At 71.4% G+C, this 112,059-nt stretch carries 99 protein-coding genes and 7 tRNA genes (1 of these 106 running past the window's edge); 37 read left to right on the top strand and 69 right to left on the bottom strand.

Features of this window, described 5'->3' with window-relative positions; genetic code table 11:
* Positions 1-248: the start of a phosphatidylinositol phosphate synthase gene (gene pgsA, locus ACH4U7_RS08055; RefSeq protein WP_398527146.1), read on the bottom strand. It extends 421 nt beyond the left edge of the window; the window shows 248 of its 669 coding nt (coding positions 1-248); the start codon lies at positions 246-248; the stop codon falls past the left edge of the window.
* Between the two features lie 180 nt (positions 249-428).
* Between pgsA and ACH4U7_RS08050 the strand changes: the two genes are divergently transcribed.
* Complete coding sequence (locus ACH4U7_RS08050) at positions 429-2,642, top strand: elongation factor G-like protein EF-G2 (RefSeq protein WP_398527145.1); 2,214 nt, start codon at positions 429-431, stop codon at positions 2,640-2,642.
* A 183-nt stretch (positions 2,643-2,825) separates the two neighbouring features.
* Entirely contained in the window at positions 2,826-4,481 is a 1,656-nt protein-coding gene (locus ACH4U7_RS08045) for a hypothetical protein (RefSeq protein ID WP_398527144.1), read from the top strand.
* A gap of 132 nt (positions 4,482-4,613) precedes the next feature.
* Here the strand turns inward: ACH4U7_RS08045 and ACH4U7_RS08040 are convergent, their stop codons facing one another.
* From ACH4U7_RS08040 to ACH4U7_RS08025, 4 genes are all read right to left on the bottom strand, one after another.
* Positions 4,614-5,174 carry an HIT family protein gene (locus tag ACH4U7_RS08040; protein WP_398527143.1) on the bottom strand — a complete coding sequence of 187 codons (561 nt, stop codon included), beginning with the start codon at positions 5,172-5,174 and terminating at the stop codon, positions 4,614-4,616.
* 92 nt (positions 5,175-5,266) lie between these two features.
* Positions 5,267-7,246 carry a threonine--tRNA ligase gene (gene thrS, locus ACH4U7_RS08035; RefSeq protein WP_398527142.1) on the bottom strand — a complete coding sequence of 660 codons (1,980 nt, stop codon included), beginning with the start codon at positions 7,244-7,246 and terminating at the stop codon, positions 5,267-5,269.
* Between the two features lie 132 nt (positions 7,247-7,378).
* On the bottom strand, positions 7,379-8,605 hold the full coding sequence (locus ACH4U7_RS08030; protein ID WP_398527141.1) for a hypothetical protein: 1,227 nt from the start codon (positions 8,603-8,605) through the stop codon (positions 7,379-7,381).
* Entirely contained in the window at positions 8,605-9,183 is a 579-nt protein-coding gene (locus ACH4U7_RS08025; RefSeq protein ID WP_014175010.1) for a DUF4365 domain-containing protein, read from the bottom strand. The genes ACH4U7_RS08030 and ACH4U7_RS08025 overlap by 1 nt, the downstream gene beginning before the upstream one ends.
* 161 nt (positions 9,184-9,344) lie before the next feature.
* Between ACH4U7_RS08025 and ACH4U7_RS08020 the strand changes: the two genes are divergently transcribed.
* Positions 9,345-10,070 carry a 3'-5' exonuclease gene (locus tag ACH4U7_RS08020; protein ID WP_398527140.1) on the top strand — a complete coding sequence of 242 codons (726 nt, stop codon included), beginning with the start codon at positions 9,345-9,347 and terminating at the stop codon, positions 10,068-10,070.
* A 109-nt stretch (positions 10,071-10,179) separates the two neighbouring features.
* On the opposite strand, the gene ACH4U7_RS08015 is transcribed toward ACH4U7_RS08020, so the two are convergent.
* The 9 genes from ACH4U7_RS08015 to ACH4U7_RS07975 form a co-directional block, all read right to left on the bottom strand.
* A tRNA-Val gene (locus ACH4U7_RS08015) sits at positions 10,180-10,251 on the bottom strand.
* Between the two features lie 66 nt (positions 10,252-10,317).
* Complete coding sequence (locus ACH4U7_RS08010; RefSeq protein WP_385630462.1) at positions 10,318-10,785, bottom strand: SRPBCC family protein; 468 nt, start codon at positions 10,783-10,785, stop codon at positions 10,318-10,320.
* A 74-nt stretch (positions 10,786-10,859) separates the two neighbouring features.
* The gene (locus ACH4U7_RS08005; RefSeq protein WP_398527139.1) at positions 10,860-13,625 is read right to left on the bottom strand and encodes a Tat pathway signal sequence domain protein; all 2,766 of its coding nucleotides are present in this window, start codon (positions 13,623-13,625) and stop codon (positions 10,860-10,862) included.
* 265 nt (positions 13,626-13,890) lie between these two features.
* Positions 13,891-14,577, bottom strand: coding sequence for a DUF624 domain-containing protein (locus tag ACH4U7_RS08000; RefSeq protein WP_398527138.1), 687 nt, complete (start codon positions 14,575-14,577; stop codon positions 13,891-13,893).
* An 11-nt stretch (positions 14,578-14,588) separates the two neighbouring features.
* Complete coding sequence (locus ACH4U7_RS07995; protein WP_398527137.1) at positions 14,589-15,533, bottom strand: carbohydrate ABC transporter permease; 945 nt, start codon at positions 15,531-15,533, stop codon at positions 14,589-14,591.
* Positions 15,443-16,444, bottom strand: a complete 1,002-nt coding sequence (locus tag ACH4U7_RS07990) for a carbohydrate ABC transporter permease (protein ID WP_398527136.1) — start codon at positions 16,442-16,444, stop codon at positions 15,443-15,445. The genes ACH4U7_RS07995 and ACH4U7_RS07990 overlap by 91 nt, the downstream gene beginning before the upstream one ends.
* Before the next feature lie 11 nt (positions 16,445-16,455).
* Positions 16,456-17,736 (bottom strand): ABC transporter substrate-binding protein, encoded by a 1,281-nt coding sequence (locus ACH4U7_RS07985; RefSeq protein ID WP_398527135.1) that lies wholly within the window; start codon positions 17,734-17,736, stop codon positions 16,456-16,458.
* A 236-nt stretch (positions 17,737-17,972) separates the two neighbouring features.
* Positions 17,973-18,044: transfer RNA gene (locus ACH4U7_RS07980), tRNA-Val, on the bottom strand.
* Between the two features lie 81 nt (positions 18,045-18,125).
* Entirely contained in the window at positions 18,126-18,581 is a 456-nt protein-coding gene (locus tag ACH4U7_RS07975; RefSeq protein WP_398527134.1) for a TIGR02611 family protein, read from the bottom strand.
* A 191-nt stretch (positions 18,582-18,772) separates the two neighbouring features.
* Between ACH4U7_RS07975 and ACH4U7_RS07970 the strand changes: the two genes are divergently transcribed.
* Both ACH4U7_RS07970 and ACH4U7_RS07965 read left to right on the top strand, forming a co-directional pair.
* The gene (locus ACH4U7_RS07970; RefSeq protein WP_003959770.1) at positions 18,773-19,186 is read left to right on the top strand and encodes an SsgA family sporulation/cell division regulator; all 414 of its coding nucleotides are present in this window, start codon (positions 18,773-18,775) and stop codon (positions 19,184-19,186) included.
* A 363-nt stretch (positions 19,187-19,549) separates the two neighbouring features.
* Positions 19,550-20,110 (top strand): CGNR zinc finger domain-containing protein, encoded by a 561-nt coding sequence (locus tag ACH4U7_RS07965; RefSeq protein WP_398527133.1) that lies wholly within the window; start codon positions 19,550-19,552, stop codon positions 20,108-20,110.
* Positions 20,111-20,154: 44 nt separating this feature from the next.
* On the opposite strand, the gene ACH4U7_RS07960 is transcribed toward ACH4U7_RS07965, so the two are convergent.
* Positions 20,155-20,325, bottom strand: a complete 171-nt coding sequence (locus ACH4U7_RS07960) for a hypothetical protein (RefSeq protein WP_398527132.1) — start codon at positions 20,323-20,325, stop codon at positions 20,155-20,157.
* Between the two features lie 68 nt (positions 20,326-20,393).
* On the bottom strand, positions 20,394-20,828 hold the full coding sequence (locus ACH4U7_RS07955) for a hypothetical protein (RefSeq protein ID WP_398527131.1): 435 nt from the start codon (positions 20,826-20,828) through the stop codon (positions 20,394-20,396).
* Between the two features lie 245 nt (positions 20,829-21,073).
* Between ACH4U7_RS07955 and ACH4U7_RS07950 the strand changes: the two genes are divergently transcribed.
* On the top strand, positions 21,074-21,601 hold the full coding sequence (locus ACH4U7_RS07950) for a DsbA family protein (protein ID WP_398527501.1): 528 nt from the start codon (positions 21,074-21,076) through the stop codon (positions 21,599-21,601).
* Between the two features lie 71 nt (positions 21,602-21,672).
* Here ACH4U7_RS07950 and ACH4U7_RS07945 read toward each other — a convergent pair whose 3' ends face one another.
* The 3 genes from ACH4U7_RS07945 to ACH4U7_RS07935 all read right to left on the bottom strand — a co-directional run bounded on the left by ACH4U7_RS07945 (position 21,673) and on the right by ACH4U7_RS07935 (position 24,467).
* A complete protein-coding gene (locus tag ACH4U7_RS07945; protein ID WP_398527130.1) occupies positions 21,673-22,521 on the bottom strand; it encodes a GNAT family N-acetyltransferase in 849 nt (282 codons plus the stop codon).
* A gap of 63 nt (positions 22,522-22,584) precedes the next feature.
* Positions 22,585-23,412, bottom strand: coding sequence for an aminotransferase class IV (locus tag ACH4U7_RS07940; RefSeq protein WP_398527129.1), 828 nt, complete (start codon positions 23,410-23,412; stop codon positions 22,585-22,587).
* Positions 23,409-24,467 carry a chorismate-binding protein gene (locus ACH4U7_RS07935; protein ID WP_398527128.1) on the bottom strand — a complete coding sequence of 353 codons (1,059 nt, stop codon included), beginning with the start codon at positions 24,465-24,467 and terminating at the stop codon, positions 23,409-23,411. Before ACH4U7_RS07935 ends, ACH4U7_RS07940 begins: the two co-directional genes overlap by 4 nt.
* Positions 24,468-24,650: 183 nt before the next feature.
* On the opposite strand from ACH4U7_RS07935, the gene ACH4U7_RS07930 reads away from it, so the two are divergent.
* The 5 genes from ACH4U7_RS07930 to ACH4U7_RS07910 all read left to right on the top strand — a co-directional run bounded on the left by ACH4U7_RS07930 (position 24,651) and on the right by ACH4U7_RS07910 (position 25,116).
* Positions 24,651-24,723: transfer RNA gene (locus tag ACH4U7_RS07930), tRNA-Gly, on the top strand.
* Between the two features lie 28 nt (positions 24,724-24,751).
* Positions 24,752-24,822: transfer RNA gene (locus tag ACH4U7_RS07925), tRNA-Cys, on the top strand.
* 1 nt (position 24,823) lies between these two features.
* Positions 24,824-24,895 (top strand) — tRNA-Val (locus ACH4U7_RS07920).
* Positions 24,896-24,937: 42 nt separating this feature from the next.
* Positions 24,938-25,009: transfer RNA gene (locus tag ACH4U7_RS07915), tRNA-Val, on the top strand.
* A gap of 35 nt (positions 25,010-25,044) precedes the next feature.
* Positions 25,045-25,116: transfer RNA gene (locus tag ACH4U7_RS07910), tRNA-Val, on the top strand.
* A 79-nt stretch (positions 25,117-25,195) separates the two neighbouring features.
* On the opposite strand, the gene ACH4U7_RS07905 is transcribed toward ACH4U7_RS07910, so the two are convergent.
* The 4 genes from ACH4U7_RS07905 to ACH4U7_RS07890 all read right to left on the bottom strand — a co-directional run bounded on the left by ACH4U7_RS07905 (position 25,196) and on the right by ACH4U7_RS07890 (position 27,497).
* Positions 25,196-25,477 carry a zf-TFIIB domain-containing protein gene (locus ACH4U7_RS07905; protein WP_398527127.1) on the bottom strand — a complete coding sequence of 94 codons (282 nt, stop codon included), beginning with the start codon at positions 25,475-25,477 and terminating at the stop codon, positions 25,196-25,198.
* Positions 25,478-25,548: 71 nt separating this feature from the next.
* On the bottom strand, positions 25,549-26,628 hold the full coding sequence (locus tag ACH4U7_RS07900; RefSeq protein ID WP_398527126.1) for a phosphotransferase: 1,080 nt from the start codon (positions 26,626-26,628) through the stop codon (positions 25,549-25,551).
* Positions 26,629-26,837: 209 nt separating this feature from the next.
* A complete protein-coding gene (locus ACH4U7_RS07895; RefSeq protein ID WP_398527125.1) occupies positions 26,838-27,044 on the bottom strand; it encodes a hypothetical protein in 207 nt (68 codons plus the stop codon).
* A 186-nt stretch (positions 27,045-27,230) separates the two neighbouring features.
* On the bottom strand, positions 27,231-27,497 hold the full coding sequence (locus ACH4U7_RS07890) for a hypothetical protein (RefSeq protein WP_043486429.1): 267 nt from the start codon (positions 27,495-27,497) through the stop codon (positions 27,231-27,233).
* Between the two features lie 252 nt (positions 27,498-27,749).
* On the opposite strand from ACH4U7_RS07890, the gene ACH4U7_RS07885 reads away from it, so the two are divergent.
* Complete coding sequence (locus tag ACH4U7_RS07885; RefSeq protein ID WP_398527124.1) at positions 27,750-29,234, top strand: serine/threonine-protein kinase; 1,485 nt, start codon at positions 27,750-27,752, stop codon at positions 29,232-29,234.
* 45 nt (positions 29,235-29,279) lie between these two features.
* Here ACH4U7_RS07885 and ACH4U7_RS07880 read toward each other — a convergent pair whose 3' ends face one another.
* The 10 genes from ACH4U7_RS07880 to ACH4U7_RS07835 all read right to left on the bottom strand — a co-directional run bounded on the left by ACH4U7_RS07880 (position 29,280) and on the right by ACH4U7_RS07835 (position 45,169).
* Entirely contained in the window at positions 29,280-30,098 is an 819-nt protein-coding gene (locus ACH4U7_RS07880) for a TrmH family RNA methyltransferase (protein WP_398527123.1), read from the bottom strand.
* Between the two features lie 53 nt (positions 30,099-30,151).
* Positions 30,152-31,372: a uroporphyrinogen-III C-methyltransferase gene (cobA, locus tag ACH4U7_RS07875; protein ID WP_398527122.1), complete on the bottom strand. Its 1,221-nt coding sequence runs from the start codon at positions 31,370-31,372 to the stop codon at positions 30,152-30,154.
* Positions 31,373-31,594: 222 nt separating this feature from the next.
* Positions 31,595-35,626: a nicotinate-nucleotide--dimethylbenzimidazole phosphoribosyltransferase gene (cobT, locus tag ACH4U7_RS07870; RefSeq protein WP_398527500.1), complete on the bottom strand. Its 4,032-nt coding sequence runs from the start codon at positions 35,624-35,626 to the stop codon at positions 31,595-31,597.
* Positions 35,627-37,873: 2,247 nt separating this feature from the next.
* Positions 37,874-39,127 carry a precorrin-6y C5,15-methyltransferase (decarboxylating) subunit CbiE gene (gene cbiE, locus ACH4U7_RS07865; protein WP_398527121.1) on the bottom strand — a complete coding sequence of 418 codons (1,254 nt, stop codon included), beginning with the start codon at positions 39,125-39,127 and terminating at the stop codon, positions 37,874-37,876.
* 494 nt (positions 39,128-39,621) lie between these two features.
* Positions 39,622-40,272 (bottom strand): GNAT family N-acetyltransferase, encoded by a 651-nt coding sequence (locus ACH4U7_RS07860; protein WP_398527120.1) that lies wholly within the window; start codon positions 40,270-40,272, stop codon positions 39,622-39,624.
* Positions 40,273-40,432: 160 nt separating this feature from the next.
* Positions 40,433-41,254, bottom strand: coding sequence for a MetQ/NlpA family ABC transporter substrate-binding protein (locus ACH4U7_RS07855; RefSeq protein ID WP_398527119.1), 822 nt, complete (start codon positions 41,252-41,254; stop codon positions 40,433-40,435).
* Positions 41,255-41,294: 40 nt separating this feature from the next.
* Entirely contained in the window at positions 41,295-42,116 is an 822-nt protein-coding gene (locus ACH4U7_RS07850) for a MetQ/NlpA family ABC transporter substrate-binding protein (protein WP_398527118.1), read from the bottom strand.
* Between the two features lie 130 nt (positions 42,117-42,246).
* Positions 42,247-43,005: a methionine ABC transporter permease gene (locus tag ACH4U7_RS07845; RefSeq protein WP_398527117.1), complete on the bottom strand. Its 759-nt coding sequence runs from the start codon at positions 43,003-43,005 to the stop codon at positions 42,247-42,249.
* Positions 43,002-44,105, bottom strand: a complete 1,104-nt coding sequence (locus ACH4U7_RS07840; RefSeq protein WP_398527116.1) for a methionine ABC transporter ATP-binding protein — start codon at positions 44,103-44,105, stop codon at positions 43,002-43,004. The genes ACH4U7_RS07845 and ACH4U7_RS07840 overlap by 4 nt, the downstream gene beginning before the upstream one ends.
* A gap of 413 nt (positions 44,106-44,518) precedes the next feature.
* Positions 44,519-45,169 (bottom strand): HAD-IA family hydrolase, encoded by a 651-nt coding sequence (locus ACH4U7_RS07835; RefSeq protein WP_398527115.1) that lies wholly within the window; start codon positions 45,167-45,169, stop codon positions 44,519-44,521.
* 220 nt (positions 45,170-45,389) lie between these two features.
* Here ACH4U7_RS07835 and ACH4U7_RS07830 point away from each other — a divergent pair, with 220 nt between their 5' ends.
* Together ACH4U7_RS07830 and ACH4U7_RS07825 are read left to right on the top strand one after the other, a co-directional pair.
* A complete protein-coding gene (locus tag ACH4U7_RS07830) occupies positions 45,390-45,758 on the top strand; it encodes a hypothetical protein (protein WP_089510438.1) in 369 nt (122 codons plus the stop codon).
* Positions 45,751-46,221, top strand: coding sequence for a hypothetical protein (locus ACH4U7_RS07825; protein WP_398527114.1), 471 nt, complete (start codon positions 45,751-45,753; stop codon positions 46,219-46,221). Before ACH4U7_RS07830 ends, ACH4U7_RS07825 begins: the two co-directional genes overlap by 8 nt.
* A 36-nt stretch (positions 46,222-46,257) precedes the next feature.
* Here the strand turns inward: ACH4U7_RS07825 and ACH4U7_RS07820 are convergent, their stop codons facing one another.
* The 3 genes from ACH4U7_RS07820 to ACH4U7_RS07810 all read right to left on the bottom strand — a co-directional run bounded on the left by ACH4U7_RS07820 (position 46,258) and on the right by ACH4U7_RS07810 (position 48,768).
* A complete protein-coding gene (locus tag ACH4U7_RS07820; protein WP_089510440.1) occupies positions 46,258-46,761 on the bottom strand; it encodes a GNAT family N-acetyltransferase in 504 nt (167 codons plus the stop codon).
* 120 nt (positions 46,762-46,881) lie between these two features.
* A complete protein-coding gene (locus ACH4U7_RS07815) occupies positions 46,882-47,430 on the bottom strand; it encodes a sigma-70 family RNA polymerase sigma factor (protein WP_398527113.1) in 549 nt (182 codons plus the stop codon).
* A gap of 186 nt (positions 47,431-47,616) precedes the next feature.
* Positions 47,617-48,768: a glycerophosphodiester phosphodiesterase gene (locus ACH4U7_RS07810; protein ID WP_358703769.1), complete on the bottom strand. Its 1,152-nt coding sequence runs from the start codon at positions 48,766-48,768 to the stop codon at positions 47,617-47,619.
* Positions 48,769-49,044: 276 nt separating this feature from the next.
* Here ACH4U7_RS07810 and ACH4U7_RS07805 point away from each other — a divergent pair, with 276 nt between their 5' ends.
* A complete protein-coding gene (locus ACH4U7_RS07805; protein ID WP_089510443.1) occupies positions 49,045-49,716 on the top strand; it encodes a lysophospholipid acyltransferase family protein in 672 nt (223 codons plus the stop codon).
* A 54-nt stretch (positions 49,717-49,770) separates the two neighbouring features.
* Here the strand turns inward: ACH4U7_RS07805 and ACH4U7_RS07800 are convergent, their stop codons facing one another.
* Positions 49,771-50,601, bottom strand: a complete 831-nt coding sequence (locus ACH4U7_RS07800) for a class I SAM-dependent DNA methyltransferase (RefSeq protein WP_398527112.1) — start codon at positions 50,599-50,601, stop codon at positions 49,771-49,773.
* 148 nt (positions 50,602-50,749) lie between these two features.
* On the opposite strand from ACH4U7_RS07800, the gene ACH4U7_RS07795 reads away from it, so the two are divergent.
* Positions 50,750-51,562 (top strand): alpha/beta fold hydrolase, encoded by an 813-nt coding sequence (locus ACH4U7_RS07795; protein WP_398527111.1) that lies wholly within the window; start codon positions 50,750-50,752, stop codon positions 51,560-51,562.
* A gap of 104 nt (positions 51,563-51,666) precedes the next feature.
* On the opposite strand, the gene ACH4U7_RS07790 is transcribed toward ACH4U7_RS07795, so the two are convergent.
* The 4 genes from ACH4U7_RS07790 to ACH4U7_RS07775 all read right to left on the bottom strand — a co-directional run bounded on the left by ACH4U7_RS07790 (position 51,667) and on the right by ACH4U7_RS07775 (position 58,980).
* The gene (locus ACH4U7_RS07790) at positions 51,667-52,641 is read right to left on the bottom strand and encodes an aldo/keto reductase (RefSeq protein WP_398527110.1); all 975 of its coding nucleotides are present in this window, start codon (positions 52,639-52,641) and stop codon (positions 51,667-51,669) included.
* 78 nt (positions 52,642-52,719) lie between these two features.
* Positions 52,720-54,150: an argininosuccinate lyase gene (gene argH / locus ACH4U7_RS07785; protein ID WP_398527109.1), complete on the bottom strand. Its 1,431-nt coding sequence runs from the start codon at positions 54,148-54,150 to the stop codon at positions 52,720-52,722.
* A 110-nt stretch (positions 54,151-54,260) separates the two neighbouring features.
* Entirely contained in the window at positions 54,261-55,460 is a 1,200-nt protein-coding gene (locus tag ACH4U7_RS07780) for an argininosuccinate synthase (protein WP_385624500.1), read from the bottom strand.
* Positions 55,461-55,551: 91 nt separating this feature from the next.
* Positions 55,552-58,980 carry an NACHT domain-containing protein gene (locus tag ACH4U7_RS07775; protein ID WP_398527108.1) on the bottom strand — a complete coding sequence of 1,143 codons (3,429 nt, stop codon included), beginning with the start codon at positions 58,978-58,980 and terminating at the stop codon, positions 55,552-55,554.
* Positions 58,981-59,247: 267 nt separating this feature from the next.
* Here ACH4U7_RS07775 and ACH4U7_RS07770 point away from each other — a divergent pair, with 267 nt between their 5' ends.
* The 3 genes from ACH4U7_RS07770 to ACH4U7_RS07760 are packed head-to-tail and all read left to right on the top strand — an operon-like array spanning position 59,248 to position 61,887.
* Positions 59,248-60,576, top strand: a complete 1,329-nt coding sequence (locus tag ACH4U7_RS07770; RefSeq protein WP_398527499.1) for a ferric reductase-like transmembrane domain-containing protein — start codon at positions 59,248-59,250, stop codon at positions 60,574-60,576.
* A gap of 28 nt (positions 60,577-60,604) precedes the next feature.
* The gene (locus ACH4U7_RS07765) at positions 60,605-61,108 is read left to right on the top strand and encodes an FMN-binding protein (protein WP_398527107.1); all 504 of its coding nucleotides are present in this window, start codon (positions 60,605-60,607) and stop codon (positions 61,106-61,108) included.
* Entirely contained in the window at positions 61,108-61,887 is a 780-nt protein-coding gene (locus tag ACH4U7_RS07760; RefSeq protein WP_398527106.1) for an FAD:protein FMN transferase, read from the top strand. The genes ACH4U7_RS07765 and ACH4U7_RS07760 overlap by 1 nt, the downstream gene beginning before the upstream one ends.
* A 12-nt stretch (positions 61,888-61,899) precedes the next feature.
* On the opposite strand, the gene ACH4U7_RS07755 is transcribed toward ACH4U7_RS07760, so the two are convergent.
* Positions 61,900-62,268, bottom strand: coding sequence for a DUF488 domain-containing protein (locus ACH4U7_RS07755; RefSeq protein ID WP_398527105.1), 369 nt, complete (start codon positions 62,266-62,268; stop codon positions 61,900-61,902).
* Between the two features lie 52 nt (positions 62,269-62,320).
* Here ACH4U7_RS07755 and ACH4U7_RS07750 point away from each other — a divergent pair, with 52 nt between their 5' ends.
* Positions 62,321-62,914: a pyridoxamine 5'-phosphate oxidase family protein gene (locus tag ACH4U7_RS07750; RefSeq protein ID WP_398527104.1), complete on the top strand. Its 594-nt coding sequence runs from the start codon at positions 62,321-62,323 to the stop codon at positions 62,912-62,914.
* Positions 62,915-63,044: 130 nt separating this feature from the next.
* Positions 63,045-64,043 (top strand): bile acid:sodium symporter family protein, encoded by a 999-nt coding sequence (locus tag ACH4U7_RS07745; RefSeq protein ID WP_398527103.1) that lies wholly within the window; start codon positions 63,045-63,047, stop codon positions 64,041-64,043.
* 9 nt (positions 64,044-64,052) lie between these two features.
* On the opposite strand, the gene ACH4U7_RS07740 is transcribed toward ACH4U7_RS07745, so the two are convergent.
* From ACH4U7_RS07740 to ACH4U7_RS07715, 6 genes are read right to left on the bottom strand one after another with little or no spacing between them, the layout of a single operon-like run.
* Positions 64,053-65,744, bottom strand: coding sequence for an adenine deaminase C-terminal domain-containing protein (locus ACH4U7_RS07740; RefSeq protein WP_398527102.1), 1,692 nt, complete (start codon positions 65,742-65,744; stop codon positions 64,053-64,055).
* A gap of 52 nt (positions 65,745-65,796) precedes the next feature.
* On the bottom strand, positions 65,797-66,777 hold the full coding sequence (locus ACH4U7_RS07735; RefSeq protein ID WP_398527101.1) for a nucleoside hydrolase: 981 nt from the start codon (positions 66,775-66,777) through the stop codon (positions 65,797-65,799).
* Positions 66,774-67,826 carry an ABC transporter substrate-binding protein gene (locus ACH4U7_RS07730; RefSeq protein ID WP_398527100.1) on the bottom strand — a complete coding sequence of 351 codons (1,053 nt, stop codon included), beginning with the start codon at positions 67,824-67,826 and terminating at the stop codon, positions 66,774-66,776. Before ACH4U7_RS07730 ends, ACH4U7_RS07735 begins: the two co-directional genes overlap by 4 nt.
* Positions 67,823-68,893, bottom strand: a complete 1,071-nt coding sequence (locus tag ACH4U7_RS07725) for an ABC transporter ATP-binding protein (RefSeq protein WP_398527099.1) — start codon at positions 68,891-68,893, stop codon at positions 67,823-67,825. The genes ACH4U7_RS07730 and ACH4U7_RS07725 overlap by 4 nt, the downstream gene beginning before the upstream one ends.
* 10 nt (positions 68,894-68,903) lie before the next feature.
* Positions 68,904-69,689, bottom strand: a complete 786-nt coding sequence (locus ACH4U7_RS07720; RefSeq protein WP_014175081.1) for an ABC transporter permease — start codon at positions 69,687-69,689, stop codon at positions 68,904-68,906.
* Positions 69,689-70,468, bottom strand: coding sequence for an ABC transporter permease (locus ACH4U7_RS07715; RefSeq protein ID WP_398527098.1), 780 nt, complete (start codon positions 70,466-70,468; stop codon positions 69,689-69,691). Before ACH4U7_RS07715 ends, ACH4U7_RS07720 begins: the two co-directional genes overlap by 1 nt.
* A gap of 211 nt (positions 70,469-70,679) precedes the next feature.
* Between ACH4U7_RS07715 and ACH4U7_RS07710 the strand changes: the two genes are divergently transcribed.
* Entirely contained in the window at positions 70,680-71,669 is a 990-nt protein-coding gene (locus tag ACH4U7_RS07710; protein WP_398527097.1) for a LacI family DNA-binding transcriptional regulator, read from the top strand.
* On the opposite strand, the gene ACH4U7_RS07705 is transcribed toward ACH4U7_RS07710, so the two are convergent.
* The 5 genes from ACH4U7_RS07705 to argC all read right to left on the bottom strand — a co-directional run bounded on the left by ACH4U7_RS07705 (position 71,666) and on the right by argC (position 76,794).
* Positions 71,666-72,226 (bottom strand): arginine repressor, encoded by a 561-nt coding sequence (locus ACH4U7_RS07705; protein ID WP_385624528.1) that lies wholly within the window; start codon positions 72,224-72,226, stop codon positions 71,666-71,668. The genes ACH4U7_RS07710 and ACH4U7_RS07705 overlap by 4 nt on opposite strands.
* A 23-nt stretch (positions 72,227-72,249) precedes the next feature.
* Positions 72,250-73,437: an acetylornithine transaminase gene (locus tag ACH4U7_RS07700; RefSeq protein WP_398527096.1), complete on the bottom strand. Its 1,188-nt coding sequence runs from the start codon at positions 73,435-73,437 to the stop codon at positions 72,250-72,252.
* Positions 73,434-74,378: an acetylglutamate kinase gene (argB, locus tag ACH4U7_RS07695; protein ID WP_398527095.1), complete on the bottom strand. Its 945-nt coding sequence runs from the start codon at positions 74,376-74,378 to the stop codon at positions 73,434-73,436. Before argB ends, ACH4U7_RS07700 begins: the two co-directional genes overlap by 4 nt.
* Positions 74,375-75,529 carry a bifunctional glutamate N-acetyltransferase/amino-acid acetyltransferase ArgJ gene (argJ, locus tag ACH4U7_RS07690; RefSeq protein ID WP_398527094.1) on the bottom strand — a complete coding sequence of 385 codons (1,155 nt, stop codon included), beginning with the start codon at positions 75,527-75,529 and terminating at the stop codon, positions 74,375-74,377. The genes argB and argJ overlap by 4 nt, the downstream gene beginning before the upstream one ends.
* A 236-nt stretch (positions 75,530-75,765) precedes the next feature.
* Positions 75,766-76,794: an N-acetyl-gamma-glutamyl-phosphate reductase gene (gene argC, locus ACH4U7_RS07685; RefSeq protein WP_398527093.1), complete on the bottom strand. Its 1,029-nt coding sequence runs from the start codon at positions 76,792-76,794 to the stop codon at positions 75,766-75,768.
* A 155-nt stretch (positions 76,795-76,949) separates the two neighbouring features.
* On the opposite strand from argC, the gene ACH4U7_RS07680 reads away from it, so the two are divergent.
* Positions 76,950-79,169 (top strand): NADP-dependent isocitrate dehydrogenase, encoded by a 2,220-nt coding sequence (locus ACH4U7_RS07680; RefSeq protein ID WP_398527092.1) that lies wholly within the window; start codon positions 76,950-76,952, stop codon positions 79,167-79,169.
* 258 nt (positions 79,170-79,427) lie between these two features.
* A complete protein-coding gene (locus tag ACH4U7_RS07675) occupies positions 79,428-80,654 on the top strand; it encodes a beta-ketoacyl-[acyl-carrier-protein] synthase family protein (protein WP_398527091.1) in 1,227 nt (408 codons plus the stop codon).
* Between the two features lie 12 nt (positions 80,655-80,666).
* On the opposite strand, the gene ACH4U7_RS07670 is transcribed toward ACH4U7_RS07675, so the two are convergent.
* Positions 80,667-81,713, bottom strand: a complete 1,047-nt coding sequence (locus ACH4U7_RS07670) for a hypothetical protein (RefSeq protein ID WP_398527090.1) — start codon at positions 81,711-81,713, stop codon at positions 80,667-80,669.
* Between the two features lie 95 nt (positions 81,714-81,808).
* On the opposite strand from ACH4U7_RS07670, the gene ACH4U7_RS07665 reads away from it, so the two are divergent.
* A complete protein-coding gene (locus tag ACH4U7_RS07665) occupies positions 81,809-82,891 on the top strand; it encodes a pyridoxal-phosphate dependent enzyme (protein ID WP_398527089.1) in 1,083 nt (360 codons plus the stop codon).
* Between the two features lie 29 nt (positions 82,892-82,920).
* Here the strand turns inward: ACH4U7_RS07665 and ACH4U7_RS07660 are convergent, their stop codons facing one another.
* From ACH4U7_RS07660 to ACH4U7_RS07645, 4 genes are all read right to left on the bottom strand, one after another.
* The gene (locus tag ACH4U7_RS07660; RefSeq protein ID WP_398527088.1) at positions 82,921-84,441 is read right to left on the bottom strand and encodes an alpha-N-arabinofuranosidase; all 1,521 of its coding nucleotides are present in this window, start codon (positions 84,439-84,441) and stop codon (positions 82,921-82,923) included.
* A gap of 55 nt (positions 84,442-84,496) precedes the next feature.
* On the bottom strand, positions 84,497-85,399 hold the full coding sequence (locus ACH4U7_RS07655; protein ID WP_398527087.1) for a carbohydrate ABC transporter permease: 903 nt from the start codon (positions 85,397-85,399) through the stop codon (positions 84,497-84,499).
* Positions 85,396-86,379 (bottom strand): carbohydrate ABC transporter permease, encoded by a 984-nt coding sequence (locus tag ACH4U7_RS07650; RefSeq protein ID WP_398527086.1) that lies wholly within the window; start codon positions 86,377-86,379, stop codon positions 85,396-85,398. The genes ACH4U7_RS07655 and ACH4U7_RS07650 overlap by 4 nt, the downstream gene beginning before the upstream one ends.
* A 97-nt stretch (positions 86,380-86,476) precedes the next feature.
* Positions 86,477-87,823 carry an ABC transporter substrate-binding protein gene (locus ACH4U7_RS07645; RefSeq protein ID WP_398527085.1) on the bottom strand — a complete coding sequence of 449 codons (1,347 nt, stop codon included), beginning with the start codon at positions 87,821-87,823 and terminating at the stop codon, positions 86,477-86,479.
* A 756-nt stretch (positions 87,824-88,579) separates the two neighbouring features.
* Here ACH4U7_RS07645 and ACH4U7_RS07640 point away from each other — a divergent pair.
* Complete coding sequence (locus ACH4U7_RS07640; protein WP_398527084.1) at positions 88,580-89,632, top strand: LacI family DNA-binding transcriptional regulator; 1,053 nt, start codon at positions 88,580-88,582, stop codon at positions 89,630-89,632.
* Between the two features lie 86 nt (positions 89,633-89,718).
* Here ACH4U7_RS07640 and ACH4U7_RS07635 read toward each other — a convergent pair whose 3' ends face one another.
* Positions 89,719-91,719 (bottom strand): FUSC family protein, encoded by a 2,001-nt coding sequence (locus ACH4U7_RS07635; protein WP_398527083.1) that lies wholly within the window; start codon positions 91,717-91,719, stop codon positions 89,719-89,721.
* A gap of 139 nt (positions 91,720-91,858) precedes the next feature.
* The gene (locus tag ACH4U7_RS07630) at positions 91,859-92,440 is read right to left on the bottom strand and encodes a histidine phosphatase family protein (protein WP_385624554.1); all 582 of its coding nucleotides are present in this window, start codon (positions 92,438-92,440) and stop codon (positions 91,859-91,861) included.
* A 75-nt stretch (positions 92,441-92,515) separates the two neighbouring features.
* Here ACH4U7_RS07630 and ACH4U7_RS07625 point away from each other — a divergent pair, with 75 nt between their 5' ends.
* Positions 92,516-93,550: a GlxA family transcriptional regulator gene (locus tag ACH4U7_RS07625; protein WP_398527082.1), complete on the top strand. Its 1,035-nt coding sequence runs from the start codon at positions 92,516-92,518 to the stop codon at positions 93,548-93,550.
* Positions 93,547-94,152 carry a DJ-1/PfpI family protein gene (locus tag ACH4U7_RS07620; RefSeq protein WP_398527081.1) on the top strand — a complete coding sequence of 202 codons (606 nt, stop codon included), beginning with the start codon at positions 93,547-93,549 and terminating at the stop codon, positions 94,150-94,152. Before ACH4U7_RS07625 ends, ACH4U7_RS07620 begins: the two co-directional genes overlap by 4 nt.
* A gap of 11 nt (positions 94,153-94,163) precedes the next feature.
* Here ACH4U7_RS07620 and ACH4U7_RS07615 read toward each other — a convergent pair whose 3' ends face one another.
* From ACH4U7_RS07615 to ACH4U7_RS07600, 4 genes are all read right to left on the bottom strand, one after another.
* On the bottom strand, positions 94,164-94,943 hold the full coding sequence (locus ACH4U7_RS07615; RefSeq protein ID WP_398527080.1) for an ABC transporter ATP-binding protein: 780 nt from the start codon (positions 94,941-94,943) through the stop codon (positions 94,164-94,166).
* A 16-nt stretch (positions 94,944-94,959) separates the two neighbouring features.
* Complete coding sequence (locus ACH4U7_RS07610; protein WP_398527498.1) at positions 94,960-95,922, bottom strand: FecCD family ABC transporter permease; 963 nt, start codon at positions 95,920-95,922, stop codon at positions 94,960-94,962.
* A gap of 143 nt (positions 95,923-96,065) precedes the next feature.
* Positions 96,066-97,121 (bottom strand): ABC transporter substrate-binding protein, encoded by a 1,056-nt coding sequence (locus ACH4U7_RS07605; RefSeq protein WP_398527079.1) that lies wholly within the window; start codon positions 97,119-97,121, stop codon positions 96,066-96,068.
* 127 nt (positions 97,122-97,248) lie between these two features.
* Positions 97,249-97,851, bottom strand: coding sequence for a superoxide dismutase (locus ACH4U7_RS07600; protein WP_398527078.1), 603 nt, complete (start codon positions 97,849-97,851; stop codon positions 97,249-97,251).
* 345 nt (positions 97,852-98,196) lie between these two features.
* Between ACH4U7_RS07600 and ACH4U7_RS07595 the strand changes: the two genes are divergently transcribed.
* A complete protein-coding gene (locus ACH4U7_RS07595; RefSeq protein WP_398527077.1) occupies positions 98,197-98,688 on the top strand; it encodes a cation:proton antiporter regulatory subunit in 492 nt (163 codons plus the stop codon).
* A 3-nt stretch (positions 98,689-98,691) separates the two neighbouring features.
* Entirely contained in the window at positions 98,692-99,945 is a 1,254-nt protein-coding gene (locus ACH4U7_RS07590) for a cation:proton antiporter (protein WP_398527076.1), read from the top strand.
* A gap of 25 nt (positions 99,946-99,970) precedes the next feature.
* Here the strand turns inward: ACH4U7_RS07590 and ACH4U7_RS07585 are convergent, their stop codons facing one another.
* Positions 99,971-100,444, bottom strand: coding sequence for a GNAT family N-acetyltransferase (locus tag ACH4U7_RS07585; protein ID WP_398527497.1), 474 nt, complete (start codon positions 100,442-100,444; stop codon positions 99,971-99,973).
* A gap of 78 nt (positions 100,445-100,522) precedes the next feature.
* Entirely contained in the window at positions 100,523-101,971 is a 1,449-nt protein-coding gene (locus ACH4U7_RS07580; RefSeq protein WP_398527075.1) for a PLP-dependent aminotransferase family protein, read from the bottom strand.
* A gap of 40 nt (positions 101,972-102,011) precedes the next feature.
* Between ACH4U7_RS07580 and ACH4U7_RS07575 the strand changes: the two genes are divergently transcribed.
* The gene (locus ACH4U7_RS07575; protein ID WP_398527074.1) at positions 102,012-103,091 is read left to right on the top strand and encodes a DMT family transporter; all 1,080 of its coding nucleotides are present in this window, start codon (positions 102,012-102,014) and stop codon (positions 103,089-103,091) included.
* 54 nt (positions 103,092-103,145) lie between these two features.
* Entirely contained in the window at positions 103,146-103,352 is a 207-nt protein-coding gene (locus tag ACH4U7_RS07570) for a DUF1918 domain-containing protein (RefSeq protein WP_398527073.1), read from the top strand.
* Between the two features lie 16 nt (positions 103,353-103,368).
* On the opposite strand, the gene ACH4U7_RS07565 is transcribed toward ACH4U7_RS07570, so the two are convergent.
* A complete protein-coding gene (locus ACH4U7_RS07565) occupies positions 103,369-104,619 on the bottom strand; it encodes a glycoside hydrolase family 10 protein (RefSeq protein ID WP_398527072.1) in 1,251 nt (416 codons plus the stop codon).
* Between the two features lie 277 nt (positions 104,620-104,896).
* Here ACH4U7_RS07565 and ACH4U7_RS07560 point away from each other — a divergent pair, with 277 nt between their 5' ends.
* Both ACH4U7_RS07560 and ACH4U7_RS07555 read left to right on the top strand, forming a co-directional pair.
* Positions 104,897-107,179: a xyloglucanase gene (locus ACH4U7_RS07560; protein WP_398527496.1), complete on the top strand. Its 2,283-nt coding sequence runs from the start codon at positions 104,897-104,899 to the stop codon at positions 107,177-107,179.
* Between the two features lie 179 nt (positions 107,180-107,358).
* Positions 107,359-108,219, top strand: a complete 861-nt coding sequence (locus ACH4U7_RS07555; RefSeq protein ID WP_385624588.1) for a 3-hydroxybutyryl-CoA dehydrogenase — start codon at positions 107,359-107,361, stop codon at positions 108,217-108,219.
* A gap of 260 nt (positions 108,220-108,479) precedes the next feature.
* Here ACH4U7_RS07555 and ACH4U7_RS07550 read toward each other — a convergent pair whose 3' ends face one another.
* Together ACH4U7_RS07550 and ACH4U7_RS07545 are read right to left on the bottom strand one after the other, a co-directional pair.
* Positions 108,480-108,953 (bottom strand): TrmO family methyltransferase, encoded by a 474-nt coding sequence (locus ACH4U7_RS07550; protein WP_398527071.1) that lies wholly within the window; start codon positions 108,951-108,953, stop codon positions 108,480-108,482.
* A gap of 34 nt (positions 108,954-108,987) precedes the next feature.
* A complete protein-coding gene (locus ACH4U7_RS07545) occupies positions 108,988-110,379 on the bottom strand; it encodes a Tat pathway signal protein (protein WP_398527070.1) in 1,392 nt (463 codons plus the stop codon).
* A gap of 507 nt (positions 110,380-110,886) precedes the next feature.
* Here ACH4U7_RS07545 and ACH4U7_RS07540 point away from each other — a divergent pair.
* The 3 genes from ACH4U7_RS07540 (at position 110,887) to ACH4U7_RS07530 (ending at position 111,970) form a co-directional block, all read left to right on the top strand.
* A complete protein-coding gene (locus ACH4U7_RS07540) occupies positions 110,887-111,276 on the top strand; it encodes a hypothetical protein (protein ID WP_398527069.1) in 390 nt (129 codons plus the stop codon).
* Complete coding sequence (locus tag ACH4U7_RS07535; RefSeq protein ID WP_398527068.1) at positions 111,277-111,444, top strand: hypothetical protein; 168 nt, start codon at positions 111,277-111,279, stop codon at positions 111,442-111,444.
* 274 nt (positions 111,445-111,718) lie between these two features.
* Entirely contained in the window at positions 111,719-111,970 is a 252-nt protein-coding gene (locus ACH4U7_RS07530; protein WP_398527067.1) for a hypothetical protein, read from the top strand.
* Positions 111,971-112,059: the final 89 nt, after the last annotated feature.

Below are 112,059 nucleotides of genomic sequence, written 5' to 3'. Positions count from 1 at the left end.
CCCCAGCGGCTGGAGCGCCCCAGCTGCCGCGCCATATTGCCGTCGACCAGGTCCGAGAAGACGAAGAGGGTGATGACGACCGTGCCCCAGAAGAACTCACCCCGCGGGTAGAAGACCAGGGCACCCGCGACCACACCACCCGTCCCGGCGAGGGTCACCGCGTCGGGGCTGACCCCGAGGCGGATGAGCAGGGCGGCGAACGGGGTGAGAACACGCGTGAAGAATGCACGCGCGTACTTGTTCAGCATGGCCTTCCCGGGGGTCGAAACGGGCCGGGTGGTCAACAGGCCACCGGCTGGCCCATCGTAGTCACGCCCCGAGGGGCCGCCGCGCACGCATCGGGCGACGCCCAGATGTGCGACGTATGGACGCACCATGACCTCGGTGGAAAGCTCGAAGTATCGCAGATGTCGACCTGGAGGCGAGACATGGGCGACAAAACGAGCACGCAATCAGGGGCCGCCGGCAGGGCGGCGACGGCCGACCGGCCCGGCTCGGTGCGGAACGTGGTGCTGGTCGGCCACAGTGGTTCCGGCAAGACGACACTGGTGGAGGCCCTCGCGCTGGCGACCGGCGCGATCAACCGGGCGGGCAGAGTCGAAGACGGCGGATGCCTGTCCGACTACGACGAGATCGAGCACCGGCAGCAGCGCTCGGTCCAGTTGTCCCTCGTCCCCGTCGAATGGGACGGGGTGAAGGTCAACCTTCTGGATACCCCGGGGTACGCCGACTTCGTCGGGGAGCTGAGGGCCGGTCTGCGGGCAGCGGACGCGGCCCTCTTTGTCGTATCGGCGTCCCAGGACGCCCTGGGCATCGCGGGCGCGACCCGCATGGTGTGGGACGAGTGTGCGGCGGTCGGGATGCCGCGCGCCCTGGTCATCACGCATCTGGAGGCGGCGCGCGCCTCCTTCGAGGAGATGACCGAGCTGTGCCGGCAGACGTTCGGCGGCGATGACCCCGACGCGGTGCTCCCGCTGTATCTGCCGCTGCGGGGCGAGCATGGGCCAGAGGCAGGGGCAGCTGGTCACGCCCCTGTGACGGGGCTGATCGGCCTGCTGGCGCAGCAGGTGTACGACTACGCCACGGGCGTACGGACCGAGGCGGCACCGACCCCCGACCAGCTGCCGCTGATCGAGGAGGCGCGCAACCGGCTCATCGAGGGGATCATCTCCGAGAGCGAGGACGAGACCCTCATGGACCGCTATCTCGGCGGCGAGGAGATCGACGTCAAGACGCTCATCGGAGACCTGGAGAAGGCCGTCGCGCGCGGCTCCTTCCACCCCGTGCTGGCCGCCGCGCCCGCCGCCGAGGGATCCAAGCAGGGCCTGGGCACCACCGAGCTGCTTGAGCTGATCACCGGCGGCTTCCCGACCCCCCTGGAGCGGGAGGCACCCACCGTCACCACCCCGCAGGGCAAGCCCTGCCCGCGGCTGACCTGCGACCCCGAGGGCCCGCTGGCCGCCGAGGTCGTCAAAACCTCCTCCGACCCGTATGTCGGCCGGATCTCCCTGGTGCGGGTCTTCTCCGGGACGCTGCGCCCGGACGAGACCGTCCATGTGTCCGGGCACGGCCTGGAGGACCGCGGCCATGAGGACCACGACGTGGACGAGCGGGTCGGCGCCCTCTCCGCGCCCTTCGGCAAGGCGCAGCGCATGCTCAGCCAGGCCATCGCGGGCGATCTGGCCTGTGTCGCCAAGCTGAACCGCGCCGAGACCGGGGACACCCTCTCGGCCAAGGACCAGCCGCTGCTCATGGAGCCCTGGGAGATGCCCGACCCGCTGCTTCCCGTCGCGATCCGGGCCCACAGCAAGGCGGACGAGGACAAGCTCTCCCAGGGGCTCGGGCGGCTGGTCGCCGAGGACCCGACGATGCGCCTGGAGCAGAACCAGGACACCCATCAGGTGGTGCTGTGGTGTCTGGGCGAGGCCCACATGGACGTCGCACTGGAGCGGCTGCGCTCCCGGTACGGCGTACAGGTGGACGCGGTGCCGTACAAGGTGTCGCTGCGCGAGACGTTCGGGGCCCGGTCCGCCGGGCGCGGGCGGCACGTCAAGCAGTCGGGCGGGCACGGACAGTACGCGATCTGCGAGATCGAGGTGGAGCCGCTGCCCGAGGGCTCCGGCATCGAGTTCGTGGACAAGGTCGTGGGCGGGGCGGTGCCCCGGCAGTTCATCCCGTCCGTCGAGAAGGGCGTGCGCGCACAGGCGGCGCGGGGGGTGGCCGCGGGCTATCCCCTGGTCGATGTGCGGGTGACCCTGCTGGACGGCAAGGCGCATTCGGTGGACTCCTCCGACGCCGCCTTCCAGACGGCGGGCGCGCTCGCGCTGCGGGAGGCCGCCGCCGACACCCGGATCCATCTGCTGGAGCCGGTGGTCGAGGTGTCGGTGCTGGTGTCCGACGAGTACGTCGGCGCGGTGATGAGCGATCTGTCGGGGCGGCGCGGCCGGGTCGTGGGCACCGAGCAGTCGGGCGGCGGCCAGACGCTGATCCGCGCCGAGGTCCCGGAGATCGAGATCGGCCGCTACGCGGTCGACCTGCGATCGCTGTCGCACGGCACCGGACGGTTCAACCGCTCCTACGCCCGGCACGAGCCGATGCCCACGCAGGTCGCCGACCGGATCCGGGAACAGGCCGAAGCCTGAGGCACCTTCGCCGAGCGCCCGCCCCAACTCGCTTGGGGCGGGCGGCTGTCCACAGGTCCGTTCGGTGCGACCGGGTCGATTGTGGGTAGTTGTCCACAGGGAGGCGACGCCCTGGCGACAGGGACGGCACACCCCGATACGCTGAGGTCGCAGCTCAAGCAGCATGCGGTATTGGGGGCGTTGGTGACGGCGGACGTATTCGACTTCAGCCCGGGGGCGCAGATCCCGCTCTCCGGAGCGGCAGGCCAGACCGAGGTGACGCAGGCGCTCGCCTCGGCCGCCTACCGCGACAGCGAGGTGGCCAAGCTTCTCGACGCCAACTCGGAGTGGACGGTCTCCGAGGTCAAGCCACCGAAGATCTCTCTGTTCGAGCCCAACCTGGGCGAGGCTTTCTCGCGCGCGGTGCAGCTGCGGATGCTCGGCGGCGGCCGCGGCCAGGTGATCCAGTCCTTCGGCATGGAGCCGCAGACGGTGGTCGAGCACTGCCTGGCGGCCAACCGCATCCGTAAGACGCGGGACGCCCGGCTCACCGCCGTCATGGTGATCTTCGGGCTGCTCTTCCTCCCCGGGGTGCTGCTGTGGCTCGGCGCCTTCCAGCTGCGGCGCACCATCGCCGGGTCCAAGGACAAGCGGATGGGGGCGCTGGGCACCCTCCTGATGGCGGCGCTCGCCGTGGTGACCCTCATCTTCCTGATCAAGCTCCCCTTCGACGGGTTCTGGGGCCTGTATCTGCGCGGCGTGGTCGTCGCCCCCGTCATCGGGTGGTACGTGGCCAAGCAGATCAGCGAGCGCACGGCCAAGAACCTCCGGGAGGCCTGGAGCGGCCTCCTCTCGGGCGGCGGGATCGGCGCCAAGGTCCCCGAGACCGTGCCGAACCACCCCGGCCAGACCTCGGCCGAGGAGCTGCGCAAGGCGCTGCACAAGCTCACCGCGGAGCAGTACAGCAATATCGTCTTCTACGCCGGCCCCAAGGGGATACTCGGCATGGGCACGCGCTGGGGCAGCTGGCAGCTCGCCGAGGACCTGGTGTCGGCCGACCCCGACAAGGAGATCGACCCGTTCCGCAGCTGGGACGTGATACGCGCGATCCATGACCAGCTGCGGCTGCTGGAGCGCACCCCGCTGCACACCGGAGGCTTCCCCACCCCCTCCGTGCGCCACTGGGTGGTCTCGCCCATCGGCGAGGGGGCCAAGTCGGTGGAGCGCGGCGGCACCTCGGAGGAGGAGGGCTTCCAGATAAAGGGCGTCGAGCTGCAGCGGATCTGCGACGAGCAGCAGTTCAACTCCGGCGACCGGCACTATCTGGGCGTGCAGTTCGTCCTCTGGGACGGCCAGTTGGTGCTCACCCTGCTGATCACGGTGACCCTGCTGCACAAGACGATGCGGATCGAGGTCACCGGCCATGCGCTGGGACCGGTGCACCCCCTGTTCACCACCAAGCCCTCCGCGCCCTCCAAGACGGTCAGCAAGACCTTCAAGTTCTGGGAGACCAAGTCCATACCGCTGCCGCTGGTGAACGCGAAAGAGGTGGTGCGGCTGGCCGTCCGCGCCCCCTTCACCTGGTACCCGCCGCTGCTGGACTACCTGGGCGGGAAGCTGGTCCTGCCCGAGCCGTTCGGCCTGCGCCACGCCTGGGCGGACAAGCCCTGGCGGCACCGCTTCATGGCGGACGACGCGCTGCGCACCGCCACCCCGGTGCTGCGGGTGGTCCACGAGGCGGCGATCGGCGTGCTGAAGAACCACGGCGTGGACACCGAGCGCTTCGGCAACCGCTCCCTGGCGCTCAGCGGCCAGGTCCAGGACGTGGCCCCGAAGAAGGCCGACCTCTACGACGCGTAAGGCTCTGCGACGTGTGAGGCTCCATGCCGCGTAAGCGGTGACGGCCCCGGGTTCCGGCAGCGCTGCCGGAACCCGGGGCCGTCACCATGGAGGCCGCCGCCGTGGAGGCCGCCGCTGTGGGAGGGCCAGACGTTACGCCTGCGGCCAGGCGTCGGCGAGCATCCGGCGGGTGTCAGCCAGCAGTTGCGGCAGCACCTTGGTGTTGCCGATCACGGGCATGAAGTTGGTGTCCCCGCCCCAGCGCGGCACCACATGCTGATGCAGATGGGCGGCGATTCCGGCGCCGGCGGCCGCCCCCTGGTTGAGCCCGATATTGAAACCGTGGGCGCCCGAGGCGGTACGCAGCGCGACCATAGCGGCCTTGGTGAACTCCGCCAGCTCGACCGTCTCCGCGGCATCCAGCTCGGTGTAGTCGGCCACATGCCGGAAGGGGACGACCATGAGGTGTCCGCCGTTGTACGGGTAGAGATTCAGCACGGCGTAGACATGCCGGCCCCGAGCGAGAATCAGTCCGTCCTCATCGGACTTCTCCGGAATGGAGCAGAAGGGGCAGCCGTCCCCGGCACCCGGCCCGGTGGGCTTGTTCTCGCCTTGGATGTACGCCATCCGGTGGGGTGTCCACAGGCGCTGGAACGCGTCGGGCGTTCCCACTCCGATCTGCTGCTCCGGCTCACTCGTCATGCGGGCCAGCATATTCGTCCGAGGCTGATCAGGATGCGGTGAGGGGCGACCCCGTTCGGGGCCGCCCCTCGAATGCACACCCCCGCGTCAGCAGGGGAAGCGCGTCACACCTGGATCCGGCGCTCCACCGCGTCAAGGATCTCCGCGATCGCCTCATCGCGGGGGATACCGTTCTTCTGCGAACCGTCCCGGTAGCGGAAGCTGACCGCCCCGGCCGCCATGTCGTCGTCACCAGCGATGATCATGAACGGAGTCTTGGCGCGCTGAGCATTGCGGATCTTCTTCTGCATCCGGTCCGAGGACGAGTCGACCTCGACCCGCAGCCCCTTCGCCTTGGCCTCTGCCGCGAACTCCTCCAAATACGGCACATGGCTGTCGCCGATCGGGATGCCCACCGCCTGGACCGGCGCGAGCCAGACCGGGAAGGCGCCCGCGTAGTGCTCCAGCAGCACCGCGAAGAACCGCTCGATGGATCCGAACAGGGCCCGGTGGAGCATGATCGGCTGTTGCCGCGAGCCGTCCGCCGCCGTGTACTCCAGCTCGAACCGGGCGGGCTGGTTGAAGTCGACCTGGATGGTCGACATCTGCCAGGTCCGGCCGATGGCGTCCTTCGCCTGGACCGAGATCTTGGGCCCGTAGTAGGCCGCGCCGCCCGGGTCCATGACCAGCTCGAGGCCCTGCTTCTCGGCGGCCTGCCGCAGCAGGTCGGTGGCCTCGGCCCACTGCTCGTCCGACCCGATGAACTTGTCGCTGTCGTCGCGGGTGGACAGCTCCAGGTAGAAGTCGTTCAGACCGTAGTCGCGGAGCAGGTCGAGCACGAAGGTGAGCAGGGAGTCCAGCTCGTCCGGCGCCTGCTCCCTGGTGCAGTAGATGTGCGAGTCGTCCTGGGTGAAGCCGCGGGCCCGGGTGAGGCCGTGGACGACGCCCGACTTCTCGTAGCGGTAGACCGTGCCGAACTCGAACAGCCGCAGCGGCAGCTCTCGGTAGGACCGCCCGCGCGCCCGGAAGATCAGGTTGTGCATCGGGCAGTTCATGGCCTTGAGGTAGTAGTCCTGCCCCTCGAACTCCATGGGGGGGAACATGCCCTCCATGTAGTGCGGCAGGTGCCCCGAGGTCTCGAACAGCTTGGCCTTGGTGATATGCGGGGTGTTGACGAACTCGTAGCCGGCCTCTTCGTGCCGCTTCCGCGAGTACGCCTCCATCTCCCGGCGGATGATCCCGCCCTTGGGGTGGAACACCGCGAGGCCCGACCCCAGCTCGTCGGGGAAGGAGAACAGGTCCAGCTCGGAGCCCAGCTTGCGGTGGTCGCGCTTCTCGGCCTCCACCAGGAAGTCCAGATACGCCTTGAGCTCGTCCTTGGTCGGCCAGGCGGTGCCGTAGAGCCGCTGCAGCTGCGGGTTCTTCTCGCTGCCCCGCCAGTACGCGGCGGCGCTGCGCATCAGCTTGAACGCCGGGATGTTCCGGGTGGTCGGCAGGTGCGGCCCCCGGCACAGGTCCTTCCAGCACAGCTCGCCGCTCTTCGCGTCGAGGTTGTCGTAGATGGTCAGCTCACCGGCGCCGACCTCGGCCGACGCGCCCTCGGCGGCATCCGCGGCCGACCCCTTGAGCCCGATCAGCTCCAGCTTGTACGGCTCGGCCGCCAGCTCCTCGCGGGCGGCCTCGTCGGTGACGGGGCGGCGGGAGAACCGCTGGCCCCGCTTGATGATCTCCTGCATCTTCTTCTCGATGCGCTTGAGATCGTCCGGGTGGAACGGGGTCTCGACGTCGAAGTCGTAGTAGAAGCCGTCCTTGATCGGCGGGCCGATGCCGAGTTTGGCCTCCGGGAACAGCTCCTGCACGGCCTGCGCCATGACATGCGCGGTGGAGTGGCGCAGGATGTCCAGACCGTCCTGGCTGGTGATCTCGACCGGCTCGACCTCGTCGCCCTCGGCCAGCTCGTACGCCAGGTCCTTCAGCTGCCCGCCGACGCGCGCGGCCACGATCGAGCGATCGCCGTCGAACAGGTCCGCCGCCGTAGTGCCCGTGGTCACCACGCGCTCTTCCCGCTCGGAATCGCGTTGGATGCTCACACGGACGTCTGACACCGGTCTCTCCTGACTGATGGATCACTCGGAGCAGCGATTGCTGCGCAGCGTGAATCGTACCGAGCCGGAGGGCCGGACCGCGAAACGGTTACGGGGACGGCTACAGGGAGCGATCGACGCCAGGGCTCGGGGTCAGGGCTCGGGGCATCCGTCGCCGTGCTCCTCCTCGGGCCCGCCGCAGGCCTCCTCGAAGAAGTCCAGATTCTCCTGGAGCGACTTCAGCAGCCGGTCCCGCTCGGCCTCGTCGACCTGCACCGGGGTGACGTCCCTGGCCCCGGTGATCCGCCGGAACCCGCCCCGGCTCTCCAGTCTGCCGCTCACCCGGATGGGCAGCCCCACCAGATGTGCGTGTCCCGCGATCCGGTAGTCGTCCTCCTCCAGCGCTATCCGCACCTGCCCCACCTCGGCGCCGGCGAGCACCCGCAGCCGGACCGTCCCGGGGCCGCCCGGTCCGGTGCGGCGCAGCCGCACCACCGCACCGGTGACCCGCACCGGCACCGACGGCTCGGCCTGCTCGTAGCGGGCGCCGGCCTCCCGCAGGGCCGGCAGATCGCCGGGGCTGAACTCCACCGGCTCCGGCCGGAGCGCCGAGCCGTGCGGCGGGCCGGCCCCGGGCGACCACTCCAGCGCCACCCGGGCCCCTTCCGTCCCCTCGACAAGGGCGACGACGGCCTCGGTCAGCTCACGGCTCACGCCCGCCTCCACGGCGGTGTCGAACGCCTCCATGCCGCCGGTGGTCCGCTGGTAGTCCACCGCATCGCGGAGCGCGTACAGCGCGCGCAGCAGGGTCCCGGTGACGGCCCGCCCGTGCTCCACCGGTACGAAGACGGTCAGCTCGCGCCCGCCGGGACCGGCCGGCCCGATCAGCACGTGCTCCAGCCACGCCTCGGCCTCGCGGCGGTGGCGCGCCCCGTAATAGCCAGCCCGCCCCCGGGCGGCGAGCGCCCCGGCCAGCAGCGTGGCGCGGGCGGCGGCGCGCAGCCGTTCCTGCGCGGTCCAGGCGGGGGCGCCCGTACGGGGCTCGGGCACCTCGCGGCGCCAGCGGATCTCGTCGCTGGGCACCGCCAGGCCGATCAGCACCTCGCGGGCGGACGGCGCGGCGCTGCGGGCCAGCGCGGTCACCGCCTCGCCCAGCAGATCGCCGCTGTCGGGGAACTCCCGGCTTTCGGGCACCAGCAGGCTGGTGCCGCCGGTCAGGTCGCCGGCCGGTGTCCAGCGCGCGTACCGCCCCACCGCTCCCCCGCGCCGCCGCCAGCCGTGCCGGGCCAGCAGGGCGCCGAGCACGGCCGGGTCCACCTGGTCCGGGGACGGGGTGGGCACGGCGGGTGCGGGCTCCTCGGTCGGGCGGTACCGGTCCATCAGGGTTTCCCTCCCGCCCCGACCCGGGACATGATCTCGCAGAGCGCGCGGTCGTCGAAGATCCTCGAGGTCGGGATCCGCACGGTGGTCCGGCGGCTGCCCGTGACGGGGTGGCCGGCCAGGTTGGTCCAGTAGCAGCAGTGGCGCAGCGCCAGACGGTCGTGGCCGGCGCGCACCCAGTCGTCCCGGGCGCGCGGCACGATCATCACGACGAGGATCTTGTGGACCGAGACCGGGGTCCGGGCCAGCTTGATCAGGTGGTCGTTGTCGAGGGTGAAGGAGAAGGTCGGCCCGGGCGGGCGGGGGGCGATCTGGTACGTGGCCTTGAGCTGCACCTTGATCGTCACTTCGTCGTCGACGGTGTGCCCCCGCGCGCTGTGGCTGAGGTGCCAGTCGATGCCGTGATCGGGGAAGGGCTGCGCCAAGGAGCAGCCGGCGGCCGCCGCGACCGCGTGCAGATAGCCGACCTGCAGGGTCTCCATACAGGCGGTGGTGGCGAGGGAGCCTCGCGGCGGTGCGATCCGCTCGGACAGCAGACTGCTCGCCGGCGTGGCCGGGTCGGGCTGCGCGAACGCCATGTCGTCGAGCGCCTTCCGGAATTGCCGGATTGGTACACCAGTGTTGTCTCCGCGTCAGGAGCCCGGCAAACGGCGGCGGTTCGGCCCACCCTCGACGGGTATCACCAGGTGGGGCGGGGTCGTAGATGCCATTTGGTGAGCGAGCACGAGGAGTTGAGGCCATGCCGTCCTGGTTCGAGGGGCCTCTCGCCGCATTCGACACGGAGACCACAGGGATCGATGTAGAGCAGGACCGGATCGTGTCGGCCGCTTTGGTGGTCCAGCGGGGGGCCGGGACTCTGCCGGAGGTCAGGCGCTGGCTGGTGAGCCCGGGGATACCGGTGCCGGAGGCGGCGAGCGCCATACACGGGCTGACCGACGCCCATCTCCAGCGGCACGGCAGGTGGCCGGCCCCGGTGGTGGACGAGGTGGCGCGGGCGCTGGCCGAGCAGTCCGCCCGGGGCACCCCGGTGGTGGTGATGAACGCGCCGTTCGATCTGACCCTGCTGGACCGGGAGTTGAAGCGCCACCGCAATGCGAGCCTGTCCACGTATGTCTCCCTGCGCTCACTGGCCATCCTCGACCCCCGGGTGCTGGACAAGCACCTGGACCGCTATCGCAAGGGCCGACGCACGCTCACCGATCTGTGCGCCCATTACGGCGTGGAGTTGACGGGCGCGCATGACGCGGCGGCGGACGCCACGGCCGCCCTGGAAGTGGTGCGGGCGGTGGGCCGCCGCTTCACCTCCCGGCTGGGCACGATGACGCCCGCGGAGCTGCACGACCGGCAGACGGTGTGGTATGCGGCGCAGGCCCGCGGTCTGCAGGCGTGGTTCGCGCTCAACGGCTCGCAGGAGGTGTGCGACCCGGCCTGGCCGATGCGGCCGGAGCTGCCCGCCGCGGCGTAGGCCCGCCGGATACGTGTCGAGGCCCGGATACCTGTCAGGCCCGGATACGTGTCGAGGCCCGGATAAGGGTTGAGGCCGGACCGCCTGCTGGCGGCCCGGCCTCATGAGGTGGGCGATACTGGGTTCGAACCAGTGACCTCTTCGGTGTGAACGAAGCGCTCTCCCACTGAGCTAATCGCCCCGGGTGTCCCGGCGGGGTCCTCCCCGGTGGAACGACCTGAACAATACAGGTCGCGGTGGGTTTCGTTCAAACCGAATGCGCCCCGGGCGGCGGCGCGGCCAGGTAGGCCCGCAGCCCTCGCCGCCCGCCGCGCATCATCAGCGCATGGTTGAGGCGGAAGAGGGGGCGGCCGGGGAGCGCGAAGAGGCGCAGCAGCGGCTTGCGGACCACCACATCCTGCTCGAAGAGGGCGCGTGCGCCGCTGCCGCGGGCGGTCACGGTCCAGCGCGCCCACCCCTCCAGATCGCCGGAGAACGCCAGCTCCAGCACCCCCGCCGCCGGGTCCTGACAAGCCTCGCGGACGGTGATGACCAGGTCGTACGGAATCACGGAGCGGAAACGGGCGGTGCCGGTCCGCTCGTCGCTCCTGACCGCCTCCCGGACCTGCGGCCACCACCGGGGATACTCGTCGCCCGCGGCGAGCAGCCGGTAGACGGCGGCGGGCGGGGCGTCGAGGTCCCAGTGGCTCCGGAAGCGGTAACGGCACCAGTCCATCTCTCCAGTCTGCGGTCTTTCCAGTCCGCGGTGGACCGGGCCCGGGAGCGGCACCCGGGCCGGGCCCATCCGGCTCAGCCGGGCAGCTCGTCCCCGATCAGCGCGAGGTTCTGGATCGCGGCCAGCCCGTACTGGGCGGTGGAGTTGGTGGACACCCAGACGGCCTCGACCCCGGGCTCCAGCACATCGGGCCCTTCCAGTTCGACCGTCCTCCAGTCGGTCGTGGCGTCGGGGTAGCCGTCGCCCCCGGAGAACTTCTGCCAGGCGCGTTTGATCAGCGCCTCGTCCTTGAGCTGCGCCCCCGCGTAGGCGTCGAGCCTCGAGTGGCCCTGGAAGAGCAGCAGCGAGCCGAAGTCGGTGCCGTAGCGGGCCTTCTGTTCGGCCTTGGTGGCGTTGAAGTAGCGGCAGTAGTCCAGCCACGCCTCCTTGAACTCAGGTATGTCGATCAGGTCGATCAGCTCGGCGCACATCTCGACGAGGCCGAAGACCGCGGACAGATGGGAGACGCTGACCCTCGCCTCGGTCGCGACGGCGTACTTGCCGGTGGAGAGGTCGTAGAGCCCGGAGCCCTGGACGAAGCCGTTGGGCTGGGCGGCGATGGTCTCCATCGTGCTGCGCAGTCTGGCCTCGGCCTTCTCGGCCTTGGGGCCGCGCCGCTCCCATTCGGTGAGCCACGCCCCGGCGAGCCCACTCCAGTCGGTGCCGAAGCCGATGTCCAGGGCGTGCGGGTCCGGTTCGTAGTCGGGGTCGGTGCGGACCTTGCGCAGCGGGTCGAGGACGAGGAAGGTCTCGTCGGAGTCGACGAGGGCGCTCATGATGTCGCCGACACGCTCATCGGCAGTGAGGAAGTAGTACGGGCGCCGGTAGACGGCGGTGGAGATGCGCTGCTGTTTGGCGCTGTCCGCGAAGTGCTGTACGCCGTGCCGGGTGCCGAGGCCGGCCCATGTCCCGAGGTGGTAGGCGTCCACTTCGCCGGTGTGCCGGGTCATGGCCTCCGCGAACCGGAAGACATCGGCGCGACCGGAGCGCAGATAGGCGTACCAGAGCCACAGGTCGGGTGACAGTTCGGAGTTGTCCCAGGCGTAGCCGCCGACGTCGTACCGCCACTGGTGCCGGTCCTCGTCGTACGTGTGCATGATGTCGCCGTAGTCCCAGAAGCCGTACCAGCGGCGCTGTTCGGCCTGGCCCTTGTGGTAGGTGAAGAGGAAGTCCAGATGATCCTCGATCTTCGCCTTGGCGGCGGTCGAGCGGTCCACGGGCGCGAACAGGCCGCCGAAGACGTTGGCACGGGCCAGATCGGCTGGTCCGGCGGCCAGTTGGGGCGGGGTGCGTACGGCGGCTGCCTGGGCGACCAGCGTATCCGCGCTCGGTGTGGCGCCGTTGGCCCAGAACATCAGCTCGCTGGTGCGCGCGATGCCGTACGGGGTGCCGAACTTCGGCTCGTAGTCCTCGTAGGTGATGTTGAGTCCTTCGAGCTGTTCGGCGTAGGTGTCCTGGCCCATGCCGTCGTGGTAGAAGCGCAGATCCATCGGCTGGGCCTCGGGCGACCACAGCCACAGCGTGACCTCGGCCTCGTCGCCCGCGGCACCCCGGATGTCGAGCTGGGCTGGGAACTTCTCCCAGAAGTCGCGCAGTCCGAAGGACAGTCCGCCGCTGACGCCGCCCACATAGCCGAAGCCGCTCGCCCGGCCGCCTCCGCCCGCGGGGATCCAGCCGTGGCCCGGTTTGGTGCGCTTGCGCAGTGTGAAGCCGTCGGCGGACAGCTGCGAGAGGGTGTAGTCGCCCCAGGTGGGGATGAGATGCAGCCGAGTGGTCACCCGCTGGTCCCAGGTGGCCGGGTCGGGCAGCTTCTCGCCCGTGAACTGGGCCTTGCGGACGGCCGCGCCGGGGTCGCGGCGCAGCCCGGTGATGCCCTTGACCGCCTCGGTCAGAAACCCCTTGCCCTCGCCCGCGATCCGGATGTGCCGGTCGTACGCCTCGTCGCGCATGGGCACGGTGAAGCGCACGCCCAGGCCGCGGATGAAGTCCCCTGACTCATGACCGCCGGTCTGGTCCCCGTCGAAGGTGATGGTGTGGACCATGCGGAACGAGTCGGCGCCCGCGTAGAAGTAGAGCCGGACGCTGAAGGGGACCCAGCTGCGGCCGCCCTTGCGGTGCTTGCCGTCGATACGGACGACCGCGCGGACGGGGCCCTTCTGCTCGACCTTGGCGCCGCTGATCTCACCGTCGAACCGCTCCCACTTGGCGCTGCCGTGGTCGCCGTCGTCGATATCGCCCTGGCGGAGCAGGACGAGCCGGCCGTCGCGGGCGATCTCCGTGCCGCCCCGGGTGATGGACCGTACGAGCTTCCCGCCGTCCTTGCCGATCACGGCCTTGATCACCCCGGTGTCCACGGTGATCTTGCCGCCGCTCTCGGAGACGGTGACCTTCTCGGCGGGCGCTGCGGGTTCGCCGGCGGTCAGGCGGTACGCGGTGGCGCCGTCGAGCCCTTCCGCCGCGGCGTGCGCGGTCCACTTGAGCGAGCCGTCGGGCCAGTAGGCGGTGGCCCAGGTCTGCAGGGGCACGTCCTTGCCGTCGGCCGTGGCCAGTGCGAACTTCTGGTCCGCCGGCTGGGCGCCCTTCGGCCAGGGCACGCCGAAGGTGCTGCCCGCGGCCGCGCCGAGGCCGCCGTCCTCCAGCCAGGTGATGTTCACGGGGTCGTCCGCCGCATTGTCGGCCGTGTCAGCCTTGTCGGCGGCCGCGGCCTGCTGGGCGTTGTCCCCGAGCAGCCAGGAGAAGGGGGTCGCGGCGCCGGCGACGGCGGCTGCCTTGAGCACATTGCGTCGGGGGATTGGAGACATGCGCAACCTTTCAACGGGGGTCAGGTGCGGTGCATGACATGGGTGACTCGATGGGGTGGTCGTGATGTCAGGCGCGAGCAGGCCGCTGTCGGGCGACAGGCGCGCCATCGTCAGGCGCGGGCCCGCCGCGCGGCTCGACTTTTTCGTCTCCGGGGCGCTTCAGCCTCCCCCAGCCTTCGGCCGGGGGTGCCCCCTGTCGGCGGTCGACCACGCGGCGGTAGCCGCATATCGATCGCAGCCTCGGCTGCCCGCGCGGCGGAGCCGCTTATCGATTGCAGCCTCGCAGCCTCCGCGCGCTCTCCCTTTCACGGCGCACATCAGCGCCTCCGGCGCGGGCGGCGCGCTCCTTCGACTCCACCGCGACGGCGCAGGCCGCGAGGGCGCCGACCGCGGGTGCGACCAGCGGCAGCAGTTGCCAGGCGGCGACGGTGACCACCGCGAGCCCGCCGACGAGCAGCAGCGACCCGCCCAGGTCGGCACCGAGGCCGCGGCGTACGGCGGCGCGGGCCACGGCGGGCCAGCCGAGACCGGGCCGCCACCGCGCGGCCGTACGCAGCCCGAGCACGATCACCGCGAGCGTCCCCGCCACGCTCACGGCGATCAGCGCGGGCCCGCCGGGCAGGGCACCGGAGCGGGCCACGCGCAGATCGAAGGCGAGCAGCGCGAGGGCCGCCCACCACAGAAGGGAGAACCGCCAGCCGCTGCGCACCGCCCCCCGCAGACCGGAGAGGAAATCCCGCCATGTGGACCGCTCGCCGTCCAGGTGGCGGCGCAGATGTGCGCAGCCGGCCGCGAAGGCGGGCAGCAGGGTGACCACGGGCAGAGCGGCGAGCACCACCCACACCCCGGTCAGCAGGGACTCGGCGAACACCGAGAAGAGGAACAGCCGCGAGTCCCGCCGCGCCGCCGCCCGCCCGGTCCGCGACCGCGCGCTCGCCTCCCGTACGTCCATGGCGCCGCCCCTCAGCCCTTGAGCCCGGAGGTCGCCGCGCCCTCGACCAGATAGCGCTGGAAGGCGAGGAAGAACAGCAGCACCGGCGCCAGCGCCACCAGCGACATGGCGACCATGCCGCCGTAGTCCGCGACGGTGTCCTGGTCGATGAACATCTTCAGGGCGAGCGAGACCGTGTACTTGTCCTGGGTGTTCAGATAGAGCAGCGGTCCGATGAAGTCGTTCCAGGACCAGATGAAGCTGAAGATCGCGCTGGTGATCAGGGCGGGGCGGCACAGCGGCAGCACGATGTTCCAATAGATGCGCAGATGGCCGCAGCCGTCGATACGGGCCGCCTCGTCCAGCTCCTTCGGCAGGTTGCGCATGAACTGCATCAGCAGGAAGACGAAGAAAGCGTCCACGGCCAGGTATTTGCCGAGCAGCAGCGGCACAAAGGTGTTGATCAGTTCCAGCTTCTGGAACAGCACATACTGCGGAATGATCAGCACCTGGAAGGGCAGCAGCAGTGTGGCGATCATGACCGAGAACAGCAGATTGCGCCCCGCGAAGCGGATCCTGGCGAAGGCGTAGGCCGCCAGGGAGCAGGAGAACAGCACCCCGACCACCGAACCCACCGCGATGATCAGCGAGTTGTAGAAGAAGCTGGTGATCGGGATGTCGGCGATGCCCTCCGACAGCCGCCGGTAGTTGTCGGTGATGGGGTCGGTGGGCAGCAGCTGCAGGCTGCCGACGATCTTGTCGCCGGGCTTGAACGAGGCCCCGATCACCCAGACCACGGGGTAGAGGATCACGGCCAGCAGCGCGAGCGCGCCCACATGCCAGCCCACGGACCGCACCCTGCGCCGGGCCGTACTGGTCACAGCGCTCACCTGGCATCCTCCTCGTAGTGCACCCAGCCGCGCTGGGTCTTGAACAGCACCACTGTCACCAGTCCGATGCCGAGCATCAGCATCCATGCCATCGCGGAGGCGTAGCCCATGCGCAGATTGCGGAAGCCCTGCTCGTACAGGTACCAGGTGTAGACCAGCAGCGAGTCGGCGGGACCGCCCGCCCCGGAGCCTCCGGTGCCGCCGATGACCACCGCCGAGGTGAAGACCTGGAACGAGTGGATGATCTCCAGCAGCAGATTGAAGAAGAGCACCGGGGAAATCATCGGCAGGGTGATGGAACGGAACCGGCGCCAGCGGCCCGCACCGTCCATCTCCGCGGCCTCGTACAGCTCACGGGGCACCTGCTTGAGCCCGGCCAGGAAGATCACCATCGGGGCGCCGAACTGCCAGACGGTCAGCGAGATCAGCGTGGGCAGCATCCAGTCCGGGTCGCCGATCCAGCCGCCCACGTCCCAGCCGAAGAGACTCATCGACTTGTCGACGATCGCGTCGTCCTGGAAGATCGACCGCCAGACGACGCCGATGCTGACGCTGGCGCCGATCAGGGACGGGGCGTAGAAGGCCGAGCGGTAGAAGCCCTGCCCCTTACGGGGCTTGACCAGCAGCAGTGCCACGCCGAGCGCGAGCAGCAGCTTGAGCGGGGTGCCGATCAGAACGTACTTCAGCGTCACATCGACCGAGTTCCACCACCGGTCGTCCCGGAACATCTCCCGGAAGTTCCTCAGGCCCACCCACTTGGGCGAGTCGAAGAGGTTGTAGTCGGTGAACGCCAGGTAGAGCGAGACGAGCATCGGGCCGAGGGTGAGCAGCAGGATCCCGATGCACCACGGCGTCAGGAAGAGATACCCGGCCAGCGTCTCCCGGCGCCCCCGCCGCCGCGCGAGGGCGGCGGGGGCGGAGTGCGGGGCCTTGGCCTCCCGCGGCGCCGGGGCCTTGTGCGCGAGGCCGTCCGCCGCGGGGGTCTTGGTGGGGGTCACGGGGGATCTCCTCAGGAGCCGAGCGCGGTCTTCGCCTCGCTGAAGAACTGGTCCACGGCGTCGTCCACCGACGTCTTGCCCTGGCTGACCTGGCCGTAGATGCGCAAGAACGCGGCCTCGGCGACATCCGCGCCGGCCGGGTGCGGAGTGATCGGCTCCAGCTTGTCGGTGACGCTCTCCTCGTACTGGGCGATCTTGGCGTTCACACCGGTGGGCTTGAACGCGTCGTACTGCGCGTTGGTGGGCAGCACCCCGCGGTTGTAGCCCATGATCTTGCCGACCTCGGGGTCATGGGTCATGAAGTCGATGAACTTCGCGACTTCCTTGGGGTGTTGGGTACGCGCGGAACCGCTGAGCATCAGCGAGGAGAGGTACTGCCCGGTCTTCTTCCCGTCCAGGGTCGGGATCGGGCCGAGGTCGAGTTCGGTCTTGGTCTCGGCCGCGAAGCGGACCAGGAAGTTGTCCCAGGTGAACTCGGCGGCGGCGAGGTCGGCGCTGATGGTGGCCTTGGGCTTGACCTGCTCGCTCTTCTTGGCCGGGACCAGCACGCCGTCCTTGTTCTTCCCGTACCAGTCGCCCCACCACTTCTTGAGGTCGTCCTCGGTGAACCCGAGCTTCTTGTCCTCGGTGAAGAAGGCCTTGCCCTCCTGGCGCAGATACAGGTCGTAGAGGTACATCACCCCGGCGTTGTCACTGGCGCCGAAGAGGTCCCCCTTGTCCTGGCTGATCTTCTCGGCCGCGGAGAAGAACTGGTCCCAGGTCCAGCCGTCCTTGGGGGTCACCCCGACCTTCTTGAACTCGGCGGGGTTGTAGAACATGGCGAAAGTGTTGACGCCGACCGGCACGCCGTAGAGCTTGCCGTCGACCTCACCGGCCTTCTCCAGGCCGGCCCGGAAGTCCTTCATGCTGAGGTTTCCGGCCTTCACCTGCTGGTTCAGATCGAGCAGGATGTTCTTCTCGCCGTACTTGCGCAGAAAAGCGACGGAATTCTGGAAGACGTCGGGCGGATTTCCGCCCGCGGCCTGGGTATTGAACTTGCTCCAGAAGTCGGCGTACTCGGCGAAGTCCGTCTTCACCTTGATCTTCGGATACTTCTTCTCAAACAGCTTGACCGTCTTCTGGATCAGCTCGGCGCGGTCCTTCGCTCCCCACCAGGAGTAGCGGATGGTCACCGTGCCATCGCCCGAGCCTCCGCTGTTCCCACCGCAGCCCGAGGCCAGCAGCCCCAGCCCCAGCAGCCCCACCGCGGCCGCCCGCAGCCCTCTGCTCCCTCGCACCCATCGAGCACTCATGAGACGCCCCTCCCGGGCAGGTCGTCCGACTGCCCAACGAGCCTTCACACCAACGATCCTTGAAACGTTTTAGGCAAGCGCTTGCTGGGCTAAGTTAGGGACGTAGTCGGCGGACGTCAACGGTTCGGACAGGATCAGTCGAAGCGCTTCACCGATCGACAGGGATGCGGCCGTCACTGCGCGTAACAACACCGAGGGCCCGGAGGCATCTAGCCTCCGGGCCCTCGGTTGCAGGGTGGGCGATACTGGGTTCGAACCAGTGACCTCTTCGGTGTGAACGAAGCGCTCTCCCACTGAGCTAATCGCCCTGGCGCACGCCCAACATTAGCGCATGCCGGGCCGTGCCCATGACCACCCGCGTCCGCGCCCCGAGCGGTCGACCGCGCTCGTCACTCCTTGATCTTCCAGGGCATGACGAACCCGAACTTCCACACATACACCGCCATGGCCGCGGCGCAAATCACCACGGCGATCGTGGTCAGAATGATGTTCCGCTTGCGCACCCGGGGGTCCAGAGCGCGCTGCGCCGCCTCCGTGACCTTCCGCTTGGTCCAGCGCAGCACCAGCTGGGCCCAGACGAACTCGGTGGCCCAGATCGCCATACCGGCGAAGATCACCAGCCATCCGGGGCCGGGCAGCGGCAGCATGATGATGCCGATGACCACCACTGCGAGCCCGACCAGGAACACCCCGACCTGCCAGCTCACATGCAACGCCCGGGACCTCTGGATGAAGTGCGGCGCCCGCGAGCCGAAGACCGGCTCACCAGAGGCGCCCTCCCCCGCCGCGGCCCCGGATGCCGCCGATCCGGCGACTTCCTGCCGCTCGTCACTCTCCGCGCTCATGTGACCCAACTTACCTGATCGAAATGAGTTCACCGGAATGGCGGTACCGCCCGCCCGGAGACTCCGCTGCTAGAGCTACTAGAAGGACCACAAAACGGGCAGAGGGGTTTACAACGGCACCGTAGGTGGCATGTCGATTTCGCCGACGTGCGAATCCCCGAGCGCACACTGAGCGAAAGGCCCTGGCGCTTATGAACACCACGGTCAGCTGCGAGCTGCACCTGCGCCTCGTTGTGTCGAGCGAGTCGTCACTGCCTGTACCCGCGGGCCTGCGGTACGACACGGCCGATCCCTACGCCGTGCACGCCACCTTCCACACCGGAGCCGAAGAGACGGTCGAATGGGTCTTCGCCCGCGACCTGCTCGCCGAGGGCCTGCACCGGCCCACAGGCACTGGCGACGTCCGTGTGTGGCCGTCCCGCAGTCATGGCCAGGGCGTCGTCTGCATCGCCCTGAGCTCCCCGGAGGGAGAGGCTCTGCTCGAGGCCCCGGCGCGGGCCCTGGAGTCGTTCCTCAAGCGAACCGACGCTGCGGTGCCACCCGGCACCGAGCACCGCCATTTCGACCTCGACACGGAACTCTCCCACATCCTGGCGGAGAGCTGAGCCCCGGCGAGCGCTGAGCGCGGCCGTCCGACTCGGGGAGACGGCGCGAGCCCGGCCGCGGCATGCAGGCAGCGACATCAACGGCATATCAACAACGGCATATGGCAGCAGGCGACGGTGTCGTCGCCGCGGAGTGGTCCGCGGCGACGACACCGTCGTCTCGTGCGGTCGTACGGCGTCACCGGTCGGCACCAGTCGGCGCTGCCGGTTGTCGATGATCACCGTTGTCAGCGGTCACCAGTTGTCATGGGTGGTTGTCATACGGGCCGTAGTTGTCACACATGTGGGCGGACGCCGCTAGAGTCGGTCAGATCGAAGGGCAGGCGAGAGCAGCCTCCGATCCGGCCGGCCAGGGAGCCAACCGTGCTGATCAACCACGACACCCGGTGCGCGCTCGACGCGGTCGTCGCTCTGGTGAACACCACGCCCGAAGGCGAGGGCCCGGACGACCTCGCGGACCTCGCCGCGCTGCGCACCTTCGTCGCGCAGCACGCCATCAGCGACGTCGGCACGCTCGGGGAGCGAGACCTGGTGGCCGTACGGGCCGTGCGCGGCCGCTTCGCCGAGGTCTTCGCCGCGGCCGATTCCCGGCGCGCCGCCGAACTGCTCAACGCGATGGTCGCCGCGGCCGGCACCACCCCCCGGCTCACCGACCACGACGGCTACGACTGGCATGTGCACTACTTCGCCCCAGGGGCGTCCCTGGCCGAGCACCTGGCCGCCGACGGCGGCATGGCGCTCGCGTTCCTCGTGGTGGCGGGCGAGCGGGAGCGGCTGCGGCGCTGCGAGGCGCCGGATTGCGGGCATGCCTTCGTCGACCTCTCGCGTAACCGCTCACGGCGCTACTGCGACAGCCGCACCTGCGGAAATCGCTTGCATGTGGCCGCCTATCGCGCCCGGCGCCGGGAGGCGGCAGCGGGCTGAGGCCGCGTCGACGGTCGTGCCGACGTCGGCGCGTCCGGTGGCGGTCACCACCGGTAGAGGTCGTGGACGGCGGTGACGAAGAGCAGGGTGAATATGACCGCGAGGAACAGCATCAGCGGTGGCTGGGAAAGGGCGAAGAGACAGCCACGCGACTCTTCGCTCGGCGGTGCAGGGGGTCCTTCGATAGGGGATCGCTCCCCGGGTGATTGCAGCATCTCGCGCAAGATCATGGCGCAGGGGGACCCCGCCTGCGACCGGAGACCTGGTATTGACCGGTTGGGCGTCAGATTCCGTGCTTTTTGAGAATGGCCTCGATATCCGAGAAGTCGTCCGTGCCCGAGCTGCCTCCGGACTTGGCCGCGCCCCTGGATCCCCGCAGCCCGCCGCCCGCGCCCAGCGCGGGGGCTGTAGCCCCGGCCCGCTCCGCCGCCGCGGCGGCGCGCCGCTCCTTGCGGGTGCCACCGCCCCGGCGCTCCACCGCCCGGGTCACCATGAACAGCAGCCAGGACAGGCCGAGCACCCCGAAGCCCAGCCAGACGCTCGGCTTGAAGACCAGGTCGGCGATCCAGTCCAGGATGCCCGTCATCGCCAGACCCACCGGCAGCAGCGCGTAGGCGGCGATACGGGTCGCGGCCAGGAAACGCTTGCGGTACGCCGTCACAAAGGCGACCGCGAGTCCCGCCGCGGACGCCGCGGCGCAGACGGTGTCGGTCAGCATCGGGTCCTCCTGGCGATCGGATAACAGGGATCGGGTCCCGGGTATCCATCGTGCACCCTCGAGGCGCTATCCCGACCGTCCCGGGGATGAGGATCAGGGACATCTCCGGGGAACGGCTCCTCCCCTGGGCCGAGTCCGCGTCCGCGGATCCAGTCCGCGGGGTCGAGTCCGTGCCGTGGACCTCCCGGGCCGAGGCGCGCGGTGCTGATTCGGAGGACGCGGCTCCGGGCTGGAAGACTGACCCCATGAGCGACCCCCAGCCTGCCCAGCCCGCTGAACCCGCCGAGCCGATCGTGCTCGATGTGTGGTGCGAGCTCCAGTGCCCCGACTGCCGTAGCTCACAGACCGATCTGCACGCGCTGCGGGCCCGCTACGGCGACGCCCTGGAGATCCGCATACGGCATTTCCCGCTGGAGAAGCACAAGCACGCCCACGCGGCCGCCCAGGCCCTCGAGGAGGCCATCGTGCAGGGCCGGGGCTGGCCGTACGCCGAGGCCGTCCTGGCCCGCGCCGAGGAGCTTGGCGCGCGCGGCGAGGTACTGCTGGTGGAGGTGGCGCGGGAGCTGGGCCTGGACGCCGAGGAGATGGACACCGCGCTGATCGACGGGCGGCACATGCTGATCGTGGACGCGGACCAGGCCGAGGGCAAGGCGATCGGGGTCAACGGCACCCCGACGTATGTGATCGGCGGCGAGCGGCTGGACGGCGGGAAGAGCCAGGAGGGTCTGCGCGAGCGCATCGAGGCGATCGCCGACCGGCTGCTCGCCGGCTGAGCCGGGGACCGGGGCGAGCGCCCCGGGGACGTCGGCCGGCGCCCCGGGGACGTCGGCCGGCGCCTCGGGGCTCAGAGCAGCTGCTTGAACAGGTGGTACTCGGTCGGCCGGTAGCCAAGCGACTCGTACAGCCGCAGCGCCGGGGCGTTGCCGCCGAAGACATGCAGCCCGATCGTGCGGGCCCCCGCCGCCAGGCCGTCGCGCTCGGCGGCCAGCATGAGCGTACGGCCGTGGCCGTGGCCGCGGTGCTCCTCGGCGACCTCGACGCCGTAGACATAGCCCTCGAGAGCGCCTTCTGCCTCCGCCGACTCCTCGGGGCGTATCGCCAGCCACACGGTGCCCACGTCCGTACCGTCGTGAGCGAGGACGCGCAGCAGGGCGCCGGGCGTCGCGGGGCCGTCCGGCAGCAGGGTCGCGTAGGCGGTGTCCGCCTTGGCCCGCGCCGCTTCCTCGGCCACCCCCCGCTCCGTCCAGCTGCGGATGTACTCGGCCCGCTCGTGCTCGAACCAGGCCGGGTACTCCGCCTCCCCCATGGCCCGCACCTCGCTGCCCGCCGGCAGCTCGGGCGCCTCGGACAGCTCCTTGACCATGTTGCGGCCGCGCTCGCCGAAGCCGAGCGCGCCCGCGAGCCCGAGCGCGGTCGTGACCTGCGCCGGGATGCTGACCTCCACCTGCGTACAGCCCCAGCCGCGCAGCACCTCCTCGGCGGCCAGCGCGGCGACCGTGCCCCGGCCGCGGTGGCGGTCCGGCTCGTCGATGTCCAGCCGCTCGATCCGCCCGACCTCCGGGCCCAGCCGGTCGTCGGTGGCGAGGTGGAGCGAGCCGACGGGGCGGCCGTTGACACAGACCTCGTACGAGCGGGCCCGGCCGCCCGCGTCGGTGCGCTGTTCCGGCCCGGTGGGCCGCAGGATGGTGGTCACGATGGTGTTCTACCTACCCGACGGACGATCGTCACCAGGTTTTCGCGGCGAACCGCCCGCCGCTCAGGGGTCGAGGTCGTCGGCCGCCCGCCGGGCGAAGATCCGCATGGCCTCCGCGGTGACCGGGCCGGGCGCGCCCGGCAGCGGCCGCTCGTCCAGCCGGTGGACGGCCTGGACGTCCCGGGTGGTGGAGGTCAGGAAGATCTCTTCGGCCCGCTCCAGTACGTCGAAGGGCAGATCGGTCTCCTTCGCTCCCACCCAGTCGAGCACGAGCTGCCGCGTGATGCCCGCGAGGCAGCCGGAGGCCAGGGGCGGGGTGTGCAGTTCGCCGTCGAGGACCACGAAGACATTGGAGCCGGTGCCCTCGCACAGCCGCCCGACCGTGTTGCCGAACAGCGCCTCGCTCGCGCCGTGCTCCCGGGCCCGGGCGAGCGCCACGACGTTCTCGCCGTACGAGGTGGTCTTCAGGCCGGCCAGCGCCCCGCGCTCGTTACGGGTCCAGGGGACGGTGACCACCGCCGTCGTATCGGGCCGCCGGTCGGTGTCGACGAGCGCGACGACCAGGGTGGGGCCCGCCGTGCCGCGGTCGGAGCCGAGCGGCGAAACCCCTCCCGTATAGGTGATCCGCAGCCGCCCGAGCGGCGCCGGGTTGGCGTGCAGCACCGCTTGGCAGGCGCGCCGCACCTCGTCCAAGTCCGGTTCCGGCAGCCCGAGACCGCGGGCCGAGCCGGCCAGCCGGTGCAGATGGCGGGTGAGGGCGAAGGCGCGTCCGTCGGCCGCCTTGACCGTCTCGAAGACGCCGTCGCCGACCGTCAGTCCATGGTCGAAGACGGACACCTGTGCGCTGTCGGCCTCGCGCAGCGAGCCGTCGAGCCAGATGGCGAGCGTCATCGTGCGATGCCTCCCGTCGGCTGATACGCGCCCGCCGCCACCTTGAGCAGCCGGGCGGCCTTGAGTTCGGTTTCGTCCCATTCGCGCTCCGGGTCGGAGCCCCAGGTGATGCCGGCCCCGGTGCCGAAGCGCAGCGCCGGGCCGCCCGCCGCCGCGCGGTCGATCCAGAAGGTCCGTATCCCCACCGCCAGCTCGCCGGTGCCGCGGTCGGCGTCCACCCAGCCGATGCCTCCGCAGTACGGGCCGCGGGGCGCGGTCTCCAACTCTTCAATGATGCGCAGCGCGCTGGACTTGGGCGCCCCGGTGACGGACCCGGGCGGAAACGCCGCCGCGAACAGCTCCGGCCAGCCCGCGCCGGCCGCCAGCTCGCCGCGCACGGTGGAGACGAGGTGGACAAGACCGGGGTGCGGCTCGACCGCGCACAGCGCGGGAACGGTCACCGTCCCGGTGGCACAGCACCGGCCCAGGTCGTTGCGGACCAGGTCAACGATCATCACGTTCTCGGCGTGGTCCTTCTCCAGGAGGTCCGACGCCTCGCGCCCGGTGCCCTTGATCGGGCCGGATTCGACGACCCGCCCATCCCGCCGCAGAAACAGCTCGGGCGAGGCCGTGGCGACCTCCACGCCATGCGCGGGCAGGCGGACGGTCCCGGCGTACGGCGCGGGGTTGCCCAGGGCCAGCAGCGCGGTGAGCTCGTCCACATCGGAGCGGTCGGGTTCGGGCAGCGGCGCGGACATGACCCGGCACAGGTTCGCCTGGTACACCTCGCCCGCCGCTATATAGCGGCGGATGCGCCGTACGCCCTCGGTGTAGGCGGCGCGGTCCAGCGATGAGGTCCAGTCCCCGGGGGCGGGCCCCGACCAGCCGCCGGGCGTCGGGGCCGGTACGGGCTCGGGCCGTACGTCCGCGAAGCGGGCGCAGACCAGGCCGCCCTCGAAGTCGGCGACCACCGCCCAGAAACCCTCGGACTCCAGAGCCGCGGGGTCGCTGGTCACATCACGCAGATCGGTGGCGACGAGGCCGCCGAAGCGGGCGAGAGGGGGGAGCTCGTACACGGTTGCGAGTCTAGGGCGGGCGCCTCCGCGGTGTGGCGGGAGGGCGTACCGACCGCGGCCCACGGCGGCACGCTGCGGAAACGGAGGGAGCATGGTGAGCAAACGGAATTTGAGCTGGCCCCGGAATCCGCTAGAGTTCAACACGTCGCCGGGACGCGGGAGCGCCCCGGAGAAACGACACCTGCGGACGTGGCTCAGTTGGTAGAGCATCACCTTGCCAAGGTGAGGGTCGCGAGTTCGAATCTCGTCGTCCGCTCGGAGTGGGGGTTTCGGCCCCTGCGTCTGGTGGAGTGGCCGAGAGGCGAGGCAACGGCCTGCAAAGCCGTCTACACGGGTTCAAATCCCGTCTCCACCTCGGACGATTAGCTCAGCGGGAGAGCGCTTCCCTGACACGGAAGAGGTCACTGGTTCAATCCCAGTATCGTCCACTCGGGTCCTTGTGGGCCCGCCGGGTTCTTATGGACCCGCCCGCGCGATTAGCTCAGCGGGAGAGCGCTTCCCTGACACGGAAGAGGTCACTGGTTCAATCCCAGTATCGCGCACACCGCGGTTCCGCGATCTTCATCGTGGTTCCCCGGGACGATTAGCTCAGCGGGAGAGCGCTTCCCTGACACGGAAGAGGTCACTGGTTCAATCCCAGTATCGTCCACATGATCGGCCGAGGGCCGGGGCATCTCGCCCCGGCCCTCAGTCGTATGCCCTGCCGTATGCGCTCAGGCCGTGTGCGCTCAGGAGGAGAAGAGCATGTGCCCGAAGCCGCGCTTGTGGTGCCCGTGGTGGCCGTGGTGACCGTGCTGCGGGGCACCCCAGGCGGGCGCGGCCGGGTACGCCTGAGGGGCCGGCGGCGCGGGCGGAGCCTGCGGGGGCGTGGACCACTGCGACTCCAGCCGCGTGAGCGCCTCCAGCTCCCCGTAGTCCAGGAAGATCCCCCGGCAGCCGCTGCACTGCTCTATCTGGACACCATTGCGGTTGTACGTGTGCATCTGCGCATGGCACTTGGGACACTGCATGGTCCGCTCAACTCCTCAGCTTTCAGACAAAAGCGCTGCCGGAACGGCCGTCCGGCGGCGTTGACTTCACCCTACGCTCCGGCAAGCCGCGCGATGCGCAGGCAGGCCTCCACCATCGACTCCTCCGCCTCGTCCAATGGGCGCCCCTCCCGCGCCGCCTTGGCGAGCGCCAGCGCGGAGATCTGCACGGTCAGCGCGCGGGCGGGCACGTCCAGCCGTGCCCACGGGTCCTCTTGACACTCCCGTACGGCCGGGCCGCCCGCCGCGCGGTACGCCCCCAGGAAGCGCTCCCAGTCGTCCGGGGCGAGCAGCCCGGCGGCGAACCAGGCGGCGGGGCGGGCGAGATCCCATGCGGGGTCGCCGAGGCCGAGGTCGTCGACGTCGATGAGCAGCCAGCGGGCGGGGGTGCCGGAGGGGTTGGGGGGGTCGGGGTAACCGGGTTGCTCGGGCGGTCCGGGGTGCTCGGGAAACCCCGGGTACTCGGGAAGCCCTGGGTGCTCGGGAAATCCTGGGTACTCGGGGGATGCGGCGTATCTCACCAACTGGCCCAGGTGGAGATCGCCATGGCACAGCGCGCCACCACCCTGCGGCGCCGCCCCCTCGCCCCGCGCCCAGCCCGGCAGCGCGCCCCACGCCCGCAGCACCGCCTCCACGGCCGCCCCCGCTCCGCCCTCCGCCGCTCCGACCCCCGCGCGCCGCAGCCTGGCGACGGCCCGGGCGGCCTTGGCGGGTCCGCGCATCGGCGGCAGCGGGCCGGGCAGCGCGGCGGGCTCCACGGAGTGCAGCCGCGCCAGCAGCGCCCCGGCCTCCCCCCATGGCGCGGCCTCCGGGTGCTCGGGCGACACCGGCTCCCCGTACGGCCACAGGGTCACCGCCCGCCCTCCGGGCAGCGCCTCGGGCCCGCCCAGCGGCGGAAGCAGGATGCCGGCACACCTCGGATGCCCGGCCACCCGCACCCTGACGGCCAGCTCATCCGGGTCCGTGCCGGGGGCGTGCGCCTTCGCGACGACCGAACCATGGAGTATGACGGTGGCGTCGCGGCGGTCCGCAAGCACGATCGCCTCGCCGAGGGGTCCGTGATGCGGCGCGGACCGGTGGCGGACGACGTCGACCAGCTGCGGGACGACGTCCTCCCGTACGGTTCCGCTCACGGCTTCCCATCTCGCAGACGCGGTGGCCTTCCGAGCTGGATCCTAGGTCAGGCCGTATCCCCGCTTCGCCGGGGCATGGCCCCCGAACGGCGCGATGCCCGGACAGCTCCCCAGCTGTCCGGGCACTCGTGCCGTCCGCCGCACCCCCGTCCCCACGGGGTTGATGACGGGATGTCCCCGCCCGGGCCGCTCTCCCGGGCCTGGGGCGCTCAGCGCCCCAGCATTCCCGCCACGGACGACGCCTGTGTGACGACGGCCTCCCAGCCGCCGAACACGATGGCCAGGAGAGCGGCCAGCGGCAGCGCCAGCGCCGCCGCGACCAAGGGGTGACGCCGGTCGGACCGCTGGTCGCCGAACACCTCCGCCGCGCGGTGCCCGCGCGCTCGGGTGGCCGTCCCTCCAGCCGGATCCGCCATTGCCTCTCTCCTGTCACATCTGGGGCGGCGAGCGTCTGACCTCGGGGGACGAGTGCTGCGCCCGCCGCTTGACCTCAACATTAGGCGCGGCGACCGGGGACGGCGTCATGCCTTCGTATCGATGCCGGGCCTCCCGGAGGATGACGTCCTGCGCGGGCGACTACTCCCCTGGGTGGAGACTCGACGTCAGGACTTGGGGTCTTCCCTGAGGGGACCCTCCTCGCGCTCCCCATCGTCGATCCGCGGCACCGGCTGCTCGACCAGCGCCAGCACCCTGGTGGCCATGAAGCGGGCGGTGCGCACCACCGAACCGCTCCGGGTGACTTCGCTCACTTCCACCACGCCTCGACGCACCGCGGTCTCCACCCTGCGGCCCGCCCGGCTCGCCACCACTTCATAGGTACGCGTCGTGTCACCGGCGTCAACGACTATCTCCACACGATCACCCTTCACGGGCTCAATCCCCCTTCTGCGGCGGTCCCTTGAGATCTCGCATCGCGGATCGGAGCGCGGATTGCCGCGATTCCGCCCCACTTCTCCAAGGATTCCACCCGCCACTGACAATCCATCTGCCGACGCATGCGCGGCCTCTGCGCGCGTCGGGCCGTCAATCCGTAAGCTGTGCACGTCAGACGGCGGCAGCGGATGGGGCCTCCCCGCGAGGGGTACTGGGAAGGGGCCTACCACCGGAGGTAGGGGACGGACATGGCGATGATGCGGCTCCGGCGCGAGGATCCGCGTGTCGTCGGTTCCTTCCGGCTTCACCGGCGGCTCGGCGCGGGCGGCATGGGGGTGGTCTACCTCGGCTCCGACCGGCGCGGGCAGCGCGTGGCGCTGAAGGTGATCCGGCCGGATCTGGCCGAGGACCGTGAGTTCCGGTCCCGGTTCGCCCGCGAGGTCTCGGCCGCGCGGCGGATCCGCGGGGGCTGTACGGCGCGGCTGGTGGCCGCCGACCTGGAGGCCGACCGGCCGTGGTTCGCCACGCAGTACGTGCCCGGGCCGTCCCTGCACGACAAGGTGAACGAAGAGGGCCCGCTGCCCGCCACACAGGTCGCCGCCATCGGGTCGGCGCTGGCCGAGGGCCTGTTGGCGGTGCACGAGGCGGGTGTGGTGCACCGGGACCTGAAGCCGTCGAACATCCTCCTGTCGCCCAAGGGTCCGCGGATCATCGACTTCGGCATCGCCTGGGCGACCGGCGCCAGCACGCTGACGCACGTCGGCACGGCGGTCGGCTCCCCCGGCTTTCTCGCGCCCGAGCAGGTGCGCGGGGCGACGGTGACCCCCGCGACCGACGTTTTCGCGCTGGGCGCGACGCTCGCGTACTGCTCAATGGCCGACTCCCCGTTCGGGCAGGGGAGTTCGGAGGTGATGCTCTACCGGGTGGTGCACGAGGAGCCGCAGTTGGCCGGGGTGCCGGACGCGCTGGCCCCGCTGCTCCACGCGTGTCTCGCGAAGGACCCTGAGGACCGGCCGAGCACGCTTCAGCTCTCCCTGCGCCTGAAGGAGATCGCGGCGCGGGAGGCCCACGGGCACGGGGGGCATGGGCACGGGGGGCTTGGCTCCGGCGGGTCCGGGCACGGGCAGTCCGACGGGCACCACTCCGGAGGCCAGCATCCGGGAGGTCCGCACTCAGGGGGTCCGCACTCGGGAGGTCCGCACTCAGGGGGTCACTCGTCCGGCGGGCACCACCCCGGGCCGCGGCAGCCGTCGGAGCGGCCGAGCGGCCGGCGCGCCGACGAGTACACACGGCAGCGTACGGAGCGGCGCCCCGGTGGCACTCCCCCGCCCGCGCCCCGCGGCCAGGTTCCGCGCTCCTCTGCGCCGCGCCCTGGGCCGGGTACGGGAGGCCGTTCCGCCGGTTCGGCTGGTTCGGCCGGGGCCCCTGGGTCCACTGGGTCCACGGGCCGTAACTCCGGCGCCCGCCCGACCCCCGCGCGCCCCTCGGGGCGCAACGGCGCGCGGCCGCCCGTGCGTACGCTCCGTACGCCGCGGAACGGACGCCGACCCGTCGGGCCGGACCGTCGGCTGATGCGCCAGCGGCTGATCGTCTTCGTCGTGGTGACGCTGCTGGTCGCGCTGGGCATCGCGGCGGCGCAGGGCTGCCAGGGGCCGCCCTTGGGGCTCGGGGCGCCGATGCCCGCGCCCACCGCGCCGTCGTCGCAGGATGCTGCGCCGCCGCTGCACAGATGACGTGAGGGGGGCGGGGCCGGGGGCCTCTTACGCGGCCTCGGCCGGTCAGTCCTGCGGACGACCCGCCGTGACCGCGTAGAAGGCGACCGCCGCCGCCGCGCCGACGTTGAGGGAGTCGACGCCGTGCGCCATAGGGATGCGCACCCACTCATCCGCGGCCATAAGGGCCTGCACGGAGAGCCCGTCGCCCTCCGCGCCCAGCATCAGCGCGACGCGCTCGATGCGGTGGGGGGCGGCGTCGTCGATGGAGGTGGCCTTTTCGTCGGGCGTCAGAGCGAGGATCTTGAAGCCGGTGTGCCGGACCGCTTCCAGACCGCGCGGCCAGGTCTCCAGGCGCGCGTACGGGACGGAGAAGACGGCGCCCATGGAGACCTTGACGGAGCGGCGGTACAGCGGGTCGGCGCAGTCCGGTGAGAGCAGCACCGCGTCCATGCCGAGCGCCGCGGCGCTGCGGAAGATCGCGCCTATGTTGGTGTGGTCGTTGACGGACTCCATGATCGCCACGCGCCGGGCGCCCTCCAGCAGCTGCTCCGCCTCGGGCAGCGGCTTGCGCTGCATGGAGGCGAGGGCGCCCCGGTGGACGTGGTAGCCGGTCACGCGTTCGGCAAGGTCCGGGCTGACCGCGTAGACCGGCGCCGGGACGTCCTCGATGACGTCCCGCATGACGTCGACCCACTTCGCCGACAGCAGCATGGAACGCATCTCGTAACCGGCCTGTCTGGCCCGCCGGATGACCTTCTCGCCCTCGGCGATGAACAGGCCCTCGGCGGGCTCGCGCCTGCGCCGCAGCTCCACATCGGTCAGACCCGTGTAGTCACGCAGCCGCGGGTCGTCGGGGTCATCGACGGTGATGAGATCAGCCACAGGGTGATACTGCCTTGTCCTGGAGGTCGTGCCAATGACGCCGACGCGATGCGTTACCGATGGTTACCCGAGGCGAGGCCGGTGACCTCGCCGATCACCACGACCGCGGGCGGCCGTACACCCTCGGCCGCGACCCGTTCCGCCACCGTGGCCAGGGTCGCGTCGACGCGCCGCTGGGTCGCGGTCGTGCCTTCCTGGACGACGGCGACGGGGGTGTTCGCGTCCCGGCCGTGCTCGATGAGCGTGGCGGAGATGGGGCCTATCTTCTCGACGGCCATGAGGAGGACGAGCGTGCCGCGCAGCTTCGCCAGCGCCGCCCAGTCCACCAGCGAGCTCGGGTCATCGGGTGCGACATGCCCGCTGACCACCGTGAACTCATGAGCCACACCCCGGTGGGTCACCGGGATCCCGGCCACGGCCGGCACACTGATCGCGCTGGTGACGCCCGGTACGACGGTGCAGGGGATGCCCGCCTCGGCGAGTGCGTGGGCCTCCTCCATGCCGCGCCCGAAGACAAAGGGGTCGCCGCCCTTGAGCCGGACCACCGACTTGCCCGCCTTCGCGTGCTCGATCAGCGCGTTGTTGATCGCCTCCTGGGCCATGAAGCGGCCGTACGGGATCTTCGCCGCGTCGATCACCTCGACGTGGGGCGGCAGCTCGTCGAGCAGATCGCGGGGGCCCAGGCGGTCGGCCACGACCACGTCCGCCTCGGCGAGCAGCCGACGGCCGCGCACCGTGATCAGATCCGGGTCGCCGGGGCCACCGCCGACCAGCGCGACATGCGGCCCGCGGGCGCGGTGGCGAGGCGCGGCGAGCGTGCCGTCGCGCAGCCCCTCGACGACGGCGTCCCGCACGGCGGCGGAGCGGCGCGGGTCACGGCCGGTGAGCACGGCGACGGTGACGCCCTCGCTGCGCCCGGTGGCCGGGGTCCAGGCGGTGGACGCCTCGGCGTCGTCGCTGCGTACGCACCACACCCGGCGCGCCTCGGCCTCCGCGGACGCGACGGCGTTGGCCTGGGGGTCGTCGGTGGTGATCAGGGCGTACCAGGCGCCCTCGAAGTCGCCGTCCCGGTACTTGCGGCGCTCCCAGCGCACCTCGCCGGCCTCGGCCATCGCCTCGACGGACGCCGTGGCGGACGGCGAGATCAGCACGATGTCCGCGCCCGCCGCGATCAGCGCCGGCAGCCGGCGCTGGGCGACCTGGCCGGCCCCGAGGACGACGACCCGACGCCCGGACAGGCGCAGTCCCACGGGGTATGCAAAGTTCTCGGACATGGCGATGCGGCTCTCCTCGTGCGAATGCGCTGCCGCTGCGGCGCTGGAGCGGCTGATCGCTGATCGGGCTGATCTGGCTGATCGGCTGATCTGGCTGAACGGTGCTGATCGGTGCTGATCGGTGATCGGGGTGATCGGCACCGATGGGGTTGATCGGTCCTGATCGGGCTGGTCGGCTGTGGGATGTGCCCCCGCGCACACCTTACGTGGCGGGGGCGGACGTCAGCCCTTCTCCGTGACTCCGGCGGAATCGAAGGTCGCCACCTCGTGCATGGCCCGGGCGGCGCTCTGCACCACGGGCAGCGCCAGCAGCGCGCCTGTCCCCTCCCCCAGACGCAGATCAAGATCGACCAGCGGCCGCAGCCCAAGCTTGTTCAGCGCGGCCACATGTCCGGGCTCGGCGCTGCGGTGCCCGGCGATGCAGGCGGCCAGCACCTCAGGCGCGATGGCCCGGGCGACCAGCGCCGCCGCGCCCGCGCTCACCCCGTCCAGGATGACGGGGGTACGCAGGGACGCGCCGCCCAGCAGCAGTCCGGCCATCGCGGCGTGCTCCAGGCCGCCGAACGCGGAGAGGACGCCGATGGGGTCGGCCGGATCGGGCTGGTGCAGCTCCAGACCGCGCCGTACGACATCGACCTTGCGGGCGTGCATCTCGTCGTTGATGCCGGTACCGCGCCCGGTGACCTCGGCCGGGTCGGCGTCGGTGTAGACGGAGATCAGGGCCGCCGACACGGTGGTGTTGGCGATGCCCATCTCACCCGTGAGCAGCGCCTTGTTCCCGGCGGCCACCAGGTCACGGGCCGTCTCGATACCCACCTCGATGGCGCGCAGCACCTCCTCGCGGCTCAGCGCGGGGCCGACGGTGAAGTCGCCGGTCCCCGCCCGCACCTTGCGCGGCAGCAGCCCCGGCGTGTTGGGCAGCTCACTCGCCACGCCCACGTCCACGACGCACACCTCGGCGCCGACCTGGCTCGCGAAGGCGTTGCAGACCGCCCCGCCGCCCAGGAAGTTGGCCACCATCTGGCCGGTGACCTCCTGCGGCCAGGCGGTGACCCCCTGCGCGTGCACCCCGTGGTCGCCCGCGAAGATCGCGACAGCGGCGGGCTCGGGAATGGGTGGCGGGCACTTCCGCGACAGTCCGCTCAACTGCGCCGAGATGATCTCCAACATGCCCAGCGCGCCCGACGGCTTCGTCATACGCTTCTGCCGCTCCCACGCCTCGCCGAGCGCCTTCGCGTCCAGCGGACGGATGCCGCGCAGGGTCTCCTGCAGCAGATTCGCCGGGTCCTCGCCGGGCAGCGCGCGCCGCCCGTACGTCTCCTCATGCACAACCCACGACAGTGGGCGGCGCTTGGACCACCCCGTCTTCACCAACTCCGGCTCCTCGGGGAACTCGTCGACATACCCCACGCACAGATACGCCACGACCTCCAGATGCTCGGGCAACCCGAGCGCGCGCACCATCTCGCGCTCGTCGAAGAAACTGACCCAGCCGACGCCAAGCCCCTCGGCCCGCGCGGCGAGCCACAGGTTCTCCACGGCGAGCGCGGAGGAGTACGGCGCCATCTGCGGCTGCGTGTGCCGGCCCAGGGTGTGACGGCCGCCGCGGGTCGGGTCGGCGGTCACGACGATGTTGACCGGAGTCTCGAGGATCGCCTCGACCTTGAGCTGCTTGAACTGCTTGGCCCGTCCCTTCGGGAGCGACTTGGCGTACGCATCGCGCTGGCGCGTGGCCAGGTCGTGCATGGTGCGCCGGGTCTCCTCCGAGCGGATGACCACGAAGTCCCACGGCTGCGACTGCCCGACGCTGGGCGCGGTGTGCGCGGCCTCGAGAACGCGCAGCAGCACCTCGTGCGGGATGGGGTCGGAGCGGAAGCCGTTACGGATGTCGCGCCGGTCGCGGATGACCCGGTGCACGGCGGCCCGCTCGGCGTCGGCGTAGCCCTCGGCGGGGAGTGTTGTGGGGGGTTCGGCTTCGGGCTCGGCGGTTTCGGGGGCGGGCTCGGCGGTTTCGGGGGCGGGTGCGGCAGAGTCTTGTTCGGTCGCGGCCGTGTCGGCGGATGCGGGCGGGCCTGCGGGTGCGGCTGCTGCGGGCGCGGCGGTGCCCTCAGCGGCTGGCGCGGCGGCCCCATCCGCTTGTCCGGCGGGCGCGTCGTCGGTGCCGCCCTCGGTGGCGGACGCGTTGGCCGCAGGCTCCTCACCGGCAGTCGGCGCGCCGCCCGATCCGTCGGCCGAGGTCTCAGCGGACACCTCGGCGGCTGCTTGGGCAGCGGGATCCGTGGCCTCGGCAGGGGCCGCCTCCTGAGACGCGGCGTCGGCAGCCTGCGCATCGGCCGCATCAGCTGCGGCAGGCGCGTCCGGCGTTGCGGCAGCGGGGGCAGCGTCGGTCGTCGCGTCGGCGGCAGCGGCATGGCCTGCACCGGACTGGGCGCCCGGTGCGGCAACAGACTCGTCACCCGCAGGGGCGGCGGCATCCCCGTCGGCAGCAGCCGTAGGCGATGCGCCGGACGCGGCGGCAGTTGACGGGGCGGCGGCAGCGTCGCCGCCCGGCGCCTCCCCTTCGGTCGCAGCCTGAGCGGCGCTGGAGCCTGCCGCTACAGCAGCAGGCGTGGCAGCGGCAGGGTCACCACCGGGCGCTGCCCCCTCGGCCGCAGTCGGCGCGGCGCCAGGGTCCCCGCCGGCTTCGTTGCCAGCCGACACAGCGGCGGGCGCGGCAGCGACAGCGTCACCACCGGGCACGTCTCCCTCGGCCTCAGCCGCAGCCGACGCAGCGGCAGCAGCATCGGCGCCAGGCGCGTCTGCTTCGGCCGCAGCCGGACCGGCGCTCGAGCCAGCCGCCGCAGCGGGCGTAGCAGCGGCAGCGTCACCACCGGGCGCTGCCCCCTCGGCCGCAGTCGGCGCGGCGCCAGAGTCCCCGCCGGCTTCGTTGCCAGCCGACACAGCGGCAGGCGCAGCAGCGTCGCCGCCCGGCGCGTCCGCTTCGGCCGCAGCCGGAGCAGCAGCAGCGTCCCCATCGGGCGCGGTGGCAGCCGCAGGCACATCAGCTGCAGGCGCAGCGATCACGTCCTGGGGCGCATCCCCAGCCGCACCGGCGGCGTCGCCGGGCGTAGCGGCAGACTCGGTGCCGGCTGCTTCGCCATCCGACGCGGTAGCAGCAGACTCGGTGCCGGAAGGGGCGCCCGCAGGCGCGGCAGCAGCCGCACCACCGCCCGGCACTTCGGCCGCGGCGGCTGACTCGCCCCCGCCCGCCTCAGTCGGGCCATCTGCCGACGCCGTAGCGGCAGGCGCACCAGCCGCAGGCGCGGCTGTGGCGGCGCTGCCGCCCTCTGCGTCAGCCGCAGGCAAGACAGTCGCGTCGCCAGCCGGCACGTCCCCCTCGGCCGTAGCCGCAGCAGGTTGACCACCCGGTGCGTCCTGTCCGGGCGCAGCCACAGGCGCATCAGCCGTCGGCGCGACGATCGTGCCCTCCTCAGCCGACACGTCGGCAACTGCGCCGTTGGCGGCGTCCCCGTTGGGCGCGGCGGCCGACTCGGCGACAGCGTCGCCGGCCGACGCGGTAGCAGCAGACTCCGCGCCGGAAGCGGCGCCCGCAGGCGCGGCAGCAGCCGCACCACCGCCCGGCACTTCGGCCGCGGCGGCTGACTCGTCCCCGCCCGCCTCGGTCGGATCAACTACCGGCTCCGTGGCCGCAGGCGCACCAGCCGTCGGCGCGGCCGAGGCACCGCCGCCCTGCGCGTCTCCAGCCGTCGCGGTACTCGCGGCGTCGCCACCCGGCGCGCCCCCTTCGGCCGCAGCCGCAGCAGCGTCCCCATCGGGCGCAGCGGCAGACTGGGTGTCGGCTGCGTCGCCGTCCGACCCGGTAGGGGCAGAGCCCGCACCGGAAGCGGCGCCCGCAGGCGCGGCAGCAGCCGCACCACCGCCCGGCACTTCGGCCGCAGGCGACGCAGTCGCGTCCCCAACAGGCACAGCACCGGACGCGGCAGCCGCAGGCCCATCAGCCGTCGGCGGGGCGGTCGCGGCTTCCGCAGAAGCATCGCCACCAGCAGCATGCGAAGCAGCAGTTCCTTCACCCGGCACGGCAGAAGCCGCAGCCGCGTCAGTCGTTGGCGCGGCAGTCGCGCCATCCCCAACCGGCGCGTCAGCAACCGCGCCCTCGGCGACAGCCGAGGCGTCGACGGCTGCACCAGCCGCAGGTGCGGCAGGCGCGTCCTCGGCCCCGGCTGCTCCCGCTGAGGCATCAGCCGGCGCGGGGATGGCCGCGCTCCCCTCTGTCGGGTCGCTCACTGCGCCGTCCGCCGCAGCCACCGGTTCGGAGGGCGCTCCCCGGCCCTGCGGTCGCTGACCCTGCTGGCCCTGGCCCCGTGCGGCGCGGCGTCGCGAGGCCCGTCCTTGCGGGGCCTGCGCCGGAGGGGCGTCCTGCACGGCGGCCTGGTCGGCGACGGGCTCGGCCGGAGCCTCGCTCGCCGTGGCCGCGCCTTGTGCGGCGGTCCGGCCCCGGGCCGCGCGGCGGCGTGCGGCGCGGCCCTGCGGGGCCTGCGCCGCGGGGGCCTCCGGCGTGGCGGCGGCCGAACCCGCCTCAGTCGCCTCCGCCACCTCCTGAGGCTGCTCGGGCTGCCCCTGCGCGGGGTCGTCGGACGAGGGGGCCTCAGCGACTATGGCGTGGCCCGGGGCCACGGGTACGGGCTGCGGCGCGGGCTCGGCCGGGGTCGCGGTGCCGTCCGACTGGGCCGGGATGGTGATGGCCGGGGTCGGCTGCCCCGACGGCTGCGCGGACGGCTCCGCCTGCGGGTGGTTCTGGGCCGGGATATCCGCCACGGGCCCCGCGAAGCCCTCCGCCGGGGCGTTCCCCGGTTCTTGCTGCGGTGGGACGGAGTCCGGGTGGACGACCTGCGCGGGGATGCCGACGGCCGGGTCCACGCCCTGGAATTCGGCCTCCGCGGGGATGGCCTCGGCGACGTCGGCCTGCTCCGCCGCGGGCTCGGCGAACTGCTGCGGCTCGTGCGGGCCCTGTGCCTGGGGCTCTTCGGCAGCGTCGGCCACGTCCTCCGCCAGAGGCGCCGCCTGCGGGGGCTGGGCGCCCCAGGGGCTGCCGGGCTGCGGACCGGGGAGCGGTCCGGCGTCCTCACCAGGCTGGTCGATGTATTGGGGTCCGGCGGCAAGCGGCTCGGTCTGGTGGACGGGCGCGACATGAGCGGGGACAGGGGCTGGGGCACCGGCTCCAGCCGGGCCCCGGTCGGCGAGAGAACGCACGACGCCGTTGGTCGGTTCGGGCATCGGCGGGCCCATGTGCAGCGGGCGCCGCGGTGGGGTGGGGGCGGGCTGGGCGAGCGGCCTGGGCGACGGCGCACCGGTCTGAGCAGGGGTCGGACGGGCAGATGCGGCCTGGGCGGCGGGCATGGGCTGCCCCTGCGCAGGGTGGTCCTGCGCGGGCTGAACAGGCGTGGGCTCGGCCTCCGTGGGCTGAGCGGACATCGCCTGGGGTTGGGGCTCGGGCGGCCTTACCTCCCCGTGCTCGGCCTGTCCCGCGTCCTCGTACTGGGCCTGTCCCGCCTCTGCGAACTCGGCCTCCGGTCCGGCGTTCCCGTACTCGGCAGGTCCCGAGTCTCCGTACGCAGCCTGTCCCGGGTTTCCGAACTCAGCCTGTCCCGGGTTTCCGAACTCGGCCTGTCCCGGGTTCTCGTACTCGGCCTGTCCCGGGTTCCCGTACTCGCCCGGCGCCGCGTCCACATACTCGGCCGGTCCCGCGTCGTAGCCCCCGCCCGGAACCTGGTCATAGGCTCCGCCGGGCCCCTGGTCGTAGGGCCCGCCCTGCCCCTGGTCATAGGGCTCGGCCTGTCCCTGATCGTAGGGGCCGTAGCCCTGGGCCGGCACCGCGTCGTAGCCCGCCGGGCCCATCTCGTAGGCCCCGGTCTCGTATCCGCCGGGCAGGTGGGTCATGGGCTGCTGGTACGGGGCCTGCGGGGGGTGGTACTGCGGCTGGTGCTCGCTCCACGCGCCCTGAGCGCCGGGCATGAGGAGCAGGTCGTCCTCTTCGCCGCCGGCGTCGTGCGTGTCGAGGAAGGTGTACGCGGACTGCGGCTGCTCGATGAAGCCGGCGTCGGCAGGGGGGGTGTGGACATCCGTGGGATGCGGCTGCCCGAGTCGTCCGCCCGCGTTCTCCGGCAGTCCCTCGCCCGGGACCTGGCCGGTGTCGGTCATGCGTACCCCTCGCCCATCGCTAGTGCTCCTTCCAACCGCCTACCGCCTAGAGCAAGCCTCAGAGGCAAGAACGAGCGCACGCGGTGCGCGGCACGTAGCACGCCCGAGGCATTGCCTACCGCGGCCCGTCAAGAGGGGGACGCATTCCGGCCATTGGCCGATAAAGCGCCGAACGCCGGGCAGCGGCACAGGCAGTACAACGATCCGCCAGCCTACCTCGGGCGCCGCTCGGCAACGCTCATCGGGGCGAGGGTCACAGGGGCATATCCGGGTGGTAGCCAGGGGCGGCGCCAGAGGGCGAAATCACAGGTGCGGGCGGTGACCGCACACCAGGAAGGCCACCGCACGCTCGCGTTCCGCCCACACTCTGGTGTCCAGTTCCACCGACTGCAGGAGGGCGCATTCGACCGCGTAGCCGCCGTCCTCCAGCACCCGGCAGACGGCTTCCGCCTCGTCGCGTGTCGCGGCATGTGTGACGATCCGCTCGGGGCGACGGTCGGCGCACGCGGCGACGACTGCGGGGCCGCCGCCGCCGACCCGCACCACGTCCGGCTCGGGCAGGTCTTCGAGGACCTGGGGCGCGGTGCCGTGGACGACCTGGAGCTGTACGCCGAAGCGGCGGGCGAGGGCGGCGGCGCGCTCGCAGGCGTCCCGGTCGCGGTCCACGGCGATGACGGCGGCGCCGAACCCGGCCGTCTCGACCGCCGCCGCGCCGCTGCCCACGCCGATGTCCCAGACCAGGTCGCCGACGCGCGGGCCGAGTCGGGCCAGTTGGGTGGCGCGCAGCTGAGGGGACTCGCTCTCGCCGAGGACGGTCGCGTACGCGGCGGCCGGCAGTGCCCAGCCGCGTACGGCGCCCGGGTAGCCCGGGTCGCGCCCGGCGAGCCACCCTCCGCCCTGCAGTACGCCGCGCGCGGCGCCCGGGGCCGGAGCGCTGCGCACCGCGGACGCGCCGGAGCCGCCGATGACGATGACGACGTTGGGGTCGCGCCAGGTGTGGTCGACGGCCTTGTCGGAAGTCAGTACGGTCACCCGCTCGTGCCGGGTACCCAGGGCCTCGCAGATGACGAAGGTGCGGTGCACCGGGCCGAGCAGCAGTGCGAGTTCGGCGGGGCCGGCGCCGGGCGAGGTGAGCACGGCGACCTTGGGGTGGGCGCGGCAGACGTTGACGGCGCGGCGCAGGTCGCGGCTGTGGGCGACGACCACCTGGGCGTCGTCCCACGGCATCCCCGCCCGGGCGAAGGCGGCTGCGACGGAGGAGACCGCGGGGACGACCTCGACCTCCAGACCGTGCTCGGGCGCGCGCAGGGCGCGTACGACGCCGAAGTAGCCGGGGTCGCCGTCGGCCAGGACCACGGCGGAGCCGCGGTGCTGGGCGATACGGCGGGCGGCGAGGTCCACGCTGCCGAGCCTGATCCGCTCCGCGCCCGGCGGGACTTCGGGCAGCGCCAGGTGATGGGCGGCGCCGGCCACGAGTGTGGCCGCGCCGAGAGCGGAGCGGGCCACGTCCGTGAGCGGGGAGCCGTCCCAACCGATCACCGTGACGCGGTCGGCCATCGTCGTGTGTCTCCCAGGGTGTCGCGGGCGGGCGGCTGGCGGGCGGCCGCGGAGGTGGTCGGCGCCGGTGCGCTCGCCGCCGCGCGGGGGCGCGCGGAGCTCGGGCGAGATGCTTGGGCGCGGTGCTCGGGCCTGGAGAGATTATCCCGCCTGGTCCGGACCTCCGGACGCAGGGCGCATGCGCCCGGGGGCGCGGGGCCCTGGCGGGAGGCTCGGGGCGTGAGTTCAGGGCGCGTTGAGGCGAGGGCGCGCCGGGGGCGGGAGTGCGCCGACGGCGGGAGTGCGCCCGGGGCGAGGCGCGCCGAGGGCGGGGCGCGCTACCGGTGAGGCACGCCACGGGCCGGGCGCGCCGCGCCGAGAGGCCGAGGGCGCACCAAGGCCGGGCCGTGTGGCCGAGGCACGCCACCGGTGAGGCACGCCACCGGTCGGGCCACCGGTCGGGCCACCGGTCGGGCCACCGGTCGGGCCAGGGGCAGGGCGCGCGCCGAGGGTGGTCAGTTCCAGTCGGAGTACGTGGGGTACGCGCTGAAGCCGTCCGTGTCCTCCATCGGGCCGCCGTGCACGCCCTGGAGGTCTTCTGGCAGCAGGCTCCAGACGATGACGTCGGTGCGCACCTCGATCCAGCCGCCGCCCTCCGTCTGCGTGCGCGCTATCCAGGCGTTGCGCAGGACGCCCTCGCTGATGCAGCCGATCTTCTGGGCGACCTGCTGCGAGGCCGTGTTGTCCGCGGCGGTGCGCAGCTCCAGCCGTTCGAACTTCTGGTCCTGGAAGAGCCAGCGGGCGACGGCCAGCGTGGATTCCGAGGCGTAGCCCTCGCCGCGCGCCCAGGGGGCGGTGACATAGGCGACCTCGGTGGCCAGTACGCGCCAGTCGGTGTTGCTCAGATGCACGATGCCCACGAGGCGCTGGGTGAGGAATTCGGCGACGGCGAAGACGATGCCGCGGCCCGAGGTGCGTTCGGCGGGCGCGGTGCGCAGCGCCCACTCGTGCGCGTCGCGGGTGGTGTAGGGGTGGGGCACCGAGGTCCAGGCGGTGACGAGTTCGTCGTTCATCATCTCCGTGAGCGCGGGCACGTCCGCTTCCTCGAACGGGCGCAGCACCAGCCGTTCCGTACTGATGGAGATGTCCGGGAAGGTGGATGTCATGCGCCGCTCCATAACCGGGGTCCGGGGTCCTGGGGTCCAAGGTTTCGGGAAGAGCCCAGCATGCAGCATCGCCTGAGAGAAATGCAGCACGGGGTGGCCAAGCGGAAGGCTCCGTATCCGTTTGTGACGTTCGGATACGGAGCCATCGCCAGTGCGCGGGCTAACCGCCGGTGACCGGCAGCACCGACCCCTTGTACTTCTCTTGGATGAATTTCCGCACTTCGGGCGAGGTGAGGAGCTTGGCCAGTTTCTTCACCCGCGGGTCGTCCTCATTGCCCTTCTTCGCGGCGAGAACGTTGGCGTATTCGTTTCCCTTCACCGACTCCAGCAGCACCGAGTCCTTCGCCGGATCGAGTCCGGCGTCGAGCGCGTAATTGCTGTTGATGACGGCCAGGTCCACATCGTCGAGAGAACGCGGCAGCTGGGCCGGCTCCAGCTCCTTGAAGGTGAGCTTCTTCGGGTTGGCGGTGATATCGGCGGGGCTCGCGGTGACTCCCGCGTCCTTCTTCAGCTCGATCAGCCCCTTGGCGGCGAGCAGTTTGAGGGCGCGTCCCTCGTTGGTGGTCTCGTTGGGCACCGCGACGGTCGCCCCGGTCTTGAGGGCGGAGATGTCCTTGATGTGCTTGGAGTAGGCGCCCATGGGTGGCAGATAGATATCCGCCACGGACACCAGGTCGGTGCCCTTCGTCTTGTTGAAGTTCTCCAGGAATGGGACGTTCTGGTACAGGTTGGCGTCCAGTGAGCCTTCCTGGAGGGCGGTGTTCGGCAGAACGTAGTCGGTGAACTCCTTGACCTCGAGCTTGAGGCCTTCCTTCTCCGCCAGGTTCTTCTTGATGTAGTCCAGCACCTCGCCCGCCGGGACGGCGGTGGCCCCGACGACGAGCGTGTCGTCGTCGTCCGAGCCGCCGCCGGAGCCCGCGCCGCACGCGGTCAGCCCGAGGGCGAGTGCGGCGGCGGCGAGAGGGACCGCGATCTTGCGCATGATGTGGTTTCCTCCGGGGTCACACAGTCCGGGTCCGCGGTCAGAACGAGGCGATGACGGAGCCGTCGTACTTGTCCTTGATGAACTTCTTCACCTCGGGGGAGGTGAGGAGCTTCGCGAGCTTCTTGACGCGCGGGTCGTCCTCGTCGCCCTTCTTCACGGCGAGGAAATTGCCGTACGGGTTGTTCTTGGGCGACTCCAGGACGAGGGCGTCCTTGGCGGGCTTGAGGTCGGCCTCGATGGCGTAGTTGCCGTTGATGACCGCGGCGTCCACATCGTCCAGGGCGCGCGGCAGCTGCGGGGCTTCCAGTTCCTTGAACTTCAGGCCCTTGGGGTTGTCGGCGATGTCCTTCGGGGTGGCCTCGTTGCCGACGCCGCTCTTGAGCTTGATGACGCCGTTGGCGTCCAGGAGCTTGAGGGCGCGGGCCTCGTTGACGGTGTCGTTGGGGATTGCCACGGTCGCGCCGCTCTTGAGGTCGTCGGCCTTCTTCACCTTGTGCGAGTACAGGCCGAGCGGCTCCAGGTGCACCGTGACGACGGGCACGATGTGGGTGCCCTTCTTCTTGTTGAAGTCGTCGAGGAACGGCTGGTTCTGGAAGTAGTTGGCGTCCACCGACCCGTCTTCGGTCGCCGTGTTCGGCGTGTTGTAGTCGGTGAACTCCTTGACCTCGAGCTTGAGGCCCGCCTTTTCGGCCAAGTGGTCCTTGATGTAGTTCAGGATCTCGGCGTGCGGGACGGGGCTCGCGGCGACGACGAGCGCGCCGTTCTTGTCGGAGCCCTTGTCCGCGCCGCAGGCGGCCAGACCCAGGGTGAGGGCGCCGGCGGTGAGGGCGATGGCGAGGGCCTTTGTGGTGTTACGCACGAAAAGTGCCTTTCTTTTTGGGCATACGAGGCCACTGCGGGTGCCAGGGCGCTCTGCGCGGAGGGGAGTTACGAGGGGTTGGACTGGAAGTTCGGCAGGACGGAGAAGGGGCCGGAGAAGGGGCCGGGGCTCAGGGCGCCTCGGATGCCTCGGCGACCTTGGCCACCGAGCCGGGCTCCTCGGCCCGCTTCGTGGCGCGCACCGGCCGCAGCCGCGAGGTGGCCGAGGAGCGGCCGCGGTGCGACAGGGCACGGGCGGCGAAGTCACCGGCGAACTGGATGATGGAGATCACCACCGCCAGGATCGCCACGGTGATCCACATCAGCTCGGTCTCGAAGCGCTGGTAGCCGTACCGGATGGCGAGGTCGCCCAGGCCGCCGGCGCCGACCGTGCCGGCCATCGCCGAGTAGCCGATGAGCGCGACGATCGTGGTGGTGGCGCTGGAGATCAGCGAGGGCAGCGCCTCGGGCAGCAGGACCTTGCGTACGACGGTCCAGGTGGAGCCGCCCATCGACTGCACCGCCTCGACGAGCCCGCCGTCCACCTCGCGCACCGCGGTCTCCACCAGCCGGGCGAAGAAGGGGATGGCGCCGATCGCCAGCGGCACGATCGCGGCCTCGGGGCCGATCGAGGTGCCCACGATCCAGCGGGTGAAGGAGATCAGCGCGACCATGAGGATGATGAACGGCATGGAGCGGCCGATGTTCACGATCTGGCCGACGACCTTGTTCACCACGACGTTCTGCAGCACCCCGCCGCGGTCGGTGAGCACCAGCAGCACCCCGAGGGGCAGTCCGCCGACGACCGCGATCAGGGCCGACCACCCGACCATGTAGAGCGTGTCCCAACATGCCTGCTCCAGCAGGGGCTGCATCTCGGACCAGGTCACTTGGCACCTTCCTTGGTCAGCTTGGCCAGCTCGGCCTGCCTGCCGTCATTCGCCTCGCCATTCGCCCCGTCATTCGCCCTGCGGAGCGCCGCCTCGGCGCCGCTGGCCACCTCGATCTGCAGCCCCTGTTCGCGCAGGAACCCGATCGGCACGACGTTCTCCTCGAACGGGCCGGGCAGTTCGATCCGCATCCGGCCGACCTGCCGGCCGCCGACGGTGTCCATGGCGGCGCCGAGGATCGAGATGTCGATGTTGTAGGTACGCGCCAGCTGGGAAATGACCGGCTTGGTCGCGGCCTCACCGTGAAACGTGACGTCCACCACGGTCCGGTCGGTGCCCGGCAGCTCCCCGCCGACCGGGAAGAGCTCCCGTGCCAGTTCGGAGCCGGGCGTGGCGAGCAGATCGGCGACCGCGCCGGACTCCGCGATCCGCCCGTCGCGCATCAGCGCCGCCGAGTCGCAGATGGACTTGACGACGTCCATCTCGTGGGTGATCAGCAGCACGGTCAGCCCGAGTTGCCGGTTCAGATCGCGCAGCAGTTGGAGGATCGAGCGGGTGGTCTCCGGGTCGAGGGCGGAGGTCGCCTCGTCCGACAGCAGCACCTTGGGGTCGCCGGCCAGCGCCCGGGCGATGCCGACGCGCTGCTTCTGGCCACCGGACAGCTGCGCCGGGTACGCCTTGGCCTTGTCGGCGAGGCCGACCAGGTCCAGCAGCTCCTGGGCCTTACGGGTGCGCTGCTTGCCGGATACCCCGAGGATCTCCAGCGGCAGCTCGACATTGTCCCGGACGGTGCGCGACGAAAGCAGGTTGAAGTGCTGGAAGACCATCCCGATCCCGGTACGGGCCTTGCGCAGCGCCGAACCGGCCCGCGGTCCGCGCCCGGCGAGCGCCGTGAGGTCCTGGCCGGCCACGGTGACCGTGCCCGAGGTGGGGCGCTCCAGGAGGTTCACACAGCGGATGAGGGTGGACTTGCCGGCGCCGCTCTGTCCGACGACGCCGTACACCTCGCCCTCGCGGACATGGAGGTCGACGCCGTCGAGGGCGGTGACCTCGCGGCCTCGTGAGCGGTAGACCTTGGTCAGGCCTGTCGTGGTGATCACAGGGGTTTCCGTCACTGTTGAGTGCACGGCGGATGGTGCCGCCGGGCACGGTTCGTTCATTGCGGAACGCGGCGTGGAGCGCCCCGGGCGCACGCGAGCGCAAGCGCGGACGCGACTTCGGGGTTCCGGTGACGCGGGGCGGCGCGGTCCGGCACGGATGGGGCCGGACGCGGCTCAGCTCAGCGGGTCTCGCTTCGGGGCGCGAGGCTCAGGCAGGGGCCCTCAGCGGTCACACATTCGACACATACAGCGAGCACCGGGCGTCTGGATCGCCTCGGTCGCGGTGGCGCGGCTGCTCGTCGTGGTCATGGGCGTAAGTAAAGCAGACACATGTACGGGCCCATCAAACTTGTCCGAATAGCGGACTTGTCAGATCAGTCCGTGGACGGTAGGCGGAGCGGTAGGAGGTCGGCTCACTCGCCCGCCGTGATCTCCAGCCCGCCCTCGATGACCTTGACGGACACGGCCGACAGGTCCTTGACGACGACGTCGGCGACCAGCTGTCCCCGGTCGGCCGTTGTGGTCAACGCCACGGTCCGCATCCCGGCCGCACGGCCCGCCGCGAGCCCGGCCGGGGCGTCCTCGAACACCACACAACGGGCCGGGTCGAAGCCGAGCTTGTCGGCGGCCAGCAGGAAGGGCTCGGGGTCCGGCTTGCCGCGCGTGATGTCGTCCGCGCTGATCAGCAGCGCCGGGGAGATCCCGACCGCGGCGAGACGAGCCTCGGCCAGCTCGCAGTTGGCGGAGGTCACCACGGCCCAGCGGTCCACGGGAAGCCGCCCCAGCAGCTCGACCGTGCCGGGCAGCGCCACCACCCCGCCGCCCGCCACATCCGCCAGCTCCAGCTCGTCGATGCGGGCGCGGGCCTCGGGTACGCGGTGTGCGGGGAGCAGATCGCCGATGATGTCGGAGGCGGGGCGGCCGTGCAGCTCGACCCGCTCGAAGTCCTCCGCCGGGATTCCGTACTCCCGCGCCCAGCGGCTCCAACAACGGTGGACCGACTCCAGGGACGAGATCAGGGTTCCGTCGTTGTCGAACAGCAGAGCGTCAGCGGAGATCTTCATATCGCCTCAGCGTACGGGGCCGCGGCCTCTTATCGTTCGCTTCTCCGCCCGCGCGGCGCAGAGGTGCGGCTATCGCGGTCGTCTGCGGCCCGGCAGCCGCGCGTGCGCCGCTCGCATGGGCCGGAAACACAGCGCCCTCCCCGGCCGATTACCCTCGTCCCATGCTTGCCACCCCGCTTGCCACCCCTTGTGTGCGCCGCCGCACCGCGCGGAGGTCCCGTTGATCGACGCGCTGACGGTCGCGCTCGGTGTGACCGCCCTCGCACTCGCCGCGTGGTGCGGATTCGCCACCTACCGCGACCAGCCCACCAAGGACTGGCACTTCATCGGCATGGCCGTGGTGACCCTGCTGGGCCTGGTCCAGCTGGTCATAGGGATCGTCCTGCTGGCGCGCGGGCAGCGGCCCGACGAGAGTGTGGCGATCTTCGTGGCGTATCTGGTCGGCTCGGGTCTCGCCGTGCCGATCGCGGCGTTCATGTCGCTGGCGGAGCGGACCCGGTGGGGATCGGCGACGGTGGCCGCGGCCGCTGTGGTGCTGGCCGTACTCGAGGTACGGCTGTACGACATCTGGGGAGGCACCGGTGCCTGAGTCAGCGCCCGAATCCAGCACGGCCGACGAAGCCGAGCAGCCGGACCAGGCCAATCAGTCGAGTCGGGCCCGCCCGGGCGGACTCGGCCAGGGGCCGGGTCGGCTGCTGGTGCTGCTGTACGGGGTGTTCACCGTCGCGGCCGCGTCCCGCTCGATCTATCAGCTGGCCGCGCAGTACCACGAGGCCCCGCTCGCGTACATCCTCTCCGCGGTCTCGGCGGTCGTGTACGCGTTCATCACCGTCTCGCTCGTACGCGGCGGGGAGGGGGCGCGCAAGGCGGCGTTCGTCTGCTGCGCCGCCGAGCTGCTGGGCGTGCTGACCATCGGCACCTGGACGCTCGCGGACCCCTCCGCCTTCCCCGACCAGACGGTGTGGTCGGACTACGGGATGGGCTATCTCTTCATCCCGATCTTCCTGCCGGTCACCGGTCTCATCTGGCTGCGCAAGGCCCGCCAGGACTGATCCCGGCGGGCCTCAAACGCTGTCTCAAACGCTGTCTCAGGCGCTGGCCGCGTACGCCGAGGGCGTGGCCTCCTTCTCCAGGGTGACCAGGCTCAGCCGGCGGTTGACCTCTTCGGTGCCCACCTGCGCATAGCCGTAACGCCGGTACAGCCGCAGATTGCCCTCGCTGCGGTGGCCGGTGAACAGCCGGTACCGCTTGGCGTCCCGCTCCTCGGTCAGCCGCTCCTCGATCGCCGCGAGCAGCCGCCCGCCCAGGCCGTGCCGCTGCATCCGCGGGTGCACGATGAGCTTGCCGATGGCGGCGGTGCCCTTGTCGTCGACCGTGCCGCGGACCGACCCGACGACCTCCGCGCCGAGCCGGGCCACGAGCACACAGCCCTTGCCCAGTTCGGCACGGAGGTCGTCGAGGGACTGGGTCAGCGGCTCGATCGAGTAGTCCCCGTAGAGCTCGGCTTCCCGCTGGTAGCACAAGTACTGCAACTTGAGGATCTGCTCGGCGTCGTCCGCGGTCGCCGCAGAGATGGTCACGCTCATGCCCATGTGCGCATGCCTCCCCTTGTATCGGTCCGCCGGCCGCGCTGAGGGTAGGGATGCGACCGGGGTGCTGGCCTGACTGGAGCCGTCGTGAGGATGCACGTCCGCCTCCGAGGCGCCGATTGTCTAACGCTCCTTTCCCCAGAGTTCAGGAGCCGCAATCTCCGCCGTGAGCATTCTGCGCAGGCAACCCAGACATCGGGAACGTACCGGGCCCAGGCTGCCCTGTGACATTCCCAACTCCCCCGCGATCTCGCGGTATGTCAGGTCGGCGCGGGACAGCAGCGCGCCCAGTAATAGGGGACAGCGGCCGGGCAGCCGGCGCACCGCCGCGCGCAGCGCACGGCTCGTCTCCGCCCGGAGCACGGCGTGCTCGGCGGGCTCGGCATACTCGGCGTGCTCGGCGGGCCGGGAGTCGGGGCCGCAGGGCGGGCCGTCGCCCACCGGGTCGTACGGCACCTCCCGCCGGGCCCGCCGCCTGGCCCCGCGCACCTCGGCCCGGACCGCGCCGCGCAGCCAGGCCGCGGGCTGGGGCGGCGGCCCGTCCGCGCGGGTGCGCTCCAGCAGCCGCAGCCACACCGCCTGTTCGAGCTCGGTCGGTTCGATGCCCGCGCCGTAGGCCTCGGCCGCCGCCTCGGCGGCGAGCAGCGGGCGGAGTTTTTCCAGAAGATCCATACCCGGCGGGACGTGGACGGGTCGGGACCGGTTGCCGGTGTGCCGGTCTCTCACCCGAGGGGGTGGCCACGCGAACGCGAGTTGACGGCGCGGACGGGAGTCACCGGCCCAGGCGGATGGAAACGCCGCGGCGCGCGGTGGTGTCCCCCTGTACGGGCAGGGCACCGCCGCGCGCCGGGCCGGTGCTCACCGGCTCTTGCGGAAGTCCTCCGCCGCGAGCAGCGCGGTGTCCGGGTTGTCGGAGAAGATGCCGTCGATGCCCGTCTCGAAGTACTTCTTGAAGGCGCCGAAGGCGTCCCCGTACGCGTTGGGGTCGGTGCCGCGCCGGAAGTCGGCGGGAAGGAAGGTGTTCTCGTTGCGCATGGTGTAGGGGTGCAGCACGAGACCGGCCGCGTGCGCGTCCTTGACCACGCTCGTCGGGGTGCCCAGCTTGCCGTCGGCGGTGCGCGGGATGATCACGGACAGGTCGGGGCCGATGCCCTGGGCATAGCTCGCGATCCACTTCAGGCCCTCGGGCTTGACCAGGTCCGCGACCGTGCGCGGGTCGTTCGCCTCGATGAAGTCCCAGGGGCGGCTGTTGATGGTGGACAGCAGCACGACCGCCGGGGTGTCGACCAGCTTGCGCAGCCGCTGGATGCTGCTCGGCTCGAAGGACTGCAGGAACAGCGCCGCGTCCTTCTTGTGGCGGCCGTATCTGCGCAGCAGCTTGGCCAGCGGCTCTTCCAGGCCGAGCCCCAGCTTGCGGAAGTAGGTGGGGTGCTTGGTCTCGACGTACAGCCAGATCCGGCGGCCCCGCTTACGGCCCTCCCGCTCGGCCCACTGCAGCACCTCCTCGAAGGTGGGCACCTCCCAGCGGCCGTCGTAGAGCGTGTTGCGCTGGCGGTTGCCGGGGATGCGTTCCTTGGCGCGCAGGGTCTTCAGCTCGGCGAGCGTGAAGTCCTCGGTGAACCAGCCGGTCAGCGCGGTGCCGTCGACGGTCTTTGTGGTCTTGCGGTCGGCGAACTCCGGATGCGCGGAGACGTCCGTGGTGGCCGTGATGTCGTTCTCGTGGCGGCAGACGAGATGGCCGTCCTTGGTGGGGACCAGGTCCTGCTCGATGATGTCGGCGCCCATGTCGAGCGCGAGCTGGTACGAGCCCAAGGTGTGCTCGGGCCGGTATCCGCTGGCCCCGCGGTGCCCGATGACGGTGGGCACCGGCAGACCGTGGCCCTTCCCGGACGCCTCCCCGGACGCCTCTGCCGCCGTGGCCGTACCCGCCCCGCCCAGCGCCATCGCCCCCGCGCCGAGGGCCGCGGCCCCCAGGATGGCGCGACGTCCAGGCTTCTGCTCCCGCTCCATGACACTCCTCGCTGTGGAGTCGTTACCTGCCAAAACCTGATCAAAAGACGGCCCGATCGTAGGGTGGAGCGGCTTTCCTACGGGAGACGTTGGGCAGAACGCGTGGGAAACGTGGGTCAACAGTGCGTATCAGGTGGGTGAACCCGGTGTGCGCGGGGGCTTGACCGGCGAGTATCGTCTCATCGGCGCAAGTGTGCGGTATCGGGTTGACTCACCCTGAGTAACCGACCTCCCGCACACGGGCGCCTCAGCTCATGACCCCGACCGGAGGGCCCGTTGTCCCGATTTGCGTTCCTGAAGGCAGTGCTCGGTCCGCTGATGCGCCTGATGTTCCGCCCGCAGGTCGAGGGGGCGGAGCGGATCCCGGGCTCCGGCCCGGTCATCCTCGCGGGGAACCATCTCACCTTCATCGACTCGATGATCCTGCCGCTGGTCTGCGACCGTCAGGTCGTCTTCATCGGCAAGGACGAGTACGTCACGGGCAAGGGCCTCAAGGGCCGGCTGATGGCCTGGTTCTTCACCGGCGTCGGCATGATCCCGGTGGACCGGGACGGCGGGCACGGCGGCGTGGCCGCGCTGATGACCGGCCGCCGGGTGCTGGAGGAGGGCCGGATCTTCGGCATCTACCCCGAGGGCACCCGCTCCCCCGACGGCCGCCTCTACCGCGGCCGCACCGGTATTGCCCGGCTCACCCTGATGACGGGCGCCCCCGTGGTGCCGTTCGCGATGATCGGCACGGACCGGCTCCAGCCGGGCGGCAAGGGGCTGCCGCGGCCGGGCCGGGTGACGGTCCGCTTCGGCGAGCCGCTGGAGTTCACGCGCTACGAGGGCATGGACCGCGACCGCTTTGTGCTGCGGGCGGTGACGGATGAGGTCATGAGCGAGGTCATGCGGCTGTCCGGCCAGGAGTACGTGGACATGTACGCCACGAAGGCGAAGGCCGCCTGACGGCTCGTCCTTCTTCGTTCTTCTTCGCACGCGACGAGGCCGCCTGACGATCGCTCAGGCGGCCTCGTCACTGTATGCGTCGCCGTGTGTGACGCGGATCTTCGACTGCCGGTGGGGCAGTTCCTCCCAGTCGTCCATGAAGCGCGCGACGAGCCCATGGCCCGCGGCGAGCCGCACCAGAGTGGCCGTGCGGTAGTAGAAGTCCTCGCGCAGCACATGGTGCTCGGACCCCTCGGTGCGGTTGAAGGTGAAGTCGAAGTATCCGCCCGGGGCGAGCACCCGCCCGACATGCGCCAGGCACTCGTCGATGACCTCCCGGGGCGAGTGGGAGAAGACGCTGTGCGCATGCACCACGGTGAAGTGCGCCTCGGGCAGCGCCGCCAGGCGCAGATCGCGCACCAGGCTCAGCACGGGCAGCTTGGCCTGGAGGCCACGGCCCGCCACGACCTCCTGGGCCGCGAGGAGAATGTCCGGCGATATGTCGATACCGTGGTAGTGACCCGCGTCGAGATAGTCGATAAAACGCCACCCGGCACGCAGATTGCCGCATCCGATGTCCAGCAGCCGGTCGTCGGGCCGCAGGCCGTGCCGCAGGAGATAGTCGTACTGCATCTCCCCCAGGGCGAGCCACCGCTCATGCGAAGCGCTGCCCACCGCCGCCTCGGGGTTCCGGGCGGTGTCGTCCCGCATCACCGCCCGGTAGTAGGCGATGTGATCGCGGGTGGAGACGCGCAGCCGCAGATCCCGGGCGAGCCGCCGCATATAGCGTGGCACCCGTTGGGGATGTCGTACGGCGTACCGGACCTTGTGCAGGGCGCTCGCGCGATTCTTGGTGCCGGGCTCCGCGGTGCTCGCGGCCGAGGCGGTGCGTATGGGTACGGGCATTCGGGACCTCGCCTGACGGCAGGGGTTATGTCCTGGTCAGCCCCATCGTCTCCGCCCCCGTACGCTCTCGCCAGCCGCGTGTGGCGTACGGGCCCCGCCCGCGAAATCCGGTGGTCGCCCCGGTCGGCGCGGCGCTAGCGTGCGGCGGATGATCACTCCCGTTCCCGGCTTCCTCCCCCTGCGCGGGCGCCGCGTCGCCTGTCTGGACTTCGGCGGACCGGGCGCCCCGGTGCTCGCCCTCCACGGCCACTTCGGCCGCGGCCGGCTGTACGCGCCGCTGGCCGCGGCCCTCACCCCCGGCCACCGGGTGATCGCCCCCGATCTGCGGGGGCACGGGCTGACCGGGGGCGGCGGGCCGTTCTCCCTCGACGAGTACGTGGCCGACGCCGCCGCCCTGCTGCGCGCCCTGCGCCTGGGCCCGGTCCCGGTCGTCGCCCACTCCACGGGCGGGGTGATCGCGTACGCCCTCGCCGCCCGCCACCCGGAGTTGGTGAGCGCGCTCGTCATCGAGGACATCGGCGCCGTAACCGACCGCCCGGTGGTCGACCACCCCGTCCTCGACGTCTCCGACTGGCCCACGCGCGCCGCGGACCGGGAGGCGCTGCGCCGCGAGATCGAGTCGCACGGGATCCCCGACGCCACGTACTTCCTGGACAGCGCGGAACCGGATCCCGGGGGCGGCGGCTGGCGGCTGCTGTTCTCGCCGCGCGAGCTGATGGAGTCGCAGCGGGCCATGTGCGGCGACTTCTGGGCTCACTGGCTCGGCTCCGACTGCCCCGCGCTGCTGCTCCGCGGCGAACACAGCCCCATGCTCCCGGCCGCCCACGCCCACGCCCACGAGATGACTGCCCGTCGAGCGGGCACGGCGCTAAGGAAGTTCGCGGGGTGCGGCCACTGGATCCACGACGACGCGCCGGAGGCGTACGCGGGGGCGGTGCGGGAGTTCCTGACGGGGCGGTAGGGGCTACGGCGGCTGCCACGCTGCGGCGCGGCGCGAGCCCTGGCGGGGGCGGGGCTCGCCCTTCCCTCGCGGGGGAGCCGCAAGGGAAAGGGGAGGGAAGCTCCTCAGGCCCAGGGCAGTTGTGCGCGGTGGTGCCAGTAGTCCTCCGGGGTTTCGGCCAGGGTCGCCAGAGTCTCCCGCTGCGCCTCGTCCAGCGTCAGCTGCGCCGCCGCCAGGTTGGAGTCCAGTTGGGCGGTGGTCGCCGCACCCGAGAGGACGACGCTCACCCACGGCTGGTGCAGGACCGCCGCGAGGGCGACCGCGTCGGGGCCTGCGCCCGTCTCCTGGGCGATGTGGCGCAGCGCCTCCGGGAGTTGGTCCGGGGCCGCGAGGCGGCCGTTGGCGACGGCTTCCTTGATGATCACCGCCCGGCCCGCCTCATGCGCCTCGGCCAGGGCCGCGCCCGCCGAGGGGTCGAGCAGGTTGTACGTGGACTGGACCGTACGGAACAGCGGTTCCCCGTCCACCGTGACCTCCAGCGCGGCGCGGATCGCGTCCGCCTGGGCGGGGCCGCTGGTCGACAGCCCGACCGTGACCCCCTCGGCCGCGAGCCGGGCCAGCCGGGCGTGCAGTTCGGGGTCGGTGAGAGCGGGGCTGCCGAGGGTGACGGAGTGCACCTGGTACAGGTCGAGCCGGTCGCCGAGCAGGGCGCGGCTCTCCGCGCTCTGCCGGTCGTACGTCGCGATGCCGTGGTCCTTGACCTCGTGCGTCTTGACGTCCGTACGCCAGTCGGCGACGTAGGTGTAGCCCCACTTGCTGCCGACGACCACGTCCCGCACCTCGGGGCGCCGGTCCAGCCAGCCGGCCAGGAACTCCTCGGCCCGCCCGTACGAGCGCGCGGCGTCCAGATAGCGCACGCCGCGCGCGTACGCGGCGTCCAGCACCTCGTACGTGCGCTCGCGCATCGCCTCGACGGTGCGCTCGGCCGGGAGGTCCCGCTCCCGGCCGAGGTTGATGTAGCCGGGACGGCCCACGGCGGCCAGGCCGAGGCCGATCCGGGCCGTGGGGGTGGTGACTTCCGCGAGGCGCGCGAACGCCATGGTCTGTCTGCCTCCTTGTATCGGGTAGCCGGGTAGCCGGGGGTGGCCCGGTGGCCGTCAGGCCGGTTGTGCCGGGCGTCAGCGCTTGGCGTCCGCCCACTCCCGCTGCGCCGCCAGGTCCGCCTTCACCTCGACGAGCTGCGCGGCCACCGCCGAGGGGGCCGTGCCACCCCGCCCGTTGCGGGAGGCGAGGGCGCCCGGGACGTTGAGGACGGTGCGGACCTCCGGCGTCAGGTGCGGGGAGATCTTGGCGAACTGCTCGTCGGTGAGCTGGTCGAGCTCGATGCCGGTCCGCTCGCACTCCTTGACGCACTCCCCCGCCGTCTCGTGTGCCACGCGGAACGGGACGCCCTGCTTGACCAGCCATTCGGCGATGTCGGTGGCGAGCGAGAACCCGGCGGGGGCCAGCTCCTCCATGCGCTCGCGGTTGACGGTGAGGGTCGCCATCATGCCGGTGAAGGCGGGGAGCAGGACCTCCAGCTGGTCGCAGGAGTCGAAGACCGGCTCCTTGTCCTCCTGGAGGTCGCGGTTGTACGCGAGGGGCAGGGCCTTGAGGGTGGCGAGCAGGCCGGTGAGGTTGCCGATCAGGCGGCCGGACTTGCCGCGGGCGAGCTCGGCGATGTCCGGGTTCTTCTTCTGCGGCATGATCGACGAGCCGGTGGAGAAGGCGTCGTGGAGGGTGACGAAGGAGAACTCCTTCGTGTTCCAGATGATGATCTCCTCCGCGATCCGCGAGATGTCGATGCCGATCATCGCGGTGATGAAGACGAACTCGGCGACGAAGTCGCGGGAGGCCGTGCCGTCGATGGAGTTGGCCGAGGAGCCGCCCTCGAAGCCCAGGTCGGCGGCGACCGCCTGCGGGTCCAGGCCCAGCGAGGAGCCGGCCAGGGCGCCCGCTCCGTACGGCGAGACGGCGGTGCGCACGTCCCACTGCCGCAGCCGCTCCGCGTCCCGGGACAGCGCCTGGACATGGGCCAGGACGTGGTGGGCGAAGAGGATCGGCTGGGCGTGCTGGAGGTGAGTGCGGCCGGGCATGGCGACGTCCGGGTGGGCCTCGGCGAGACCGACCAGCGCGCCCTGCAGATCGGCGATCAGGCCGCCGATGATCCGGGCGTGGTCGCGCAGATACATCCGGAAGAGCGTGGCGACCTGGTCGTTGCGGGACCGCCCGGCCCGCAGCTTGCCACCGAGGTCGGGGCCGATCCGCTCCAGCAGGCCGCGTTCGAGCGCGCTGTGCACGTCCTCGTCGGCGATGGTGCCGGTGAACTCGCCGGAGGCGACGTCGGCCTCCAGCAGATCGAGCCCGGCCAGCATCCGCTCCAGCTCGTCCTCGGTGAGCAGCCCCGCCCCGTGCAGGACGCGGGCGTGGGCGCGGGAGCCGGCGATGTCGTACGGCGCCAGGCGCCAGTCGAAGTGCACGGAAGCGCTCAGCTTCTCCAGTGCCTCGGACGGCCCGTCGGCAAAGCGCCCGCCCCACAGGCGTACATCACCGTTGTTGCCGTTGCTCACGCGTTGCTCCTTGAGGGGTGTGGATGTGCGGCCGCCTCCCTGCCGGGGGCGAGGAGGCGGCTATGACATGCAGGCTACTGGCTGCCGAGCTCAGCCCTACTCAGCTCAGATCAGCTCTGCTCGAGATCCCGCCCGGCCGCGATCTTGCTGGACAGGCCGAAGATCTCGATGAAGCCCTTGGACAGCGACTGGTCGAAGGTGTCGCCGGTGTCGTAGGTCGCCAGGTTGAAGTCGTACAGCGACTGGTCGGACCTGCGGCCGGTGACCACCGCGCGGCCGCCGTGCAGGGTCATCCGGATGTCACCGGAGACATGCTCGTTGGCCTCGGCGATGAAGCCGTCGAGGGCCCGCTTGAGCGGGGAGAACCACAGCCCGTCGTAGACGAGCTCGCTCCACCGCTGCTCGACCTGGCGCTTGTAGCGGGCCAGTTCGCGCTCGACGGTGACGTTCTCCAGCTCCTGGTGGGCGGTGATCAGCGCGATGGCGCCGGGGGCCTCGTAGACCTCCCGCGACTTGATGCCGACGAGCCGGTCCTCGACCATGTCGATCCGCCCGACGCCCTGGGCCCCGGCCCGCTCGTTGAGCTGCTGGATGGCCTGGAGGACGGTGACCGGCCGGCCGTCGATGGCGACCGGGACGCCCTTGTCGAAGGTGATGATCACCTCGTCGGCCTCGCGCGGGGTGGCCGGGTTCGAGGTGTACTCGTACACGTCCTCGATCGGCGCGTTCCAGATGTCCTCCAGGAAGCCGGTCTCCACGGCCCGCCCGAAGACGTTCTGGTCGATGGAGTACGGGGACTTCTTGGTGGTCGCGATCGGCAGCTTCTTCGCCTCGCAGAAGGCGATGGCCTTGTCCCGCGTCATCGCGTAGTCCCGGACCGGGGCGATGCACTTCAGCCCGGGGGCCAGCGAGGAGATTCCGGCCTCGAAGCGGACCTGGTCGTTGCCCTTGCCGGTGCAGCCGTGGGCGACCGTCGTCGCACCGTGCTTCTTCGCGGCGGCGACCAGGTGCTTGACGATCGTGGGCCGGGAGAGCGCCGAGACCAGCGGATAGCGGTCCATGTACAGCGCGTTGGCCTTGATCGCCGGGAGGCAGTACTCGTCGGCGAACTCGTCCTTGGCGTCCGCGACCTCCGCCTCGACCGCCCCGCAGGCGAGCGCGCGCTTGCGGATGACATCCAGGTCCTCGCCGCCCTGGCCGACGTCCACGGCGACGGCGATGACCTCGGCGCCCGTCTCCTCGGCGATCCAGCCGATGGCGACGGAGGTGTCAAGGCCGCCCGAATAGGCGAGTACGACGCGCTCGGTCACGGGGTTCTCCTTCAGTTTCATGCACTAGCTAGCATAAGTATGCACTCCCCTGTATGTTTCGTCAACGCAGTCCGTTGTGAGCCGTCGACGGCTACGAGCGGCCGCCGGTCTGAGCGACGATGTCGTTGACGATCTTCTGCGCAACCTCCGCATGCCGCTGTGAGACCTGCGCGCGGGCCCAGATCAGATAGACACGATCACGGCCGACCGCGCTGCGGAACACCTGCATGTGGTAGCGCTCCTCTTTGGCCTCCTTTCCTTCCGCGTACAGCATCGACCTGTTGACCCGCTTCCACGGGAGGGACCGGTAGCCGGGCATCTTCCCGGTGAAATCCGCGATCTCCCTCTTGTCGCATGAACGCCCACAGTCACGAACGGCGAGGTCCAGGCGCAGCCGGAGGGCCGGCACGCCGGACGGCAGGCTCTCTGTGCACGTCCCCTTGCCCGTCCTCTCCCTGTCCGCCCAGTCGTCCTTGCAGGACAGGTACTTGGGCGCCCGGAAGACAAAGGGCATCGACGAGAGCCGCCAGAGGTGCGACCTCTCGTTCTTCGTCCAGGTGGCGCCGGTAAGAGGCTGCGTCCGCTCACGCCGGTAGTACGCGAATCTGGTGTCGCGCGGGAGCCCGGCCCGCGGCACCTCGGAGAGACGGCGGGTGCTGGCGGGCGAGGCGTTCTTCTTCCGCGTGTCCGCTCCGGGCCCCTTTTCCAGACCCGCCTCGCGCAGCACCGCTCGCAGCAGGATCTGCGCCACTTCCCAGGCCCGCTCCTTGGGCGCAAACTCCTCCGCGTACTGGAGCTTCAGGACGGCGTTGGCCACCCGCGCGCCGATCCACACCTGCGTCTGCTGGCCCTCCATGTGCGGAATGGACATGGTCATATCTCCCTGGACGGCCTCGTCGCCCAGGCCGGACAGCTCTCTCGGGTTGCCGTACACGTAACGGCGTAGTTGGTTGGCGGCCTCTTGGCGGGAATAGCCGCCCGCGGCCGCGTGCACCGTCGCCGTGAGGCTGACCTTCACCTCCCTCCCGAACGGCGACTGCTCACCGGCCTGGCATCCGTTGTGGCCGACTTCCAGCACCAGTGGGTCGACCATCACCTCCTTCAGCTGCCCCTGGAGCAGCGAGCACGCCGACGGCAGCGAGCGGTACGGGCCAGGGAGCGGCTTCCCAGTGCCGAGGGGGAGGCCCACCGCGCACTGGGCCAGTACGGCGAGCACATAGAGCACGGCGGCGGCCCAGCGGGCGGGAGTCCTGATGTCGCCGGGAGGCGCCGACGGATGGATGGCATCCTCTGCCAGCCGGTTGCGCAGCTCGATGTGGCGGAACCGGTAGAGGCCGCCGACCTGCCGCAGCACCCCGCGCCGGTGGGCATCGCTCAGGAACGCCGTCAGCCGCCATGGCAGCCTGCCCGTGGCGGCCAGCCAGACGCGGGCCACGGAGTAGCGTCCCCAGGCGGACACCGCCACGCCGTACAGTGCGGACGCCAGCGCCACCGCCGCGCAGGTACGGACCCAGGTGCCGAGGCCGACCACATCCCGGCCGCCGTTGATCGTCCACATCGCCAGTCCCATCAGCGGCACGAGCAATGCCATGCGGTGCATGAACAGCGAGCCGTCCTCCTGTCTGAGGGGGTCGGCGATCCCAAAGGCGAGGACGGCTCGCCGGTCGTTGCGCAGCAGCACGGCGGGCTCGGCCGCTTCGGCCGGATCAGCCCGAACACGAAGGAAGTTGAAGAAGCGTCCGACCGCCAGCGCGGCCAGCGCGGCAGTGAACAGCCACAGCAGCCAGAACCCGTTGCCGGCCAGCGCCACCGCCGTCCAGCCCGCCACCAGGAGGGCCAACCAGGCAACGGCCTTCGCCCACGTCTGCCACGGCCAGGCGCCCTCACGCACCGCCTCCCGAGAAGGCCGACGCGACCGACGTGGAGCCGGCAGCTCGCCGGGCGATACCAGCGCCCACTCGCCGATCAGCACGGCCGACAGGACTAGGGCGAAGGCGGCCCAGCCCGGCAGGCCGACCCAGCGGTTCCACCACTGCGGCCCGAACCCGGCCTCCCGTACGGCGAGCACCGCTGCCGCCAGCGCCGGCACGGTGCCCAGCGCACGGACCGGCCGGGGCACTGCCTCGTCCAGCCGCCACCATGCAAGGTCCTGTTCCCCCGCCAGCCGCAGATACCGGGCCAGGAAGCCGGTCCAACGGCGAGCGTCGCGGGCGTCCCGCGCGCCGGTGTTGGCGCGGTCGTCCAGCGCTCCGCCGTAGGCGGCGGTCATAAAGGTGTCGAACAAGTGCCGCTCGACGGCGACGCGGGTGGTGAAGCGGCCTGCCGCCAGCAGCTCACCCGGATCGGCAGCGGTGTTGCTGTAGGCGGCGCGGGCCAGTCCGACCATGAGCGGCGTGCTGAGTACGGCCCGCACCACCCGCACCTCGCGGGACTGATCATCACGGTCGGCCAGCCGCCGCAGGACGGGGTCCCACTTGGTGGCCGCCTCATCTGTGCGACTGGTCCTCGGACTGGTGCGGGGCAGATAGGAAGCGACTTCGGCGGCGGTCAGCGGTTGGAGCTCGACGACGACCGCCGAGGGAAGCACCGTGTTGCCCGCTTCGACAGCGTCCGCGTACTCCCCGCTCCTGCTGGTCAACACGAACCGGGCGGGCCCCGCCAGGCTGTCGCGCAGTTCGTGGAGGGCGTCCGCCTGGGTGTCTCCGGGGAGTTCGTCCAAGCCGTCGAGTACCGGGAGCACCCGCCCCGAGGTGATGAGTTCCAGGGCGAGCGCCTCGGCCCGGCGGCCTGCTCCGGAGGCGAACGTGGGGTGCTGGGAGGCCAGTTGCCCCGCCGCCCACCGCCACAGCCCTTGGGTCCGCGGATTCCAGGAGGCGAGCGTGAAGACGACCGGCACCGGCGTCCCCGAGGCCTCGTCGCGCTCGGCCAGCAGCGCCCGCGCGAGGCGCAGCACCAGCACCGACTTGCCGGCGCCAGGAGCGCCGAGCACGACCAGCCGCTGGACCGGGAGCGAGCCGAAGAATTCGGCGATCTCCTCGAATCGCCCTTGGACGTCCAGGGGTTCGTCCGGCCCGTCCACGCTGCCGGCCGGATCCCGCCGGATATTGCGCCAGTGGTCGGTGACCAGCGGGTCGGCGGGCCCCCACCGCACGGGGAGGGGGAGCGGGTCATGGATGCGGGAGAGTCGCTCGTCCCGGTCGTACTGCCCGCGCAGCGCCCCCGCGAGCCGCTCCGTGGCCTGGTCGAGCTGGTCCGCCGTCGGCCGGGCCCGTGGTCCGCGGAAGGCCCGCCAGAGTGTGACGACCGTCAGGAGTGCCGCGATCGCCAGGCACCACCAGCCCAGCCGTTCCACCAGGGCACTGCCTTTGAGGGGTCCGGGAACCTGGTCGGCCAGCAGCAGACCGCCCACCGCTGTAAGGGCGGCAATGGATTCTTTCAGCCGGGCACTGCGCTCCGGGCCCTCGGGGTCCGGGACCCGGAAGTGTCTGTCGTCCGTCCGCCGGCCGTCGCCGCTGCTCATTCTCGAACGTCCTCCCCCTGAGACGGGCAACGCCCGGGCCCGCAGTCAGGGTAGGTTCTCCGGCCACCTCGTGGGAGCCCGGCGGTCTCGGGCACTTCCCCATGGACACCGGCCATGAAAACCGCGAATTTGTGCGCCCGTTGAGACATCGGCGCCCCCGAGCCGTACCCCTCGTCACCGGAGCCGTCCGGTGACGCGCGGACGCGTGCGAAAGGGGACAGGCCGTTGACGACGGTGACGAACAGCCGGACCGACCGGCGGGAGGTGATGCGGCGCATCCGTCCCCGCCGCTCTCCCGCGGTGCCGCTGATCCTGCTGAGCTGGGCGGGGGCCGCGGCGGTGGTGACGCTGTGGTGGCAGAACACCCCGAACGTGGTCGGCAACGCCGAGTGGCTGGTCGGCGGGGGACGGCTGACCGGGCTGCTCAGCGGGTACTCCATCGCGCTGGTCGTGCTGCTGATGGCGCGCGTTCCGGCGCTGGAGCGGCGCGTGGGGTCGGACCGGGTCGCGCGGTGGCACGCCATGAGCGGCCGGTACACGCTGTGCCTGATCCTCGCCCATATCGTGCTGATCATCTGGGGGTACGCGGCCCAGGCGCAGACGAGCGTCGTCGACCAGACCGTGACGGTGGTGACCGAGTACCCGGACATGATCAAGGCGGTGGTCGGCACCGGGCTGCTGCTGCTGGTCGGCCTGATCTCGGCGGGCGTGGTGCGCCGCCGGATGCCGTACGAAGCCTGGTACTACCTGCATCTGCTGACGTACGCGGGCGTGTTCCTGGCCTTCTGGCACCAGCTGACCGCCGGCGCCGAGTTCGTCGCCGACGACATGGCGCGCATCGGCTGGTACGCGCTGTACGGCAGCGTCACCGCCGCCATGGTGTGGTACCGGGTGCTGGTGCCGGTGGGGCTGAATCTGCGGCACCGGATGCGGGTGCTGGCCGTCGTCCCCGAGGCGCCCGGCATGGTCTCCGTGGTGATCGGCGGGCGGAACCTCGACCGGCTGGGCGCGGAGCCCGGCCAGTTCTTCCGCTGGCGGTTCCTGGCGCCGGGGCTGCGGTGGGGCTCCCACCCCTACTCGCTGTCCGCGCCCCCGCAGGAGGAGCGTATGCGGATCACGGTGAAGGCGGTGGGCGGGCACAGCACGGCGCTCGCCACGCTGGAGCCGGGGACGCGGGTGTGGGCCGAGGGGCCGTACGGGGCGATGACCACCGGGCGGCGCAGCCGCAGCAAGGTGCTGATGATCGCGGGCGGGGCGGGGATCACCCCGCTGCGGGCGCTGTTCGAGACGCTGCCCGGCCGCGGCAGCGACATCACACTGCTCTACCGGGCCCGCAGCATGGAGGACCTGGCGCTGTGGGACGAACTCCAGCGGATCGCCGAGGAGCGCGGGGCCCGGCTGCTGTACGCCGTGAACGGGCCGGACGGCGCACGCCCCGAGATCACCCCCGATCGGCTGCGCTCGGTGCTGCCCGATATCGACCGGCACGACGTCTTTCTGTGCGGGCCTCCCGGCCTGACCGAGCACGCCTACGCGGCGCTGCGCGAGGCCGGGGTGCCCGATCGCCGTATCCACCACGAGTCCTTCGAAATGTAGTCCTTCGAAACGCAAGGGAGGCGGAGTCATGAAGAAGAAACATCCGCTGCGCCGGATCATCCTGGGCACCGCGGCCACCGTCTCCGGGGTCGTGTTGCTGCTCGCCCTGAAGCAGCCCGGGTCGGAGCCGGTCGCCGCGGCCGGTCCGCAAAACCCCGCACAGGCGCCACAGGCCCCCGCCACCGCCCCGGCGGCACCCGGCGGGGGCAATGGCGGCAATGGCGGAGGCGGTGGTGGCGGCGGCAACGGCGGTGGCGCACGTACGGTCACCGGCGACGCGGCCCAGACCCAGTACGGCCCGGTCCAGGTGAGCGTGACCGTCAGCGGCGGCAAGATCACCGGAGCCACGGCCGTGAAAACCCCCGACTCCGGCCCGCAGAGCGACCAGATCGCCGCCGATTCGGTGCCCAAGCTGAACAAGGCCGCACTGACCGCCCAGAGCGCGAAGATCGACACCGTCTCCGGCGCCACGTACACCAGCGAGGGCTACCGCAAGTCCCTGCAGAGCGCGCTGGACAAGGCCGGTCTGTGATGGACGGCGAGCCGCGGCGGATGCTGCATGTCGAGGAGGCCATGGGCACGGTCTTCTCCCTCGACGTCCGTGAGGTGCCCGAAGCCGGCCGGCCCCGGGTGCGGGCCGCGCTGGACGGGGCGGCGGCCTGGCTGCACCGGGTCGACGAGCTCTTCTCCACCTGGCGGGCGGACAGCCAGATCAGCCGGTTGCACCGCGGCGAGCTTGATGTGTCGCAGTGCGATGCGGACGTACGGGATGTGCTGCGGCTGGCCGAGGAGGCCGATCGGCTCAGCGACGGCTGGTTCAGCGCCCGCTACGCCGGACAGCTGGATCCGACCGGTCTGGTCAAGGGCTGGGCGGTGGAGCGCGCCGCGCAGATGCTGGCGTCGGCGGGGGCCGGGTCGGTGTGTGTCAACGGCGGCGGGGACATCCAGACGCACGGCGGGCCGTGGCGGGTGGGCATCGCCGATCCGCTGCGCCCCGGGGAGCTGGCCGCCGTGGTGGAGGCCCGCGACGAGCTGGCCGTGGCGACCTCGGGCCCGGCCGAGCGCGGCTGCCACATCCTCGACCCGTACACCGGCGCGCCCCCCGCGGATCCGCTCGCCTCGGTCACCGTGGTGTGCCGGAGCCTCACGGACGCGGACGCCTGGGCCACCGCGGCGTGCGCGATGGGCGCCGAGCGGGCCCGCCCCTGGCTGCAGCGGCTGCCGGGTGCGGCGGCGTTCGCCGTCACGTCCGACGGCACGACCTGGCAGACGAGCGGCTTCGCCCGGTACGACGCGGCGATGTGCGTCTGAGGCTTGAGAACCTCAGCCGCCGACCGCCTCGGCCAGCAGGGGCAGGTGGCTCCGGGCCGGGTCCTTGGTCGCGGTGAGCAGGGTCAGCGGTCCGGTGGCCGCCAGTGCGCGCAGCTGGTCCACGGCCGCGCGGCGCTCCGGGTCGGCCAGTTCGGCGCGGTAGCGCCGGCCGAACTCCGCGGACCGCTCCGGGGCGTGCCCGTACCAGCGGCGCAGTTCGGTGGAGGGGGCGGCGGCCTTCAGCCACTGGTCCAGCCGCGCCGAGTCCTTGGCGAGGCCACGCGGCCAGATCCGGTCGACCAGGACGCGTGTCCCGTCGTCCGGGTCCGGCGTCTCGTAGACCCGCCGGATCCGGATCCCGTTTCCGCTGCTGTCCCGCATGCCCCCATGAAAACATCGGCCCCGCCATCCCGTCGCCCGGATAATGCGCCTCATGGGAAAGGTCTATGAACGCATTGACGGCAGGCTGCGCACCTTCATCGAAGAGCAGAAGATCTTCTTCACCGCCACCGCCCCGCTCGCCGGGGACGGCACGGTGAATCTCTCCCCGAAGGGGCTGACCGGCTCCTTCGCGGTCCTCGACGAGCTGACGGTGGCCTATCTGGACTTCGCCGGGAGCAACGCGGAGACCATCGCCCATCTGCGGGAGAACGGCCGGATCACCTTGATGTGGTGCGCCTTCACCGGCCCGCCGAACATCGTGCGGGTGCACGGCCGCGGCGAGCCCGTCTTCCGCGACGATCCGCGCTTCCCGGGCCTGCTGGAGCACTTCCCGGACATCGACGTGGCCGAGCACGGGCTGCGGGCGATCATCGTCGTGACGGCGGAGCTGATCCGGGACACCTGTGGGTTCGCGGTCCCCTTCATGGACTACCGGGAGGACCGTACGCTGCACGCCGACCGCTTCCGGCGCGAGACCGATGACACGCTGAGCGCGTACTTCGAGAAGAAGGAGCACGTGGCCTCGAGCATCGACGGGCTGCCCGGTCTGCCGCTCCCGCTCCCGCTGCCGCCCCGTACGGCCTGAGGCACCGTCCGCGGCATCGCCCGAAGCACGGCCTGGGACACCATTTGCACGCGGTGACCCAAAATGCGTGTAGCGACCACATAACGAGACGGTGTTGCGCGGCGCCCCGCCGAGGGCGTTCGATCACGCGGTGCGATCCGAAGATACGAGCCGCAGGGCGGACGCCACAGCGCCGCCGACACCGCCGCAGCCCGCCACCGCCGACCGGGCGGCCAGACGGGCCGTCACCGTCTTCCCCCTCCTGGTCCTCGCCGCGGGTGCGGCGGGCCTGGCCACTCCCGGCACCTTCAGCGGATGGGCGCCGAACGTGCCCTACCTGCTGGGCACGATCATGTTCTGCATGGGTCTGACCATGACCACGCAGGACTTCTCCGGGGTGGTCAAGCGTCCGTGGGCGGTGGCGCTCGGCCTGGTGGCGCACTATGTGATCATGCCGGGCCTGGGGTGGCTCATCGCCCATGCCCTGGGCCTGTCACCGCAGTTGGCGGCCGGTGTGATCCTCGTCGGCTGCGCCCCGAGCGGCACGGCCTCGAATGTGGTGACGTACCTGGCGCGCGGCGACGTGGCGCTGTCCGTCTCGGTGGCGACCGTCTCCACGGTGCTCGCCCCGCTGGTCACCCCGCCGCTGACGCTGCTGCTGGCCGGGGAGTATCTGCCGGTGGACGCCGGGTCGATGGTCACCGACATCCTCAAGACGGTGCTGCTGCCGGTCGTCGGGGGTGTCGTCGTACGGCTGCTGGCGGGGCGTTATCTCGCGCGGGTGCTGGGGCTGCTCCCCTGGCTGTCGGCCGTCACCATCGCCGTGATCGTGGCCGTCGTGGTGGCGGCGAGCGCGGACGCCATCAAGTCGGCGGCCGGACTGGTGCTGCTGGCCGTCGTGCTGCACAACGGCCTCGGGCTCGCGCTCGGCTACGCGGCGGGCCGCGCCGCCCGCCTCGGCGAGCCCGCCGGGCGGGCCATGGCCTTCGAGGTCGGCATGCAGAACTCGGGCCTCGCGGCGTCCCTGGCGTCCGCGCACTTCAGCCCGCTGGCCGCGCTTCCGGCCGCCGTCTTCTCCGTCTGGCACAACATCTCGGGCGCGCTGGTCGCCGCCTGGATGTCCCACCGCTCGCGCCGCGCGGAGGGCTGACGGCCGGTGTCATGCGACGACCGGGTCCTCCCAGGCCCGGTCGACCACCCGCACCAGACCCAGGTCCGTCAGCTTGATCTGGGGCGACACCGGGAGGGTCATGGTGGACACGCTCATGAAGGCGTTGCGGTGGAGCCAGCCCCACCCGTGCAGCGCCTCGCGTACGGCGCCCGCGCCGGCCGCGACCTCGGCTGCGGGCGCGGTGGACATCACCCCGCCCACGGGCAGTGGCAGATGGATGTCCGGCCGCCCGGTCACCGCCACGCAGATCCCGCCGTGCGAGCCGATGACGCGGTTGGCCGCCCGGCGCAGCGCGCCCGCGTCGGTGGCCACCACGGTGAGGTTGTGGCTGTCGTGCGCGTACGTGGTGGCGGTGGCGCCGTCCGCGAGGTCGAAGCCCACGACGGGGGCCATCGTCCGGCGGCCGGTGCCGTGGTGGCGTTCGTACACCGCGAGCACGGCCGTCCTGCCCTCCCAGTGCACGACCCCGTCCCGTACGGGCAGCACGACCTCGGCCGGCTCGGTGAAGGTGTCGACGGGGTTGACCCGCAGCGCCCGGAAGGTGTGCTCCCCGTCGGGGAGGTCGGCGCGCCATACACAGTCGGCCTCCGCCAGCGGGGCGAGGCGGACGGAGTCGGCGAAGGGGTTGTCGGGCGTCGGCCCGGCGGTGTCGTCCCCGGCCACGACGCGGCCCCCGCAGACCACCGTCACCGGTGTCGGGTCGTCGAGGGCGCGCAGCAGGACCAGGTCCGCCCGCTTGCCGGGGGCCACCACGCCCCGGTCGTCCAGGCCCAGGCGGCGGGCCGGGTGCAGGGTCAGGGCGCGCAGTACGGTGGCCGGGCTCATCCCGGCGTCGAGCGCGACGCGGGCGATGTGGTCGAGGTGTCCGCGGTCGAGGATGGCGTCGGCCGCCAGGTCGTCGGTGACCAGGCAGAAGTCGGGCAGCACGGGGAGCTCGTGGAGGCGGCGCACCAGCTCGGCGCTCAGGCACTTCTCCTGGAGCATCAGCAGCATGCCGAGCCGCGCCTTCTCGACCGCGACCTCGGGGGTGTTCTTGGTGTGGTCGGAGTCGATCCCCGCCCACAGGTATTCGCCGAGGTCGTCGCCGGTCAGGTTGGGGCAGTGGCCGTCAAGGCGGACGCCCTTGCGCCGCGCCGCGTCGACGATCGAGCTCATCCGCGGCGAGCCCGCGACCACGGCGCGGTAGTCCATCACCTCGCCGAGGGTGGTCACCCCGTCCCAGTCGAGCATCTCGGCGATGTCCTCGGCGGTCAGCGAGGAGCCCGCGGTCTCGAAGCCCTCCAGCGCGGGCACGCACGACGGCACGGCCCACAGCATGGTCTGCTCGGCCCCGCGGCCCTGCTCGATCATCCAGGCCATGGCCTCGCGCCCCGCGACGTTGACGATCTCGTGCGGGTCGGCGAGGACCGTGGTGGTACCCCGGGGCAGGGTGATCCGGGCGAACTCGGCGGGGGTGAGCAGCGAGCTCTCGATGTGCATATGGGCGTCGATGTAGCCGGGCGCGACGATCAGCCCGTCGGCGTCCAGGACGCGCTCGGCCTCGATCCGCACGCCCGGGGCGGCGACGGCGCGGATGAGGTCGCCGGTCACCACCACGTCGGCCGGCAGGATCTCGCCGGTGTGCACCGAGAAGACGCCGGCGCCACGGATGAGGAGGTCGCAGCGGCTTGGCATCGGCATGGGGTCTCCTGCTCGCTTCCTGCTCTGGGGGGTTTGGTGAGGGGTAGGGCCACTACGGCGCGGGGGTGGTGGCCGCGCCGTAACGGCCGCGCAGCCGGGACATCAGGAAGGCGCGGAACGCCTCCGCGTCCACGCCGGTCGCCACGCGCGCGTTAGGCGGCAGGCCGGTGCGCCCGTGTACATCGGCCACCAGGGCGCCGCGGGTGAACTCGCCCGCGCACTCGACGGTCACCCACGCCTCCGTCCACTCCAGCAGCTCCGGGCGGACGGCGGCGGCCACGGCGAGCGCGTCGTGCACCGCGCAGGCGCGCACCTGGTGGCGGCGGGCGTAGCGGTCGATGAGGTGGCGCAGCATCTGCCCGGCCGCCGTGGTGACGGGCCCGCCGTCGGCGACGAGCGCGTCGGCGTCGGCGAGCGGGGTGAGGGCCTTGCGGGTGACGTCGAGGCCGACGATGCGCAGCGGGACGCCGGACTCGGTGACGTAGCGGGCGGCCTCCGGGTCGGCGTGGAAGTTGAACTCGGCGGCGGGGGTGGTGTTGCCCGGGGCGAACGCCGCGCCGCCCATGACCACGATCTCCCGCAGCAGCCCGCGGGTGTCGGGGTGGGTGTGCAGCAGCGCGGCGACGTTGGTGAGCGGCGCGGTGGCGATGAGGGTGATCTCCCCGGGGCCCGCGCCGCGCAGCTGGTCGGCCATCCAGTCCACGGCGTGGCCGGGGTGGGCGGCGCGGGCGGCCGCGGGGAGTTCGACTCCGCCGAGGCCGTACGCGCCGTGGACCGGCTCGTCGGGGTGGCGCGGCACCCGGGCCAGCGGCCCGGCGTGGCCGCGGAGCACCGGGGTGGCCGCGGCGGGCCCGCCGATCAGGTCGCACAGCCGCAGGGCGTTGTCGACCACCTGGTCGAGGCCGACGTTACCCGCGACCGTGGTCACGCCCGCGACCTCGAGCTCCGGCGACGCGTACGCCAGGAAGAGGGCGATGGCGTCGTCGATGCCCGGGTCGCAGTCGATCATGACCCGCCTGGGGGCCTGGCTCATCCGGAGACCTCGCGCTGGAAGCGGTCCACCCACGCGTCGTTGTGCTCGACGGAGTACTTCAGGTCGGGCGAGGTGAACCCGGCGGCGGCCGGGTCGCTGGCGGCCTCGCCGGACACCTTGGTGATGGTGGCGGGGACCTTGGCGTCCTTGTTGACCGGCTTGTCGTTGAAGGAGGCGGCCGCCTTCTCCTGGACGTCGGCGGACAGCAGGTAGTCGAGGAACTTCTCGGCGCCCGCCTTGTTCTTGGCGCCCTTGACGATCTGGGCGGTGTTGGCGGCGACGTAGCGGCCCTTGTCGAACGGCACCCAGCCGATGGGCTTGCCGGCCTTGGCCGGGTCCACGGCGAACAGGTCGAGGCCGGGGGCCATCTCGACCTCGCCGCGGTCGAGGAGGCTGACCAGCTCGGTGGAGCGGTTGAAGAACTTCAGCACATTGGGCTTGAGGTCGGAGAGCTTCTTGAAGCCGGTGTCGGTGTCCTTGGGGCCCGAGCCGTACGTCGCGGAGACGGCCTGGAGGAACGGGACGCCGGCGCTGGTGGACAGGTCGGGGACGGCGACCTTGCCCTTGTACTTCGCGTCCCACAGGGTCTCCAGCGTGGGCGGCTGCTTGACCTTGTCGGTGCGGTAGAGCATCCCGAGCAGCTGGTAGGTGTAGGCCGGGCCGTAGCCGTCCTGGCTCTTGGCGAAGTCGTAGATCTTCGCCATGTTGGGGACCTTCTTGGGGTCGACCTTGTCGAAGAGGCCCTGCTTCTGGCCCATGGCGGCGAAGAGGTCGGAGATCATCACGACGTCCACAGTGGGGTCGTTCTTGTTGACCCGCAGCTTGGTCAGCCGGTCCGCGTTGGCCCCCGTCTCCAGGGTGACATCGATGCCGGTCTTCTTCTCGAACGGCTTGATCACCGTCTCCTCGAAGCGGTCGGCCCCGAAGCCGAAGGTGCTCACCGTCAGCTTCTTCGGGTCGGCCTTGGCGCTCTCCGCGCAGCCGGAGAGGGTGAAGGCGATCAGGGACGCGGCCAGGGCGCCGGTGGTGAGTCTGGCGGTGCGGATCATGCGGGACACTCCTGACGAGGGTTCTTGCCGAGCCGAGCGGCGCCGTCGTCGCCGGGCAGGGGGATGGCCTGCCCCAGGGGCAGGTGGAGCCGTACCGACGCGCCCGCGCGCAGCGTCTCGTCGGTGGTGATGGCGTGCAGGGTGCGGTCGCCGACGGCGGCGGTGACCGCGAAGTCGGTGCCGCGGAAGCGGACCGCGGTGACGGTCGCCTCGACCACCTCACCGCCCGCGGGCGGCTCGGCGTCCGGGCCGAGGACGCCGATGTGCTCGGGCCGGATGGTGACCGGGCCGCGCCCGGGGAGGTCGAGGAAGTTCTCGTAGCCGAGGAACTCGGCGACGAAGCGGGTGGCGGGCGCCCGGAACACCTCGCGCGGCGGGCCCTGCTGGACGATCCGGCCGCGGTCGAGGATCACCATGTTGTCGGCCAGTTCGAGCGCTTCTTCCTGGTCGTGGGTGACCAGGATGGCCGTCAGTCCGGTCTCGCGCTGGACCCGCAGCAGCTCCTGGCGCATCTGGACCCGCAGCCGCGCGTCCAGGTTGGACAGCGGTTCGTCGAGCAGCAGCACCGAGGGGCGGATGGCCACCGCGCGGGCCAGCGCGACCCGCTGCTGCTGGCCACCGGAGAGCTGCTTGGGCTTGCGCCCGGCCAAATGGGCCAGGCCGACCAGGTCGAGGACCTCGGCCACACGGGTGCGGATCTCGGCGGTGGGCACACCCCGCATCCGCAGTCCGAAGGCGACGTTCTTCTCGACGGTCAGATGCGGGAAGAGCGCGTACGACTGGAACACCATGCCGATGTTGCGGCGCTCGGGCGGCAGGGTGGTGGCGTCCTGGCCGTCGAGCAGGATCGTGCCGCTGGTGGGCGGCAGAAAACCGGCGATCATCCGCAGGGTGGTGGTCTTGCCGCAGCCGCTGGGGCCGAGCAGCGCGGTGAACTCCCCGCGGCGCACCGTCAGATCGATGGAGTCGACCGCCACCGAGCCCGAGAACTCCCGGGTGATGGACTGCAACTGGACCACCGGCGTCGTCGTCTCCGCCGTCTTCGTCGTCGTCATCGTCGATGTCATGCGTGCATCCCTACTTGCCGAAGACCTTGTTGAAGCCGACGAGCCGCTCGGTCACCAGGGCGACGACCACCGTGGCCGCCAGTAGCAGGGTGGACACCGCCGCGACGACCGGGTCGAAGGAGAACTCGACGTAATTGAGCATCTGGACCGGGAGGGTGGTCACGCCGGGGCCGTTGAGCAGCAGCGACAGCGGCACATTGTTGAAGGAGGTGAGGAAGGACAGCACGGCCGCGGAGACGATCCCGGGCGTCATCACCGGCAGGGTGATGTGGAAGAAGGTCCGCAGCGGGCCCGCACCCAGCCCCCGCCCCGCCTCCTCAAGCGCGGGGTCGGCCATGGCGAGCGAGGCACCGGTCACCCGCACCGCGTACGGCAGCAGCAGCACGGTGTGGCCGATCAGCAGCGCCCCGAGGGCGGTGATCCGCAGGGTGACCATCAGCTGCTGGAACAGCGCGAAGCCCAGGACCAGCTCGGGGACGATCGCCGGGGACAGGAACAGTGCCTCGGCCGCCTTGCGGCCGCGGAACCGCCGCCGCTGGATCGCCAGCGCGGCGGGGATGCCGACGAGCAGCGCGAGCAGCGTGGCCCCGGCCGCCACCAGCGCGCTGGTGGTCAGCGCGTCCTGGAAGGGCTGGTACGCCAGCGCCTTGGTGAACCACTTGCCCGACAGGCCGGGCGGGGGGAACTCCACGGTGTCGCCGGAGGAGAAGGCGATGGCCACCACCAGCAGGATGGGCCCGAGGAGGAAGACCAGGGCCAGCGCGGCCACGGCGGTCAGCAGCGGACGTCCGCGCATCAGACGGCACCCACCTTCGACAGCCGGCCGGATATCAGGCCCGCGACGACCACCAGCGCGGTCATGATCAAGGCCACCGCGCTGGCAGCGCCCCAGTCGAGCTTCACATTGGCGTAGTCGTACAGGAGCGTGGCCAGCGTGCGGTTGCGGGTGCCGCCCAGCAGCAGCGGGGTGGTGAACGCGGTGACCGCGCCGGCGAACACCAGCATCGCGCCGACCAGCACACCGGGCAGCGCGATCGGCAGCACCACCCGGCGGAAGGCCCGGCCGGGGCTCGCCCCGAGGCCGCGGGCGGCCTCCTCCAGCTTGACGTCGATATGCGACAGCGAGCTGTACGAGGTCAGGATCATGATCGGGGTGAAGAGCTGGGTGAGCCCGGCGATCAGGGCGAATTCGGTGTAGAGCAGTTGGGTGCCGCCGTCGGCGAGGCCGAGGGCGGTCAGCAGGTCGCTGATCAGCCCGTTGCGGCCCAGGATGACCAGCCAGGAGAAGGTCCGTACGACGGTGCTGAGCAGCAGCGGGAACACCGCGAGGGCCAGCAGCAGCCCCTGGCGGCGCCGGGGCGCCCGGGCGATCAGATACGCCACCGGGAAGCCGAGCAGCAGGCAGATGGCCGTGGTCAGAGCGGCGACCCGGATGGTGCGGGCCGCGACCTCCAGGACGTACGGGTCGCCGAGCATGCCGCCGAGCTTGCCGAGGACGTCGGGGTCCTCGGCGGCGGGCGGCGCGAACAGCGTGACGCCGAAGGGGTAGAGGAAGCCGAAGGCGAGAAGTGCCACGCCCGGCAGGAGCAAGAGGCCAGAAGCCGCTCTGCGTGACACGAGCCGGACCCTCCTTGATGTTACTGATACGTCGTCTGCAACCGGTTGCGGCAACCGGTTGCAGGCAAGCTACGCTGGACCCGGCGAGCCCGTCAACGGCTGCCGGTAAAGAACGTGTAACCAACAACGGGCCGGAAACGGGCAACGGATCGACAGAAGGCAGGGGCGGATGGTTCGGCTGGCAGATGTCGCACGCGCCGCGGGGGTGTCCACGTCCACCGCGTCCCGCGCCCTCAGCAGGCCCGACATGGTGGCGGCGGAGACCCGGGAGCGGGTCGCCAAGGCGGCCGCCGAGATGGGATTCACACTCAACGCCACCGCGCGGGCCCTGACCACCGGCCACACCGGGCTGGTCGGGGTCATCGTCCCCACCCTCGCCAACCCGTTCTTCCCGCCCATCGTCACCGGTGTCCAGGAGTCACTGACCGAGACGGGCGGAAACGTCCTCCTCGGGGTGTCCGACCGCTCCGAGGAACGCGAGCGGGAGCTGGCGGCGCAGCTGGGCTCGCGGGTCGACGGGCTCGTCCTCGTCGCCCCGGTCAGCGGCGACGCGACGCTGCGCGAACTCGCCGAGCGGCTGCCGGTCGTGACGGTCGACCGCACCACCCCGGGCCTGCCCGGGGTGGTGGTGGACACCCCGGGCGGGGTGCGGGAGCTGATGGCGCATCTGCTCGGCCTCGGCCACCGGCACATCGCCTACCTCGGCGGCCCGCCCGGCTCATGGATGGACCGGCAGCGCACCAGGGCAGCCCGCAAGGCGGTAGAGGACGGCGGCGGCGAGCTGACCGTGCTGGACCCCGTGCCGCCCCAGGTCGACGCCGGCCTCGCGGCGGCCGAGCATCTGGTGCGGCGGGCGGAGCGGGTCACCGCGGTCATGGCGTACAGCAGCTACGTACTGCTCGGCCTGCTCATGGGGTTGCGCGGGGCGGGGCTGCGGGTGCCCGAGGACATCAGCCTCGCGGCGTCCGACGACCTCACCGTCATCGGAATGACCCAGCCGGGCAGCACCGCGCTGCACGTCCCGCTCCAGGAGGCGGGCGCCGCGGCGTGCCGGCTGGTACGGGAGGCCCCGCAAGCCGGCGAGCGCCCGCCGCGCGTGCGCATCCCCACCCGCCTGGTCGTCCGCGGGTCCACGGCCCCGCCGCCGGAAGGGAGTTAGCTCTCCTTCTGGGCCAGCCGCAGCAGGTGGTCGGCGAGCGCCTGGCCGCCCGTCGATTCACGGCTGATCAGCAGCACCGTGTCGTCGCCCGCGATCGTGCCCAGGATCGCGTGGAGCTCCGCCGAGTCGATGGCCGAGGCCAGGAACTGGGCGGCGCCGGGCGGGGTGCGCAGCACCACGAGGTTGGCGGACGCCTCCGCCGAGATCAGCAGCTCACCCGCCAGCCGCGCCATCCGGGCCTCGCTCGCCGACTCGCCGAGCGGGGCCCTGGGCGTACGGTCGCCGCCCTCGGCCGGCACCGCGTAGATCAGCTCGCCCCCGGTGTTGCGGATCTTCACCGCGCCCAGTTCGTCCAGGTCGCGGGAGAGCGTCGCCTGGGTGACGGACAGCCCGTCGTCGGCGAGGAGCTTCGCGAGCTGGCTCTGGGAGCGGACCGGCTGCCGGTTCAGGATGTCCACGATCCGGCGGTGCCGGGCAGTGCGGGTCTGCGGCACGGCCGGGCCACCATTGTTGTGGTTGCCGGTGCCCTGCGCCTCGGTGTGCTGCGCCTCGGTCATCGTCTCGTCAGTCTCCGGATCCGTCAGTGCCCGTGTCTCCCCTGGGCGGCGTCCAGGGCGCCGGGCAAGGCCCGGAGGAACGCATCCACCTCCTCGTCGCCGACGACGAGCGGCGGGGCGAGCCGGACCACATCCGGCGCGACCGCGTTGACCAGGAGTCCCGCGTCCTGAGCCGCCTGCTGCACCTGTGGCGCAAGGGACTCTGCCAGCACGATACCCAGCAGCAGACCGGAGCCGCGGACATGGCTGATCAACGGGTGGCCCAGCGACTCGATCCCGTCACGCAGCCGCTCCCCGGCCCGCTTGACCCCCTCGAGGATGTCATCGGCCGCGAGGGTGTCGAGCACGGCCAGCGCGGCGGCGCAGGCCACCGGGTTGCCGCCGAAGGTCGAACCGTGCTGACCTGGCGTCAGCAGCTCGGCGGCGGGCCCGAAGGCCACGGTCGCGCCGATGGGCAGACCGCCGCCCAGACCCTTGGCGAGGGTCACCACATCGGGTTCGACGCCCTGCGCCTGGCATTCGAGCCAGTGGCCGGTGCGGCCGATTCCCGTCTGGATCTCGTCGACGACCAGCAGCGTGCCGGTGGCCCGGGTGATCTCGCGGGCCGCGGCCAGATAGCCCGCCGGGGGGACGATCACGCCGTTCTCGCCCTGGATCGGCTCCACGATGAACAGCGCGGTGTCGGTGGTGACGGCCGCGCGCAGCGCGTCCACGTCCCCGTACGGGACATGGGTGACATCGCCGGGCAGCGGCAGGAACGGCTCCTGCTTGGCGGGCTGGCCGGTCAGCGCGAGGGCGCCCATGGTGCGGCCGTGGAAGCCGCCGGCGGTGGCCACCATATGCGTACGGCCGGTGCGCCGCCCGATCTTGAAGGCGGCCTCGACGGCCTCCGCGCCTGAGTTGGAGAAGTAGACCCGCCCGGGCCGGCCGAAGATCTGCAGCAGCCGTTCGGCCAGGGCCACCGGGGGCTCGGCGATGAACAGGTTCGAGACATGGCCGAGGGTGGCGATCTGGTCGGATACGGCCCGTACGACGGCGGGGTGGGCGTGGCCGAGGGCGTTGACGGCGATGCCGCCGACGAAGTCCAGGTACTCCTTGCCGTCCGCGTCCCAGACCTTGGCGCCCTCGCCGTGGGTGAGCGGGACCCGCGGGGTGCCGTAGTTGTCCATCAGCGCGCCTTGCCAGCGCTGCGTCAGCTGCTCGTTGCTCACCGGTCCGCCCCCTCAGCCTTGTCGTTCGCGTTGTCCGGGTCGGGCAGGACCATCGTGCCGATGCCCTCGTCGGTGAAGATCTCCAGCAGGATGGAGTGCTGTACCCGCCCGTCGATGACGCGCGCGGTGGTGACGCCGTTGCGCACGGCGTGCAGACAGCCCTCCATCTTCGGGACCATGCCGCTGGCCAGCTCGGGCAGCAGCTTCTCCAGTTCGCTCGCGGTGAGCTTGCTGATCACCTCGTCGCTGTTGGGCCAGTCCGCGTACAGGCCCTCCACATCGGTGAGGACCATCAGCGTCTCGGCGCCGAGCGCGGCGGCGAGCGCGGCGGCAGCCGTATCCGCGTTGACGTTGTAAACTTGGCCCCCTTCGTCAACGGCGTCGGCGCTGCGGGCGATGGAGGAGACGACCGGGATTCGGCCGTCGTCCAGCAGGGCCTGGACCGCGCCGGTGTCGATCTCGGTGATCTGGCCGACCCGGCCGATGTCCACCTGCTCGCCGTCGATCTCGGCGAAGTGCTTGGTGGCGGACATCAGATGCGCGTCCTCGCCGGTCATGCCGACGGCGAGCGGACCGTGGCGGTTGAGCAGCCCGACCAGTTCGCGCTGGACCTGTCCGGCCAGCACCATCCGTACGACGTCCATGGCCTCGTCGGTGGTGACCCGAAGCCCCGCCTTGAACTCGCTGACCAGGCCGTGCCGGTCGAGCTGGGCGCTGATCTGCGGGCCGCCGCCGTGCACCACGACGGGGCGCAGCCCCGCGTGGCGCAGGAAGACGACGTCCTGGGCGAAGGCCGCCTTCAGCTCGTCGTCGACCATGGCGTTGCCGCCGAACTTGATGACGACGGTCTTGCCGTGGTGGCGGGTCAGCCAGGGCAGCGCCTCGATGAGAATGCGCGCCTTGGGCAGGGCGGTGTGTTTACGGGCGGTCGGCTGGCTCATGACGAGTAGGCGCTGTTCTCGTGGACGTAGTCGGCGGTCAGGTCGTTGGCCCAGATGACGGCGGATTCGCCGCCCGCGGCCAGGTCGGCGGTGATGGTCACCTCGCGGTAGCGCATGTCGACCAGTTCCCGGTCCTCGCCGACGGAGCCGTTCTTGCACACCCAGACGCCATTGATGGCGACGTTGAGCTGGTCGGGGTCGAAGGTGGCGGAGGTGGTGCCGATCGCGGAGAGCACCCGGCCCCAGTTGGGGTCCTCACCGTGGATGGCGCACTTGAGGAGGTTGTTACGGGCGATCGAGCGGCCGACCTCGACGGCGTCGTCCTCGCTCGCCGCGCCCACCACCTCGATACGGATGTCCTTGGAGGCGCCCTCGGCGTCGCCGATCAGCTGCCGCGCCAGATCGGCGCAGACCTCGCGGACGGCCTCGGCGAACTCCTCGGCGGGCGGTGTGACGCCGGAGGCGCCGGAGGCCAGCAGCAGCACGGTGTCGTTGGTGGACATGCAGCCGTCGGAGTCGACCCGGTCGAAGGTGGTGCGGGTGGCGGCGCGCAGCGCCGTGTCCAGGTCCTGGGCCTCGACGTCGGCGTCGGTGGTGAGCACGACGAGCATGGTGGCCAGGCCCGGGGCGAGCATGCCCGCGCCCTTGGCCATACCGCCGACGCTCCAGCCGCCGGGCCCTTGCGCCACGGCGGTCTTGTGCACGGTGTCGGTGGTCTTGATGGCGATGGCGGCCTTGTCGCCGCCGTGGGCGGTCAGCTCGGCCGCCGCCTTCTCCACACCGGGGAGCAGCTTGTCCATGGGCAGCCGGACGCCGATGAGCCCGGTGGAGGCGACGGCGATCTCACCGGCACTGTGTCCCAGGACCTCCGCCACCTTCTCGGCGGTGGCGTGGGTGTCCTGGAAGCCGAGCGGGCCGGTGCAGGCGTTCGCGCCACCGGAGTTGAGGACGACCGCGCTGACCGTGCCGCCCTTGAGTACCTGCTCGGACCACAGGACCGGGGCGGCCTTGACGCGGTTGGAGGTGAAGACACCGGCGGCGGCGAGCCGCGGCCCGTTGTTGACGACGAGGGCCAGGTCGGGGTTGCCGTTCTCCTTGATGCCCGCGGCGACGCCGGAGGCGGTGAACCCCTTGGCTGCCGTAACGCTCACTGTGACTCCTTGTTCGCTTCTCCGCCCGCACGGCGCAGAGGTGCGGCTTTCGATTTCGGCTGCGGCCCGGCTGCCGTGCGTGCGTCGCTCACTGTGACTCCTTGTTCGCTTCTCCGCCCGCACGGCGCAGAGGTGCGGCTTTCGATTTCGGCTGCGGCCCGGCTGCCGTGCGTGCGTCGCTCACCGTGACCCCTTGTTCGCCCCGGCGTGGGGGCCCGTTTGGTGGTGTACGGCGCTCATGGCGCGATCCCGGTCACGGAAAGCCCCAGCTCCTCCGGGAGGCCGAGCGCGACGTTCATGCTCTGGACCGCGCCGCCTGCGGTGCCCTTGGTGAGGTTGTCGATGGCGCTGATGGCGATGACCCGGCCCGCCGCCGCGTCGTGGGCGACCTGGATCAGCGCGGCGTTCGATCCGTATACGGCGGCGGTGGACGGCCACTGGCCCTCGGGGAGGAGGTGGACGAACGGCTCGTCCTGCAGCGCCTTCTCGTACGCGGCGCGGACGGACTCGGCCGTCACCCCGGGCCGGGCCTTGGCGCTGCAGGTGGCGAGGATGCCGCGGGGCATGGGGGCGAGGGTGGGGGTGAAGGAGACCGAGACCGGTTCGCCCGCCGCCGCCGAGAGGTTCTGGATCATCTCAGGGGTGTGCCGGTGGCCGCCGCCGACGCCGTACGGGCTCATGGCGCCCATGACCTCGCTGCCCAGCAGATGCGGTTTGGGCGCCTTGCCGGCGCCGGAGGTGCCGGAGGCGGCGACGATCACGGCCTCGGACTCGACCAGCCCCGCCGCGTACGCCGGGAACAGCGCGAGCGAGACGGCGGTCGGGTAGCAGCCTGGGACCGCGACGCGCTTGGACCCCTCCAGCGCATCGCGGGCCCCGGGCAGTTCGGGGAGGCCGTAGGGCCAGGTGCCCGCGTGCGGCGAACCGTAGAACCTCTCCCAGTCCCCCGCGTCCTCGAGCCGGAAGTCGGCTCCGCAGTCGATGATCAGGACCTCGTCGCCGAGCTGCTGCGCGACGGCGGCGGACTGGCCGTGCGGCAGCGCGAGGAACACCACGTCGTGCCCGGTCAGGGCGTCGGCTTCGGTGGGCGCGAGGATCCGGTCGGCCAGCGGGAGGAGGTGCGGCTGCAGGGCTCCGAGGCGCTGGCCGGCGTTGGAGTTTCCGGTCAGGGTGCCTATCTCGACCTGGGGGTGTGCGAGCAGCAGGCGCAGCACCTCGCCGCCCGCATATCCACTCGCTCCGGCCACCGCCGCACGTACCGACATCGATACCTCCCTCTTGACGGCATGACTATACGGCCGACCGAAGCTTTATGCAATGACGCTTTCGAGGGCCCATTCGAAGGGCCCACGAGTAGAGGGGGCCGATGACGAGATATCTTGATGTCGAGCAATGTTGCAGACGTGGAGCGGAGCACCCGGTGACTGACTCGACCATCATCTATACGCACACCGACGAGGCCCCGGCCCTGGCGACGTATTCGTTCCTGCCGGTGGTCCAGGCCTACGCGTCGACGGCCGGTGTCACTGTGGAAACCCGTGACATCTCGCTGGCCGGGCGTATCATCGCTGTCTTCCCCGAGTACCTGGAGGAGGGCCTGCGGATCCCCGACGCCCTCACCGAGCTCGGCGAGCTGGCCAAGACGCCCGAGGCCAACATCATCAAGCTGCCGAACATCTCGGCGTCGATCCCGCAGCTGAAGGCCGCGATCGCCGAGCTGCAGCAGCAGGGCTACACGCTGCCGGACTACCCGGACGACCCCAAGACCGACGAGGAGCGCGAGATCCGCGCCCGCTACGACAAGGTCAAGGGCTCCGCCGTCAACCCGGTGCTGCGCGAGGGCAACTCCGACCGCCGCGCCCCCGCGTCGGTCAAGAACTACGCCAAGACGCATCCGCACCGCATGGGCGCCTGGTCGGCCGAGTCGAAGACCAACGTCGCCACCATGGGCGTCGACGACTTCCGCTCCACCGAGAAGTCCGCGGTGATCTCCGAGGCCGGTTCGCTGCGCATCGAGCTGGCGGGCGACGACGGCTCGACCACCGTGCTGCGCGAGTCGGTACCCGTGCTGGCGGGCGAGGTCGTGGACACGTCCGTGATGCGGGTGGCGGCGCTGCGTGAGTTCCTCACCGCGCAGGTGGCCCGTGCCAAGGCCGAGGACGTGCTGTTCTCGCTGCACCTGAAGGCCACGATGATGAAGGTCTCCGACCCGATCATCTTCGGCCACGGGGTGCGGGCCTTCTTCCCGAAGACCTTCGCCGAGTACGGCGAGGTGTTCGCCGCGGCCGGGCTGACCCCCAACGACGGGCTCGGCGGCATCCTCAAGGGCGTGGAGTCGCTGCCCGAGGGCGCCAAGATCAAGGAGTCCTTCGAAGCCGAGCTGGCCGAGGGCCCCCGCCTGGCGATGGTCGACTCCGACCGCGGCATCACCAATCTGCACGTCCCCTCCGACGTCATCGTCGACGCCTCCATGCCGGCCATGATCCGCACCTCCGGCCACATGTGGGGCCCCGACGGCCAGGAGGCCGACACCCTCGCCGTCCTCCCCGACAGCAGCTACGCCGGCGTCTACCAGGCCGTCATCGACGACTGCCGGGCCAACGGCGCCCTGGACCCCGCCACCATCGGCTCGGTCCCCAACGTCGGCCTGATGGCGCAGAAGGCCGAGGAGTACGGCAGCCACGACAAGACCTTCGAGATCCCCACCACTGGCACCGTCCGCGTCCTCGACGAGGCCGGCAACGTGGTCCTGGAGCAGGTCGTCGGCGCCGGTGACATCTTCCGGATGTGCCAGGCCAAGGACGCGCCGATCCGCGACTGGGTCAAGCTCGCCGTCACCCGCGCCCGCGCCACCGGCGACCCGGCGGTCTTCTGGCTCGACGAGGACCGCGCCCACGACGCCCAGCTGATCGAGAAGGTCAAGGCGTACCTGCCCGAGCACGACACCGAGGGCCTGCGGATCGAGATCATGGCCCCGGTCGAGGCGACCAAGTTCTCCCTGGAGCGGATCCGCCGCGGCGAGAACACCATCTCGGTCACCGGCAATGTGCTGCGTGACTACCTGACCGACCTGTTCCCGATCCTGGAGCTGGGCACCAGCGCCAAGATGCTGTCGGTCGTCCCGCTGATGGCGGGCGGCGGTCTGTTCGAGACGGGCGCCGGCGGCTCAGCGCCCAAGCACGTCCAGCAGCTGGTCAAGGAGAACTACCTGCGCTGGGACTCGCTGGGCGAGTTCTTCGCGCTGGTGCCGTCCCTCGAGCAGTACGCGAAGACCACCGGCAACGCGCGGGCCCAGGTGCTCGCCGACACCCTCGACCGGGCCACCGCCACCTTCCTCAACGAGGACAAGTCGCCCAGCCGCCGGGTCGGTGGCATCGACAACCGCGGCAGCCACTTCTACCTGTCGCTGTACTGGGCGCAGGAGCTGGCCAAGCAGACCGACGACGCGGACCTGGCCAAGGCCTTCGCCCCGCTCGCCGAGACGCTGACCGCCCAGGAGCAGACGATCGTCGACGAGCTGATCGCCGTCCAGGGCGAGCCCGCCGACATCGGCGGCTACTACCAGCCCGACCCGGCCAAGGCCGCCGCCGTGATGCGTCCGTCGGCGACCTTCAACCAGGCCATCGCCACCCTCGGCTGATCCGGCGGCCCGCCGCCTCCGGCCCCATACCGCCCCGGTTGGACACCCGTCCGGCCGGGGCGGCCCCTTTTTCACGCTCTGCGGTTCCCCGGTCACCGGATTGGTCTTCAATAGCCGATCCCTCCAAAATCCCGATGCCGGGCTGCTGGGATCACAACATCTGTCCGGGTGGAATCACCCTGACAGAGTGGCCGACAAGTCGATCTCCTCCCGCACTGTATGCGGGAGTTGTGTGTCCACTACACGGGGGTAGTTTCGATGCGCGCTGACACCGACCAGGTGGTGGTCACCGGTCTCGGGGCCACCACACCGCTCGGCGGGGATGTGGCCTCGACATGGTCCGGGATGCTGACGGGGAAATCCGGGATCAGCAGGATCGAGGAGGACTGGGCTCTCGATGCGCCCGTACGGATCGCGGGCCGGCTGGCGGTCGACCCGTCCGAGGTCCTGGACCGGGTGCAGGCCCGGCGGATGGACCGCTGCCAGCAGATCGCGCTGATCGCCGCCCGCGAGGCATGGGCCGACGCGGGCGCCCCCGAGGTCGAGCCGGAGCGGCTGGCCGTGGCCATCGGCACGGGCACCGGGGGCACGCTGACCATGCTCCGCCAGAACGACATCATGGACTCCTCCGGGATGCGGCGGATGTCCCCGCACTCCGTCCCCATGCTGATGGCGAACGGCCCCGCCGCCTTGATCAGCATCGAACTCGGCGCGCGCGGCGGCGCCCACGCCCCGGTCAGCGCCTGCGCCTCGGGAGCCGAGGCCATCGCGCTGGGCTTAGACCTGATCCGCCTCGGCCGGGCCGACGTGGTCGTCGCGGGCGGCACCGAGGCCTGCGTCAACCCCCTGGTGCTGGCCGGATTCGCCCAGGCCAGGGCGCACTCTACGCGCAATGACGAACCCGAGCAGGCGTCCCGGCCCTTCGACGTCGACCGCGACGGCTTCGTCATCGGCGAGGGGGCGGCCATGGTCGTCCTGGAGCGCGCCGAGTTCGCCGCCGCCCGGGCGGCCCGCGCCCATGCGGCGCTCGCCGGGGCCGGGGTCACCTCGGACGCCCACCACATCACCGCCGCGAGCCCCGAGGGTCAAGTCCGCGCCATGCGCATGGCCTTGGCCGCCGCGGAGCTGACCCCGCTGGCGATCGAGCACATCCACGCCCATGCGACCTCCACGCCCATGGGCGATCTCGCCGAGGCCGAGTCGATCGCCGAGGCCATCGGCGTCCATCCGTCCGTGACCGCGACCAAGTCCATGACCGGCCACCTCTTCGGCGCGGCGGGGGCGGTGGGCGCGCTCGCCGCGATCCTCGCGGTGCGCGACGGGGTGATCCCCGCGACCCAGAACGTCGACGCCCTCGACCCACGGGTCAAGCTCGACGTGGTCACGGGGCAGCCCCGGCGAGGCGCGGCGCCGGCCGCGGCGCTGACCAACTCCTTCGGATTCGGCGGCCACAACACCTCGCTCGTGTTCACCACCGCGCCCTGAACCGCCGTGTCCTTACGGGTTCTCGCGCAGCGTCAGCCCGTAGAAGTCCACCTGGTAGTCGTCCACGGTCTGGGCGTGGTCCGAAAGGCTCAGGTCCTTCGGCGACGACACGCCCAGGCCGCGGAGGGTGTCGACGAGCAACCGGGCCAGCCGGGGGCCGTCGATGTCATCCGGGCCGAAGACACCGGAGTGGTGCGTCCAGTCGATCCAGTGGGAGAGCCGCGCGGGCGCCGTCGCCTCCGGGATCCAGCCCAGGGAGGCCGGGTCGGTGCCGGAGCCCGCGCCGTCCAGCTCCTCCGTGCTGTAGACGATCTCCAGCTGGTCGCCGCAGACGAGATGGAAGACGACCGGCCCGTAGGTGCCCGGCACCAGCGCGTGGATGCCGAGGTCAAGACCGATGCCCAGGGCGCTGGTCTCGGCCGGGAGCGAGCCCAGGAACTCGCTCAGCGCGGTGGTGTAGACGTCCCAGTCGTCCGTCTGCCAGTAACCGGGGAAGCCCAGGCCCCCGTTGGCCGAGACCCGGCGGGAGCCGAAGAAGCCGCCGATCGCGTGGGCCTCGCCGTGGCCCTGCCGCCAGAACCAGTTCTCCGCCGGGTCGGTCGGCTGGAGCAGCAGCTCCGGCCCCCGCTCCCCCGCGCGCAGCTCCAGGGTGTCCGGCTTTCCGCGCCACCGAAGGAAGGGGCTCCCCCACACCGGCGTGGACTCGTAGAACGGCCCGAGGTCCCCGTACGCCCCCATGATGGACGCGCGCCCGAACGCCTCCGTCAGCGTCTCCGCCGCCCTGCGGAAGCTGACCGCCTTGGCGGTGGCCCCGCCCGCCACCAGTTCGACCGGCACATGGAGTCCGACGAACTCCTCGCCGTCATGCACGAACGCCGACTCGTGCCGCCCCGTCGGCCGCAGCCACGCCTCCCCCGCGTCCCCCGCGGCCTCGCGCCACTCCCATCCGAGCGACGAGACCAGCGCCCGCAGCGCGGGCTGCCGCCACCCTCCGGTGTCGGCGTCCCTGAGCCGCCGCGCCACCTCGGCCAGCCGCTCGCCCTCCAGCGTCACCGTCACGTCCGAACCCCCTGTTGCGCACTGCACTTGACGCCTTCGACGATGCCATACGGCACCGACAACGCGCCCGGGCCCCCTGGGTAGGGTCGGTGCCCATGACCTCGGAGCACCCCAACGCCTGGGCTGCGGACGCGATCCGGCGCCTCCACGCGGAAGGCCGCGCCCACGGCCCGACCCCCCTCCGCCCCCTCCCGCTGCCCGCGCTGCGGGACATCCAGGTCTATCTCAAGGACGAGTCCGCGCACCCCACCGGCAGCGTGAAACACCGGCTGGTACGGGCCATGTTCTGCCGGGCGATCGCGAGCGGCCGGATCACGGCGGACACCACGGTGGTCGCCGCCACCGGCGGCGCGGTCGCCGTCGCGGGGGCCCACTTCGCGCGGCTGCTCGACCTTTCGTTCCGCGCCGTCGTACCCGCGAAGACCCCGGCGGACACCCTGGTCCGCATCGAACGCGAGGGCGGCCAGTGGCAGGTGGCCGAACAGCCGCCGGCCGCGGTGCAGCAGGAGGCCCGTGCGCTGGCCGAGCGGCTGGGCGGACACTTCCTGGACCACTTCACCGACGCCGGACCGGCCCTGGCCGAATACGGCGAGCCGACGATCGCCGACGAGATCTTCGAGCAGCTGCGCGCGGAGCCGCATCCGGTGCCCGCATGGATCGTGACGGGCGCCGGAACCGGCGCCACCTCGGCCTCGATCGGCCGCCAACTGCGGTACCACGGCCACCCCACCCGGCTGGCCGTGGTGGACCCGGAGAACTCCGCCTACTTCCCCGCATGGGCGAGCGACTGCCGCGACTACGCCACCGGCATGCCCTCCCGGATCCCCGGCATCGGCCGCCCCCGCACCGAGCCCGGCTTTCTGCCGACCGTGATCGACCTGGTGATCCCGGTCCCGGACGCCGCGTCCATCGCGGCCCTGCGGTGGCTCCACGACACGGCCGGCGTCCCGGCCGGCCCGGCGGCCGGCACCGGTCTGTGGGGCGTATGCCACCTCGTGTCGCGGATGCGCGCGGCGGGGGCGCGGGGCAGCGTGGTCAGCCTCGTCGGCGACCACGCCGAGCCGTACCGGAACACCCATCTGGACCCGGAGTGGGTACGTGCGCGGGGGCTCGACCCCGGGCCTTACGCGGACGCCGTCGAGCGGTTCGCCACCACGGGGGAATGGGACGCCGGTTAGCAGCGCCGCCCGCCCGGCGCCTGGGGGTGTCAGCCGGCGCGGCGCAGCCGGATGACGTTCCAGGAGACGGGCGGCAGGTGCACCGCGAGACGGCCGTCGGTGACGGGGGCGGTGCCGGCCTCGCGCGGGCGGACCCGGCCAGGAGCGTCCTGGGTGTTGGCCGCGCGAATGTCGGGGTCGCTCAGCACCGAGTGCTCGACAGGCACGTATCCGGGGAATGCCCTGAGGTCCAGGGCGAGTTCGACGTCCTCGTTCTGATGCCGGTTCACGGCGAACACGGTGAGCTCATCGGGGTCGTCGGCGCCGGCGATGTGGGTGGCGACGGCGTCGACGACGGGGACCTCGCCGAAGCGGTTCGTCTCGTACGTCGGCGAGACCGGCTCGACGCGCAGCACGGTGCCCCGGGCGTGGCGGGCGGCCTGGGCGAAGGGGTGGAAGGTGGTCTGCCGCCAGCTCGGGCCGTCCGCCTCACTGCGGATGGGGGCGATGACGTTGACGAGCTGGGCGAGGCTGGCGGCGGTGACGCGGTCGCTGTTGCGCAGCAGGCTGATCAGCAGCCCGCCGACGACGACGGCGTCGGCGACGTTGTACTCGTCCTCGATCACGCGCGGGGCGACGGCCCACTCGGCGGGCTTCCCCTGCGCCTCGAAGCGGGTGTTGTACCAGACGTTCCACTCGTCGAAGGAGAGGTTGATCCGCTTCTTCTTGCGCTGCTTGGCCCGGATGTGGTCGGCGGTGGCGACCACCGACTCGACGAACTGGTCCATGTCGACCGCGGAGGCGAGGAAGCTGCCGAGGTCGCCGTCGATCTCCTCGTAGTAGGCGTGGCAGGAGACGTAGTCGACCTGGTCGTACGCCTCCTCCAGGACGGTCGCCTCCCAGGCGCCGAAGGTCGGCATGGCGGAGCTGGAGCTGCCGCACGCGACCAGTTCCAGGTCGGGGTCGATCATGCGCATGGCACGGGCGGTCTCGGCGGCCAGCCGGCCGTACTCGGCGGCGGTCTTGTGGCCGGTCTGCCAGGGCCCGTCCAGCTCGTTGCCCAGGCACCACATGCGGATGCCGAAGGGGTCCTGGGCGCCGTTCTTGATCCGTTGGTCGGACCAGGCGGTGCCGCCGGGGTGGTTGCAGTACTCCAGCAGGTCGAGGGCCTCCTGGACACCGCGGGTGCCGAGGTTGAGCGCCATCATCGGCTCGACTTCCGCCTTGGCCGCCCAGTTGGTGAACTCGTGCAGGCCGAAGGCGTTGGTCTCGGTGCTGTGCCAGGCCAGGTCGAGGCGGGTGGGCCGCTCGGCGACCGGCCCGACGCTGTCCTCCCACCGGAAGCCGGAGACGAAGTTGCCGCCGGGATAGCGGACGGTGGTCACGCCCAGTTCGCGCACCAGGTCGAGGACGTCACGGCGCAGACCGTCCTCGTCGGCGTGCGGATGGCCGGGCTCGTAGATGCCGGTGTAGACGCAGCGGCCCATGTGCTCGACGAAGGAGCCGAAGGTACGGGGACTCACGTCGGCGACACGGAAGGCGGGGTCGACGGTCAGGGAGGCGTGCAGCATGAAGGTCGCTCCGGAAGGTGCGCGAAAAAAGGGGGGAACGGGCAGGCCCGCCACGTCACTTGAGGCTTCCGACGGTCAGACCGCCGCGCCAGTACCGCTGGAGGAGGAGGAAGGTGACGATGAGCGGCAGGATCGCCACCAGGGAACCCGCGATGACCAGAGTGAACAGCGCGTTGGCGCCGGACTGGATCATTGCGCCCTCGTACCAGGACTGCAGGCCGACGGTGAGCGGGAAGAGCTTGTCGTTGTTGAGCATCACCAGCGGCAGGAAGAAGTTGTTCCAGGTGCCGACCATGGAGAACAGCAGCACGGTGACGAGCGCCGGCTTCAGGGTCGGCAGCGCCACCGACCACAGCACGCGCATCTCACCGGCCCCGTCCATACGGGCCGCCTCCAGCAGCTCGTCCGGCAGGGACTCCTGCACGTAGACCCGCACCAGGTAGACGCCGAAGGGGTTGAGCAGCTGGGGCAGGATGACCGCCCACATGGTGTTCGTCAGCGCGACCTTGCTCAGCAGCAGGTAGGTGGGGATGGCCAGCGCGGTGGCGGGCACCATGATGGCGCCGAGGAGGCTGGAGAAGAGCAGGTTCCGGCCGGGGAAGCGGTACTTGGCGAAGGCGTAGCCCGCGAGGGTCGCCACGGCGGTGGCACCCACCCCGCTCACGCCCGCGTAGATGGCGGTGTTGCCCATCCAGCGCAGGTACTCGCCGTCGTTGTAGGTGAACAGTTGCTGGAGGTTGGTGAAGAAGGAGCCCGGCGAGTGGAACCACAGGGCGGCGGTGGAGAACAGCGCGTCGTTGTCCTTGGTGGCGGCAACGACCAGCCACCAGAACGGCATCAGGAAGTAGAGGATCATCGCCACCATCACCACGTTGACGGTGACGCGTCCGCGGGCGCCTGACCGGCGGTGTACGGCCGGAGAGGTGACGGCGGGGGCGGGGGCTATGGCGGTCGTCACTTCAGTCCGCTCCTCTTGCGTGTGGCGAACAGGAAGAAGTAGGAGCCGATGAAGACCACCGCTCCGAGGGAGAAGGAGATGGCGGCGGAGTAGTTGAACTCCGAGTACTGGAACGCCAGGTTGTACGCGTACAGGTTCGGCGTGTAGTCCGGCGTGATCACCGAGGAGGCGGTCTTCTCCAGCACCCGCGGCTCGGTGAAGAACTGCAGGGTGCCGATGAGGGTGAACATCAGGGTGAGCACCAGCGCCGAGGAGATCATCGGGATCTTGATGCGCAGGGCCGTCTGGATCCGGCCGGCGCCGTCGAGCTTCGCCGCCTCGTAGACCTCGCGGGGCAGGCCCTGGAGAGCGGCGTACAGGACGATCATGTTGTAGCCGGTCCACTGCCAGGTCACGACGTTGCCGAGCGAGGTCAGTATCAGACTGTGCGAGAGCAGGTCGACCTTGCCCAGCCCGAGCGAGTTGCTGATCGAGTTCACCGGGCCGAAGGTCGGGCTGTAAAGGAAGCCCCACATCAGCGCGCCGATCACCGCGGGCACGGCGTACGGCATGAACAGGGTCAGCCGGAAGACCTTGGCGAGCCTGCTCGTCACCTCGTCGATGATCAGCGCGCCGAGCAGGGCGAAGCCGAGCATCACCGGGATCTGCACCACACCGAAGACGACCACCCTGCGCACGCCGGACAGGAAGTGCGGGTCGGTGAACGTCTGCTTGTAGTTGTCGAACCAGCTGAAGTGTTCGCCGCCGACCAGGGTGGAGGTCTTGAGGCTGAGCCAGAAGGCGTAGCCCAGCGGGGCCACCAGGAAGGCCAGGAAGAGCAGGAGGAACGGGCTGACCAGCAGCAGGCCCATGCCCTTGTGCCGGGTGCGGGCGGACAGCCCGCCGGTGCGCCGGCCCGCTGCGGGAGTGCAAAGTCCCTTCGCAGGGGCGGTACTCGGCGGCGCCGTCGCGGTGGATCCCTGCTGTCGGAGCAGGCTCATCACTTCTCCTTGCGCATCGTGCGGGCCCCCGCCGGCGGCGGACGTGCCAGGCGCGGGGCGCCGGCGGGGGCGGTGATGACTGGGGGACTCGGGCCGGTTACTTGTTGACCTTGAATCCCTGCTTGGCCGCGTAGGAGGTCACCTGGTCCTGGACGTTGTCGTTCACGGCGGACCAGTCGGTCGAGCCCTGGACGGCCTTGCCCACCTCACTGGTGTCGGTGTTGTACGCGTAGTCCTGGAACGGGCTCCAGTCGAAGGTCCCGATGCCGTTCGCGGCGGGCACGAACACCTTGTTGATCTGCTGGCCGCCGAAGAAGTCGTACTTCTTGTCCTTGAAGTACGCCCCGTTGAGGATCGGGTTGGACAGCGGGAAGAGGTAGGCCTGGTCGATGCCGATCTTCCAGGCGGCCTTGGAGGTACCGAAGAGCTCCCGGGCGACCTCGGTGGCCTCCTTCGGGTGCTGGGTCTGCGAGGTCACGGAGAAGCTCGACCCGCCCCAGTCACCCTGCGCGTTGTCGCCCGCCGTCCACTGCGGCAGCGGTGCGACGCGCCACTTGCCCGAGGTCTTCTTGGCGACGCTGGAGAGGTAGCCCGGACCCCATCCGGCCGCGATGTAGGTGGCGTACTTGCCGGTGCTCAGACCGTTGTAGAAGTCGGTGGTGCCGTACGACGTGGTGTCGACCAGCTTGTTCTTGACCAGGTCGCCCCAGTAGTCGTACACCTTCTTGGCACCGGCGTCGTTCATGTTGACCCCGATGTTCGGCAACTTGCTCGCCGAGTAGGTGTAGGGGCGGGAACCGGCCTGCCACATCAGCCCCTGGCGCCAGCCGCCGGCCGACTCGTCGGGCCCGAAGTCGGTCATGTACGCCTTCGGGTCGGCCTTGTGCAGCTTGGCGGCCTCCTCCTTGTACTCCGCCCAGGTCGTCGGGACCTTCAGGTTGTACTTCTTGAAGAGGTCGGCCCGGTACATCATCGCCATCGGGCCGCCGTCGACCGGGATGGCGTAGACGTGGTCGCCGTCGGAGGCCTGGTTCCAGGCCCAGGAGACGTACTTGTCCTTGTCCGCGCCCGCCCCGTACTTGCCCATGTCGAGCAGGCCCTTGCTGAGCTGGATCGTCGGCAGCTCCTGGAACTCCAGCATGACGACGTCCGGGGCGCCCTGGCCCGCCTTCAGCGCGGTCTTCAGCTTGGTGTACTCGTCCTGGCCCACACCGGCCTGCACCCAGTCGACCTGGACGTCCTTGTGGGTCTTGTTGAACTCCGCGACGACCTGCTTGAACTGTGGGTACCACGCCCACACCTTGATGTGCACCGGGCCGCTCTGCGTGCCGCCGGAACCGCTGCCGCCGGAGCCGCAGGCCGCGAGGAGCACGCCGGCAAGGGCGGCGGAGGTCGCCGCGACCGCGGTCCGGCGCAGGGAACGGGGCTGTCTGGTGGACGACATGAGCTTTCTCCTGGGTGAGGTGCCTGAGGGGCAGGAAGAAAAGGGAGGTATGGCTGGGTGCCGCCCTCCCGGCGGGAGGAGCGGGGCTCGGAGGAAGGGGGCGGGCGGCCGGGGCACACGAAGGCGTCCAGGCGCCGGTCGCCCGTGAGTGCGGCGGCTCCGATGCCGGGCATCGTGTGTTGCCGAGCGGACGGGACCCAAGGTGCTGCCGACCCGGGGATCTGGGCGGGGCGGACGTCAGTGGACGCGGCGGGGTGTGCGTACGTGACGTCGGGGGAAGTGGGGATGGACCGGCACGGACCGGGTCTGCCGGCACCGCAAGTCCTCACGGCGGATGCCGTTGTGATCTCGAACGTCGTTTGAGATCTCGAACATGAAGAAACCGGGCGTCGTCAGGCCACGGCGAGTAAAGAAGGACCACCTTGTCCAGGGCGGACGGCTGCCGAACCGGAAGCGGTCGCTGATGTCACTACGGCTCCTACTGATCGTCCCCCGCGAGTACTCCCGGGGATCCGGTCCGTGGCGCGGCGACACCTCGGACCTGTGCCCGGCTCCGGCGGCCACGCACCCTGGACCGGGCACGCACAGCCGTCGACGGACAGCGCCCCATCACGAGAAGAAGCGGTACCCGATCATCCACTCGGGCCGCCGCTGCTACGCTCTGCAGCGCTGCAGAAGTCTTAACCGAGGGATTGCCACGCTGCAAGAGCTTGGGCGAAACTTTCCACACTGACCCATCCGGGACGAAGGTGACCTATGGCAAAGGGCGTCACACTCCGCGACGTCGCGGCGTTGGCCGGTGTCTCCAGCCGCACCGTGTCCAACGTGGTCAACGGCTACGCGCCGGTCGCCGAGGCCACTCGCGCGCGCGTGCAGCAGGCCGTGGACGAGCTCGGCTACCGGCCCAACGTGCTGGCCCGCAACCTCGCCTCCGGGCGCTCGGGCCAGATCGCGGTGGTCGTTCCGTACCTGGACACGCCCTACTTCGCCGAGCTGCTGCAGGGCATCATCCGCGCGGCCCGGGTGCGGGGCTACAACGTCCTGATAGACCAGACCGACGGCGACGCGGAACACGAGAAGCTGTTCCTCACCCGTGGCTCCCAGCAACTGCTCTTCGACGGCGTCATCTTCAGCCCGCTGGGCCTGGCCCAGTCCGACCTGTCCGAGCGCGACGCGAGCCTCCCGCTCGTCGTGCTCGGTGAGCGGGTGAGTGACGGCAACTTCGACCACATCGGCATCGACGACGTCGCCGCCTCCCGAGAGGCCACCGAGCACCTGCTCGGCCTCGGCCGGCGCCGCGTCGCCGCGGTCGGCGACCAGCCGTACCGCACCGGCGAGGCCGCCCAACTGCGCACCCGCGGCTACCGCCTGGCCCATGAGCGCGCCGGCGTGCCCGTCCGCGAGGAGTACGTCATCTCCACCCCCCGCTTCAACCGCTCCGACGGCGCCACCGCCATGGCCCACCTGCTCGACCTCGAGGAACCGCCGGACGCGGTCTTCTGCTACAGCGACCTGATCGCCCTGGGCGCCCTGCACACCTTGGCCGCACGCGGACTGCGCGTCCCGGAGGACGTCGCGATCGTCGGCTACGACGACATCGAGGACGCCCGTTATGCAAACCCGCCCGTCACGACGGTCTCGCCGGCCAAGGAGATGATCGCCGAGACGGCCGTGGAGCGACTGCTCAAGCGGATCGGCAGCTCAGCACCGGTCCCCGGCATGGAGATCCGGGCACCGCACCGGCTCATCCCACGGGCGAGCACGATGGGGCGGCGGACGCCGACGCCGGATACGACTGACGGGCCGTGAGCGCTGTGCGCGGTGGGTCACGCGCCCGGCGCACTCGATCGGGAGGACTCCTCATGCGCGGGAGGGACGCTTCTGGTTCGCCTCTTTCAGTTCGACAGCAGGTCGCGGATCCCATAGTGGGCCTCGCGCAAGGGCCGGGCCGCGCTGTCGCCCACGGTGTGCGGGTACGGCTCGCCGAGTTGAGCGCGCGTGACGGCGAACCGCCGGCGCGTCACACCAGGCCGTGAGGGGCAGGGCACAGCGCAGGCCGGTCGGCGGGCGGCGACCGCGTCGGCCAGGTCCGACAGGGCGGCCCGCAGCCGGTCCGCCAGGGCCGTGTCCGGGGGCGGCGCGCCGTGATCCAGCCGGACCCCGCACGCCGTCGCCGCGTCCACGATCTCCTCGAGCGCCGCGACCACCGGAGCCCACGCCGCCAGGTCGCGCCCGAACGGCGGGTGTTCGGCCCCGGCCACCTCTACCGCGCGGCGGGCCTCGGCCAGCGCGCGGTACGCCTCGCGGCGCAGCCGGAGCCGTACCGCGTAGGGCGCGTCGGCGGCCAGCACCCGGTCCAGGTGGTCGCGGGTGGCGCGGACGGCGAGCGAGAGCCGTACGGACACCTGGGCGCGCGGGCCGCCGAGACCTGGCAGCACCCCGGCCGCCAGCACCACCGCGCAGGCCAGCAGCGTGTCCGCGAGCCGCGCGTACTCCGCGCCGCGGTCGCCGCCGAGGTACACCAGGGACAGCAGCAGGGGCGTGAGCACCGCCGTCTGGAGCGCGAAGTGGCGTACGGACACCGGGATCAGCGCCGAGCACACCGCTGCGACGGCCACCGGCCACACCTCGTCGGCCCCCGCGAGCGGGCCGAGCAGCGCGGCGAGCCCGGCGAAGACGGCCACGCCGACGGCGGTGCCGAACGCCCGGGAGACGGCCCGTGACACCAGGGGGCCCATGTCGGGCTTGACCAGGAAGGCGGCGGTGGCGGGGAGCCAGTACCAGTGTTCGCCCGGCAGCGACTTGGCCAGCGCGGTGGCGACGCCCACGCACAGCGCCACCCGGGCCGCGTACTCCCGGCCCGCCGGGCCGAGCACCCGGCGCAGCCGCTGCCGAAGGCCGGGCCCGACCGCGCCGACCGCCGGGGCGGGCTCGCCGTCGAAGACGCGGGCGACGAGCAGTACCGCGCGGTGTGCGGCCAGGCCGCCGGCGGTGTGCGGCGCGGGTGCGGGGAGCGGGCCGGGCGGGCGGCCGGTGCGCACCGAGCGGGCCAGCAGCGCGGGGGTCCGCGCCACCCGGGCGGGCAGTGGCTTGCCCTCCCACAGCAGCGTCACCGCCGTCTCGCTCAGCGCCCCGGCCACCGCCAGCAGATCGCGCAACCGTCGCAGGCCGGCATCGGGGCGGTGGAGCGGGATCCGGTGTCCGTAGAGCGATTCGTAGGCGGCGTCGTACGCGGCGGTCAGCCGGCGCCGGGCCGCCTGGCCGCGTTCGGTGCCGACCGCCGCCATCAGGTCGGCGAGCGCGTCGTACACGGCGGCCACCGCGCGCCGCTCGTCGGGCAGGCTCGTCCGGAGGCGAACCGAGCCCGGGAAAAGGGGCAGTAGCCATGCCATGGCCAGTACCCATGCGGCGCCGGCGAGCAGCAGACCGGCCCGGACCGGCGGGGTTTCGGGGGCGGGCATGCCGGACCCGACCACGCAGACCACCATCAGCTGCACCCCGGCGGAGGAGCAGACCGGCCCGATCGCGCTGATCGCGCCGGACACCAGCCCGACCGCCGCCAGCGCGAGCGCGATCCAGGCGCCGGGCCACAGCGTGCCCAGCCACGCCCCGGTGAGCATACCCACGGCCCCGGCCAGGGCAGGGAGGCCGATGCGCACCAGGCGGGTGGCGCGGGTGGCGGGCCGGTCGTTGATGTGCGCGAACATCGCACCGAGGCCCGCGGTCACCCCGGCGGAGGTCTGCCCCGCGGCCACTCCGGCCGCCAGTACCGGCCCCACGCCGAGCGCGCCGCGCGCCACCGCCGCCCAGGGCACGGGTCCGCGCAGCCCCCGCGCGCCGTGCAGGGGGTGGGTGAGCCAGTTGGGGGGTGCGGGTCGAGGGTACGGTGCGCGCAACGGGCGTCCTCCAGACGATCGGGCGGGGTGGGTTCCCTCTTCGTCGAGGACGTGTACCTGGAACCTACGCGATCAATACCGACATTCCGTAACCGCGACGTTTCCGCTGTGTGGCCTCACCCCCCTTGCCGTCGCGCCGCTACAGCTGCGCTTCGCGGTCCACGCACAGCCGCCACTTCCCGGCCCCGCCGGTCAGCGTGATGGTGGACAGCGGGAGTACGTCGACGTTCCAGTAGCAGTGCGGCGGCGCCTTCATCGCGTACGTCACGGCGGCGCGTATCACGCCCGGGTCTGCGACGGCGAGCATCCGGCCGTCGCGCTCGACGGGCCGGGTGTCCATCCAGGCGCCCACCCGGTTGATGAACGCGAACAGCGACTCGCCGCCGTGCGGTGCGCTGCCCGGGTCGGCGAGCCAGGCGTCGACCGCTCTGGGCTCGCGCATCATCACCTCCTCCAGGGTGCGGCCACGCCAGCGGCCCATGTCGCAGTCGCGCAGGGCGGGCTGGGCGAGCGGCATGAAGCCGAGGATGTCGCCGGTCTCCCGGCTGCGCGCCGACGGCGAGCAGTAGCGCAGCTCCGCGGCGGCCAGCGGAAGCAGCGTGGGCGCCACGCGTTCGACCTCGCGCCAGCCCCCGGGGTCGAGCGGCCGGTCGTCGTCGAAGCGTTCGGCGAGCCGGGAGGTGCTGCGGGCGGAGGCGATCAGCGTGAGCCGGAAGTTCATCCGGGCATGCTAGATCGGCTGGATTTCGGTCGGTGGCCCCCGGTCGCCGTTCCGTGGTGTGGGATCTGTGGCGCGATGTGTGGGGTGTGTGTCGTTGCCGCCATCCGGGACAGACCGCAGGCTGGAGGGGTGACCCGACATGTCGTCTTCGTGATCTACGAGGGGTTCCAGTCGCTCGACCTGGCCGGTCCGCTCGAGGTGTTCCAGCACGCGGACCAGCTCGCGAACCAGCTCGCGGGCGGCTATTCCTGCCGGATCGTGGCTCCCCGCCCGGGCCCCGTACGGTCGTCCAGCGGGCTGCCGGTGCACGCCGCGCACGGGGTGGCCGATCTCGACCCCGGCGGGATCGACACCCTGGTGGTGGCGGGCGGCCCAGGGGTGGACCGGGCCCGCCACGCTCCGGAGCTGATCGACTGGATCGCGGCGGCAGCGGCCGGCGCCCGGCGGATCACCTCGGTGTGCAGCGGGGTGTTCCTGCTGGCCGCCGCCGGGCTCGTGGACGGGCTGCGGGTCACCACCCACTGGGGCCGCGAGGAGCAACTGACCCGCGAGCACCCGGAGGTGCGGGTCGACTGCGACCCCATCTTCGTCCGGGACGGCCGGGTGTGGACCTCGGCGGGCGTGACCGCCGGGATGGATCTCGCGCTCGCCCTGGTGGAGGCGGATCTGGGGCGGGAGGCGGCGCACACCGTGGCCCGGGAGCTGGTGTTGTTCCTGCGCCGTCCCGGCAGCCAGTCCCAGTTCAGCGTGGGGCTGTGGGCGGCACAGCCGGCCACCGACTCGATCCGCGCCGTGGTGTCGGCCATCCACGCCGATCCAGGCGCCCGGCACACGGTCGCGGATCTGGCCGGGTGTGCCGGGCTGAGCACACGCCATCTGCAGCGCAGGTTCACCGCCGAGCTCGGCACGCCACCTGCGGTCTATGTGGAGCGGGTGCGGGTCGAGGCGGCGCAGCGCGCGCTCGTCGAGGGCGGGGACCCGGTCGAGGCCATCGCCCGGCGGTACGGCTTCGGCACCGCCGAGACCCTGCGCCGCGCCTTCCACCGCCATGCCGGGATCTCGCCGTCCGAGTACCGGGAACGTTTCCGATCCACGAGGGAGTACGCATGACCACATACGGCCTGCTGGTGTTCGACGGGGCGGAGGAGCTCGACTTCGTCGGCCCCTGGGAGGTGTTCACCGTCTCGTCGATGCTGCGCGACCACGCCGACACCGCGGTGCTCATCGCCGAACGGCCCGACCCCGTCCGCTGCAACAAGGGCATGCGGGTGGTGCCGGACCACACGCTGGACGACCATCCGCCGCTGGACGTCCTGCTGGTGCCCGGGGGCATGGGCACCCGCCGCGAGGTGTCCAACCCGGCGGTCATCGACTGGATCCGCAAGACCTCGGCGCACGTCGGGTGGACCACCAGTGTCTGCACCGGGGCGCTGCTGCTGCACGAGGCGGGCCCGGCGCGCGGTCGCCGGGTGGCCACCCACCACGCTTTCGAGGACGCTCTGGAGGCCCGCGGCGAGGTCACGGTGGTGCGCGACGCGCGCTATGTGGTCGACGGCGATCTGGCCACCAGCCAGGGCGTATCGGCCGGGATCGACATGGCGCTGTGGCTGGTCGGCCGCCTCCACGGCCGGGACCACGCACGCACGGTCCGCCGCTATATCCAGTACGAGCCGGCGCCGCCCTACCTCGCCGACGAGCCGCTTCCTGTTTGAGGCCCGCCGCCTCAGGAGGGGGCGAGCGGCCGGGCCGCGTAGGTGATGCGTACGACGCCGTCGGCGTGGCGCTCGGCGGTGGCGGCCACGCCGAACACCTCACGGAGCAGATCGGGGGTGAGGGTGTCCGGCACCGGCCCCGCGGCGACCACCGTCCCGCCGTGGAGCACGACCAGCTGATCGCAGAGCCGTACGGCGAGGTCCAGGTCGTGCAGGACGGCGAGGGTGGTCGTACCGGTGGCGCGGATCAGCTCCAGGAGTTCGAAGCGGGCCCGGATGTCGAGGTGGTTGGTGAGCTCGTCGAGCACCAGCAGCCCCGGGCGCTGGGCGAGGGCGCGGGCGAGCAGCACCCGCTGGCGTTCGCCGCCGGACAGGGAGGTGATGTCCCGGTCGGCCAGCGGCCGGGCCCCGCACCGGTCCAGTGCCTCGTCCACGGCCCGGTGGTCCTCGGGGCCGTCGCGGCCGAGCAGGCCGTGGTGCGGGGTGCGGCCCAGCGCCACCACCTCCCGTACGGACAGCCCGGCCGGGCCGCCGCCGGAGTCCTGGAGCACCGCGGCGGTGCGGCGGGCGGCGGTACGGGCGGGCAGGGCCCATACGTCGTCCCCGCCGACGTACACCGCGCCCCGGTCGGGGCGCAGTGAGCGGTAGACGGCGCGCAGCAGGGTGGACTTGCCGCTGCCGTTGGGCCCGACGAGGCCGACGACGTCGCCCGGGTGGGCCTTGAGGGTCACATCGCGCAGGATCGGTTGCCGGTCCAGGGCGATGTGCAGCCCGTCCACGGTGAGTTCCATATGCCGGTCCTGTCGTTCAGTCGAGGCTGGTGTTGCGGCGCAGCAGCCAGAGGAAGAAGGGCGCGCCGAAGAGCGCGGTGAGGATGCCGAGGGGAAGTTCGTTCGGCCGGGTGAGGGTGCGCGAGAGCAGGTCGACCAGGACCATGTACAGCGCGCCGGTCACCGCGGCCAGCGGCAGCAGCCTGCGGTGGTCGGCGCCGAAGGCGAGCCGTACGAGGTGGGGGATCATCAGGCCGACGAAGCCGATGCCTCCGGCGACGGCGATGACCGTACCGGTGAGCAGCGAGGCGAGGACCAGTAGCACGGCCCGCAGCCGGTGTACGTCGACGCCGAGCGCGGTGGCGGACTCGTCCCCGGCGAGCAGGGCGTTGAGCCGTCCGGCGAGCAGGGCGAGCGCGGCGGTGGTGGTGAGGACGACGGTGGCGACGACGGGCAGTTGGTCCCAGCGGGCACCGGCCACGCTGCCCAGCGTCCAGAACATCACGGCGCGCAACTCGGCGGGGGTGGCCCGCAGTTGCAGATAGCTGGTGGCCGCGAGCAGTACGTAGCCGACGGCGACGCCCGCCAGCACCAGCCGGGTGGGGGCCAGCCGCCCCGCGCGCCGGCCGAGGACGAAGACCAGGGCCATCGCCGCGGCGGCGCCGAGGAAGGCCGCCGAGGACACGCCGAGCCCGCCGAGCGCGCCGCCGGCCAGGGTGAAGGCGAGTACGGCGCCGAGCGAGGCGCCCGAGGAGACGCCCAGGACGTACGGGTCGGCGAGCGGATTGGCGACCACGGCCTGGAGGACCACCCCGGACACGGCCAGGCCGGTGCCCACCAGCGCTGCCAGGACGACGCGCGGGGTGCGGAAGTTCCACACGATCTGGTCGAGGGCCAGGTCACCGGCCGCCACCTGGCCGCCCAGGAGTCGGCCGAGGACGATCCGCCAGACGTCGCCCAGGGGTACGTTGACGGCGCCGACGCTGATCGCGACCATCATGGCCAGGGCGAGCAGGGCGGTCATGGCGAGCAGGACCGCCGCGGTGGCGGCCTTGCGGGGGTGGCCCGTCATCGAGCGGCGCGTCATCGAGCGGCGCGTCATCGGGCGGCGCGTCATCGGGCGGCGCGTCATCGGGCGGCGCGTCATCGGGCGGCCGGGAAGGCGTCGGGGTGGAGCATCCGGGCGATCCGGTCGACGGCGATGTCATTGCTGGGCCCCAGGTACATGGAGTCCGACAGGACGATGAAGCGCCCTGCCTTGGCGGCCGGCCACTGCGGGAACTGCCGCAGCAGCTTGCGCGCGTATCCCTCCGGGTCGCGGTCCTGGTAGCTGACGACGACGAGCGCGTCGACGGGCTCGGCGGCGACCTTCTCCTTGCTGAGGTCGGCGAAGGTGTTCCGGGTGGCGGAGGAGAAGGCGTTGGAGCCGCCGGCCTTGGCCAGGATGTCGTTCCAGATGCCGTTGGCCGCGATGGCGCTGAAGTCGTTCGACCCCATGGACATATTGGAGAACAGCACCATGACCCGGGGCCGTTTCCGGTCCTTCACCTTGGCCGCGACGGCGTCGATCTTCTGCCGGGAGGCGGCGATCAGCCGTCGCGCGCGGTCGTCCACGTGGAAGATCCGGCCCAGGTCGGTCAGCAGCCGGTAGCTGTCCGCGATCCGCATCCGGGAGGTGTCGTCGTCGCAGCCCGCCGGGGAGATATAGCTGTTGGCGCCGGTCGAGGCGAGGTCGTCGCGGGTGGCGAAGCCGTTCTCCGCCCGGAAGCCGTACGAGGTGGTGGACAGCACGGCGTCGGGGCGCAGGCCGAGCATCGTCTCACGGGGGATGTCGGTGGCACCGCCCTGGTCGATACCGCGGGCCGGCAGCTGCGCGATCGCCCGCGCCCGGCCCTTGACCTCGGACATTCCGTAGGACTGTGCGTTGGCCACCACGCGGTCGCCGAGGCCGAGGGCGAGCAGGGAGGACACCTCGGCCACCGAGGCGCCGTTCATCACGACCACCCGGCTGGGCGGCTTGCGGTAGGTGGTGGTCCGCCCGCAGTTCTCCAGGGTCACGGGGTAGCCGGCCCGGGCGCCGCCCGCCCCCGGGGAGGTGTCCGGGCCCTGGGCCGGGCCGCCGCAGGCCACGGCGGCCAGACAGAGGGCTCCCGCGAGTGCGGCGGCGGGCCGGGGCGTGTTGGGTCGTATCCGTGACATGCGGGTTCCTTGGGGTGGGGCGGGTGTCCGTCCCAGTAGTCGCGGCGGAGCCCGCCCGAGTTCCCCAAAGAAACACGACACACTTCACCAGCCCGCCGCCCGCCCCGGCGCCGCCCGTGGAATCCGGTCAGACGCCCGCCGCGGCGGCGTAGCGGGCCGCCACGTCCTCCCAGTTGACGAGGTCCCAGAGCTTGGTGACGTAGTCCGGGCGGACGTTCTTGTACTGCAGGTAGTAGGCGTGTTCCCAGGCGTCGAACACCAGCAGCGGCACCGCGCCCTGGCCGACGTTGCCGTGGTGGTCGTAGACCTGCTCGACGATCAGGCGCCTGCCCAGCGGCTCCCAGGCCAGTACGCCCCAGCCGGAGCCCTGGACCGTGGTGGTGGCGGTGGTGAGCTGCTTCTTGAACGCCTCGAAGCCACCGAGGTGTTCGTCGATGGCGTCGCCGAGCGCTCCGTCGGGGCGGTCGCCGCCGTCCCGGGACAGGTTCTGCCAGAAGATCGAGTGCAGCACGTGTCCGGAGAGGTTGAACGCAAAGGTCTTCTCCAGCCCGACCAGGTTGGAGAACTGCTCCTTGTCGCGGGCCTCGGCAAGCTGCTCCAGCGTGTCGTTGGCGCCCTTGACGTAGGCGGCGTGGTGCTTGGCGTGGTGCAGTTCCAGGATCTGGCCGGTGATGGCCGGTTCCAGCGCCGCGTAGTCGTACGGCAGGTCGGGAAGCTCATACGTGCCCATCAGGCACAGCCCCTTTCGGCTTTCGACGGTGAGTGATCGTGCCGGGACCCACCCTAGAGCCTTATTGCGAATAGGTTGCAACAACCATAAGCATGCAGCAGCATGAAGGTGTGCGGGGTCGGCCCGTCAGCCTTCGCGATTCGCGCCCGGAGCCCTCCGGGTGTGTCCTTCCGAGGGGTGATCGTCTTCTCACCCGGCGACCGCCGGCCCACGGCCGACCCCGCTTGACCAGCCCCCTGACCTCGCCCATTACCAATTCTTTGCCATTCGATAGGGTGTGGGGGGACGTCACCGGCCGGCACCGGCCGCCGTACGTCCACCGGAAGGTGCACATACGACGGAAGGATGGCCGTGGGCGCTCCGCGGATCAGCAGCACGCCGTTGCCCGGAATCGGTGTCCGCTACGACCTGACCACGCGCGAGCACCGCCGACTGTCGGTGGTCGCGCATCGCGACGGCGGGCGGACCCTGAGCTCGTATCACGAAGACGATCCCGACGAGTGCGCCATGTCGGTGCGGCTGACGGCGAAGGAGGCGGAGGCGGTCATCGGCGCGCTGATGCCCTCCCACCACAGCCCGGCGCTGCTGTCCACGACCGAGCTGGGGCTGGTGGCCGAGCGCGTCGAGCTGTCGTCCGGTTCGTACTGGAACGGGCGGGTGCTGGGCGAGACGCGGATGCGGACCGAGACCGGGGCCTCGATCGTGGCGGTGCTGCGCCTCGCGGAAGCGATCCCCTCCCCGACGCCGGACTTCCGGCTGGCCGGCGGCGACACCCTGATCGTGATCGGCACCCGCGAAGGCGTGGAGACGGCCGCGGCGATACTCGGGCGGGAGTGATCGATGCACTCCTCCGCTCTTTTCCTGATCGAGTTCGGTGCGGTCATCCTGGGCCTGGGCCTGCTGGGCCGGCTGGCCGGACGTTTTCAGTTCTCCCCGATCCCGCTGTATCTGCTGGCCGGTCTCGCCTTCGGCGAAGGCGGTCTGCTGCCGCTGGGGGCCAGTGAGGAGTTCGTGGCGATCGGCGCCGAGATCGGCGTGATCCTGCTGCTGCTCATGCTCGGGCTCGAGTACACCGCCAGCGACCTGGTCAGCAATCTCAAGACCCAGTACCCGGCCGGGCTGGTCGACGCCACGCTCAACGCCCTGCCCGGCGCCGCCATGGCGCTGCTGATGGGCTGGGGCCCGGTGGCCGCGGTGGTGCTGGCCGGGGTCACCTGGATCTCCTCGTCCGGCGTCATCGCCAAGGTCCTGGGCGACCTGGGCCGCCTCGGCAACCGCGAGACCCCGGTCATCCTGTCCATCCTGGTCCTCGAAGACCTGGCCATGGCCGTCTATCTGCCGATCATCACCGCCCTGCTGGCGGGGGTGAGCGTGGCGGCGGGCAGCCTCACCCTGGCCATCGCGCTCGGCGTGGCCGGTCTGGTGCTCTTCCTGGCCGTGCGCTACGGCCGGCTCATCTCGCGCTTCGTCTCCAGCGACGACCCGGAGAAGCTGCTGCTGGTGGTGCTGGGGCTGACCCTGCTGATCGCCGGGATCGCCCAGCAGCTCCAGGTGTCGGCGGCCGTGGGCGCGTTCCTGGTCGGCATCGCGCTGTCCGGGGAGGCTGCCGAGGGCGCGCACAACCTGCTCAGCCCGCTACGGGATCTGTTCGCTGCCGTGTTCTTCGTCTTCTTCGGCCTGCACACCGACCCCGCGAGCATCCCGCCGGTCCTGCTGCCCGCCCTCGCGCTGGCCGCCGTCACCGCCTGTACGAAGGTCGCCACCGGCTACTGGGCGGCGAAGCGCGCCGGGATCTCCGTCAAGGGCCGCTGGCGCGCGGGCGGCACCCTGGTCGCCCGGGGCGAGTTCTCCATCGTCATCGCCGGACTCGCCGTCACGGCCGGTATCGAACCGGAGCTGGGGCCGCTGGCCACGGCGTACGTACTGATCCTGGTGATCCTCGGCCCGCTCACCGCCCGCTACACCCAGCCCCTCGCCATGCGGCTGACCGGCCGGCGCAAGCCCGCCGAGCCGGCCGCCCAAGCCGACGTGGCCGGGGCGGTAGAGGCCGCCGAGGAGCCGCGGGAGGCCGTGGACCAGCACGGCGGCCACTGAACGGCCGGCTCGCGGCCCGGCCGCGTCACCTCCCCGGCATGTCCCCGCGGGGGAAGCGCAGGGACATCCATTGGTCCGGCTTGTCCAGGGGTGCGAAGCCGACCTTCTCGTACACCCCGTGGGCGTCATGCGTCGCCAGCAGCATGCGCCGCAGCCCCAAGGGCGCCAGGTGGTCGCGGACGGCCGTGACGAGCGCGGTGCCAAGGCCCGTCCCGCGCGCGGACCGGTCGACGTAGACATCGCACAGCCAGGCGAAGGTGGCGTGGTCGGTGACGACCCGGGCGTACGCGACCTGGGCGCCCGAGGCCGTGTCGTACGCGCCGAAGTTGAGCGAACCGGCGATGGCGCGGTCCTGCTTCTCGCGGGTGCGGCCCAGCGCCCAGTACGCGTCGGTGGACAGCCAGTGGTGGATACGGGCCGCGTCGAGGCGGGAGGGGTCGGTGGATATCTCATAGCCGTCGGCGGCCGGTCGGCCGTTCGTATCACTCATGTCACTCATGTCGCTCATGGCGGGAGGCTCGCAGGTCAGAGGGGCGGCGTCGAGAGGTTTTCGGCGCATAGGGGATCCGGTGTGCCGTCAGCCCAGCACCTCGTCGCAGGCGGTACGGAGCCGGCGCAGCCCCTCCGCCAGCTCGCCCGGGCCCGCCGCCGAGGCGAAGCCCAGCCGCAGATGCGGGGCGGGCGGTTCGGCGCAGAAGTACGGGCGGCCGGGCGCGACGGCGACCCCGGCACGCTGGGCGGCGGCCGTCAGCGCGGCCTCGTCGGCACCGTCGGGCAGCCGCAGCCACAGGTGGAAGCCGCCGGGCGGGACATGGCGCAGGGCGAGTTCGGGGAAGTCCCGCCGCACATCTGTGGCCAGGGCCTCGCGGCGGATGCGCAACTCGGCGGCGACGGTGCGCAGATGGCGGGTCCAGGCGGGCGAGCCGACGAGTTCGAGTGCCGCCTCCTGAAGCGGGCGCGGCACGAAGAAGCTGTCGACGACCTGGATGGCGCGCAGCCGCTCCAGCGCGGGGCCACGGGCGGTGAGCGCGCCCACCCGCAGACTGGCCGAGGTGATCTTGGTGAGCGAGCAGACGTGGACGACGACTCCGTCGGGGTCGTCCGCGGCGAGGGTCGCGGGCAGCGGCCCCGCGTCCTCGTGGGCGAGGCGGCGCGCGAAGTCGTCCTCGATCACAAACGCACCCGCCTCCCGGGCCACCCGCAGCACCTCCCGGCGCCGTTCGGCGGAGAGCACCGCGCCGGTCGGGTTCTGGAAGAGCGGCTGGCAGAGGAAGACCCGTGCCCCGCTCGTACGGAGGGCCTGTTCGAGCAGGTCGGTGCGGACCCCGTCGGCGTCCACGGGGACCGGGACCGGGCGCAGCCCGAAGGCGCGGGCGGCGGCGATCGCCCCGGGGTAGGTGGGGGACTCGACGAGCACGGGCGCGCCGGGCGGCGCGAGGGCGCGCAGCGCGGTGGTCAGTGCGCTCTGGCCGCCCGCGGTGATCAGTACCTCGGAGGGGGCGAGGGCCCCGCCGCCGATCTCGGCCGCGAACCATGCGCGCAGCTCGGTCAGCCCCTCGATCGGCGGGCGGTCCCAGGCGCCGGGCCGCCGCCCGGCGCGGGCGAGGGCCGCGGCCAGCGCCCGTTCCGGCTGGAGCGAGGGGTGGAGATAGCCGCCGTGCAGTTCGAGGGCGCCGGGCGGCGGGACGGCCAGGGTCATCAGCACGCCGGAGGCGTCGACCGAGCGCGGGACCGACTCCCCGGACGTCTCGACGCTGAGGGCCACCTCCTGCCAGGAGGTGTCGCCGGGGCGCGGCGCCTCCTCGGCTGCCCGCGGCCGGGCGGCCCGGAAGGCCCCGGCGCCGGGTCGGGTGACCACAAGCCCCTCGGCGCGGAGTGCGGCGAGGGCGCGGGAGACGGTCACCGGGCTCACCCGGTAGCGGTCCACCAGGGCCCGACTGGACGGCAGCTTCTCACCGGGAGAGTAGCGGTTCAACTCCGTACGGAGGATCCCCGCCAGTTCCGCCACACTGCTACGCTCTTGCATGAAAGCCCAAGATAGCGCTACTGCGAGCGGAACGATAGCGGTGAGCGGTGGCGCCGAGCCGCGCACCGCCGCCCGGCCCCCGCTCGTCCGCCCCCGCCCCGCACCGTCCCCCGTCCGCCGCGGGGGCGTCCTCGGCACCGTCATGGCCGCACTGGGCGTGGCCGCGTTCTCCCTGACCTTCCCCGCCACCGCCTGGGGTCTCGAGGGCCTGGGCCCCTGGTCGTTGGTCGGCTGCCGGCTCGCCCTGGCCGGGCTGGTCGCGGGCGGCGCGCTGGCCGCCCTGCGCGTCCCGCCGCCCGGCCGCCGCCACTGGCCCGGTCTGCTGGTGGTCGCCGGGGGCGTCGTCTTCGGTTTCCCGCTGCTGTCCACGCTCGCGCTGCGGACCTCCACCACCTCGCACGCCGCCGTGGTCGTCGGCCTGCTGCCGCTGACCACGGCCGTCTACGCGGCGGTGCGCACCGCCAAAGGGGCGCGACGCTGTCGAAAGGGAGAGAGCGCGCAGGCCCTGAGGAACGAAGGGCCGAGCACGGTCGACCGTCGACAGCGGCTGAGGCGCCCCGGAGGCGGACCAACCCCAAAAAGAGGCTCCCGCCCCACCCCCAAGTTCTGGGCCGCGGCCGTCGTCGGCGCGGCGGTGATCGTCGCCTTCGCGCTGGAGCAGAGCGGGGGCGCGCCGACGATCGGGGATCTGTATCTGTTCGGCGCGCTGCTGGTGTGCGCGGCGGGCTACGGGGAGGGCGCCCGGCTGGCCGGCCATATGCCGGGCTGGCAGGTGATCGGCTGGGCGCTGGTGGCCTGTCTGCCGCTGTCGGTGGCGGGCGCGGCGGTCGCCATGACCACCGAGCCCGTACACCTGACGGCGCACGCCGTCGCCGGGGCGCTGTGGCTGGCCCTGGGTTCCCAGTTCCTGGGGCTTGTGGTCTGGTACCGCGGGATGGCCGCCATCGGCGTGGCCAGGGCCAGCCAACTCCAGCTGGCCCAGCCCCTGCTCACCCTGGTGTGGTCCGTACTCCTCCTGGGCGAACACCTGACCTGGGCCGCGCCCGCCGCCGCCGTGGCCGTCCTGGTCTGCATCGGCGTGACGCAGCGGGCGGGAGCAAACCGACAGAAGCAGCCATAAACTGGCCTCAGGGACCGCAATACCCTCCGGGGCACCGGACAGGAGGTCACACGTATGGAGGCGACCGTAGGCGACAAGCTGCTGGTACACGGCAGGGTTGTCGGACAGCACGACCGGACCGCGGAGATCATCGAAGTGCTCGGCGATCACGGCTCCCCGCCGTATCGCATCCGCTTCGAGGACGACAAGCACGAATGCGTGGTCTCCCCCGGCCCGGATTCGGTCGTGCGTCACCTGCACGCAGAGCCCGGACGGCCGTAGTCCAGGCCCAGACGGCTCAGCGGGGCGGACGCACGCGATACGGGTAGTGGTCGGCGACCACACGCGCCATGGCGCCGTTGCGGTCGGCGGCCACTTCCTTCGCGGAGAAGTACACGTTGCCCCGCACCTGCGGATAGTCCCGGTCGAAGGTGAGGTGCCGGGACAGCTCAGCCGGGTCCTGCCAGGGCGCGGGCTGCGCCGGGTCTCCCGCCTTGTACAGCGCCTCGCCGATGTAGAGGTCCACGCCGGTGCCCCGCACCGTCTCCGCCCACCAGGGCACCAGCTTGGCGTAGTCGGCGGCGGCGAAGCCGATGTTCCAGTACACCTGCGGCACGATGTAGTCGATCCACGCCTCGCGGACCCATTTGCGCGTGTCCGCGTACAGGTCGTCGTAGGTCTGCACCCCGGCCCGGGTGTCGGAGCCCTGCGGATCGGTGCCCTGGTTGCGCCAGACGGCGAAGGGGCTGATCCCGAACCGCACCCGCGGGTCGAGCCGCTTGATGCGGACGGCGGTCTCGCGCACCAGCCGGTCGATGTTGTCCCGCCGCCAGGCGGCCCGGTCCGGGAACCCCGCGCCGTGGCGCTCGTACGCCGCGTCGTCGTCGAAGACCTGGCCCGCCACCGGATAGGGGTAGAAGTAGTCGTCCCAGTGGACGGCGTCGACGTCATAGCGCGCCACCGCGTCCAGCATCGCGTCCTGGACGAAGCGGCGGACCTCGGGCAGGCCCGGGTTGTAGTAGAGCTTGCCGCCGTACGGCACCACCCATTCGGGGTGCAGCCGCGCGGGGTGGGTGGGGGCCAGCCGGGTGGGGTCGGTGTGGTTGGCGACGCGGTACGGATTGAACCAGGCGTGCAGTTCGAGGCCGCGCCGGTGGGCCTCGCGCACGGCGGTGCCCAGCGGGTCCCAGCCCGGGTCGCGGCCCTGGACGCCGGTGAGGTATTCGGCCCACGGCTCGTACCGGGAGGGCCACAGGGCGTCGGCGGTGGGCCGGACCTGGAAGACCACCGCGTTCAGCCGGCGCTCGACCGCGGTGTCCAGGAAGGCGAGCAGTTCGGCGCGCTGCTCGGCGGCGGTCAGGCCGGGCTTGGAGGGCCAGTCCCGATTGGCGACGCTGGCCAGCCACATCCCGCGGAATGACCGCCTGAGCTGCCCGCCGCTCCCCCGCGCCTCCTCGCGCCCGTACGCCGCCGTCGAACCCGTCGTGACGGTCGCGGCCAGCGCTCCGACGGCCGCGGCCGTCAGTCCCCTGCGCGTGATCTGCCCCATCCTCGCTCCTCGCTCGCTCGCCTGTCGATCGTGGCTAACTCCCGCCGATGATGCGGGTCTTACAGCAGCGCGGCAATCCTTCCCACCCTTCCGGACGACTTCTCGCCCGGTCATCCGGCCGCTAGCATCGGTGGTACGCACATATGGGAGCGCTCCCAAGCCCGGACATGGACAGACCCGCACAGACCCGCCCCCGTACCGCCGCGGCCCGCGGCGGATGCCCGGAGAGGAAGTTCCCGTGCGTTCTCATCACCGGAGAAGACCACTCGGCGCGCTCATGGCCGCGCTGGCGCTCGTCGGCGGATTACTGACCGCGGCCGCCGCCCCGGCCGCCGCCCGCCCCGACGACGCCCCGAGCAAACCCACCGCCGGCCTGGCCGCCGCCACCTGGAAGAACGTCCGCGTCGACGGCGGCGGTTTCGTCCCCGGCATCATCTTCAACCGCAAGGAGAAGAACCTCGCCTACGCCCGCACCGACATCGGCGGGGCGTACCGCTGGGACCAGTCAGGTAAGCAGTGGCTGCCGCTGCTGGACTGGGTGGACTGGGACCGCTGGGGCTGGAGCGGGGTGGCGAGCCTGGCCAGCGACCCGGTCGAGCCGAACAAGGTGTACGCGGCCGTCGGCACGTACACCAACAGCTGGGACCCGACCAACGGCGCGATCCTGCGCTCCTCCGACCGCGGCGCCACCTGGCAGTCCACCACCCTGCCCTTCAAGGTCGGCGGCAACATGCCCGGCCGCGGCATGGGCGAGCGGCTGGCGATCGACCCGAACAAGAACAGCGTGCTGTACTTCGGCGCGCCGAGCGGCAACGGCCTGTGGCGCTCCACCGACTCCGGCGCCACCTGGTCGAAGGTGACGGCCTTCCCCAACGCGGGCAACTACGCCCAGGACCCCAGCGACTCCAGCGGCTATCTGAGCGACAACCAGGGCGTGGTGTGGGTGACCTTCGACGAGCGCACGGGCTCGTCGGGCACCGCGACCAAGACCATCTACGTCGGCGTGGCCGACAAGCAGAACACCGTCTACCGCTCGACCGACGCCGGCGCCACCTGGTCGCGGGTGGACGGACAGCCGACCGGCTACCTCTCCCACAAGGGTGTCCTGGACTCCAGATCCGGCTACCTCTACATCACCACCAGCGACAAGGGCGGCCCGTACGACGGGGAGAAGGGCCAGGTGTGGCGGTACGCCACGGCCACCGGTGAGTGGAAGAACATCAGCCCGATGACGGACGCCGACACCTACTTCGGCTACAGCGGGCTGACGGTGGACCGCCAGAAGCCCGGCACGCTGATGGTGACCGGCTACAGCTCCTGGTGGCCGGACACCCAGATCTTCCGCTCCACCGACTCCGGCGCCACCTGGACCCGCGCCTGGGACTTCACCAGCTACCCCAACCGCTCCTTCCGCTACACCCAGGACGTCTCGTCCGTCCCCTGGCTGACCTTCGGCACCAACCCGTCCCCGCCCGAGGTCACCCCGAAGCTGGGCTGGATGACCGAGGCCCTGGAGATCGACCCGTTCGACTCCAACCGGCTGATGTACGGCACCGGCGCCACGGTCTACGGCACCGAAAACCTCTCCACCTGGGACTCCGGCGGCCAGATCAAGATCACGCCGATGGTCAAGGGCCTGGAGGAGACCGCGGTCAACGACCTGGCCAGCCCGCCCTCCGGCGCCCCGCTGCTCAGCGCCCTGGGCGACATCGGCGGCTTCCGCCACACCGACCTCGACGCGGTGCCCACCAAGATGTTCAGCTCGCCCAGCTTCACCACGACCACCAGCCTGGACTACGCCGAGACCAACCCGAACACCGTGGTGCGGGTCGGCAACAACGACGCCGCGCCCCGGATCGCCTTCTCCACCGACAACGGCGCCAACTGGTGGCAGGGCAGCGAGCCCTCCGGGGTCACCGGCGGCGGCACGGTGGCCGCGGCGGCCGACGGCAGCGGCTTCGTCTGGAGCCCCGAAGGCACCTCCTCCGTCTACTACACCGTCGGCTTCGGCAACTCCTGGACCGCCTCCAGCGGCATCCCGGCCGGGGCGGTCGTCGAATCCGACCGCAAGAACCCGAAGAAGTTCTACGGCTTCAAGTCCGGCACGTTCTATGTGAGCACCGACGGCGGCGCCACCTTCACCGCCAAGGCCGCCACCGGCCTGCCCACCGACGGCCCGGTGCGCTTCAAGGCCCTGCCGGGCACCGAGGGCGACATCTGGCTCGCCGGCGGCTCCGTGAACGGGACGTACGGGCTGTGGCACTCCACCGACTCCGGCGTGACCTTCACCAAGCTGTCTAACGTCCAGCAGGCCGACACCATCGGCTTCGGCAAGGCCGCCCCCGGCGCCTCGTACCAGACGCTCTACACCAGCGCCAAGATCGGCGGCACCCGCGGGATCTTCCGCTCCACGGACGCCGGGGCGAGCTGGGTACGGATCAACGACAACGCACATCAATGGGCCTGGACCGGCGGCGCGATCACCGGCGACCCGCGGGTCTACGGGCGGGTGTACGTGAGCACGAACGGGCGGGGCATCCTGCGCGGCGACTCGACGTGACAGCGGCCACGGCTACCTGCAACGAATCCCGCCGCCCGCCCACTTGAGCTCCCGGGCAGGGCATCGGGCAAGTCCCCGGGCCGGGGTCCGGACCGCAAGGTTCCGGCCCCGGCCCACCCACCGGACCCGACCGGGAGGTAACGTCGGGGGCGACCAGCGGATCAGCGGAAAGGCACGAGGTGACCGACATCGAACGCGTCGGAGTGGTGGGCTGCGGCCAGATGGGCGCGGGCATCGCGGAGGTATGCGCCCGTTCCGGCCTGGAGGTCAAGGTCGCGGAGACCACCGGCGAGGCCCTGGAGCTGGGCCGTACCCGGCTGACCAACTCCCTCGGCAAGGCCGCCGAGCGCGGCAAGATCACCGAGGCGGAGCGCGACGCCACGCTGGGCCGGCTGAGCTTCACCACCGACCTCGGCGAGTTCGCCGACCGCGATCTGGTCATCGAGGCCGTCGTGGAGAACGAGCAGGTCAAGACGGAGATCTTCCAGGTCCTCGACCAGGTCGTGACCCGCCCCGACGCCATCCTGGCCTCGAACACCTCCTCCATCCCCCTGGTCAAACTGGCCGTCGCCACCTCCCGCCCCGACCAGGTCATCGGCATCCACTTCTTCAACCCGGCCCCGGTCCAGCAGCTCGTCGAGCTGATCCCGGCCCTCACCACCGGCGACCAGACCATCAAGCGCGCCGAAGCCCTGGTCCACGACATCCTCGGCAAACACGCCATCCGCGCCCAGGACCGCTCCGGCTTCGTCGTCAACGCGCTGCTGATCCCGTATCTGCTCTCCGCCATCCGTATGTTCGAATCCGGCATCGCAAGCCGCGAGGACATCGACAACGGCATGGAGCTCGGCTGCGCCCACCCCATGGGCCCGCTCAAGCTCTCCGACCTGATCGGCCTGGACACGATCGCGGCGATCGCCGACTCGATGTACGCCGAGTACAAGGAGCCCCTGTACGCCCCGCCTCCGCTGCTGCTGCGCATGGTCGACGCGGGGCGTCTTGGCCGCAAGACGGGGTCGGGCTTCTACGAGTACGCCTGACCGCTCCACGCGCACGTTGGGGTCCGTCCGGGTGCCCGGGCGGACCCGAGCAACACAGCAGCGGCGAGGGACACACTTGGGTCGATGCCGTCCTCCGATGAGCGGGCACTCAGGACCTCAGCCCGCTCATCGTCCACTGTTCACCTGGCAACGAAGGCGGCTGGGCCTTCTATGAAGTGCTCAGTATGCGCCTGGTCGCCATCGTCTACCAGGACGGTTTGGGCATCCTCCCGGCCTCTGGGGCGTCGTAGCCGACGAAGTCAGGACTTCTTGGTCCAGTAGTCTGTCAGCATTTCGCCAGGCCATGCAGGCTCGCGGATCGTTCCTCGCGGGCCCATCTCCTCGAAGTAGGGCGACAAGTCGTAGATCTTCGTGCCGACTACGGCGTCCAGATCGGTCACGTGCAACCTGAGCCCGTGGACCTTGATCAGTCGGGGGAAGCTCTGCGCGAGTTGGTTGGGACGTCGGTGGTTGCGATGGGCGAACGTTCCTGTTGCCGGCCACTGGGTGTTCCCGCGCGGGCTGCGAGCGTGGTACTCGATGTCGCCTGGAGACGCCTGGTCGAAGTGCCACACGACCACCAGGTGGGAGAACTCTTCCAGGCCCTGCACGGAGTCCAGGGGGAACTCTGCCTCGTCGAGTTGGATTACGGACTCGACGCCACCCCAGTAGTCATCGGTGACCTCGGCGCGACCTTCAACGACTTCCCCGATCGGTTTGATCTTCAAAGCCATGGCCAGCCCTTCTCCGATCCAACGACTCTTGTGATCAATTTACTTGGGCAAGGTACACGGTCGCGCGGGCGTCAAGCACGCCCACCGCAGGGATGCCGCGCTTCCGGAATGGCGACAGCAGTTTCCGCATGTCAACGACTGTCTGCCGCGCCCGACCCGAATAGATCCCGTCCTCCATCGCGTCCAGAACGCTGGTCCAGGTCGCGCAGGCTTCTTCAACTCCGCCCTGTGCGATCTGCGTCGCGCCCATGTACCCGAGGGTCACAGCGTGAGTACGTCGGAACGCCTCCCCGCGCGTACGGACGGAGCGCCGGAACTCCTTCACTGCCCGCTGGTGGTCACCAAGATCCCGCAGAGTGCATGCGGTCTCGTGCGCCAAGGACGCCTCACCGAAGAAGAAGGTTCGGCCCGGTTCCCTAATTCCATCCCGCGCGTTCGACAGGTCGTCCTCGGCGCGCAGCAGCGCTCGTGCCGCCGCCTGCTTCTGGCCGTCCGCGGCAAGGGTACGAGCGTGAACAACGCCGAGGAGCGCACGCTCACGGGGCGTAGCGGCGGCGTACCGATCGCCGTGCACCGACGCCTGAGCAATCTTGAGGGCTTCGCTGCGAAAGCCCAGATCGAGAGCCTGGTGCGCCATCGCACGGAGGATGTGACCGCTCAGTGGCGCGTCACCGGACCGGGCCGCCAGCTTCACCGCGGTGTTGAAGCGGCTGAGCGCCACCGCGTGCTCGCTATTGTCGAACGCCATCCACCCCGACAGGTAGGCGAGTTCTGCTGAGGCAGCGAACATCGCACGGCGCGTCTCGTCGTTGGCAAATCGACCCCGAAGGAAGTCGAGCACTTCGGACTTCAGATACTCGTCCACGGCGCGTCGGCCATGGCCACCTCCGCGCCGTTGGTCCATACGGGAGAACGCCTGGGTGAGCTCCCGTACGGTAGCCACATCGCCATGACCGACGCGCTTCCCGGCCGCGGGTTCCTCTGCCGGGGGCTGCGCCATGGCGGTCCACCACGTCTCGTCCGGCAGTATCAGGGCCGCCGTGGAATACACCCCGCCGGTCAGCAGACGACGCCGGTCCGCGTCCACGCCACTCCCCAAGTCGTTCAGCGCGATCAACGGATCGACGCGCCAGTCCAGCGCCCCCTGCGCTGGCGAGGTGGAAACTGTGAACCCGACCTCTTCTGGCGTGATTTCACGCTTCAAACGACGGGACAGTGCTTGGCACAAGATAGCGGGCGCAACGCCCTGCGGCTGAACTCCGGAGACCCACATGCTCACGTGGGAGCGCCCAATCTTGGAGTTCTCCCGCACCTCGCCGTTCAGCGTCTCCGCGGCGACTCGGTTGTACGCAGCGGCGGCCTGTGCCCGTGACCAGCGCGCTTCCTCCAACAGTGCGGCTAACTTCTCGTTCCGCTCGCGTGCCATCGTTGCGCCCCCAACCACTGAAGCCGATCTTTGACCACGTTGACCAACCTGCGCTCGGCAGGAGCCCAGACTGGCCACAGATCCAACGTAATGCTCAACTACCCGCCCGTGTCCTGCAGGTTCCGGGAAGTCACCCCGCACCACCGGAGTACCCACTTCACTGCGGATGATCTTTGACCACCTTGACCACTCCCGGACCGTTGACCCCATTCCGGTAACCGCGATTAGGCGGTTCGCTCTTGTACGCCAGCTACTCGACGAGCGGGAGCACCCCACATGAACTCATCTACTGGCAGGTCCACCGTCACAAGCGCCGTACGGCTGGGCTGCCTCGTGCTCGTCGTCTCCGAGCTGGTTACTAGACCGCACGATGACTGGCGATCACGCCGTGTGCATGATCGTGCTGCCTGACCACACAGACCACCCGCCACGGAAGAACCCCCGCGACGTTGCTGGAGCGGCGAACGTCCGGGGGCCGTGGCCCTCAACCCCATGGAGGTTGACGGCATGCGCAAACATAGCGCGAAGATCCTCGAAACACTGCCACAGTTGTTACTTCCCAGCCGTGGTCGTCACCGTGCGGCCGACTCGGCCGACGGCCGCCCCGCCCGGCAGCACCAGGACGTACCGACAATGCGCCCGTGCCTGCCCGACACGCCCGCACGGCCCATGGCGACGGAGTGCGCGAAGGGCTGCCCCGTCTCGTTCCGCCTGGTCTCCGGTCCGCTGGACGCCCGCAGGGCCGCCGTGGTCCGGCCGTACGTCACGTGCGGACAGCCGCGGGAGCGGCGCACGGAACGTCGGTTGCGCCGACGGCGTCAGCGAACGCTGTGGCTGGCCGTGCACGGAATCGACATTGGCCCACGCGTCATCCACGGCGTGAGGGTGGTGGCGTAGATGAGCAGCCCGACGGCGCCGCCGCAGCAGGGACAGAACGGTGGACAGCACGGACAGGGCGGGCAGCAGCAGGACAGCGATGACCGCCCGACCCTTGAGGATCTGCGGCGGCAATCGGTAGCTCTGGGCGAACAGATCACTCAGCATCTGGGGCGGGGATCGAAGTGAACCACGTACCAGCCACCAGGGTCGATATACCAAGCCCCGGGGGGACGGACACGCTCCTGGCCGGGACGACCGCGCGGACAGACGCCGACCCGCTCACGGGCACCCCGGCCCCTGTTGATGTGCGGCTCCGCCGCGTGGGGAGCTCCCCCGCAGGATGGTGGACACGGTACGGCGGGGCGCTGGACGTGCGCTCCGGCGTCGTGTTCATCCCGCCGGGAGCCGACCTGCCGCCGTGCCCGTTCCCGTGCACCCGATGCCGCGCCAAGGGGAAGCAGTGAACGGCACGGACTGGACCAGCACCCTGCCCCGTCTCACGGTCGGCATGGTGGTCTACGACCGGCACTACGACATGCCCGCGACCATCGCCGACTTCGACGGGCCTATGGTCTGCCTCACCCGCCCCACCGGCCTCAAATGGCGGTCGCACTGTGTCTCGGTGCGCCCCGCTACGCAGTACGAGCGGCGGCAACTACGGGCCATCGCACAGCTTCACGCGCAGCGCCAGCGAGGCACAGCCACCGCATAGACGCTGCCTCCTGCCGGGGCGATCAACATTTTCGTTCCCCCACGAGAACACCCCCGGCACGGGCGCGGCACCAAGCCTCTCCGGGCCGT

The sequence above is a fragment of the Streptomyces sp. NPDC020845 genome, assembly GCF_044334165.1.
Taxonomy (GTDB): domain Bacteria; phylum Actinomycetota; class Actinomycetes; order Streptomycetales; family Streptomycetaceae; genus Streptomyces.
This window is presented reverse-complemented; position numbering and strand designations above follow the sequence as displayed.

Bases quoted from the DNA above. Each gene is read 5' to 3' on its own strand.
- ACH4U7_RS08050 (WP_398527145.1), top strand. From the start codon at position 429: ATGGGCGACAAAACGAGCACGCAATCAGGGGCCGCCGGCAGGGCGGCG.
- ACH4U7_RS08040 (WP_398527143.1), bottom strand. From the start codon at position 5,174: ATGCTGGCCCGCATGACGAGTGAGCCGGAGCAGCAGATCGGAGTGGGA.
- ACH4U7_RS08030 (WP_398527141.1), bottom strand. From the start codon at position 8,605: ATGGACCGGTACCGCCCGACCGAGGAGCCCGCACCCGCCGTGCCCACC.
- ACH4U7_RS08025 (WP_014175010.1), bottom strand. From the start codon at position 9,183: ATGGCGTTCGCGCAGCCCGACCCGGCCACGCCGGCGAGCAGTCTGCTG.
- ACH4U7_RS08020 (WP_398527140.1), top strand. From the start codon at position 9,345: ATGCCGTCCTGGTTCGAGGGGCCTCTCGCCGCATTCGACACGGAGACC.
- ACH4U7_RS08010 (WP_385630462.1), bottom strand. From the start codon at position 10,785: ATGGACTGGTGCCGTTACCGCTTCCGGAGCCACTGGGACCTCGACGCC.
- ACH4U7_RS08005 (WP_398527139.1), bottom strand. From the start codon at position 13,625: ATGTCTCCAATCCCCCGACGCAATGTGCTCAAGGCAGCCGCCGTCGCC.
- ACH4U7_RS08000 (WP_398527138.1), bottom strand. From the start codon at position 14,577: ATGGACGTACGGGAGGCGAGCGCGCGGTCGCGGACCGGGCGGGCGGCG.
- ACH4U7_RS07995 (WP_398527137.1), bottom strand. From the start codon at position 15,533: ATGGATGCTGATGCTCGGCATCGGACTGGTGACAGTGGTGCTGTTCAA.
- ACH4U7_RS07985 (WP_398527135.1), bottom strand. From the start codon at position 17,736: ATGAGTGCTCGATGGGTGCGAGGGAGCAGAGGGCTGCGGGCGGCCGCG.
- ACH4U7_RS07975 (WP_398527134.1), bottom strand. From the start codon at position 18,581: ATGAGCGCGGAGAGTGACGAGCGGCAGGAAGTCGCCGGATCGGCGGCA.
- ACH4U7_RS07970 (WP_003959770.1), top strand. From the start codon at position 18,773: ATGAACACCACGGTCAGCTGCGAGCTGCACCTGCGCCTCGTTGTGTCG.
- ACH4U7_RS07960 (WP_398527132.1), bottom strand. From the start codon at position 20,325: ATGCTGCAATCACCCGGGGAGCGATCCCCTATCGAAGGACCCCCTGCA.
- ACH4U7_RS07955 (WP_398527131.1), bottom strand. From the start codon at position 20,828: ATGCTGACCGACACCGTCTGCGCCGCGGCGTCCGCGGCGGGACTCGCG.
- ACH4U7_RS07950 (WP_398527501.1), top strand. From the start codon at position 21,074: ATGAGCGACCCCCAGCCTGCCCAGCCCGCTGAACCCGCCGAGCCGATC.
- ACH4U7_RS07940 (WP_398527129.1), bottom strand. From the start codon at position 23,412: ATGACGCTCGCCATCTGGCTCGACGGCTCGCTGCGCGAGGCCGACAGC.
- ACH4U7_RS07905 (WP_398527127.1), bottom strand. From the start codon at position 25,477: ATGCAGTGTCCCAAGTGCCATGCGCAGATGCACACGTACAACCGCAAT.
- ACH4U7_RS07895 (WP_398527125.1), bottom strand. From the start codon at position 27,044: ATGGCGGATCCGGCTGGAGGGACGGCCACCCGAGCGCGCGGGCACCGC.
- ACH4U7_RS07885 (WP_398527124.1), top strand. From the start codon at position 27,750: ATGGCGATGATGCGGCTCCGGCGCGAGGATCCGCGTGTCGTCGGTTCC.
- cobA (WP_398527122.1), bottom strand. From the start codon at position 31,372: ATGTCCGAGAACTTTGCATACCCCGTGGGACTGCGCCTGTCCGGGCGT.
- cbiE (WP_398527121.1), bottom strand. From the start codon at position 39,127: ATGGCCGACCGCGTCACGGTGATCGGTTGGGACGGCTCCCCGCTCACG.
- ACH4U7_RS07860 (WP_398527120.1), bottom strand. From the start codon at position 40,272: ATGACATCCACCTTCCCGGACATCTCCATCAGTACGGAACGGCTGGTG.
- ACH4U7_RS07855 (WP_398527119.1), bottom strand. From the start codon at position 41,254: ATGCGCAAGATCGCGGTCCCTCTCGCCGCCGCCGCACTCGCCCTCGGG.
- ACH4U7_RS07835 (WP_398527115.1), bottom strand. From the start codon at position 45,169: ATGAAGATCTCCGCTGACGCTCTGCTGTTCGACAACGACGGAACCCTG.
- ACH4U7_RS07820 (WP_089510440.1), bottom strand. From the start codon at position 46,761: ATGGGCATGAGCGTGACCATCTCTGCGGCGACCGCGGACGACGCCGAG.
- ACH4U7_RS07815 (WP_398527113.1), bottom strand. From the start codon at position 47,430: ATGGATCTTCTGGAAAAACTCCGCCCGCTGCTCGCCGCCGAGGCGGCG.
- ACH4U7_RS07810 (WP_358703769.1), bottom strand. From the start codon at position 48,768: ATGGAGCGGGAGCAGAAGCCTGGACGTCGCGCCATCCTGGGGGCCGCG.
- ACH4U7_RS07800 (WP_398527112.1), bottom strand. From the start codon at position 50,601: ATGCCCGTACCCATACGCACCGCCTCGGCCGCGAGCACCGCGGAGCCC.
- ACH4U7_RS07795 (WP_398527111.1), top strand. From the start codon at position 50,750: ATGATCACTCCCGTTCCCGGCTTCCTCCCCCTGCGCGGGCGCCGCGTC.
- ACH4U7_RS07790 (WP_398527110.1), bottom strand. From the start codon at position 52,641: ATGGCGTTCGCGCGCCTCGCGGAAGTCACCACCCCCACGGCCCGGATC.
- ACH4U7_RS07775 (WP_398527108.1), bottom strand. From the start codon at position 58,980: ATGAGCAGCGGCGACGGCCGGCGGACGGACGACAGACACTTCCGGGTC.
- ACH4U7_RS07770 (WP_398527499.1), top strand. From the start codon at position 59,248: ATGCGGCGCATCCGTCCCCGCCGCTCTCCCGCGGTGCCGCTGATCCTG.
- ACH4U7_RS07765 (WP_398527107.1), top strand. From the start codon at position 60,605: ATGAAGAAGAAACATCCGCTGCGCCGGATCATCCTGGGCACCGCGGCC.
- ACH4U7_RS07760 (WP_398527106.1), top strand. From the start codon at position 61,108: ATGGACGGCGAGCCGCGGCGGATGCTGCATGTCGAGGAGGCCATGGGC.
- ACH4U7_RS07755 (WP_398527105.1), bottom strand. From the start codon at position 62,268: ATGCGGGACAGCAGCGGAAACGGGATCCGGATCCGGCGGGTCTACGAG.
- ACH4U7_RS07750 (WP_398527104.1), top strand. From the start codon at position 62,321: ATGGGAAAGGTCTATGAACGCATTGACGGCAGGCTGCGCACCTTCATC.
- ACH4U7_RS07740 (WP_398527102.1), bottom strand. From the start codon at position 65,744: ATGCCGATGCCAAGCCGCTGCGACCTCCTCATCCGTGGCGCCGGCGTC.
- ACH4U7_RS07735 (WP_398527101.1), bottom strand. From the start codon at position 66,777: ATGAGCCAGGCCCCCAGGCGGGTCATGATCGACTGCGACCCGGGCATC.
- ACH4U7_RS07730 (WP_398527100.1), bottom strand. From the start codon at position 67,826: ATGATCCGCACCGCCAGACTCACCACCGGCGCCCTGGCCGCGTCCCTG.
- ACH4U7_RS07725 (WP_398527099.1), bottom strand. From the start codon at position 68,893: ATGACATCGACGATGACGACGACGAAGACGGCGGAGACGACGACGCCG.
- ACH4U7_RS07720 (WP_014175081.1), bottom strand. From the start codon at position 69,689: ATGCGCGGACGTCCGCTGCTGACCGCCGTGGCCGCGCTGGCCCTGGTC.
- ACH4U7_RS07710 (WP_398527097.1), top strand. From the start codon at position 70,680: ATGGTTCGGCTGGCAGATGTCGCACGCGCCGCGGGGGTGTCCACGTCC.
- ACH4U7_RS07705 (WP_385624528.1), bottom strand. From the start codon at position 72,226: ATGACCGAGGCGCAGCACACCGAGGCGCAGGGCACCGGCAACCACAAC.
- argB (WP_398527095.1), bottom strand. From the start codon at position 74,378: ATGAGCCAGCCGACCGCCCGTAAACACACCGCCCTGCCCAAGGCGCGC.
- argC (WP_398527093.1), bottom strand. From the start codon at position 76,794: ATGTCGGTACGTGCGGCGGTGGCCGGAGCGAGTGGATATGCGGGCGGC.
- ACH4U7_RS07675 (WP_398527091.1), top strand. From the start codon at position 79,428: ATGCGCGCTGACACCGACCAGGTGGTGGTCACCGGTCTCGGGGCCACC.
- ACH4U7_RS07665 (WP_398527089.1), top strand. From the start codon at position 81,809: ATGACCTCGGAGCACCCCAACGCCTGGGCTGCGGACGCGATCCGGCGC.
- ACH4U7_RS07660 (WP_398527088.1), bottom strand. From the start codon at position 84,441: ATGCTGCACGCCTCCCTGACCGTCGACCCCGCCTTCCGTGTCGCCGAC.
- ACH4U7_RS07650 (WP_398527086.1), bottom strand. From the start codon at position 86,379: ATGAGCCTGCTCCGACAGCAGGGATCCACCGCGACGGCGCCGCCGAGT.
- ACH4U7_RS07645 (WP_398527085.1), bottom strand. From the start codon at position 87,823: ATGTCGTCCACCAGACAGCCCCGTTCCCTGCGCCGGACCGCGGTCGCG.
- ACH4U7_RS07640 (WP_398527084.1), top strand. From the start codon at position 88,580: ATGGCAAAGGGCGTCACACTCCGCGACGTCGCGGCGTTGGCCGGTGTC.
- ACH4U7_RS07630 (WP_385624554.1), bottom strand. From the start codon at position 92,440: ATGAACTTCCGGCTCACGCTGATCGCCTCCGCCCGCAGCACCTCCCGG.
- ACH4U7_RS07625 (WP_398527082.1), top strand. From the start codon at position 92,516: ATGTGTGGGGTGTGTGTCGTTGCCGCCATCCGGGACAGACCGCAGGCT.
- ACH4U7_RS07620 (WP_398527081.1), top strand. From the start codon at position 93,547: ATGACCACATACGGCCTGCTGGTGTTCGACGGGGCGGAGGAGCTCGAC.
- ACH4U7_RS07615 (WP_398527080.1), bottom strand. From the start codon at position 94,943: ATGGAACTCACCGTGGACGGGCTGCACATCGCCCTGGACCGGCAACCG.
- ACH4U7_RS07610 (WP_398527498.1), bottom strand. From the start codon at position 95,922: ATGATGGTCGCGATCAGCGTCGGCGCCGTCAACGTACCCCTGGGCGAC.
- ACH4U7_RS07605 (WP_398527079.1), bottom strand. From the start codon at position 97,121: ATGTCACGGATACGACCCAACACGCCCCGGCCCGCCGCCGCACTCGCG.
- ACH4U7_RS07600 (WP_398527078.1), bottom strand. From the start codon at position 97,851: ATGGGCACGTATGAGCTTCCCGACCTGCCGTACGACTACGCGGCGCTG.
- ACH4U7_RS07595 (WP_398527077.1), top strand. From the start codon at position 98,197: ATGGCCGTGGGCGCTCCGCGGATCAGCAGCACGCCGTTGCCCGGAATC.
- ACH4U7_RS07590 (WP_398527076.1), top strand. From the start codon at position 98,692: ATGCACTCCTCCGCTCTTTTCCTGATCGAGTTCGGTGCGGTCATCCTG.
- ACH4U7_RS07585 (WP_398527497.1), bottom strand. From the start codon at position 100,444: ATGAGTGACATGAGTGATACGAACGGCCGACCGGCCGCCGACGGCTAT.
- ACH4U7_RS07580 (WP_398527075.1), bottom strand. From the start codon at position 101,971: ATGCAAGAGCGTAGCAGTGTGGCGGAACTGGCGGGGATCCTCCGTACG.
- ACH4U7_RS07570 (WP_398527073.1), top strand. From the start codon at position 103,146: ATGGAGGCGACCGTAGGCGACAAGCTGCTGGTACACGGCAGGGTTGTC.
- ACH4U7_RS07565 (WP_398527072.1), bottom strand. From the start codon at position 104,619: ATGGGGCAGATCACGCGCAGGGGACTGACGGCCGCGGCCGTCGGAGCG.
- ACH4U7_RS07560 (WP_398527496.1), top strand. From the start codon at position 104,897: ATGGCCGCGCTGGCGCTCGTCGGCGGATTACTGACCGCGGCCGCCGCC.
- ACH4U7_RS07550 (WP_398527071.1), bottom strand. From the start codon at position 108,953: ATGGCTTTGAAGATCAAACCGATCGGGGAAGTCGTTGAAGGTCGCGCC.
- ACH4U7_RS07545 (WP_398527070.1), bottom strand. From the start codon at position 110,379: ATGGCACGCGAGCGGAACGAGAAGTTAGCCGCACTGTTGGAGGAAGCG.
- ACH4U7_RS07540 (WP_398527069.1), top strand. From the start codon at position 110,887: ATGCGCAAACATAGCGCGAAGATCCTCGAAACACTGCCACAGTTGTTA.
- ACH4U7_RS07535 (WP_398527068.1), top strand. From the start codon at position 111,277: ATGAGCAGCCCGACGGCGCCGCCGCAGCAGGGACAGAACGGTGGACAG.